The organism is Nocardioides baculatus (assembly GCF_016735675.1).
GTDB lineage: Bacteria > Actinomycetota > Actinomycetes > Propionibacteriales > Nocardioidaceae > Nocardioides > Nocardioides baculatus.
Genome location: NZ_JAERSG010000001.1, coordinates 845,966 through 960,870, shown reverse-complemented (window position 1 = coordinate 960,870; position 114,905 = coordinate 845,966). Strand labels below are relative to the sequence as shown.

The 114,905-nt window shown below is 72.1% G+C and carries 103 protein-coding genes and 1 tRNA gene (2 of these 104 running past the window's edge); 47 read left to right on the top strand and 57 right to left on the bottom strand.

The annotated features are described in order from the left end of the window. Positions 1 to 820, bottom strand: partial view of an iron-siderophore ABC transporter substrate-binding protein gene (locus JI751_RS04665; RefSeq protein WP_201933910.1) — the 5' portion only. The gene continues 233 nt to the left of window position 1, outside the view; 820 of the gene's 1,053 nt are visible here — the first part of the coding sequence; its start codon is at positions 818 to 820; the stop codon falls past the left edge of the window. Between the two features lie 113 nt (positions 821 to 933). Next, positions 934 to 1,509: a dCTP deaminase gene (gene dcd / locus JI751_RS04660; RefSeq protein WP_201933908.1), complete on the bottom strand. Its 576-nt coding sequence runs from the start codon at positions 1,507 to 1,509 to the stop codon at positions 934 to 936. An 86-nt stretch (positions 1,510 to 1,595) separates the two neighbouring features. Between dcd and JI751_RS04655 the strand changes: the two genes are divergently transcribed. From JI751_RS04655 to JI751_RS04625, 7 genes are all read left to right on the top strand, one after another. Next, on the top strand, positions 1,596 to 2,357 hold the full coding sequence (locus JI751_RS04655) for an SGNH/GDSL hydrolase family protein (RefSeq protein WP_201933907.1): 762 nt from the start codon (positions 1,596 to 1,598) through the stop codon (positions 2,355 to 2,357). A gap of 40 nt (positions 2,358 to 2,397) precedes the next feature. After that, positions 2,398 to 2,473, top strand: a tRNA-Gly gene (locus JI751_RS04650). Between the two features lie 506 nt (positions 2,474 to 2,979). Further along, positions 2,980 to 4,221 carry a C39 family peptidase gene (locus tag JI751_RS04645; RefSeq protein WP_201933905.1) on the top strand — a complete coding sequence of 414 codons (1,242 nt, stop codon included), beginning with the start codon at positions 2,980 to 2,982 and terminating at the stop codon, positions 4,219 to 4,221. A gap of 1 nt (position 4,222) precedes the next feature. After that, a complete protein-coding gene (locus tag JI751_RS04640) occupies positions 4,223 to 5,317 on the top strand; it encodes a hypothetical protein (RefSeq protein WP_201933902.1) in 1,095 nt (364 codons plus the stop codon). Between the two features lie 78 nt (positions 5,318 to 5,395). After that, a complete protein-coding gene (locus tag JI751_RS04635) occupies positions 5,396 to 6,223 on the top strand; it encodes a trypsin-like serine protease (RefSeq protein WP_201933900.1) in 828 nt (275 codons plus the stop codon). Between the two features lie 111 nt (positions 6,224 to 6,334). Next, the gene (locus tag JI751_RS04630; RefSeq protein WP_201933892.1) at positions 6,335 to 9,697 is read left to right on the top strand and encodes an AfsR/SARP family transcriptional regulator; all 3,363 of its coding nucleotides are present in this window, start codon (positions 6,335 to 6,337) and stop codon (positions 9,695 to 9,697) included. A gap of 33 nt (positions 9,698 to 9,730) precedes the next feature. Further along, positions 9,731 to 10,363 carry a DUF2461 domain-containing protein gene (locus JI751_RS04625; RefSeq protein WP_201933882.1) on the top strand — a complete coding sequence of 211 codons (633 nt, stop codon included), beginning with the start codon at positions 9,731 to 9,733 and terminating at the stop codon, positions 10,361 to 10,363. Between the two features lie 3 nt (positions 10,364 to 10,366). Here the strand turns inward: JI751_RS04625 and JI751_RS04620 are convergent, their stop codons facing one another. Both JI751_RS04620 and JI751_RS04615 read right to left on the bottom strand, forming a co-directional pair. Next, entirely contained in the window at positions 10,367 to 11,155 is a 789-nt protein-coding gene (locus tag JI751_RS04620) for a hypothetical protein (RefSeq protein ID WP_201933881.1), read from the bottom strand. A 9-nt stretch (positions 11,156 to 11,164) separates the two neighbouring features. Next, on the bottom strand, positions 11,165 to 11,671 hold the full coding sequence (locus JI751_RS04615; RefSeq protein ID WP_201933879.1) for a SigE family RNA polymerase sigma factor: 507 nt from the start codon (positions 11,669 to 11,671) through the stop codon (positions 11,165 to 11,167). 147 nt (positions 11,672 to 11,818) lie between these two features. Between JI751_RS04615 and JI751_RS04610 the strand changes: the two genes are divergently transcribed. Beyond that, positions 11,819 to 12,355 (top strand): hypothetical protein, encoded by a 537-nt coding sequence (locus JI751_RS04610; RefSeq protein ID WP_201933877.1) that lies wholly within the window; start codon positions 11,819 to 11,821, stop codon positions 12,353 to 12,355. Between the two features lie 87 nt (positions 12,356 to 12,442). Here JI751_RS04610 and JI751_RS04605 read toward each other — a convergent pair whose 3' ends face one another. Together JI751_RS04605 and JI751_RS04600 are read right to left on the bottom strand one after the other, a co-directional pair. Beyond that, positions 12,443 to 12,901, bottom strand: coding sequence for an RrF2 family transcriptional regulator (locus tag JI751_RS04605; protein WP_201933875.1), 459 nt, complete (start codon positions 12,899 to 12,901; stop codon positions 12,443 to 12,445). A 119-nt stretch (positions 12,902 to 13,020) separates the two neighbouring features. Next, positions 13,021 to 13,923 (bottom strand): sulfite exporter TauE/SafE family protein, encoded by a 903-nt coding sequence (locus JI751_RS04600; RefSeq protein WP_201933873.1) that lies wholly within the window; start codon positions 13,921 to 13,923, stop codon positions 13,021 to 13,023. Positions 13,924 to 14,189: 266 nt separating this feature from the next. Here JI751_RS04600 and JI751_RS04595 point away from each other — a divergent pair, with 266 nt between their 5' ends. From JI751_RS04595 to JI751_RS04575, 5 genes are all read left to right on the top strand, one after another. Beyond that, positions 14,190 to 16,064 carry an acyl-CoA dehydrogenase gene (locus tag JI751_RS04595; protein WP_201933871.1) on the top strand — a complete coding sequence of 625 codons (1,875 nt, stop codon included), beginning with the start codon at positions 14,190 to 14,192 and terminating at the stop codon, positions 16,062 to 16,064. A 215-nt stretch (positions 16,065 to 16,279) separates the two neighbouring features. Continuing rightward, positions 16,280 to 17,155, top strand: a complete 876-nt coding sequence (locus JI751_RS04590) for an ABC transporter ATP-binding protein (protein ID WP_201933867.1) — start codon at positions 16,280 to 16,282, stop codon at positions 17,153 to 17,155. Next, positions 17,152 to 17,946: an ABC transporter permease gene (locus tag JI751_RS04585; RefSeq protein ID WP_236665544.1), complete on the top strand. Its 795-nt coding sequence runs from the start codon at positions 17,152 to 17,154 to the stop codon at positions 17,944 to 17,946. Before JI751_RS04590 ends, JI751_RS04585 begins: the two co-directional genes overlap by 4 nt. Continuing rightward, a complete protein-coding gene (locus JI751_RS21710; protein ID WP_201933865.1) occupies positions 17,883 to 18,989 on the top strand; it encodes a sensor histidine kinase in 1,107 nt (368 codons plus the stop codon). The genes JI751_RS04585 and JI751_RS21710 overlap by 64 nt, the downstream gene beginning before the upstream one ends. After that, a complete protein-coding gene (locus JI751_RS04575; protein WP_201933862.1) occupies positions 18,986 to 19,591 on the top strand; it encodes a response regulator transcription factor in 606 nt (201 codons plus the stop codon). The genes JI751_RS21710 and JI751_RS04575 overlap by 4 nt, the downstream gene beginning before the upstream one ends. Before the next feature lie 18 nt (positions 19,592 to 19,609). Here the strand turns inward: JI751_RS04575 and JI751_RS04570 are convergent, their stop codons facing one another. The 3 genes from JI751_RS04570 to JI751_RS04560 form a co-directional block, all read right to left on the bottom strand. Continuing rightward, positions 19,610 to 20,917, bottom strand: a complete 1,308-nt coding sequence (locus tag JI751_RS04570) for a FlgD immunoglobulin-like domain containing protein (RefSeq protein ID WP_201933859.1) — start codon at positions 20,915 to 20,917, stop codon at positions 19,610 to 19,612. A 109-nt stretch (positions 20,918 to 21,026) separates the two neighbouring features. Beyond that, the gene (locus tag JI751_RS04565) at positions 21,027 to 21,239 is read right to left on the bottom strand and encodes a DUF6458 family protein (protein WP_201933857.1); all 213 of its coding nucleotides are present in this window, start codon (positions 21,237 to 21,239) and stop codon (positions 21,027 to 21,029) included. Positions 21,240 to 21,383: 144 nt separating this feature from the next. Further along, the gene (locus JI751_RS04560; RefSeq protein WP_201933855.1) at positions 21,384 to 23,114 is read right to left on the bottom strand and encodes a hypothetical protein; all 1,731 of its coding nucleotides are present in this window, start codon (positions 23,112 to 23,114) and stop codon (positions 21,384 to 21,386) included. Positions 23,115 to 23,289: 175 nt separating this feature from the next. Between JI751_RS04560 and JI751_RS04555 the strand changes: the two genes are divergently transcribed. Then, on the top strand, positions 23,290 to 24,129 hold the full coding sequence (locus JI751_RS04555; RefSeq protein ID WP_201933852.1) for a maleylpyruvate isomerase family mycothiol-dependent enzyme: 840 nt from the start codon (positions 23,290 to 23,292) through the stop codon (positions 24,127 to 24,129). Positions 24,130 to 24,292: 163 nt separating this feature from the next. Here the strand turns inward: JI751_RS04555 and JI751_RS04550 are convergent, their stop codons facing one another. The 5 genes from JI751_RS04550 to JI751_RS04530 form a co-directional block, all read right to left on the bottom strand. Next, positions 24,293 to 25,783 carry a PQQ-binding-like beta-propeller repeat protein gene (locus JI751_RS04550; RefSeq protein WP_201933846.1) on the bottom strand — a complete coding sequence of 497 codons (1,491 nt, stop codon included), beginning with the start codon at positions 25,781 to 25,783 and terminating at the stop codon, positions 24,293 to 24,295. Positions 25,784 to 25,848: 65 nt separating this feature from the next. Further along, positions 25,849 to 26,100, bottom strand: a complete 252-nt coding sequence (locus JI751_RS04545) for a hypothetical protein (protein ID WP_201933844.1) — start codon at positions 26,098 to 26,100, stop codon at positions 25,849 to 25,851. 710 nt (positions 26,101 to 26,810) lie between these two features. Continuing rightward, positions 26,811 to 29,075, bottom strand: coding sequence for a carboxypeptidase regulatory-like domain-containing protein (locus JI751_RS04540; protein WP_201933843.1), 2,265 nt, complete (start codon positions 29,073 to 29,075; stop codon positions 26,811 to 26,813). Positions 29,076 to 29,185: 110 nt separating this feature from the next. Continuing rightward, positions 29,186 to 30,418, bottom strand: coding sequence for a fatty acid desaturase family protein (locus JI751_RS04535; protein WP_201933842.1), 1,233 nt, complete (start codon positions 30,416 to 30,418; stop codon positions 29,186 to 29,188). Between the two features lie 29 nt (positions 30,419 to 30,447). Continuing rightward, positions 30,448 to 31,578, bottom strand: a complete 1,131-nt coding sequence (locus JI751_RS04530) for a ferredoxin reductase (protein ID WP_201933840.1) — start codon at positions 31,576 to 31,578, stop codon at positions 30,448 to 30,450. Positions 31,579 to 31,713: 135 nt separating this feature from the next. On the opposite strand from JI751_RS04530, the gene JI751_RS04525 reads away from it, so the two are divergent. Beyond that, the gene (locus tag JI751_RS04525) at positions 31,714 to 32,859 is read left to right on the top strand and encodes a PucR family transcriptional regulator (protein ID WP_236665543.1); all 1,146 of its coding nucleotides are present in this window, start codon (positions 31,714 to 31,716) and stop codon (positions 32,857 to 32,859) included. On the opposite strand, the gene JI751_RS04520 is transcribed toward JI751_RS04525, so the two are convergent. Continuing rightward, positions 32,856 to 34,358, bottom strand: a complete 1,503-nt coding sequence (locus tag JI751_RS04520; protein ID WP_201933838.1) for an amidohydrolase — start codon at positions 34,356 to 34,358, stop codon at positions 32,856 to 32,858. The two genes, JI751_RS04525 and JI751_RS04520, sit on opposite strands and share 4 nt — an antisense overlap. Before the next feature lie 93 nt (positions 34,359 to 34,451). Between JI751_RS04520 and JI751_RS04515 the strand changes: the two genes are divergently transcribed. Beyond that, the gene (locus tag JI751_RS04515) at positions 34,452 to 35,111 is read left to right on the top strand and encodes a hypothetical protein (protein ID WP_201933837.1); all 660 of its coding nucleotides are present in this window, start codon (positions 34,452 to 34,454) and stop codon (positions 35,109 to 35,111) included. A gap of 39 nt (positions 35,112 to 35,150) precedes the next feature. After that, a complete protein-coding gene (locus tag JI751_RS04510; RefSeq protein WP_201933836.1) occupies positions 35,151 to 35,810 on the top strand; it encodes a hypothetical protein in 660 nt (219 codons plus the stop codon). 25 nt (positions 35,811 to 35,835) lie between these two features. On the opposite strand, the gene JI751_RS04505 is transcribed toward JI751_RS04510, so the two are convergent. Next, the gene (locus JI751_RS04505) at positions 35,836 to 37,293 is read right to left on the bottom strand and encodes a serine/threonine-protein kinase (RefSeq protein WP_201933834.1); all 1,458 of its coding nucleotides are present in this window, start codon (positions 37,291 to 37,293) and stop codon (positions 35,836 to 35,838) included. Between the two features lie 20 nt (positions 37,294 to 37,313). Here JI751_RS04505 and JI751_RS04500 point away from each other — a divergent pair, with 20 nt between their 5' ends. Genes JI751_RS04500 through JI751_RS04490 form a run of 3 tightly spaced genes read left to right on the top strand, consistent with a single transcriptional unit; the run spans position 37,314 to position 40,884 of the window. Beyond that, a complete protein-coding gene (locus tag JI751_RS04500) occupies positions 37,314 to 37,892 on the top strand; it encodes an RNA polymerase sigma factor (RefSeq protein ID WP_201933833.1) in 579 nt (192 codons plus the stop codon). Next, positions 37,889 to 39,415 (top strand): M1 family metallopeptidase, encoded by a 1,527-nt coding sequence (locus tag JI751_RS04495; protein WP_201933832.1) that lies wholly within the window; start codon positions 37,889 to 37,891, stop codon positions 39,413 to 39,415. The genes JI751_RS04500 and JI751_RS04495 overlap by 4 nt, the downstream gene beginning before the upstream one ends. Continuing rightward, positions 39,412 to 40,884: a carboxyl transferase domain-containing protein gene (locus tag JI751_RS04490; RefSeq protein WP_201933831.1), complete on the top strand. Its 1,473-nt coding sequence runs from the start codon at positions 39,412 to 39,414 to the stop codon at positions 40,882 to 40,884. Before JI751_RS04495 ends, JI751_RS04490 begins: the two co-directional genes overlap by 4 nt. Positions 40,885 to 41,172: 288 nt before the next feature. On the opposite strand, the gene JI751_RS04485 is transcribed toward JI751_RS04490, so the two are convergent. Together JI751_RS04485 and JI751_RS04480 are read right to left on the bottom strand one after the other, a co-directional pair. After that, entirely contained in the window at positions 41,173 to 42,237 is a 1,065-nt protein-coding gene (locus JI751_RS04485) for a coiled-coil domain-containing protein (RefSeq protein ID WP_201933828.1), read from the bottom strand. Continuing rightward, entirely contained in the window at positions 42,230 to 43,684 is a 1,455-nt protein-coding gene (locus JI751_RS04480; protein ID WP_201933827.1) for a coiled-coil domain-containing protein, read from the bottom strand. The genes JI751_RS04485 and JI751_RS04480 overlap by 8 nt, the downstream gene beginning before the upstream one ends. A gap of 148 nt (positions 43,685 to 43,832) precedes the next feature. Between JI751_RS04480 and JI751_RS04475 the strand changes: the two genes are divergently transcribed. Then, complete coding sequence (locus JI751_RS04475; protein WP_201933826.1) at positions 43,833 to 44,783, top strand: NAD-dependent epimerase/dehydratase family protein; 951 nt, start codon at positions 43,833 to 43,835, stop codon at positions 44,781 to 44,783. 69 nt (positions 44,784 to 44,852) lie between these two features. Here the strand turns inward: JI751_RS04475 and JI751_RS04470 are convergent, their stop codons facing one another. From JI751_RS04470 to JI751_RS04440, 8 genes are all read right to left on the bottom strand, one after another. Then, positions 44,853 to 46,388 (bottom strand): dihydrolipoamide acetyltransferase family protein, encoded by a 1,536-nt coding sequence (locus JI751_RS04470; protein WP_201933824.1) that lies wholly within the window; start codon positions 46,386 to 46,388, stop codon positions 44,853 to 44,855. An 11-nt stretch (positions 46,389 to 46,399) separates the two neighbouring features. Further along, a complete protein-coding gene (locus tag JI751_RS04465) occupies positions 46,400 to 47,386 on the bottom strand; it encodes an alpha-ketoacid dehydrogenase subunit beta (protein ID WP_201933822.1) in 987 nt (328 codons plus the stop codon). Continuing rightward, positions 47,386 to 48,543, bottom strand: coding sequence for a pyruvate dehydrogenase (acetyl-transferring) E1 component subunit alpha (pdhA, locus tag JI751_RS04460; RefSeq protein WP_201933814.1), 1,158 nt, complete (start codon positions 48,541 to 48,543; stop codon positions 47,386 to 47,388). The genes JI751_RS04465 and pdhA overlap by 1 nt, the downstream gene beginning before the upstream one ends. A 374-nt stretch (positions 48,544 to 48,917) precedes the next feature. Further along, a complete protein-coding gene (locus JI751_RS04455; RefSeq protein ID WP_201933813.1) occupies positions 48,918 to 49,502 on the bottom strand; it encodes a hypothetical protein in 585 nt (194 codons plus the stop codon). A gap of 523 nt (positions 49,503 to 50,025) precedes the next feature. After that, entirely contained in the window at positions 50,026 to 50,154 is a 129-nt protein-coding gene (locus JI751_RS21415) for a hypothetical protein (RefSeq protein WP_269090351.1), read from the bottom strand. A 312-nt stretch (positions 50,155 to 50,466) separates the two neighbouring features. Then, positions 50,467 to 51,144 (bottom strand): hypothetical protein, encoded by a 678-nt coding sequence (locus JI751_RS04450; RefSeq protein WP_201933812.1) that lies wholly within the window; start codon positions 51,142 to 51,144, stop codon positions 50,467 to 50,469. A gap of 639 nt (positions 51,145 to 51,783) precedes the next feature. Continuing rightward, the gene (locus JI751_RS04445; protein WP_201933810.1) at positions 51,784 to 52,932 is read right to left on the bottom strand and encodes a hypothetical protein; all 1,149 of its coding nucleotides are present in this window, start codon (positions 52,930 to 52,932) and stop codon (positions 51,784 to 51,786) included. A 188-nt stretch (positions 52,933 to 53,120) separates the two neighbouring features. Further along, complete coding sequence (locus JI751_RS04440; protein ID WP_307813823.1) at positions 53,121 to 54,110, bottom strand: glutathione S-transferase family protein; 990 nt, start codon at positions 54,108 to 54,110, stop codon at positions 53,121 to 53,123. 46 nt (positions 54,111 to 54,156) lie between these two features. Here JI751_RS04440 and JI751_RS04435 point away from each other — a divergent pair, with 46 nt between their 5' ends. The 3 genes from JI751_RS04435 (at position 54,157) to JI751_RS04425 (ending at position 56,883) form a co-directional block, all read left to right on the top strand. Next, complete coding sequence (locus JI751_RS04435) at positions 54,157 to 54,942, top strand: metallophosphoesterase (protein WP_201933809.1); 786 nt, start codon at positions 54,157 to 54,159, stop codon at positions 54,940 to 54,942. 127 nt (positions 54,943 to 55,069) lie between these two features. Then, a complete protein-coding gene (locus JI751_RS04430) occupies positions 55,070 to 55,627 on the top strand; it encodes an ArsR/SmtB family transcription factor (protein ID WP_201933808.1) in 558 nt (185 codons plus the stop codon). Continuing rightward, the gene (locus JI751_RS04425) at positions 55,624 to 56,883 is read left to right on the top strand and encodes an MFS transporter (protein ID WP_201933802.1); all 1,260 of its coding nucleotides are present in this window, start codon (positions 55,624 to 55,626) and stop codon (positions 56,881 to 56,883) included. Before JI751_RS04430 ends, JI751_RS04425 begins: the two co-directional genes overlap by 4 nt. A gap of 103 nt (positions 56,884 to 56,986) precedes the next feature. Here JI751_RS04425 and hisC read toward each other — a convergent pair whose 3' ends face one another. After that, positions 56,987 to 58,057, bottom strand: a complete 1,071-nt coding sequence (gene hisC / locus JI751_RS04420; protein WP_201933799.1) for a histidinol-phosphate transaminase — start codon at positions 58,055 to 58,057, stop codon at positions 56,987 to 56,989. Beyond that, positions 58,054 to 58,620 carry a VanZ family protein gene (locus JI751_RS04415; RefSeq protein WP_201933796.1) on the bottom strand — a complete coding sequence of 189 codons (567 nt, stop codon included), beginning with the start codon at positions 58,618 to 58,620 and terminating at the stop codon, positions 58,054 to 58,056. Before JI751_RS04415 ends, hisC begins: the two co-directional genes overlap by 4 nt. Positions 58,621 to 58,658: 38 nt before the next feature. On the opposite strand from JI751_RS04415, the gene JI751_RS04410 reads away from it, so the two are divergent. Genes JI751_RS04410 through JI751_RS04400 form a run of 3 tightly spaced genes read left to right on the top strand, consistent with a single transcriptional unit; the run spans position 58,659 to position 60,453 of the window. After that, positions 58,659 to 59,048, top strand: a complete 390-nt coding sequence (locus tag JI751_RS04410) for a phage holin family protein (RefSeq protein ID WP_201933794.1) — start codon at positions 58,659 to 58,661, stop codon at positions 59,046 to 59,048. Positions 59,049 to 59,053: 5 nt separating this feature from the next. Continuing rightward, positions 59,054 to 59,590 (top strand): low molecular weight protein-tyrosine-phosphatase, encoded by a 537-nt coding sequence (locus JI751_RS04405; protein ID WP_201933788.1) that lies wholly within the window; start codon positions 59,054 to 59,056, stop codon positions 59,588 to 59,590. Then, a complete protein-coding gene (locus JI751_RS04400; RefSeq protein ID WP_201933785.1) occupies positions 59,590 to 60,453 on the top strand; it encodes a fructosamine kinase family protein in 864 nt (287 codons plus the stop codon). Before JI751_RS04405 ends, JI751_RS04400 begins: the two co-directional genes overlap by 1 nt. A gap of 4 nt (positions 60,454 to 60,457) precedes the next feature. Here the strand turns inward: JI751_RS04400 and JI751_RS04395 are convergent, their stop codons facing one another. Together JI751_RS04395 and JI751_RS04390 are read right to left on the bottom strand one after the other, a co-directional pair. Next, positions 60,458 to 60,901: a hypothetical protein gene (locus tag JI751_RS04395; protein ID WP_201933782.1), complete on the bottom strand. Its 444-nt coding sequence runs from the start codon at positions 60,899 to 60,901 to the stop codon at positions 60,458 to 60,460. A gap of 134 nt (positions 60,902 to 61,035) precedes the next feature. Further along, positions 61,036 to 61,755, bottom strand: a complete 720-nt coding sequence (locus tag JI751_RS04390; protein ID WP_201933779.1) for a hypothetical protein — start codon at positions 61,753 to 61,755, stop codon at positions 61,036 to 61,038. A 165-nt stretch (positions 61,756 to 61,920) separates the two neighbouring features. Here JI751_RS04390 and JI751_RS04385 point away from each other — a divergent pair, with 165 nt between their 5' ends. Next, positions 61,921 to 62,616, top strand: a complete 696-nt coding sequence (locus tag JI751_RS04385) for a response regulator transcription factor (protein ID WP_201933778.1) — start codon at positions 61,921 to 61,923, stop codon at positions 62,614 to 62,616. A 28-nt stretch (positions 62,617 to 62,644) separates the two neighbouring features. Then, entirely contained in the window at positions 62,645 to 64,051 is a 1,407-nt protein-coding gene (locus tag JI751_RS04380; RefSeq protein WP_201933777.1) for a sensor histidine kinase, read from the top strand. 57 nt (positions 64,052 to 64,108) lie between these two features. Here JI751_RS04380 and pabB read toward each other — a convergent pair whose 3' ends face one another. From pabB to JI751_RS04355, 5 genes are all read right to left on the bottom strand, one after another. Further along, on the bottom strand, positions 64,109 to 65,380 hold the full coding sequence (pabB, locus tag JI751_RS04375) for an aminodeoxychorismate synthase component I (protein ID WP_201933776.1): 1,272 nt from the start codon (positions 65,378 to 65,380) through the stop codon (positions 64,109 to 64,111). Further along, complete coding sequence (locus JI751_RS04370) at positions 65,377 to 65,937, bottom strand: anthranilate synthase component II (protein WP_201933775.1); 561 nt, start codon at positions 65,935 to 65,937, stop codon at positions 65,377 to 65,379. Before JI751_RS04370 ends, pabB begins: the two co-directional genes overlap by 4 nt. 177 nt (positions 65,938 to 66,114) lie before the next feature. Then, a complete protein-coding gene (locus tag JI751_RS04365; protein ID WP_201933773.1) occupies positions 66,115 to 67,770 on the bottom strand; it encodes a sulfatase-like hydrolase/transferase in 1,656 nt (551 codons plus the stop codon). A gap of 114 nt (positions 67,771 to 67,884) precedes the next feature. Further along, the gene (locus tag JI751_RS04360; RefSeq protein WP_201933772.1) at positions 67,885 to 69,792 is read right to left on the bottom strand and encodes an anthranilate synthase family protein; all 1,908 of its coding nucleotides are present in this window, start codon (positions 69,790 to 69,792) and stop codon (positions 67,885 to 67,887) included. A gap of 44 nt (positions 69,793 to 69,836) precedes the next feature. Continuing rightward, positions 69,837 to 70,916, bottom strand: coding sequence for an NAD-dependent epimerase/dehydratase family protein (locus JI751_RS04355; protein ID WP_236665542.1), 1,080 nt, complete (start codon positions 70,914 to 70,916; stop codon positions 69,837 to 69,839). Positions 70,917 to 70,986: 70 nt separating this feature from the next. Here JI751_RS04355 and JI751_RS04350 point away from each other — a divergent pair, with 70 nt between their 5' ends. Continuing rightward, entirely contained in the window at positions 70,987 to 71,925 is a 939-nt protein-coding gene (locus tag JI751_RS04350; RefSeq protein WP_201933770.1) for a DMT family transporter, read from the top strand. Here JI751_RS04350 and JI751_RS04345 read toward each other — a convergent pair whose 3' ends face one another. Beyond that, positions 71,926 to 72,615 carry a hypothetical protein gene (locus JI751_RS04345; RefSeq protein WP_201933769.1) on the bottom strand — a complete coding sequence of 230 codons (690 nt, stop codon included), beginning with the start codon at positions 72,613 to 72,615 and terminating at the stop codon, positions 71,926 to 71,928. Between the two features lie 242 nt (positions 72,616 to 72,857). On the opposite strand from JI751_RS04345, the gene JI751_RS04340 reads away from it, so the two are divergent. After that, entirely contained in the window at positions 72,858 to 73,466 is a 609-nt protein-coding gene (locus JI751_RS04340; protein ID WP_201933768.1) for a flavin reductase family protein, read from the top strand. Positions 73,467 to 73,485: 19 nt separating this feature from the next. Here the strand turns inward: JI751_RS04340 and JI751_RS04335 are convergent, their stop codons facing one another. Further along, a complete protein-coding gene (locus JI751_RS04335; protein WP_201933766.1) occupies positions 73,486 to 74,337 on the bottom strand; it encodes a hypothetical protein in 852 nt (283 codons plus the stop codon). Positions 74,338 to 74,416: 79 nt separating this feature from the next. Beyond that, complete coding sequence (locus tag JI751_RS04330) at positions 74,417 to 76,594, bottom strand: HelD family protein (protein WP_201933764.1); 2,178 nt, start codon at positions 76,592 to 76,594, stop codon at positions 74,417 to 74,419. A 100-nt stretch (positions 76,595 to 76,694) separates the two neighbouring features. Here JI751_RS04330 and JI751_RS04325 point away from each other — a divergent pair, with 100 nt between their 5' ends. Continuing rightward, a complete protein-coding gene (locus JI751_RS04325) occupies positions 76,695 to 77,648 on the top strand; it encodes a hypothetical protein (RefSeq protein ID WP_201933761.1) in 954 nt (317 codons plus the stop codon). A gap of 139 nt (positions 77,649 to 77,787) precedes the next feature. Beyond that, on the top strand, positions 77,788 to 78,291 hold the full coding sequence (locus JI751_RS04320; RefSeq protein ID WP_201933759.1) for a hypothetical protein: 504 nt from the start codon (positions 77,788 to 77,790) through the stop codon (positions 78,289 to 78,291). Between the two features lie 7 nt (positions 78,292 to 78,298). Here JI751_RS04320 and JI751_RS04315 read toward each other — a convergent pair whose 3' ends face one another. The 3 genes from JI751_RS04315 to JI751_RS04305 all read right to left on the bottom strand — a co-directional run bounded on the left by JI751_RS04315 (position 78,299) and on the right by JI751_RS04305 (position 80,328). After that, positions 78,299 to 78,721 carry a DUF1772 domain-containing protein gene (locus tag JI751_RS04315; protein ID WP_201933757.1) on the bottom strand — a complete coding sequence of 141 codons (423 nt, stop codon included), beginning with the start codon at positions 78,719 to 78,721 and terminating at the stop codon, positions 78,299 to 78,301. Positions 78,722 to 78,782: 61 nt separating this feature from the next. Continuing rightward, the gene (locus tag JI751_RS04310) at positions 78,783 to 79,481 is read right to left on the bottom strand and encodes an SDR family NAD(P)-dependent oxidoreductase (protein WP_201933755.1); all 699 of its coding nucleotides are present in this window, start codon (positions 79,479 to 79,481) and stop codon (positions 78,783 to 78,785) included. 67 nt (positions 79,482 to 79,548) lie between these two features. After that, positions 79,549 to 80,328, bottom strand: coding sequence for an enoyl-CoA hydratase-related protein (locus JI751_RS04305; RefSeq protein WP_201933750.1), 780 nt, complete (start codon positions 80,326 to 80,328; stop codon positions 79,549 to 79,551). Positions 80,329 to 80,384: 56 nt separating this feature from the next. Between JI751_RS04305 and JI751_RS04300 the strand changes: the two genes are divergently transcribed. From JI751_RS04300 to JI751_RS04240, 13 genes are all read left to right on the top strand, one after another. Further along, positions 80,385 to 81,926 carry a molybdopterin-dependent oxidoreductase gene (locus JI751_RS04300; protein WP_201933749.1) on the top strand — a complete coding sequence of 514 codons (1,542 nt, stop codon included), beginning with the start codon at positions 80,385 to 80,387 and terminating at the stop codon, positions 81,924 to 81,926. Positions 81,927 to 82,148: 222 nt separating this feature from the next. Next, entirely contained in the window at positions 82,149 to 82,802 is a 654-nt protein-coding gene (locus JI751_RS04295) for a fasciclin domain-containing protein (RefSeq protein WP_201933748.1), read from the top strand. 34 nt (positions 82,803 to 82,836) lie between these two features. After that, positions 82,837 to 83,445, top strand: coding sequence for an ECF RNA polymerase sigma factor SigK (sigK, locus tag JI751_RS04290; RefSeq protein ID WP_201933747.1), 609 nt, complete (start codon positions 82,837 to 82,839; stop codon positions 83,443 to 83,445). Continuing rightward, positions 83,442 to 84,158: an anti-sigma factor gene (locus tag JI751_RS04285; protein WP_201933745.1), complete on the top strand. Its 717-nt coding sequence runs from the start codon at positions 83,442 to 83,444 to the stop codon at positions 84,156 to 84,158. Before sigK ends, JI751_RS04285 begins: the two co-directional genes overlap by 4 nt. A 2-nt stretch (positions 84,159 to 84,160) precedes the next feature. Continuing rightward, positions 84,161 to 86,155 carry an FAD-dependent oxidoreductase gene (locus tag JI751_RS04280; protein WP_201933743.1) on the top strand — a complete coding sequence of 665 codons (1,995 nt, stop codon included), beginning with the start codon at positions 84,161 to 84,163 and terminating at the stop codon, positions 86,153 to 86,155. Continuing rightward, positions 86,152 to 87,537 (top strand): SAM-dependent methyltransferase, encoded by a 1,386-nt coding sequence (locus JI751_RS04275; protein WP_201933742.1) that lies wholly within the window; start codon positions 86,152 to 86,154, stop codon positions 87,535 to 87,537. The genes JI751_RS04280 and JI751_RS04275 overlap by 4 nt, the downstream gene beginning before the upstream one ends. Next, positions 87,534 to 88,862, top strand: a complete 1,329-nt coding sequence (locus JI751_RS04270) for an SAM-dependent methyltransferase (protein WP_201933741.1) — start codon at positions 87,534 to 87,536, stop codon at positions 88,860 to 88,862. Before JI751_RS04275 ends, JI751_RS04270 begins: the two co-directional genes overlap by 4 nt. After that, positions 88,856 to 89,632, top strand: a complete 777-nt coding sequence (locus JI751_RS04265) for a DUF1295 domain-containing protein (RefSeq protein WP_307813819.1) — start codon at positions 88,856 to 88,858, stop codon at positions 89,630 to 89,632. The genes JI751_RS04270 and JI751_RS04265 overlap by 7 nt, the downstream gene beginning before the upstream one ends. Positions 89,633 to 89,700: 68 nt before the next feature. After that, on the top strand, positions 89,701 to 90,252 hold the full coding sequence (locus tag JI751_RS04260) for an RNA polymerase sigma factor (protein WP_201933740.1): 552 nt from the start codon (positions 89,701 to 89,703) through the stop codon (positions 90,250 to 90,252). A gap of 34 nt (positions 90,253 to 90,286) precedes the next feature. Further along, the gene (locus JI751_RS04255; protein WP_201933739.1) at positions 90,287 to 91,330 is read left to right on the top strand and encodes a PT domain-containing protein; all 1,044 of its coding nucleotides are present in this window, start codon (positions 90,287 to 90,289) and stop codon (positions 91,328 to 91,330) included. 230 nt (positions 91,331 to 91,560) lie between these two features. Then, positions 91,561 to 92,019: a helix-turn-helix domain-containing protein gene (locus JI751_RS04250; protein WP_236665541.1), complete on the top strand. Its 459-nt coding sequence runs from the start codon at positions 91,561 to 91,563 to the stop codon at positions 92,017 to 92,019. A 10-nt stretch (positions 92,020 to 92,029) separates the two neighbouring features. Next, the gene (locus JI751_RS04245; RefSeq protein WP_201933737.1) at positions 92,030 to 92,503 is read left to right on the top strand and encodes a VOC family protein; all 474 of its coding nucleotides are present in this window, start codon (positions 92,030 to 92,032) and stop codon (positions 92,501 to 92,503) included. Between the two features lie 113 nt (positions 92,504 to 92,616). Continuing rightward, positions 92,617 to 92,991 carry a cupin domain-containing protein gene (locus JI751_RS04240; RefSeq protein ID WP_201933723.1) on the top strand — a complete coding sequence of 125 codons (375 nt, stop codon included), beginning with the start codon at positions 92,617 to 92,619 and terminating at the stop codon, positions 92,989 to 92,991. A gap of 23 nt (positions 92,992 to 93,014) precedes the next feature. Here the strand turns inward: JI751_RS04240 and JI751_RS04235 are convergent, their stop codons facing one another. Next, entirely contained in the window at positions 93,015 to 94,127 is a 1,113-nt protein-coding gene (locus tag JI751_RS04235; protein WP_201933722.1) for a heparan-alpha-glucosaminide N-acetyltransferase domain-containing protein, read from the bottom strand. Positions 94,128 to 94,427: 300 nt separating this feature from the next. On the opposite strand from JI751_RS04235, the gene JI751_RS04230 reads away from it, so the two are divergent. Further along, a complete protein-coding gene (locus JI751_RS04230; protein ID WP_201933719.1) occupies positions 94,428 to 95,804 on the top strand; it encodes a phospholipase D-like domain-containing protein in 1,377 nt (458 codons plus the stop codon). Between the two features lie 18 nt (positions 95,805 to 95,822). Here the strand turns inward: JI751_RS04230 and JI751_RS04225 are convergent, their stop codons facing one another. The 15 genes from JI751_RS04225 to JI751_RS04155 all read right to left on the bottom strand — a co-directional run. Next, a complete protein-coding gene (locus tag JI751_RS04225; RefSeq protein WP_307813817.1) occupies positions 95,823 to 96,206 on the bottom strand; it encodes an MmcQ/YjbR family DNA-binding protein in 384 nt (127 codons plus the stop codon). A 104-nt stretch (positions 96,207 to 96,310) separates the two neighbouring features. Then, on the bottom strand, positions 96,311 to 97,471 hold the full coding sequence (locus tag JI751_RS04220; RefSeq protein ID WP_201933714.1) for an acyl-CoA dehydrogenase family protein: 1,161 nt from the start codon (positions 97,469 to 97,471) through the stop codon (positions 96,311 to 96,313). Then, a complete protein-coding gene (locus JI751_RS04215) occupies positions 97,468 to 99,387 on the bottom strand; it encodes an ATP-binding protein (protein WP_201933708.1) in 1,920 nt (639 codons plus the stop codon). The genes JI751_RS04220 and JI751_RS04215 overlap by 4 nt, the downstream gene beginning before the upstream one ends. Next, complete coding sequence (locus tag JI751_RS04210) at positions 99,384 to 101,006, bottom strand: acyl-CoA carboxylase subunit beta (protein ID WP_201934609.1); 1,623 nt, start codon at positions 101,004 to 101,006, stop codon at positions 99,384 to 99,386. The genes JI751_RS04215 and JI751_RS04210 overlap by 4 nt, the downstream gene beginning before the upstream one ends. Before the next feature lie 14 nt (positions 101,007 to 101,020). After that, positions 101,021 to 101,506, bottom strand: coding sequence for an SRPBCC family protein (locus JI751_RS04205; RefSeq protein WP_201933707.1), 486 nt, complete (start codon positions 101,504 to 101,506; stop codon positions 101,021 to 101,023). Further along, on the bottom strand, positions 101,503 to 102,714 hold the full coding sequence (locus JI751_RS04200; RefSeq protein ID WP_307813816.1) for an acyl-CoA dehydrogenase family protein: 1,212 nt from the start codon (positions 102,712 to 102,714) through the stop codon (positions 101,503 to 101,505). The genes JI751_RS04205 and JI751_RS04200 overlap by 4 nt, the downstream gene beginning before the upstream one ends. 35 nt (positions 102,715 to 102,749) lie before the next feature. Beyond that, positions 102,750 to 104,471 (bottom strand): acyclic terpene utilization AtuA family protein, encoded by a 1,722-nt coding sequence (locus JI751_RS04195; RefSeq protein WP_201933706.1) that lies wholly within the window; start codon positions 104,469 to 104,471, stop codon positions 102,750 to 102,752. Continuing rightward, the gene (locus tag JI751_RS04190) at positions 104,468 to 105,238 is read right to left on the bottom strand and encodes a TIGR03084 family metal-binding protein (protein WP_201934606.1); all 771 of its coding nucleotides are present in this window, start codon (positions 105,236 to 105,238) and stop codon (positions 104,468 to 104,470) included. Before JI751_RS04190 ends, JI751_RS04195 begins: the two co-directional genes overlap by 4 nt. Positions 105,239 to 105,397: 159 nt before the next feature. Next, a complete protein-coding gene (locus JI751_RS04185; RefSeq protein WP_307813814.1) occupies positions 105,398 to 106,027 on the bottom strand; it encodes a TetR/AcrR family transcriptional regulator in 630 nt (209 codons plus the stop codon). Between the two features lie 122 nt (positions 106,028 to 106,149). Further along, a complete protein-coding gene (locus tag JI751_RS04180) occupies positions 106,150 to 108,798 on the bottom strand; it encodes an ABC transporter permease (protein ID WP_201933705.1) in 2,649 nt (882 codons plus the stop codon). Beyond that, the gene (locus JI751_RS04175; protein WP_201933704.1) at positions 108,795 to 109,517 is read right to left on the bottom strand and encodes an ABC transporter ATP-binding protein; all 723 of its coding nucleotides are present in this window, start codon (positions 109,515 to 109,517) and stop codon (positions 108,795 to 108,797) included. The genes JI751_RS04180 and JI751_RS04175 overlap by 4 nt, the downstream gene beginning before the upstream one ends. Beyond that, complete coding sequence (locus JI751_RS04170) at positions 109,514 to 110,152, bottom strand: PadR family transcriptional regulator (RefSeq protein ID WP_201933701.1); 639 nt, start codon at positions 110,150 to 110,152, stop codon at positions 109,514 to 109,516. The genes JI751_RS04175 and JI751_RS04170 overlap by 4 nt, the downstream gene beginning before the upstream one ends. Before the next feature lie 192 nt (positions 110,153 to 110,344). After that, complete coding sequence (locus JI751_RS04165; protein WP_201933700.1) at positions 110,345 to 111,886, bottom strand: hypothetical protein; 1,542 nt, start codon at positions 111,884 to 111,886, stop codon at positions 110,345 to 110,347. Then, on the bottom strand, positions 111,870 to 112,568 hold the full coding sequence (locus JI751_RS04160; RefSeq protein ID WP_201933699.1) for an ABC transporter ATP-binding protein: 699 nt from the start codon (positions 112,566 to 112,568) through the stop codon (positions 111,870 to 111,872). Before JI751_RS04160 ends, JI751_RS04165 begins: the two co-directional genes overlap by 17 nt. A 138-nt stretch (positions 112,569 to 112,706) precedes the next feature. After that, positions 112,707 to 114,905, bottom strand: partial view of a 3-hydroxyacyl-CoA dehydrogenase NAD-binding domain-containing protein gene (locus JI751_RS04155; RefSeq protein ID WP_201933697.1) — the 3' portion only. It continues 24 nt past the right edge of the window; only the last 2,199 of its 2,223 coding nucleotides appear in the window; its start codon lies beyond the right edge, outside the window; its stop codon occupies positions 112,707 to 112,709.

The following is a 114,905-nucleotide window of genomic DNA, read 5'->3' as shown; positions in this document are numbered from 1 at the left end:
CGTCGAGCTGCTCGGTGCGCTCGGCGGAGACGTTGAAGAGGAACTGGCCCGGCTCGCTGCGCTCCTCGACGATCGGGGAGTTCACCATCCCGAGCTCGACGAGCAGGCGGGGCCGGTTGTCCATCGCGGTGTAGACGTAGAACGACGACGGGTCGGCGTTGGGCCCGGCGAAGGTGAACGTCTTCCCCTCGAGCTGCGGGAACTCGGCGGCGGTGTCGGCGATGACCTGCTCGGTCTCGGCCTTCAGCTCGTCCGCGACGTCACTGCGTCCCAGCGCCTCGCCGACCATCTCCAGCGACTCCTGCCACGTCGTGTTGTAGGGAGCGTTGGGGTAGGCGACGACGGGGATGCCCGCCTCGGTGAGCTTGTCGTACTCCTCCTGCGTCATCCCCGACTGCGTGGCCGTCACCAGGTCGGGCTGGAGCTTGACGATCTCGTCGACCGGTACGCCGTCGGTGGTGCTGAAGCGGGTCGGCTGCTCGGCGCCGTCGATCTCGGCGAGCGCATCGTCGAACCAGTCGGACGAGTCGTTCTCGTTGCCGGCGTACTCGATCTTGTCCGCACCGACCGGCACGACGCCCAACGAGAGGGGGTAGTCGGCCTCGGCGTAGCCGACCGCGACGACGCGGGTCGGCTCCTCCTCGATCGTGGTCGTGCCCAGCGCGTGCTCGATCGTGACCGGGAAGGCGTCGGACTCCACCTCGGTGGTGGCCTTCGGCTCGGCGGCCGTGTCGGCGCTGGTCGATCCGGTGCTGCAGCCGGTGAGGGCGGCGACCAGCAGGGTGGCCAGGACCAGAGGGCTGGCAAGCGTGCGCTTCATCAATGCTCCGTGAAGGTGGTGAGGGTGACCTAAGTAAGGCCAGCCTAACCATGTCCGGAGCGATTAACGCAACGTGGGTATGACCTAATCCACGATGCGGACCGAGCGCGGCGCTAGATCTGTGTGCGGTGGAAGGACTGGAACGACCGGCTGGGCGTCGGGCCGCGCTGGCCCTGGTAGCGCGAGCCGTACTTCTCGGAGCCGTACGGGTGCTCGCTCGGCGACGAGAGCCGGAAGAAGCAGAACTGGCCGATCTTCATGCCCGGGTAGAGCTTGATCGGCAGCGTCGCGACGTTGGCGAGCTCGAGGGTCACGTGGCCGGAGAAGCCCGGGTCGACGAAGCCGGCGGTCGCGTGCGTCAGCAGGCCGAGGCGGCCCAGCGACGACTTGCCCTCGACGCGCGCGGCGACGTCGTCGGGCAGCGACACGACCTCGTAGGTCGACCCCAGGACGAACTCGCCCGGGTGCAGGATGAACGGCTCGTCGCCCTCCGGCTCGACCTCGCGGGTCAGCTCCGACTGGTCGGCCGCCGGGTCGATGTGGGGGTAGCGGTGGTTCTCGAAGACCCGGAAGAACCGGTCGAGGCGGACGTCGATGCTGGACGGCTGCAGCATCTGCGGGTCCCACGGCTCCAGCGCGATCCGGCCGGCGTCGATCTCAGCGGTGATGTCGCGATCAGAGAGCAGCACGGCAGCAAACCTAGCCGCAGACCCGCCTCGGCGGTCGAGGTGCGAGCGCCAGCGAGCCTTGAAATCACCACCTGCACAATGTTCCGGTGACCTTCCACCGCTACGTCGCCCTCGGCGACTCCTTCACCGAGGGGGTCGGCGATCCCGACCCGTCGCACCCCAACGGTCTGCGCGGCTGGGCCGACCGTGTCGCCGAGGTCCTCGCGACGCAGACCGACGACTTCGGCTACGCCAACCTCGCCATCCGCGGCCGCAAGCTCGGCCCGATCGTCGCCGAGCAGGTCGACGCCGCGATCGCGCTGGAACCCGACCTGATCACCATCCACGGCGGCGGCAACGACGTGCTCCGGCCGCGGGTCGACATCGACGCCGTCGCCACGACGTACGACGCCGCGGTCGCGCGCCTCGTCGCGACGGGCGCCCGCGTGGTGATGTTCACCGTCTACGACCCGGGCTCCGGCGGGATCTACGGGCCCGTGCGCGGCCGGATGGCGATCTTCAACGAGTGGGTGCGCGAGATCGCCGACCGCCACGACGTGACCCTCGTCGACATGTGGCGGATGCGCGAGGTCGAGATCTCCGCGGCGATGGACTCCGACCGGATGCACCTCAACTCGTTCGGGCACACCTACATCGCCCGGGCCGTGCTCGACGCGATCGGCGTCACGCACACGATCCCTCCCGTCGAGCTCGACCCGCCGCCCCTCCTCGGCCGCCGCGAGACCTGGGCAGCCAACGCCCAGTGGACCCGTGAGTTCCTCGTCCCGTGGGTGCACCGCCGGATCACCGGCCGCTCCTCGGGCGACACCGTGTCGGCCAAGCGCCCCGGTCTGTCCGAGGTGCGCTGAGCGGTCCGGTATCGTTCGGCCCGCCGTCGTCGTACGGCATGCGGATGTAGCTCAGCTGGTAGAGCGCGACCTTCCCAAGGTCGATGTCGCGAGTTCGAATCTCGTCATCCGCTCCAGATCTCCCAGAGGCGCAGAGCGCGACGCTCCGCCCACCGTCGATGTCGCGAGCTCGAATCTCGTCATCCGCTCCAGATCTCCCAGAGGCGCAGAGCGCGACGCTCTGCCCACCGTCGATGTCGCGAGTTCCAATCTCGTCATCCGCTCCAGATCTCCCAGAGGCGCAGAGCGCGACGCTCTGCCCACCGTCGATGTCGCGAGTTCCAATCTCGTCATCCGCTCCAACTCCTCCGGGTGAACGCGCAGAGCGCGACGCTCCGCCCACCGTCGATGTCGCGAGCTCGAATCTCGTCATCCGCTCCAGATCTGCCGGGGCGTCGCGATCCCCGGTTACCCGGGGAAACTCGAGCCTCACCCCCGAAACTTCGCACTGGAACCTCCAGTTTCCCCGGGTAGCCGGGGAAACCGACAACGGTCCACCCGGAGGCGCGTGGGGAACTTGCGCCCGATGTGACCAGAGGGGACAGTGAGGCGTCCGCGTTCTCTCGGATCGAAGGCCTTCCCCATGCGCTTCCTCCCCCGGTTCCTCGCCCATCGCATCGCCCATCGCATCGCCTCGGACGACGCGAGCCGCCCGCTCTGGCGGCACCCGGCCACGATCGCCGCGGCCGCACTGGCGCTGACGCTCGGCGCCGTCCCCCTGCTCCCCGACGACGACGCGCCCGAGCAGGGCGCGATCGCCCCCACCTCGGAGTCGGCCCGCCGGGTGGGCGCGGCCGGCGCCGGGCGGGTCACCGCCGTGATGCGGGCCGAGATCGAGCGCGTCGTGGCCGCGGGCCAGGGCGCGGAGCGGGTCCTCGGACGTACGGCGGCAGCGCGGGCGGCGGTCCGGTGCGCGACCTTCGACGGCCAGCGCTACTGCCTCGGGTTCGGCTGGACCCACCAGTCGCGCGACACCCTGGCCGCCCGGCTCGACACCCAGCCGGCCCTGCGCCGGAAGGCCGAGCGCACCGGCGACCTGGACGCGGACGGCGTGCTCGCTCGCACCAGTGCCCGCAGCGCTGCTGCCCGCGCCGAGGCCGAGCGCGCGGAGCTGACGATGGCCGCGCAGTCCGTCGGCAAGGTCTGGCTGCTGCGCCACGAGATCCAGGGCGTCCCGCTGCCCGACGACTTCGCCGAGGACCACCCCGAGGTGACGGCCGGGACGTCGACGCGCGCCCGCGGCGGCTTCGGCGAGTCGTACCCGACGAAGGACAAGATCCTCACCAGCAAGGTCGCCAAGGCGCAGAACCAGACCTGGTGGTGCGGCCCCGCGACGCTGCAGGCCATCGGCTGGAGCGCGCAGGGCACGCGCAAGACCCAGGGCTACTGGGCCCTGCGTCTCGGCACGACGTCGGCCGGCACCGCGATCACCGACATGGTGCGGGTGATCAACAACAAGACCGACTACGACGACACGACGGCTGCCGGGCCCTACGTCGTGCTCGACATCAGCGACTTCACGTTCAAGCAGTGGTACCGCGTGATCATGCGGCACGTCACCGACTACGAGGCGCCCGTCGTCCTCCATCCGGTGCTGCTCAAGCAGTACTACCCCTACCTCGACGACGACGCGAGCGGGCACTTCCAGGTGGGCCGCGGCTTCGACCAGGACCCGGACGGCAACCGCAAGATCGGCTACTTCGAGCCGTGGGACCAGTCGAAGTTCGACCCCAGCGAGCCGGCGATCGAGCGCGTGCAGTGGCGCAACGCGTACAAGTCCTACCGCGCCAACCTCGACCACTTCCAGCACAACCTCGGCGTCTGACATGAGGGGCCGTACGACGATCGCGCTGGCGCTGCTCGTCGCGCTGTCCGGCTGCGGGAGCGACGACGACACCCCCGTGCCCGGCGGCGACGAGCCGTCGGCCAGCCCGAGCACTCCGACGAGCAGTGAGCCGACCGGCGGGACCATCGATGCGCCCGCCGCCGTCGAGGCGACGACGAACCTGCTCGACTGGCGGGACACCGGCGTCCGGGCCGGCATCCGCTACATCAAGGGTCCGGAGTGGGAGGCCCTCGGCAGCGAGGACGGCTCGACCGTCGAGCTGTCCAGCGACGGTGCCGGCACCGGGATCGACGCCGGCGCGGGCCGCACCATCTCCGAGCTGCTGATGAGCGAGGACTGGGCGGTCGTCGTGCGCCAGGACACGGCCGAGACCGACCCCAGCGAGGTCGACGTCGTCGACCTCGCGACCGGGCAGCAGGCCGCGCTGGCCGGACCCGTGCCGGCGAGCGGCGGCTCGTGGGCCCTGACCGGCGGCGACCTCTACTACCCGACCTACGGCGACGGCGGTGCCTACTGCCTGGCCACCAGCGCGTTGGCGGACAGCAACGGCGAGGACGGCTGGTGCGCTCCCAGGAGGACCGGCTTCTCCGGCCTCACCGCGAGCGAGCACGGGGTCGGCATCATGACCTTCGACGACGCCCGGCCGGCCTGCCGCACCGTCAACCTGCTCGAGGCCGGTGTCCCGCAGCCGCTCGAGGGTCCGACGGACTGCCTCGCGTGGGACGTCGCCGCCACGGCGGACGGCGCCCTCTGGTCGGAGGTGCCCAAGCCGCGCCGCCAGGAGGAGGCGACCTTCCGTGCGTCTGCCGACGGCGCCTACGTCGACCTCGGCCCGGGCCTGACCGGCAGCGCCGTCCCGTGCGGCGACTCGGTCTTCTTCGTCCGCGACCCCCAAGGACCCGACGAGCCCGCCCGACTGATGCGCTGGACACCGGACCACGCGCTCGAGGTCGCCTACGAGTCCCGGTCCACCGGCGACGCGTTCCTCGGCGAGCCGGCCTGCGGCGGCGGTGTCCTCACCCTGTCGTCGTACGGCGACCAGGGGGACGAGAGCGTGTGGGCACCGGTCACCTGACGCCTTCAGCGGGCCTTAAGCGGCCTCGCTGATCCTCCTGCCAGGTCGCCATCCGGGCGACGTGGAGAGGAGACCCACATGTCGTTCCTGACCGCCCGCCGCGGGCGCATCGCCGCCGCGGCAGCCGGAGCGCTGGCGCTGCTGGCGCCGAGCGCGGCCCACGCCATCACCAACGGTGAGCCGACCAGCGGCTACACCAACGTCGGATCGTTCGTCGTCGAGGTGAAACCCTCGACCGGCGAGCCGTACCTCATCCAGCTCTGCACCGGGACCATGGTGTCGCCTCGCGTGGTGCTCACCGCGAGCCACTGCATGGTCCGCGACGACTACGCCCCCGACTGGGGGCACGTGTACTTCACGCTCGACCAGCGGATCAGCGACGGCACGTGGCAGCTTCGCGACGACCTCCACCTCCTCGACGGCACCCCGACTCCGCACCCGGGCTACACCGGCAGGGCCAAATATCGCTTCGACGTGGGCGCCTTCGTCCTGGACGACGCGGTGACCGGCGTGCCGTACGCCGAGCTGGCCGACGTCGGGTACCTCGACGACAAGTCCCTGCGGGGTACGCCGTTCACGGCCGTCGGCTACGGCATCGAGCGCTACGCCAAGCAGACGTCGACCCAGGCGTTCCTGCCCCCGAAGGAGCGGATGATGACGACGCAGCCGCTCGTCAACGTCCACCGCGACTACGTCCTGTTCTCGATGAACCTGGCCCGCGGCCTCGGCGGGACCTGCTACGGCGACTCCGGAGGACCCAAGCTCAACGCGTCGGGCGAGGTGGTCGCGGTCGTCACCACCGGCGACATCCCCTGCAAGTCCACCGACCAGGCGACCCGCACCGACACGTCGTACGCCCACGCGTTCGTCGCCGACGTGATCGCGGACAACCCCGCACCGTCCTGACGGGTCTAGCCCGGCAGTCGACCACGGGGAGATCGGCTGTCGGGCCGGCAGGGAGCGACCTACGATCCCGGCACGGGCACGTCGTGCGTACGGCCCACGCGGGGGTGCGAGGTGGGGACCAGCACCGCTGCCGCCGAGCCCACCGTCCTGCTCCTCGGACCGGTCCAGGTCGCGGATGCCGTGGCGACGTCGGCGCCGCGCGAGCGGGCGCTCCTGGCCCGGCTCGCGATCGACGCCGGCCGCACGGTCGGCGTCGACCGCCTGGTCGACGACCTCTGGGGCGAGGACCCGCCGGCCAGCGCCCGCAACGCCCTGCAGGTGTACGTCTCCCACCTCCGCGCCCGGCTCGGCCGCCAGGCGGTCGTCACGCTGGGCGGGGGCTACCGCCTCGAGGTGGCGCCCGACCAGGTCGACGCCCACGTCTTCGAGAGGCTCGTCCCGGTGGCGATGGGTGAGCGGGCCGCCGGCAGGGCGCACGACGCCGTCGCCACTCTCGACGCGGGACTGAGGTTGTGGCGCGGCGAGGCCATGTCGGACCTGACCGACTACGCCTTCGCCGTCGTCGAGGCGGCTCGCCTCCGCGAGCTGCGCGGCACCGCCCTCGAGCACCTCGCCGAGGCCCTCCTCGAGACGGGCGACCTCGACCGGCTGACCGATCGCCTGGCGCCGGCGCTGCGCGACTTCCCGTTCCGCGAACGACTGAGGGCGGCGGTGATGACAGGTCTCTACCGGCAGGGCCGGGCCGTCGATGCGCTCGCCCTCTACGCCGAGGTCGTCGACCAGCTGCGGGCCGAGCTCGGCCTGGAGCCGGGACCGACGCTCGCCGCGCTCCAGCACGCGATCCTCAACGACTCCCCCGACCTGGCCGCACCGCCGAGCGACGGCCTGCCGACCGGCGAGCTGACGCTGCTGGCGGCCGTGCTGGACTCCCCCGCGGCGCTCGAGGGCCGTCTCCAGGAGACGTACGGCGACGCCGTGCTCGCGCAGCGCGACCTGCTGCGTGACGCCGTCGCGGCGCACGACGGACTGACGTGGGCCGCCGACGGCGAACGGCTGCTCGCCGCGTTCCGCAGCGCCGACGAGGCCGTCCGGGCCGCGGTGGACGCGCACCGCGCGCTGGCCGGCCACGACTTCCCCGACCACGCCGACGTCCGGGTGCGGATCGGCGTGCACACCGGCGTCCCCCGGGTCGTGGACCGGCACTACGTCGGGACCGAGGTGCACCGCGTGGAGGAGGTCGCGCTCGCCGCGGCAGGCGGCCAGACGCTCGCGACCGCCGCCACGGCGGCAGCGCTGGTCGGCACCCGCGCCGACTCCGACGAGGACCGGGTCCTCGTCACCGACCTCGGCACGCACCGGCTGCCCCACGTGGCCCTGCCCGAGCGCCTGCACCAGGTCTCGACGCGGGCCGACGACGCCTTCGCGCCGCCACGCACCCTCGGCGGCCGGGGCAACCTCCCGCGCACCGCCGTGCAGCTCGTCGGCCGCGCCGACCTGCTGGCGAGCCTCGTGGACGAGGTGTCCCGGTCCGGCACGGGACTCACCACGCTCGTCGGTCCGGGAGGCACCGGCAAGACGCGTCTGGCCATCGAGGTCGCCCGCACGGTGGGTGCGACGCTGGCCGGGGGCGTCTACTTCGTGCCGCTGGAGACGGCGCGCGACCAGACCGACGTCTGGGCCGCGCTGGCGGCGGCCCTCGACCTCCCTGCCGACTCCGGCGGTCCGACTGCGGTGCTCGCGCACCTGGGCGGTCGACGCACGCTGCTCGTCCTCGACAACCTCGAGCAGGTGGTCGACGTCGACGTCGTGCTCGCGGCCGTCCTCGACGCCGACGGCGACGTCACGGTGCTCGCCACCTCCCGACGCCCCACCGGCGTCCTCGGCGAGCGCCTGCACCGGGTCGACCCGCTCGACGACGGTGCCGACGGAGTGGCGAGCGAGCTGTTCGCCCGCTACGCCGAGCTGGCCCGGCCGGGGTTCGTGGTCGACGACGCCAACCGCGACGCCGTCGCCCGCATCTGCCGGCGCGTCGACGGCCTGCCCCTCGGCATCGAGCTCGCCGCCGCCCGCGTGCGCCAGCTGCCGCCGTACGCCCTCGCCTCCGCCCTCGACGAAGGACTTGCCCTGGTGACCGCGGGGACCTCGCGGCACCCGAGGCAGCGCGACCTGCACGCGCTCACGGCGTGGTCCGTCGACCTGCTGCCGCCGGAGCAGGGCCGGCTGCTCGAGCTGCTGGCCGTGTTCGTCGGCGGGGTGGACCTCGAGACCGTCGCCCGCCTGCCCGTGCCGGACGGTTCACCGCAGAACCCGGTGACCGACCTGCTCGCGCTCGCCGACGCCAGCCTCGTGCGCGTCTCCGACGACGACCGGCCCCGGGTGAGCCTGCTCGAGACCGTGCGCGAGCACGCCCTCGCCCGTCTGCGGGCGTCGGGACGCGAGGACTCGGCGCGCGACACCCACCTCGCGCTCGTGCTCGAGCTCGCCCGCCGACTGCACCCGCGGACCACCACGAGGGCGCACGCCACCGACGTGGTCCTGCGCGAGCGCCGCAACATCGAGTCGGCTCTCGCCCACGCCGTCGCGTCGGGCCCGGACGGCGTCGAGGCTGCCGCCGAGATCCTCACCTGCGTCGGCGAGGTCTGGCACCAGCTGGGCGGGGGCGCCTTCGACGACATCCAACGCGTCTCGCTCGCCGTCCCGGCCGACTCACGCCACCGCGGGTGGGTGACCTACTGGAGCTATCGGCGGCTCTGGGACCTCACGGACGACCTCCCGCTCCTGCTGGAGACCACCGCCGACGCCGAGGCCACGATGCGGGCGGCCGGCGACACGGGTCCTCTGGCGGCCCTGCTCGGCTACGGCACCGACCTGGGTCGCGATGCCGGTCTCGGCGTCCAGTGGGGGGTGGACCGGGCACGGGAGGCAGTCGAGCTCGCCCGGCCGCTCGGGGAGGACTGGCTGCTCGCCGCCGCGCTCGGCTCGCTGGCCCGCACGCTGGTGGAGGCCGGGCGACCGGAGGACGCGCGCCGGCTCCTGGGCGAGGCGCGCGCCGTCGCCGCGCGTGCGGGCGACGTGCACCGGCTCGACATGCTGACGATGACCGAGTCGCAGATCGTCGCGGGGCTGGGTCGCGCCGAGGACGCCTGGACACTCGGCGTGGAAGGTGCAGCCGGACTGGTCGTGCTGCGCTCGGACGGAGCCCGCGCCGTCGCCTGCCGACAGCTGACCAGGCTCGCGTCGCTCACCGGGCGCCACGAGGCCGCCGCCGTCCTCCTCGGGATCACCTTGAGCAGCTTCGTGCGGATCGGCAGCGTCGTCAGCGCGATCGACCACGAGCACCTGCGCAGCGACGTCGCCGCGACGATCGAGTCATGCGGCGAGGCGGAGTTCGACCGCCTCGTCGCCCACGGCCGCGACCTGTCCTCCGACGACGCCGTCTCCTGGCTGCTCGACCTGCTGGCCGACGCCCGCTGACCGGCGTACGACCGTGGGCTAACGTCGGACGGCGTGAGCTTCACCGGATTCCCCGTCGCCGCACTCGACTTCTACGACGACCTCGAGATGGACAACACCAAGTCCTTCTGGGAGGCCAACAAGCCGGTCTGGAAGGACGCGGTCGAGGCGCCGATGAAGGCGCTCGTCGCCGAGCTCGAGCCGGAGTTCGGCCCGGCCAAGGTGTTCCGGCCCTACCGCGACGTCCGCTTCGCCAAGGACAAGACGCCCTACAAGACGCACCAGGGGGCGTACGTCGGCGCCGGCCCGTCCACCGGGTGGTACGTCGAGATCTCCGCCCGCGGCACCCGCGTCGGCGGAGGCTTCTACGACGCCGACGGGCCGCGGCTGGCTGCGATCCGGGAGGCGATGGCCGACGAGAAGACCGGCAAGGCGCTCGAGCGGGTGCTGGGGAAGCTCGAGAAGGACGGCTTCGAGATCGGCGGCGACCGGCTCAAGACCTCACCGCGCGGCTACGACGCCGACCACCCGCGGATCGAGCTGCTCCGCAGCAAGCAGCTGATCGCCAACAAGGCGTACGGCTTCGAGACCGACGCCATCGACGCCGGGCTCGTCGACCGGGTCCGCGCGGACTGGAAGACGCTGCGCCCGCTGGTCAGCTGGCTCCGGGCGATCCGGGTCGACTGACCCTCACGCGTACCAGGCCGTGCTCGTCGCGAGCGCCTGCATCTCCGCCATCGTCAGCACAGGCTCGTCAGCCACGACCTCGCCCTGCTTCTCGTCGGTCGTGTTGCGCGCGATGACGCTGATCTGCCACCCGTCGTGGGTCGCGAGGGTCAGCGAGCGCTCCAGGAAGCTCTCCGGCACACCGGTCCCGCCGGACGGGCGTACCTCCTCGCGCAGCAGACGCGAGCCGTCGGGCAGCGTGGTGCAGTCGGCCTCGACCTCTGGCTCGCAGATGTGACTTGGCGCCAGTGGCTGCCCTCCGTCCGCGACGACGAGCGGGTTGTTGTACCAACGGATGGAGAACGACACCTGCGCCTCGTCGACGGTCGCGTAGTAGAGGCGGGCCTGGTCCTGTCCGGACTGGTCGACCTTGATCCGCTGGACGGCGGAGGCCCCTGTGAGGCCACCGATCCGGGCCAGCATCTCGATCGGCGTGACGAGCGGTCGCAACGCGTCGGCCGACGGTGGTCGGTCCGGGTCGGGCGGCGGGGACGGGCTCTTCGTGGCAGTCGCCCCCTCGGTCGCGATACCGGGGTCGCGCGTGCTGTCCGGTCCGCCCTGGGGTACGACGGCCGCCAGCGCGCCGACGACGCCGATCACGGCGAGCGAGGCGACCGTCGTACCGATCCGGGCGCGGCGCTGGCGCGAGCGACCGCGGGTGATGCCGCCCCTCACGAGGCGTTCGACGTCAGGGGCGAGGTCGTCGCTGGCGCGACGCAACAGCTCGGTGACACCGGTGTCGTGCTGGGTCATCTGGTTCTCCTAGGTTTCCAGCAGGTCGCGGAGGGACGGGCCCAGCACGGCGCGGAGGCGGTCGAGCGCACGGATCGTGCGGTTGCGCACAGCGCCGGGGCTGACCCCGAGCGCGTGCGCCGTGTCCGCCACCGACACGTCCTCGAGGTAGCGCAGGACCAGGACCGCACGGTCCATCGGCGCCAGCTCGTCGAGCGCTGCCCTCAGGGCGAGTCCCGTGGCGGCGTCTCCACGATCGTCGCTGGCCTCGGGCAGGTGCTCGGTGGGTGTCTCGTGGTTGCTGCGTCGGCGCTGGGCACTGATGTAGGTGCGGGCCAGCGTCGTGTGTGCGTAGGCGACCGGGTGCTCGATCGGTGCGCCCAGGCGACGGTGCCACCGCACGTAGACCTTGGCCAGCGTGTCCTGGACGAGGTCCTCGGCGCGGTGGGCGTCGCCGCACATCAGCCACGCCGCGCGGTAGAGCTGGGGGGTCCGCGCGACCGCGAACTCCTCGAACTCCTCGCTCGTGCGGGGCATGTCTCTCCCTGGGTGTGGTTCGGCGTCACGAGGGAGACGCACGGGAGGCGCCTGACGTCACACCAGACTAGGTAAAGACCGTCTTCCGTCCGACAGCGTTCGGCCCGTGTTCACGCGTACGTCGTACGCGACGGCGAGGCTGGCGCCATGGCCAAGAGACTGTTCCTGCTCCACCTCGGTCCCGACCCGGTCGACCTCGACGCGATGCACGACGGCCTCCGGCTCGGGCGCGTCGCGACCCCCGACGTCGACCCGGAGGTGCTCGACCTCGCGGGCATCGAGATCTGCCGCACCCACAAGGCCGCGGGCCTCAGCCGCAAGGAGGTCGAGGGCGCGTGGGCGGCCGTCTGCCGCAAGGCGAGGAAGGCCAGGGCCGACGTCTTCGCGAGCGTGCCGGCGTTCTTCGACGCCACCTCCGAGCAGGCGGCGCTCGCCCTCGACGGCCTCGCCGGCTTCAAGGTCGTGCTCGTGGTCACCAGCGGCTTCACCATCCAGCCGCCCACTGCCTGGGTGTCGCTGGTCAAGGAGGACCGGGTGCACGTGCTGCCCGACAACCTCGGCGACGAGCAGCTCGCCGCGCAGGTGGCCCGGATCGCGCTGATCGAGGAGGAGGCCCGCCTCGACAAGCGGCTCGCCAAGATCTCGCGGCGCCGCAAGCAGGTCACCAAGCGGCTGGCCGCCTGACCCTGGAGTCACCGGATATCCGGTGACCGCCACGCTTGTCGGCCGAGATCCGGGCCACGAACCGTAGGACTCGGCATCCAGGCTCGGTCAGTGCGGCTGCCAGGCGTCCTCGTCGGCGGTGAGGGCGGCGACGCCCTCGGGCAGCCTGCCGTCGGCGAGGTCCTGGATGGTGACCTGCTCGAAGACCGACCGCAGCGAGCTGCGGGCGGCGATCCAGACGTGCTGGAGCACCTGCGCCGAGTCGTCGTACTCCACCGCCTCGGGACGCAGCCCGTAGACCGAGACGAGCGGGCCGTCGACGGCGCGGATCACGTCGGCGACGGTGACGGTGCGCGGCTCCCGCGCGAAGCGCCAGCCGCCCGACTGGCCGCGCTGCGACACCACGACGTCGGCACGGCGGAGGTCGGCGAGGATGGCCTGGAGGAAGCCGTGGGGGATGCCCTGGGCCTTGCCGAGCTGCTCGGCGCTGACAGCCGTGCCGTCGGTGCGCACCGCGATCTCGATCAGGGCCCGGAGGGCGTAGTCGGCTTTGGCGGAGACGCGCATAGGTGCAGTTTGTCAGATATGTCGGCAGAGACAGTGGTGCAAGGCTCCGACGGCCCCCGACATGTTCGTACGCCGCCACCCCCGCGCGTGCGGGAGCGACGGCGTACGACGCTCGTGGATCAGGCCGGCACGGTCTCGAGCTCGCGCTCGTCGGCAGCGGCCGCCTTCGACAGGCGCTCCTGCTTGACGGCCCAGACGATGCCGGAGACCCAGAGGACGAAGATCACGGCGGCGGCGACGGCGACGCCGACACCCGGGACGCCGACGGCCTCGAGCAGCGTCTTGGAGTTGGTGAGGATGATCAGGCCACCGGCGGCCACGCCGAGGACGCGGGCGGCGAGGTGCTTGACGAGCCAGGCCGCGATCGGAGCGGCGATCACGCCACCGGCGAGCAGCGCACCGGCGTAGCCCCAGTTGATCCCCTGCGAGCCGAGGCCGAAGAGGAAGCCGAGCGAGGCGCCGACGGCCACGACGAACTCCGAGGTGTCGATCGAGCCGACGACCTTGCGGGGCTCGAGGCGACCGCTCGAGAGCAGCGAGGTGGTGCCGACCGGTCCCCAGCCGCCGCCACCGACGGCGTCGAGCGTGCCGGCGACCAGGCCCATCGGGGCGAGGAACATCGCGGAGGGGTGACCCTTGAAGGTCGGGCGCTCACCACCGAGCTTGAGGAAGCGGTAGACGACGTAGAAGCCGAGGCTCAGCAGGATCACGGCGACGACCGGCTTGGCGATCGCGGCATCCATGTTGGACAGCAGCGTCGCGCCGATGAAGGCGCCGACGAAGCCCGGCAGGGCGAGGATCGACACCGTGCGCCAGTCGACGTTGCCGAACTTGTGGTGCGAGGCACCGGAGACCAGCGAGGTGCCGATCTCGGAGAAGTGGACGGCGGCCGAGGCGGCGGCCGGCGCGACGCCGGCGGCGAGCAGCAGGGTCGAGGACGTCACGCCGTAGGCCATGCCCAGGGATCCGTCGATCAGCTGGGCGACGAGGCCCACGAAGCCGAGAACGATGAGCTTGCGCATGAGGGTCCTTCCGGATGTCAGGTCGTGCTAGTCGAGCGACTGAGGTATGTCGGGTGAAACAGTAGAGATACTCAGACTGATAGGCAACTCCGATCACCTCCTCGGCGCGTCCTGCCACGCGGCCCACCCCGCGCCGGCCTGTGACCCGCGACATCGGGCGTTCGTGTTGCGCGCGGTCCGTCAGCGAGGCATGATCTTGTTACTGGTCAGTAGACCGACCAGTAGCCGTGATCGCAGACCCTCGTACATGGAACAGGTGGAACGCAGTGAGCCACTACAAGACCAACCTCCGCGACATCGAGTTCAACCTCTTCGAGGTGCTCGGCCGCGACGAGGTCCTCGGCACCGGACCCTTCGGCGAGATCGACGCCGAGAGCGCCCGCGAGATCCTCCGCGAGGTCGAGCGACTCTCCCGCGAGGACCTCGCCTCGTCCTACGAGGAGAGCGACCGCAACCCGCCGGTCTTCGACCCGGCCACCCACACCGCCCCGGTGCCCGCGTCGTTCAAGGCCAGCTACCAGGCCTGGATGGACTCGGAGTTCTGGCGCCTCCAGGTCTTCGAGGAGATGGGCGGCACGCCGGCCCCCTCGTCGCTGATCTGGGCGATCGGCGAGATGGTGCTCGGCGCCAACGCGCCCATCTGGATGTACGCCGCGGGTCCCGCGTTCGCCAACGTCGTGCACCGCAACGGCAACGAGCGCGACAAGGCCGTCGCGCAGTACATGGTCGACCGCCAGTGGGGCTGCACGATGGTCCTCACCGAGCCCGACGCCGGCTCCGACGTGGGCGCCGGTCGCGCCAAGGCCACCCCCAACGACGACGGCTCGTGGAACATCACGGGCGTCAAGCGCTTCATCACCAGCGCGACGCACGACATGAGCGAGAACATCATGCACCTGGTCCTCGCGCGCCCCGAGGGCGTCGAGGGCGCGGGCGGCCCGGGCACCAAGGGACTCTCGCTCTTCTGGATGCCCGAGCACCACTTCGACCTCGAGACCGGCGAGCTGACCGGCGAGCGCAACGGCGTCTACGTCACCAACGTCGAGCACAAGATGGGCATCAAGGTCTCCAACACCTGCGAGGTCACCTTCGGCGACCCGCAGGTCGGCGGTGGAGAGCCGGCCAAGGGCTGGCTGCTCGGCGAGGTCCACGACGGCATCGCGCAGATGTTCCAGGTCATCGAGAACGCCCGGATGATGGTCGGCACCAAGGCCATCGCCACCCTCTCGACCGGCTACCTCAACGCGCTCGACTACGCCAAGGAGCGCGTCCAGGGCGCCGACCTGACGCAGGCCGCCGACAAGACGGCTCCCCGCGTCACGATCACGCACCACCCCGACGTACGCCGCTCGCTGATGACGCAGAAGTCGTTCGCGGAGGCGATGCGCGCGCTGGTGCTCTACACCGCGACGTGGCAGGACCAGGTCATGGTGGCCGAGCACGCCGGCACCGCCGACTCCGACGAGGCGCGCCTCGCCGCGGCGGTCAACGACCTGCTGCTCCCGATCGTGAAGGGCTACGGCTCCGAGCGCTCGTGGGTGCTGCTGGGCACCGAGTCGCTCCAGACCTTCGGTGGCTCCGGCTTCCTGCAGGAGTACCCGATCGAGCAGTACGTCCGCGACGCCAAGATCGACACCCTCTACGAGGGCACGACCGCGATCCAGGGCCAGGACTTCTTCTTCCGCAAGATCGTCAAGGACCAGGGCAAGGCGCTCGGCCACCTCGCGAAGGAGATCGAGGGGTTCATCGCCTCCGAGGCCGGCAACGGTCGCCTCAAGAACGAGCGGGCCCTGCTCGCCACCGCGCTCGAGGACGCCAACGCCATCGTCGGCCACATGATCAACGACCTGATGTCGTCGGCCGACGAGCTGCGCAACATCTACAAGGTCGGGCTCAACACCTCGCGCCTGCTGATGGTGCTCGGCGACGTCGTCTGCGGCTGGCTGCTGCTGCGCCAGGCCGAGGTCGCCCTGCAGAAGCTGTCGGGCGAGGTGTCGGCCAAGGACAAGGCGTTCTACGAGGGCAAGGTCGCCGCGGCCCAGTTCTTCGCGCAGACCAACCTGCCGAAGATCACCGCCGAGCGCGCCATCGCCGAGGGGATCGACCTCGACCTGATGGACCTCGACGAGGCCTCCTTCTAGCGAGTCGGCGCATCTGTTCGCGCCACCCCCATCGAGTCGGCGCATCTGTTCGCGGTCCGCGAGCAGATGCGCCGACTCGATGCATTTCCTACGTACAGATGCGCCGACTCGACCTTCTCTTCGCGCACAGATGCGCCCACTCGATGACAGGTGTCACGGTGAGGTCGTGACAACCGCACGGGAGACCTGAGGGCGTACGCCGACAGGCTGGGGCCATGACCACACCAGCCATCCACGCCAGCGGCCTGCGGAAGTCGTTCCGTGCCACCGACGGGACGACGGTCGTGGCCGTCGACGACGTCGACCTGACGATCGAGCCCGGCGAGATCGTGGCCTTCCTCGGGCCCAACGGCGCGGGCAAGACGACGACCGTCGACATGCTGCTCGGCCTGACCGCACCCGACGCCGGCACCATCGAGGTCTACGGCACCTCCCCCGCCGAGGCCGTACGCGCCGGCAGGGTGTCCGCGGTGATGCAGACCGGCGGGCTGCTCAACGACTTCACCGTCGCCGAGACCGTGAGGGCGATCGCCGCGCTCCACGGACGTCCCGACCGGGTCGGCCTGGTGCTCGAGCGGACCGGCCTGACGGGTCTGGCGAATCGCCGCGTCGAGGCCTGCTCCGGCGGGGAGCAGCAGCGGTTGAAGTTCGCGCTCGCCCTCGTGCCCGACCCCGACCTGGTGATCCTCGACGAGCCGACGACCGGCATGGACGTCGGCGCCCGCCAGGAGTTCTGGCAGACGATGCGCGCCGACGCCGCGCTGGGCCGCACGATCGTCTTCGCCACCCACTACCTCGCCGAGGCCGACGAGTTCGCCGAGCGGACCGTCCTGATGAACCGCGGCCGCATCGTCCACGACGCGGCGACCAGCGACGTACGGGCGGCGTACGGCGGTCGGACGCTCACCTTCCGCCCGCCCGCCGAGGTGGTCGGGGCCGACGGCATCGACGCCGCCTGGCTCGCCCGGGTGCGTGACGCCCTGGCACCGCTCGGCATCAGCGACCTGGAGGTGTCGGCCGCCAGCCTGGAGGCGGCGTTCCTCGCGCTGACCCAGGAGAACGACGACGACCTGATCGGAGCTGCACGATGACCAGCACGGCCCTCACCGCGACCACCACCCGCACCCGTACGGCACCGCGACCCGCGATGGTGGCCTACGCCCGGCTCGACCTGCGTCGCCAGCTGCGCGACCGGATGGCGATGTTCTTCATCGTCGGACTGCCGACGTTCATGTACCTCGTCTTCGGACTCGGCTCCGACGACGCCGTCGGGAGCGGCAACGTCGCGATGTACATCATGATCTCGATGGCGTGCTACGGCGCGGTGACCGCGACGACGGGCATCGCCGGCAGCGCCGCGACCGAGCAGATGATGGGCTGGGGACGCCAGCTCGGGCTCACCCCGATGCGACCGCTCGCCTTCGTGGCGGCCAAGGCGGCCCTCGCGATGGTCGCGGCGGCCATGCCAGTCACCCTCATCTTCGCCATCGGCGCCGTCACCGGCGCCCGCGGCGCGTGGAGCGACTGGGTGCTGGGGGCCGCGATCGTGTGGCTCGGGTCGGCGCTCTTCGCCCTCTACGGCCTGGCGGTCAGCCTGGTCTTCCGTGGCGCCAACGCCGCGGGCATCGCGTCGGGCTTCATCGTGATCATGGCGTTCCTGGGCGGTCTCTTCACGCCGATGAGCGGGGTCATGCTCGACATCGGCCGGTTCACCCCGCTCTACGGCTACGCCGCGCTCGCCCGCTACCCGCTCACCGACGGGTGGCTCCCGATCGGCGGGCACGACCCGCTGTGGCTGCCGATCGCTAACGTGGCCGCGTGGACGGTGATCTTCTCGCTGCTGGCGATGTGGGGCGTACGCCGCAGTCGGGCGCGCACGTGAGCGACGCGCAGCTCCCGCCGAACCCGTGGGAGAAGTGGGGCTGGGCGTTCGCGGCGATCTGGCTGGTCTTCCTCGTCTTCCCCATCGTCGCCGTCACCGACTCGTCGCTGCCCGCTGCGGCCAAGGCGGGTGCCTTCCTGTGCATCGCCGGCTTCGCGGTCGCGAACGTGCTGGGTTACTCACACCACCGGAGCACCTGGGTCTGCCTCGCCGTCTGCGTCGTGCTCGCCCTCGCCACCGTGCCGGTCATCGGGATCGACGTCATCTCGTTCACGCCGTACCTCGCGATCCTGTCGGCCCTCGAGCTGCCGAGCCCGGCCTGGAAGTGGGCGGTGGGCGTGTGGTTCGTGGCCCCGGTGTTCTCGCTCCTCGACATCGACGGATTCCCGACCTACTTCTTCCTCATGCTCTGGCCGATCATCCTCGGGGCGGTGATGCTCCGGATCTTCGGCGAGCGCGAGCAGCTCGCCATCGCGGCTCGCGGCGAGCACGCGCTGGTCTCCGAGCGCGAGCGCGTGGCCCGCGACGTGCACGACGTGCTCGGCCACTCGCTGACCGCGCTGTCGGTGAAGGCCGAGCTCGCGGCCCGACTGGTCGACCTCGACCCCGAGCGGGCGAAGGAGGAGCTCGAGTCCATCCAGGCCACCGCGCGCCAGGCGCTCGCCGAGGTCCGTGCCACGGTGGGCGGCCTGCGCGCCGGCAACCTCGAGGCCGAGCTGGCCGCCGCCCCTCGCGTGCTCGCCGACGCGGGCATCTCGACGAGCGTCGTGGGCGACGTCGCCGACACCGACCCGCGCCACCGGGCGCTGATGGCCTGGGTGCTGCGCGAGTCGGTCACCAACGTCGTACGCCACGCGCGGGCGCGGTCCGTCGTGATCGAGCTCGGCCCCGACGGCATCACCGTCACCGACGACGGCGCGGGCTGCAGCGGCGCCGAGGGCAACGGCCTGCGCGGGATGCGCGAGCGGGTCAGTGGCGCCGGCGGCACGCTCGACGTCTCCCCCGGCACTCCGGGCACCCGGGTCCGGGTGGCGCTCCCGTGATCCGGCTGCTGCTCGCCGACGACCAGGCGCTCGTACGCGGCGCGCTGGCTGCGCTGCTCGACCTCGAGTCCGACCTCGAGGTGGTCGCCCAGGTCGGTCGCGGGGACGAGGTGGTCGAGGCCGCGCGCGCCTCCGGGGCCGAGGTGTGCCTGCTCGACATCGAGATGCCCGGCCTCACCGGCATCGACGCGGCCGCGGAGCTGCGCCGCGAGCTGCCGGGCGTGCGCTCGCTGATCGTGACGACCTTCGGCCGTCCGGGCTACGTCCGCCGCGCGATCGAGGCAGGTGCCTCGGGCTTCGTCGTGAAGGACACGCCCGCGCGCCAGCTCGCGGACGCCGTGCGCCGGGTGCACAGCGGACTTCGGGTGATCGACCCGGACCTCGCCGCGGAGTCGTTGATCGACGGCCCGAGCCCGCTGACCGGTCGTGAGCGGGAGCTGCTGACGTACGCCCTCGACGGCTCACCGGTCGCCACGATCGCGGCGAGGGTGCACCTCTCGGAGGGCACGGTGCGCAACCACCTGTCGGCGGCGATCGGCAAGACCGGCGCGACCACGCGCAGCGAGGCGGCCCGGATCGCGCAGGACCGCGGCTGGCTCTGAGCCGTCGCGATGAGCGAGTCAGGCCGCCGGCGCGAGGAAACGGTAGGACACCGTGAACCGGTCGACGTCGACCGAGTCGGAGCCCCGCGTCGTGAAGCTCCAGCCCACCCCGGCCGGGACCACCACCTCGTTGTCGTCCTCGTCGTAGTACGTCCTCCCGGCGCCTCCGCTCGGGTTCGTCACCCACGGTGTCTCCGCGCCGGTCGACGACACCACCGAGACGGACTGCGCGCCGGTGGCACCCAGGGCGAGCTCGCCGACGTCACCCTCGCCGGCCGTGGTCGGTGCCCCGGTGAACCCCACCCTGGCCTCGGCCACCCCGCGTACGCCGGTGGCTCCGGGCACGAGCAGTCGGTGCGACCGCGTGGCGAGTGGGTACCTGAACTCGCCGGTGCAGTCGACCGAGCGATAGCTGAGGCCCTCTGCGAAGAGGGAGCTCGGCGCGACCGATCCGCACGGCAGGTAGTCGCCGCACCCGCTGCCCAGGCACGGCTCGCTGTACGACGTCTCGACCGGGGTCACGGTCTCGGTGCGCTCCTGCCACTCGAGCTCGTCGTCGGACACCCAGATCCTCAGCGGCTCGGACCGTCCCGTGTTGCCGGCGAGGTCGCGGCCGGACGCGACCGCGGTGTAGCGGCCCTTGGGCAGTGGCTTGCCCCCGCGGATGGCTGCCCACCCCACGGTGCGGCCCGTGCCGAACGAGGGGCCGTTGGGACCCGTCCGTCGCTCGTCGAGGTCGGCGCGCCGGACGACGCGACCAGTGGAGCTGCGGATGACGAGCTCGAAGACCTCGACCTTGTTGTCCCACACGTTCGCGGTGATCGGGAGGGCGTCCTCGACGACGGTGCTGCGCGGGTACACGCGCGCGGGGACCCCGGGGCTCGCCCCGTAGGTCGGGGCGGTCAGGGTCGGGTCGAAGTGCGTGTCGACCTGCACCTTGTCGATGGCACGGTAGGAGAAGAACCCCTCGCCGGGGTCGGTGTCGAAGAGCCGGATGACGTAGGCCCGGTCGATGACGACCTTGCCCGACTGGTTGCGACCGTTCCAGGTCCAGGTGTGCGTGCCCGCCGGCTGCCACCCGAGGTCGACCCGACGCTGGACCGTCCGGTTGCGTGCCGGGCCGATCGTCAGGCGGACATGCGTGCGCTCGGGAAGCCGGTAGCGGAACGTCACGGCGTCCTGGATCCCGTCGCCGTTCGGTGAGAAGCGGCTGGGGCCGCTGATCGCATAGCGCCCCGGAGTGGACGCATCGGCGGCGGGCAGCACGGCCAGCGCGGGCGCGGCGAGCGCCAGCAGGGCGACGACGCGGGCGAGACGAGGGATCACGAGCGCTCCTGGCAGACATTCGGCACCGACGTGCCGGGCGCAAGGGTAGACGCACCCGGAGCGCCCGAGGTTGCCCCTCGGGCGCCCCGAACCTGCGCGTGACGCCGCGTCACATCTCGCGGCGCTCCTCCACGTGGGTGGTCTTCGAGCGCTGGTTGTTCATGACGAGGCCGAGCACGAGGGCCAGGACACCCGCGATGACGAGGATCCAGCCGACGGTCGTCGGGTCGACGACGTCCTGGACGGAGGCGGGAAACTCCTTGATGGCGAACAGGAGGATCAGACCGATGACGAGCAGCAGGATGCCGATGCCGATTCCCATGACGACTCCAACTTTCCGTGAGGTGTCGAGGCAGCCGGCTCGGGACCGGCCTGTCCCAGCAGCGTAGGGCTGTCGGACGTGCGAACGGCGCAACCCGGTCCCCGGCAGGGGTGGGTCGCGCCGTTCGGCGATCGGTCGATCAGGTCACTTCACCTTGCCGACCTTGAGCTTCACCGACTTCGACGTCGAGCCTGCCTTCGCGGTCACCTTGACCGAGAGCTTCTTACCCTTCATCGCCCGGGTGATCTTGAGCTTGGACTTCGTCGCCTTCTTGATCGCCTTCTTGCCGGCGAACCACTGGAACTTGTACGACACGGCGGTGCTCGCACGGAACAGCTTGTCGAGGCCCGTCACCTTGATCGTCTTGCCGACCCTGGGCTTGCCCGAGGTGCCCACGCCCTCGAGGACCGCTGCGAGGCCGGCCGGGACGTCGACCGCGGGGGCCGGGGGCGTGACGACCGGCGGGGTCACCACCGGCGGGGTGACGACCGGAGGAGTGACCGGAGCGGTCGCCGTCACCGGGGCCGTGGCTGCCGAGACACCTTCGCCGTAGTCGTAGCCGGAGCGCTCGTACTCGGCGTAGACGCGGACGGTGATCGGCAGGCCGATGTCCGCAGCCGTCAGGACGTAGGTCGGACCGTCGGCGCCGCCGACGTACTCGTCGCCGCGGAACCAGGCGTACTCGAAGTCGGTCGGCTGGACCCCGCTGGAGTCGCTCGTGTTCCAGGTGCCGGTCGTGGCGGTCAGCGTCTGACCCACGACCGTGGCGCCGGAGATCGTCGGCGGCGCGGTGCTGACGAACTGCGCACCGGTCTCGGAGTTGTGCTCACCCACCACCAGCTCGGCGTTGATGCCGGGCACCGTCACGTCGTTGCCGACGACCACGTCGGTGGCGTTGCCGAGCAGCCGGACGTTCTTCCAGAACTCGCGGGTGTAGTCGCCGTCGACCGACCCGGCGAGCTGGACGCGGTAGGTGCCCGAGGGAAGGCCGTCGACCCGGTACTGGCCGAACTCGTCCGCCGACGCGTAGGCGACGTACTCCCACCGGTTGCCGACCTTGGTGAGCACGTCGACCTCGCCGTCGGTGACCGGAGCGGTCCCGCCGACGCCGCTGGCGGTGATCGTGCCGGTGATCTCGGAGTCGAGCTCGAGCTGGGCGTTGATGTTCTGCACCAGTCCCGCGCTCGCCACGGTCACGTCCGTCGCGGCGCTTCCCTCCAGCGTGCGTGCGTTCTGGTAGTACTCGGTGGCGTAGGTGCGCTCCCCGTCGGCGTCGTCCATGAACCGGATGCGGTAGTCGCCGGCCGCCAGGCCGGAGAGGTCGTAGGACCCGTCCGCCTCGGTGGTCTCGGAGGTGACGGAGTCGTAGTAGCTCCCACCGTCCTCGACGATCTCCTCGTAGGCGACCACCCGGATGCCCCCCAGATCTCCGGTGTCGCCCGGCCCCGTCACCTTGCCCGTGATGTGGGCGGCGACGGCCAGGTCGGCGTTGGCCACGGCGGGCGTGGCGGAGGTCGCCGAGACGGCATCCGCGTCGGCCGAGTGGACGTAACGGGCGTTGTCGTACGCCTCGTCGGCGAACGCACCCGAGTGGTCGGCGAAGCTGATGCGGTACTGACCCTCGGGCACGGCGATGGAGTAGTCACCGGACCCGTCCGTGAAGTCGTAGTCGGCCCAGCGCCAGTAGTCGTCCTCGACGTCGTAGGCGTAGAGGCTGACCTGGACGCCCTCGAGCCCGGCGCCGCTCCCGGTCACCTTGCCGGTGACGGTGGCCATGGCGCCCTCGGCGTGCGCGGCGGGCACGAAGCCCAACGCCGCGACGGCCAGTGACGAGGTGAGAAGTGCGGCGGCAGGCCGACGCAGACGTGCATGCATGATGTACCCCCAAGTACGGAGGAGCGACGCCGCGAGTCGGCCCGGTCCTTGTCGTGGACGCTAGGCGCGATCCGTCGCGAGCGTGGCGGAACGCCCGCATGGACCGGAACAAACTGACCGATCGGCTCAGCCCGTAGGGGTGGACTCGATGTCACCACCCCCTACGCTTCCGAGCATGTCCGAGGACCAAACCGACTCCGTGGCCGACGCCGAACGCCTGTCCGCCCTGGTCTCCGTGTGGTGGGAGGCGGTCGACTCGTTCACCCGCATCCTCGAGCACGTCGGCGAGGACCAGTGGGCCACGCCGACCGACCTGCCCGGATGGGACGTCCACGCCGTCGCCGCGCACACCGCGCACCTCGAGTCGCTGCTCGCCGGACGACGCCACGAGGAGGTCGACATCGGCGACGCGCCCCACGCGATCGGCACGATGGGCCACTTCACCGAGCAGGGTGTCGTGGTGCGCCGTGACGAGTCGCCGGACGCGCTCATCACCGAGATCCGCGAGTCGACCACCGCTCGCCACACCCAGCTCCTCGCCGACCCGCCGATCGACCCGTCCGTCCCGGCGCCCGGACTCTTCGGGGCGATCGGCTGGAGCACCGGGCTGCTCCTGCGCAACCGGCCGCTCGACGTGTGGATGCACGAGCAGGACGTGCGCCGGGCGCTCGACATGCCGGGCAACCTCGACTCGGCGCCCGCGCTGCACAGCGCCGCCTACCTGATGGAGAGCCTGCCCTTCATCGTCGGCAAGCGGGCGCAGACCCCGGCCGGCGACGTCGTACGCCTCGAGGTGGACGGCCACGATCCCGTGTCCGCCGTCGTCGGCGAGGACGGCCGCGGCCGCACCGCCACCCACGACGACGGACCGCCGGCCGTCACGCTCGGCATGGACCGTGGGACCTGGATCGTGCTGGCCGGCGGGCGCCGGGCCGCCGAGCCCGGCGTCGTACGCATGTCGGGGGACGCGGAGCTCGGCGCGCGCGTCGTCGCGGCGCTCGGGGTGACGCCGTGAGCGAGACCGCCTGGACGACCGACGACATCGGCGACCAGACTGGTCGGACGGCCGTCGTCACCGGCCCGACCCAGGGCGGGCTGGGCTTCCACACCGCCCTCGAGCTCGCCGCTGAGGGGTTTCGTGACGGTCGCTGCGCGACCTCCTCGACCAGCGGTGGAGGTCACTGGCGGTCGCGGACCCGCACCAGGCCGGCGAGGGTGCCGAGCCAGGCGGAGCCGTCGGCGCCGAGGGCGATCCGCGATCCGTCGCTGCCGGCCATCAGCCCGGTGCCGGTGCGCACGCTCCACATCGAGCGGCCGGACCCGGCGTCGAGGGCGGTGAGGTACCAGGCGCTGACGCCGGTGAGGGACGGCCGCTTGGTCCAGGCGTAGACCAGCCCGTTGGGCCAGCTGGCCGTCGCCCCCGAGCTCGGGGACACCGCGTCGCTGGTCCACTGCACCACGCACCCGCCGTCGACGAGGTCGACGCGGGAGATGCCGGGGTCGGTGGTGAAGCCGAGCAGGGTGCTGCGCGGTGAGGAGTAGCCGTGGTTGTTGGCGATCACGACGCCCCGGCCGAGTGAGGCGAGCGTGCTGTCGGTGGCCCCGTCACCCTTCTCGAAGACCGACTGGCGGCAGAGCGCCGCACCGCTGTCGCGCACCAGGAAGGCCACTCCGAGCCGTCCGTCCAGCTCGTCGGTGATCGCGACGGCGCCGCCGTCGAGGAGCACCGGCGCCGAGCCGCTGGCGCCGGCGTACTCCGTGCGCCAGCCGACCTGGGGCGTGCCGTCCGGGCCGGCCGTCAGCCTGCGGAGCGCGTCGTCGGTGACGACGTAGGCCCCGCCCTCGTCGACCGCGAGGCCGTGCCGGACGGGCTCGGCCAGGTCGGTGACGGCCACCCGGCCGGAGTCGGGCTCGATCGTGCCGACGAGGCCGGCCCGCGAGACCCACCAGACCAGGCCCGTCCAGTCAGGTGCGATGCCGACCACGCAGTCCCCGAAGGGGATCCACGGCTTGAGGTCCCACGTGGCGTCCGGGTCGAGCGCAGCGGCCCCGCCGGTGCGGTGCGTCGACACCGTGCGCCCGGTGGCCACGACCGCGCGGTCGCGGTCGTCGACGTAGAACGCGTCGGCGGCGCAGGCGGTGTCGTCGTCGACCTCACCGAGCTCGTGGGTGGCGGTGATCTGCAGCGTCTCCGGGTCGACGAGCCGCAGGACCTCCGCCGAGCCGTCGGTGCACCGGGCGACGAGCACCCCGCTCGACGTCGGGGCGATCTCGCCGCACCGCTGCGTCCCCAGCCAGGCCGTCTCGACCTCCGGCTGCACCCCCAGCGGGCCGGGTCGGCCCGCGGGTGCTCCTGCGGCACGGTGCGGGTTCTGCGGGACCTCGGTCGCGATCGGTTGTGGCAGGGCCGGCCGACCGACGTAGGACGGCACGGCCCACGCGCCCGGGGCGGGCGGGATCGGCAGCACGCCGTCCGGGATCGCAAGGATCGCCGCGAGCAGGCCACCGACGGTCGCGACGACGATGCCCACCGAGCGGCGGTCGGGCTGCGCGAGGTCCTGCACCCACCAGCGGACACGCGGGATGCCCAGCAGCGCGGCCGCGACGACGAGGACGATCGGGCCCCAGGCCAGCCAGAGCAGCAGCAACGCACCGACCAGCCAGACCACCGGGAGACCCTAGGTCACCCGACGCCCCTCCACGGGGAGGCGTGGCCGGTGCTCGCGCGAGCGGCTCAGTCGGTCGTCGGACGCGGGCCCTGGCCGGTGACGGTCAGGTCGGCGTAGGCGCCGAAGCCCTCGGCCCCGCGCACGAAGATGCGCGAACGGCTCGGCACGGGGACCCGCACGGGGGCCGGCTCGTGGATCGGGATCGCGTCGGCCTCGGCGCGCGGACGCACCACCAACGGGCCGCTGAACTGCTCCAGTGCCTTGATCCGTCCCGCGACGTCCCAGCTCAGGTCGTCGTCGTTCTTCTTGCTCCGCATCGCGGACTCCTCTGATCCCGGAGCGGCCCCCCACGGACCGCTACCACACCCCAAGGCTAGGAGCGCTCGCGCGCGCCGGAGGCGACTAGACGAACCCTTCGGGAAGTCTTCGGAACACGGTCCAGACCGCTGGCCCGAACCCGGTACGACGGCCACCGAGGGCCGTGGATCGGCGCCCCCGGACGCCCCCGGACGCCCCCGGACGGCCCCCGGACGCCCCAGTGAACGACACAGAACCGGCTCCCGCACCTGCGCCCGGATCCGTGAAGATCCGAACGCGCGTGCGGGAGCCGGTTCGTGACGACCGTGCCGCGGCGCCCACTCCCCAAAGTGGACGCCGCGACCAGGTCAGGCAGCCGGCGGTCGAACCGCCGAGCTGATGTCCACGGCCCCCCGTGGCCGCGGGACGACGGGCTGCGCCGTCTCCGCGCGGACGTCGTGCGTCGCAGCCGTCGCCGGCCGCTCCTTCTGCCCCACTGCACCGACCCTGATCATCGGGTGCCTCCCTGATGTGTTGACTGGTTCATCCGTGTCTCGATCCCCACGATCGATATCCCTTGGTAAGGAAGGATGCTCCCAGTGTGCTCCTGATACATCCGTACAACTACTGCTGATCCGCAAACGGTACGCAGGTCCAGACCAGCGGATTCAGTGGCAACAAGTGGCAAATAACGTGGAAACCGTCAGGCGACGCTCACAATCACGGCTCGTCACGACACCTTCCCCACCTTGATCGTGACCACCTTGGCAACCCCTCCGCTCCTCAGCGCGACCTTGACCTTGAGCTTCTTGCCTCGCATGGATTCCGTCAGCTTGAGGCTCGAACGAGTCGCCTTCTTGATCTTCGCGCTGCCTGCGTACCACTGGAACGTGTAGGCGATCGTTCCGCGCAGCTGGGTGACGAGTCGCGTCACCCGGATCGTCCTGCCCACCTTGGGCTTTCCGGTGAGGTCGAGACCCGCCGCCACCCGGGTGAGCTGCGATGCCACATCGGGAACGGGAGTCGGAGCCGTGGTCGGCGTCGGGGTCGGGGTTGTGGTCTGCGTGACCGTCGGGGTCGGGGTCGGGCTCGGAGTCGTTGAGACGACATCGCCCTCCGCTTCGGCGTACCACGCATAGCTCGGTGCGGCAGTCGCGCCCCGAGCGGTCACCAGCACGCCGATCGTCGCGCCGACGTGCTCGGCCCGCGGGACGAAGGTGCTCCCCGTCTCGCCCGAGATGGGCTCGCCGTCGGCCTGCCAGACGTACTCGAAGGTCGCGCCACTCGGTGACCACGTGCCCGGGGACACGCTGAGGGTGGCGCCGACCTGCGGCGTGCCCGTCACCTGTGGAGCCGTGACGTTCTCGTAGCGCTGGGTGAACATCGACATGTCGACGGTCACGGCGGCTTCCGGAGCCACGGTGATGTCATCCGCGTGGTTCACGACGTCCGCGGTCTGCCAGCACGTGCTGGTGCTGCTGCTGCTCGAGAAGTAGTTGAAGCACATGCGGTAGGTGCCGGGACGTAGCCCGCCGATCTGGTAGCTGCCGTTCGGACCTGTGCTGGTGGACCCCGAGTACGTCCACTCCCCGGCCGTGTTCCGCGCGTACGCCGTGACGTAGACGCCAGTGAGCGGCGACCCGCTGATGTCCTTCACCGTGCCCAGGAGGCGGGCTTCCTTGATCAGGGTCGCGTTCCTGCCGGCGACGACGGCGCCCTCTGCCACCGAGATGTCGGTCGCGGTGGCAATGGTCGGCTGGTCGTTCCAGCACTCCGCGAGGTGGCTCCACGTCTGGAAGCAGACGCGATAGGTGCCGGCCGGGAGGTTGCCCACGTCGTAGTTGCCCGAGCCGTCGGACGTCGCGGACGAGACGTACCGCCACGGCATCATGGAATCGGCCGTCTTCTCCTGGACGGACACGGAGATGCCCGAGAGTCCCGTGCCCGCGAGATCGGTGAGCCGACCGGTGATGTGTCCGGCTCGTGCGAGCACGGCGTCCTTGCCGGTCACCCGCTCCCCGGCAGTGACGACGACGTCCTGGGCCAGGTCCGCGGTGGGCTTGTCGTTCCAGCACTCGCCGAGGAAGTTGCTGCCGTACGACTCGAAACACACCCGGTACGTGCCTGCTCGCAACCCGCCGATCTCGTACGTGCCGCTCGAGTCGGTCTGGCCCGAGCGGACGTAGCCCCAGTAGGTGTCTCCCGGGCTCTTCTGGCGGATGCTCACGCTCAGGTTGGGGATGGCGACGCCGTCGGAGTCCTTGACCGTGCCGGAGATACGCGCCTCCGTGGCCAGCACGGCGTTGATGTCGCCCACGCGCTCCCCTTCACCCACCGGGATGTCGAGGGCCTGCTGGACCGTGGGCGCGTCGTTCCAGCACTCGTTGACGTACGTGTTGCCGTACGAGTCGTAGAAGCACACCCGGTACGTACCGGTGCGCAGTCCGCTGACTTCGTAGGTTCCGTCGCTACTGGTCTGCGCTGACGCGACCCCGCTCCAGGAGGACTGGCTCGGCGCCCATTGCTGCACGTTCACCTGGATGCTGCCGATCCCGACGGCGTTCGCGCTGGTCACCGATCCCGCGATGCGGCTTCCCTTGACCAGGACCGCATCCGCATCGCTGGCAGCACCGACGACGACCGGGATGTCCTCGGCCTGGTAGACCGTCGCCTTGTCGTTCCAGCACTCGTCCAGATAGGTGCCGGCCGTGTCGTCGAAGCACACCCGGTAGCGGCCCGCGGGAAGCTCGCCGAACGCGTAGTCGCCCTGCGCGTCCGTCTGGGTCCACCCAGCGGACTGCCACCCCCACTGACCCAGCGCGTAGTAGGAGACAGAGATTCCCGGCAGTCCCGTGCCGGAGCTCGTGACCGTTCCCGAGATGCCGCCCGTGGTCGCGGCGGTCGCAGGAATCGCCACCAGGGCCGGCGCGCAGAGGACGAGCACGACGAGGGCGAAGCGGACGATGACGTGCTGCAGGCGTGCGAGGGCGCGCAAGAGGACCTCCGAGTTGGCAGCCCCCACGGCTGCGTCAGGGAGCACCTTACGAGCGCCGGCCCCCTGAGGGGCGGGAACTCGGAAGTACCCACCCCAAGGAAGGTTGGGCGTCAGGCAGCGGCCCGTGCTTCGCTCTCCAGCTTGCGTCCGAGCAGGCGACGGGTACGCCGGTCACCGGTCGCCATCTTGTAGAGGATGGCAAGTTGCTGGGGCGCGTTCTTCGCGTTCGTGGTCTTCATCCACCCGTTCGGCAGCGACAGGCGGATCACCTTGTGCCAGGCCGACGCGACCTGCTGGGGCATCGGACGCGCGCAGTAGGTGAGGTCGTACTTCTCGAAGAGCGCCTGGACCTTGGGTGCGATCTCCGCGTAGCGGTTGGACGGCAGGTCCGGGAACAGGTGGTGCTCGATCTGGTGCGAGAGGTTGCCGGTCATGATGTGCAAGGCCTTGGACCCGGAGATGTTGGCGCTGCCGAGCATCTGGCGGACGTACCACTCGCCCTTGGTCTCGCCCTCGATCGAGCGCTTCTCGAAGGTCTCGACGCCCTCGGGGAAGTGACCGCAGAGGATCACCGAGTTCGACCAGAGGTTGCGCACGATGTTGGCGGTGAAGTTGGCCGCGAGGGTCGGCAGGAACGAGCCCGTCGGGATCGACAGGGCAGGGTGGACGACGTAGTCCTTCGTGGCCTGCTTGCGGATCTTGCCGAGCACCTGCTTGGCGCGGCGGCGGAAGTCGGGGTCCTTGGTCTGCTTCTTCGCGATGACCGAGCCGAGCTCGAGGTCGTAGGCGGCGATGCCGTACTCGAAGAAGACGGCGTTGATGAAGCAGAAGACCGGCTGGGCCAGCGACGCCGGCGTCCACGGCTGGTCCTCGTCGACGCGCATGATGCCGTAGCCGAGGTCGTTGTCCTTGCCGATGACGTTGGTGTAGGTGTGGTGGAGCTCGTTGTGGCTGTGCTTCCACTGCTCGGCGGGCGAAGCCATGTCCCACTCCCAGGTGCTGGAGTGGATCTTGGGGTCGCGCATCCAGTCCCACTGGCCGTGGAGGATGTTGTGGCCGATCTCCATGTTGTCGAGGATCTTGGAGACGCTCAGGCCGAGGGTGCCGAGCACCCACGCCGGCGGGAACGCGCTGAAGAGGAGCACCGCGCGCGAGCCGAGCTCGAGCTTGCGCTGGGTGTCGATGACGCGGCGGATGTAGGCCGAGTCCGCGGCACCCCGGGAGTCGAGGACGTCCTGGCGGATCGCGTCGAGCTCGACGCCGAGCTGCTCGATGTCGGCCTCGGTGAGGTGGGCGATCGGGTTGGACTGGCCGAGGACGGCCTTCTTCTGGATCGTGGTCATGTCGATCTCCTGGGGGTGGGGAGTCTGGGTCAGTGGTCGATGTGGCAGGGGCCGGCGGCGGCGTTGATGCAGGTCTGCACCTTGATGTCGCCCGTCTCGCCCGGAACTGCGGTGGTGATGGCGCCGTTGCGGAGGTCACGCACGCTGCCCTCGCGCAGCGGGATGACGCAGCCCATGCAGATGCCCATCCGGCAGCCGCTGGGCATCAACATGCCTGCCTCCTCGGCCGCGTCGAGGATCGGCGTGGCGCCGTCGAGGTCGAGGCTGGTGCCCGAGGTGAAGCTCACCGTGCCGCCGTCGCCGGGCTCGACCCGCGCGGTGCGGAACTGCTCGGTGGTCAGCGTGATGCCTGCGGCCTCGTGGTGGACGGCAAGCGCGTCCAGCAGGCCGGCCGGCCCGCAGGCGAGCGTCGTGCGCTGGGCGAGGTCGGGCACGAGGTCGGCCAGGTGGTCGACGTCGAGGACGCCGTGCTCGTCGTCGTACCGCGCGACGAGGCGGATCGCGCCGGCGGCGTCGAGCGCCTCGAGGTCGCGGATGAAGATCGAGTCGGGGTGGCTCGGCGCGACGTGGACCACGACGATGTCGTGGACCTCGCTGCGCGGCAGGCGCAGGACGCCGTCGTCGGTGCTCGGGTAGAGGTTGCGCAGCATCCCGATGACCGGCGTGATCCCGGACCCGGCGGTGACCATGAGGAACTTGCCCCCGGCGGGCGGGAGGACGAACTCGCCGGCCGCCTGCTCGAGGTGGACCAGGGTGCCGGGGCGCGCCTCGTGGACGAGGTGGTTGCTCACCAGCCCGTCGGGCACGGCCTTCACCGTGATGGAGATGCGGCCGTCGCGGCGCGGGCCGTGGGTGAGCGAGTACGCGCGCCACTGGCGTACGCCGTCGACGTCGATGCCGATCCGGAGGTACTGGCCGGGCACGTGACCCGCCCAGTCGGCTCCGGGACGGATCACGATGGTCGCGGCGTCGGCGGTCTCGGGGTGCACGGACTCGATGCGGCCGCGGAGCTCGGCGCCCGAGCGGAGCGGGGCGAAGAGGTCCATGAAGTCGGACGGGAGGTAGGGCGTGGTGGCGGCCTCGGCGACGCGCACCAGCTGGTCACTCAGTCGCCGGCTCCGGCGGGCGCTGCCCGTGGGCGGTTCGAGAGTCGTGGTCATAGGTACACAGTGCCCCGATCGAGGCCGGCTTACCTGCGCACCCCACGTGAATCCGGGCTAGACTCTTGTTCGTTGCGAACAATCTTGACCTCCGGAGTCCCGATGGCCACTCGACCTGTGCGTCCCACCACACAAATGCAGACCGTGGTGGGCCTGGACCCCGCCGTGGCCGGCGCCCTGCGCCAGCACCTGGCGGGCATCGCCGACAGCGCCGTCCTCTCGATCGTCGAGGAGGTGCCCAGCTATGCCGGCGCGTGGAGCGGGCGGATGGGTGAGGTGATCCGCAACGCGGTGCAGCTCGCGCTCGGCGGCTTCCTCACCCTCGCGACCCGGCTGGACGCCGAGGCGCCGAAGGCGCCGGCGATCGAGGGCGCCTACCAGCTCGGCCGCGGCGAGGCCCGCCAGGGACGTACGGTCGAGGCGCTCCTCGCCGCCTACCGCATCGGCGCCCGGTCGTCGTGGCACCACATGGCCGACGTGGCGGTCGAGGCGGGGGTGGACGCGGGCCAGCTCGCCCGCTTCGCCGAGCTCGTCTTCGCCTACATCGACGAGCTGTCCGCCGCGTCCGTGGCCGGGCACACCGACGAGCTCGAGAGCAGTGGCCGGATCCGGCAGCGCAACCTCGAGCGGCTCGCCCGGGCCCTGCTCACCGGTGCCCCCGCCGACGCCGTCAACGCCGCCGCCGAGCGCGCCGGGTGGGAGCCGCCGGGCGCGCTGACCGCCGTCGTGCTCCAGGAGTCGCAGGTCTCCCATGCGCTGACCGCGCTCGACGCCGCGACCCTCCAGCCCGACGACGTACCCGGCCTGCCCGAGGGACACGCCTCGCTGCTGGTGCCCGGCACCGGATCCGCCACGGCCCGTCCGGCGCTGCTGCGCGCGCTCCGCGGCACCGACGCCGTCGTCGGGCCGTCGACCCCGTGGCTCGAGGTGGGTGCGTCCCACCGCCGGGCGGTCCGCTGCGCCGCCCTCGGGCTGTCGGGGCTCGTCGACACCGACGACCACCTCGCCGCCCTCGTCCTCGGCGCCGACGCCGACGCCCGCGCCGACCTGCGCGCCCGGGTGCTCGCCCCGCTCGCGGACCTGCGCCCCTCGACCGCCGAGAAGCTCACCGACACGCTCCGCAGCTGGCTGCTGCACCACGGCCGCCGCGAGGCGGTCGCCGAGGAGCTCTTCGTCCACGCGCAGACCGTCCGCTACCGCGTGCAGCAGCTCCGGGAGGTCTACGGCGACCGGCTCGAGGACCCCGCCTTCGTCCTCGACGCGACCCTGGCCCTGGCCTAGCGGGAGTACGCCGTCTCGCCGGCGACCCAGGTCACCACGACGTGGTCGGCGAAGGCCGTCAGCGCCTCCGCGTGCGCGCGGTCGCCGGTCCCGTCGAGGGGGTCGGCGTCGAGGAGGACGAGGTCGGCGGGTTGGCCGGCCGCGACCGTTCCCCAGCCGTCGGTGGAGGCCGCCAGCGCCTCGCGGGCGGTGATCGACTGCTCGGGGTGCCAGGGCTCGCGCTCGTCACCCGAGCGGTGGACGGCGGCCGCGACCGCCAGCCACGGGTCGAGCGGGGAGACCGGGGCGTCGGAGCCGAGCACCACGTCGACGCCGGCGTCGAGCATCCAGCGCAGCGGGAAGCAGCGCTCGGCGCGCCCGGGCCAGAGCCGCTCGGTGACGTCGCGGTCGTCGAGGAGGTGGGCGGGCTGCACGCTGGCGCGGACGCCCAGCTCGGCGAGGCGGCGTACGTCGTCCCGGGTGGTGAGCTGGACGTGCTCGATGCCGCCGCGGGCACCGGTGTCGGCGAAGGCGTCGAGCGCCTCGGTGACCGCACGGTCGCCGATCGCGTGGACGGCCACGTCGAGCCCGCCCTCGGCCGCCCGGGCGAGCAGCGCGCGCAGCTCGGCGGGCGTCTGGTTGGGCTGGCCCTCCTCGAACCCCGGCACCGCCTTCTCGGCGTAGGGCTCGCAGCACCAGGCCGTCCGGGTGTTGAGCGATCCGTCGCTGATGATCTTGAGCGGACCCATCGTGAGGCGCGGGTCGTCGCCGAGGGGATCACCGGACCGGAGCCCGCGCGCGAGGACGTCGTCGAGGCCGTCGGCGTAGCAGGCGTGCCGGATCCGGAGCAGGTCTGCGCCCGCGGACCACCGCTCCACCCAGTCGGCGACCCCGCCGCTGAACTCGAGGTCGACCAGCCCGACGACCCCCTGCGCGGCGGCGGCCTCCATCGAGCGGCGGTAGGCGTCGGGTCCGGTGCCGTCCGAGCCCATCACGCCCGCGAGCCGTCCGTAGGCCTGGAACCACTCCCCCTCGCTCACGACACTGTCGCGGGTCGAGAGCGCCAGCATGTGCAGCGCAGTCGTGTTGAGCCAGCCGTGGTGCCCGTCGCCGGCGATCAGCACGATCGGCTGGTCGGTGCCGATCGCGTCGAGGTCGGACACGGCGGGGTTGTCCGGCCACGCAGTCGGCCGGTGGCCCCACCCGATCACCGGGAGGTCGGGCCACTCCGCCAGCCGCTCGCGGACCGCGGCGACGGCCTCGGCGCTCGACCGGGCGGAGGCCAGGTCGAGGCGCGCCGACGCGAGCGTCCACTGGCCCAGGTGCACGTGCTGGTCCCAGAGGCCCGGCATCAACCAGCGCCCGCCGGCGTCGTACGACGGCTCGTCGGCGCGCGGGGGCAGCGCGGGACCGACCTCGGTGACGACGCCGTCCTCGATGCGTACGTCGACGGGCCCCGCGTCGGCGGGGCCGTCGACCGCAGCCGTGAGGGCCACCAGGCGCGCGTCGCGGATCAGCATGCGCCCACCGTAGGACGGGCGACGAGCGGCGCTGCTGACGGCCCCTGCGCCTGGCGTGGTCCGGACCAGCCGCCCGTCGCCTAGAGTTGGCGCATGGACTGGCGGGGGCCTGTGGTGGTGGTCGCGCTCCTGGCGATCGGCACCGGGAGCGGGTACGCCGCGTCCGGCGCGACCCGCGACTCCTCGATCGGCGACGGGACCGCTGCGCCCCTGCCGGCCGCGAACCCGCAGTACCCCGTCGAGGCCGAGCTGCCGCCGGCCAAGGACCCGGACGACCCGCCCCTCCAGCCCGGCCTGCAGATGCGCACCGAGACCCGCGGCTCGGGGAAGTTCGAGATCAGCTTCCCCGCCCCGGTCGGCTGGTCGACCAACGCCAACGCCACCAACGAGTGGAAGTGGAAGCAGCCCGGCACGTCCAACAACACCTACGTCATGCGGATCGAGCAGATCAACAGCCAGGACATCACCATCGAGGACGCCATCGACGTCCGGATCGAGCGGCTCGAGCGCGAGCAGGAGGACGTCGACATCCTCGACCGCGGCGCCGACTCGCTGGAGTACACCTACCGCAGCAACGAGGGCAACGCGCGGCACAGCTTCATGCGGTGGCTGGACCTCGACCAGAGCGGCCAGGCCGACGTCGAGATCGTCGTGCACGGGCGGGAGGCCGACGTCCCGGGCACCAGCGACCTGATCCGCCGGGTGTCGGAGGGCATGCGTGGCGCGACCGGTGGGGTCGTCGACACCCGGTGAGCCCGGCGGACCGGGCCGGCGTGGCCTAGATTGACCGCCGTGACGTGGCGGGGGCCGGTGGTGCTGGTGCTGCTGCTGGCGCTCGGTGCCGGCGCCGGGTTCGGCGCGTCGTGGGCCCTCGGCGAGGCGCCGACGGGCTCCGGTGCGGCCACGCCGATCGCGGCCGAGCCCAGCCTGCCGGTGGACCCGACGCCCGAGCTGTTCGCCGATCCCGACTTCCCCGCGCTGGCGCCGGGCATCCGGCTCGTCGAGCAGCGGGTCGGCACCGGCGACTTCGGCCTCTCGCTGGAGGTGCCGGACGGGTGGCGGTTCACCACCAACTCCCTCACGGAGTGGCAGTGGCGCCCACCCGACTTCACGACCTTCGGCTACTACATGCGCGTCGAGCAGGTGATCAGCAACCGCCGCTCGATCGCGTGGACGTTGGACCGTCGCATCGACGAGCTCGTCGAGGACGAGCAGTCGGTGTCGATCAAGAGCCAGAGCGGCGGCCGCCTCCACTACACCTACGTCACCAGCAACCACCTGCGCCACGGGTTCCTCACGTGGCTCGACCTCACCGGCTCGGACAACGCGCAGGTCGAGATCGCAGTCACCGGCCGTGCCGCCGACGTGCCGGGGATGTCCGAGCTGATCGGCCGGGTGGCCGAGTCGGTGCAGCTGGGCCGGGCGAAGGAACCGGCGGACGGCGCGGCCTAGGGCCTGGGGCCTGGGGTGTGTCTCCCTACAGGCCGTACGTCGTCACGGACGCCAGCACCTTCGTGGCGGTCGACCGGTCGTTGGCCGCCACCTGGATCCACAGCACACGGTTGGTGGTCGCCTGCACCACCCGCTCGATGATCACGTCGGCGCCCGGGCAGCCCCTGGAGAACACCGTCTTGGACTCGTCACCGTCCTGCAGGTCCTCGATCGGTTGGCCGACCTCCTCGCACGCAGGGTGTTGCGGGACGCGGGCGGGGAGCTTCTCGCTCACGAGCACTCCGACGAACACCCCGGGTGCCGGGTCGGCGGCGGTGTTCCAGCCGGGCCGCGAGCCGATCGCGAGACCGGGCTGCTCGGTCTGGCCCTCGAGCGGCGGCGTCCACTGCTCGGGGTCGACCTGGGTGGTCCAGGACTCGGGCACGGTGACCTCGATCGTCCCGGTCGCGTCCTCGATCGTGCGCTCGGACGTCGCGGACTGCTCGCCGACCCACCCGATCCCGAAGCCGCCGGCCAGCGCGACGATGCCGGCGACGAGCCACGGCAGTCGTCGCCGTCGACCGGCGACGGGCACGGCGGCGTCGCGCAGCTTGTCGGTGTCGGCCGGACGGGCCGCGGCCTGGGTGGGCTCGGGGGCCGTCGGCACCCAGGCCAGCGGCGCCTCCTCCACCTGCCCGCCCAGCGCCTCGACGAGCGCAGAGGTGAAGGCCTCGACGTCGTCGAACCGGTCGTCGCGGTCCTTGGACAGGGCCTTGAGCACGACGGCCTCGGCCTCGGGGTTGCCGATGCCCATCGGCGGAGGCGGCGCCGGGTCCTCGGCGGCGGTCAGCGTGGTGTGGTCGAAGGGCTGGCGGCCGGCCAGCAGGTAGTAGCCCAGCGCGGCCAGCGAGAACTGGTCGGCGCGACCGTCCAGACCCTCCCCCTGCGCCTGCTCCGGAGCGACGTAGGTGGGCGTGCCGCCCACCATCGTGAGCCGCGACGACATGTCCATCGCCTTGCCGAGGCCGAGGTCGCCCACCATCGCGACGACCTGCGCGCCGCGGGCACTCTCGACCGTGCGGAAGAGCACGTTGGCGGGCTTCACGTCGCGGTGCAGGACGCCGCGGTCGTGCAGCGCTGTGAGGCCGCGGCCCACCTGGGTGAGCACGGTCAGGGCCTGGGAGGGCTCGAGGCCGCCGAGCTCGAGGCGGTCGGCCAGCGTGCCCTGGTCGGCGTACGCCATCACGAGGAACGGGCGCTCGTCGGGGAGCTCGCCGGCGTCGTAGACCGTCACGACGTGGGGCGACTCCACCTTGCGGAGGAAGCGGCCCTCCTCGACGAAGCGCTGGCGGATGTGGAGGTCGCCGGTCCAGTTGTCGGCGAGCACCTTGATCGCCACCGGCGAGTCGAGGTGCTCGTCGTAGGCGAGCCAGACGGTCGCGAAGGCCCCCGACCCGATGCGACGGCGCACCGGATACCGACCGAGACGAGAGGGAGCGGACACCCGGGCATTATCGTGCAGGGGTGACTGAATCGGGGGACCACGGGGCCGCACTGACGCCGGACGACATCGACGACCTCGCGCGCGACGCGCGCGACGGCGACCGCGACGCCCTCGAGTCGCTGCTGGGCGCCGTGCGCCCGCGGGTGCTCAACATCTGCCGCGGCGTCCTCCCCTACTCCGGTGACGCCGAGGACGCGTGCCAGGAGGCGATGCTCAACGTCGCCACCAAGATCCAGACGTGGGGAGGCCGTGGACGCTTCACGACGTGGCTGCACGTCGTGGCCGTCAACAGCGCGCGGACGACGTACCGCCGGCTGAAGAACCTCGCCACGCCGACCGACTTCGAGGACGGCGCGCACGACCGACCCGACCCGCGCACGACGAGCGTCATCGCCGGCACCCGCCTCGACCTGCTCGAGGCGATGGAGAGCATCGAGCGCGACCACCCGCAGTACGTCGAGCCGTTGCTGCTGCGCGACGTCTACGGCCTGCCCTACGACGAGATCGCGGCGCTGGTCGACGCACCGCTCGGCACCGTGAAGGCGCAGATCCACCACGGCCGCAAGCTTGCGCGACCGTTGCTGCGGGGTGAGCGATGACGCGTCGCCGACGGCTCCCGGTGGTCCTGCCGGTGCTCGGTGCGTTGCTGCTGGCCGGCTGCTCGTCGGAGTCCGACAGCGGGAGCGAGCTCGCCACCCCGTCGGTGTCGCCCACGTCCGCGTCCACGACCGACACCGGGCAGGACGCCACCGTCCCGACCTCGGCACCCGTGATCGTCCCCGCGGTCGAGCAGGCCCTGGACACGGCGGAGTCGACGCCCGTCGAGGACAGCGTCTACCCCGCGGTCGGCGACCCGCGGATCGACGCCCTGCTCTACGACCTCGACCTCGACTGGGACCCGGGCGCGCGACGGCTCGAGGCCAGCGCCGTCGTCGCCTTCCGGGCCGCCCGGACCGCACCGCGCTTCCAGCTCGACCTCGGCCCCGGCCTCACGGTCGGCCGGCTCGAGCTCGACGGTGAGGCCGTCGGGTTCGCGCGGCGCGGCAAGGACCTGGTCGTGCGAGCGCCGATCGAGGCCGACCAGCGCTACGAGCTCAGCCTCGACTACGTCGGCACGCCGAAGCCGGCGAAGGCACCCACGACGCGCAGGGACTTCTCGACGACCGGCTTCACGGTCACCGACACCGGCGAGGTGTGGACGATGCAGGAGCCGTTCGGTGCCTACACGTGGTACCCCGTCAACGACCAGCCCTCCGACAAGGCGCTCTACGACGTCACGATCCACGCGCCGATGCCGTGGACCGGGATCTCCAACGGACACCTGACCGAGATGACCGACGACGGCGAGACCACGACCAGCTCGTGGCAGCTGACCGAGCCGGCGTCGTCGTACCTCGTCACACTGGCGATCGGCGACTACACCCACAGCGCCAACACCACGGAGAGCGGCCTGCGCGTCGACTACTGGACGCCGCGCGGCCTGGTGAAGGGCATCGACGGCCTCCAGACGGCAGCCGCGTCGATCGACTGGATCGAGGGCAAGCTCGGCCCCTACCCGTTCGACTCCCTCGGCCTCGTCGTCACCGACTCGCAGAGCGCGATGGAGACCCAGACGATGGTCACGCTCGGCAACAACGACTACGTCCTGTCGCCGCAGGTGGTCGCGCACGAGCTCGTGCACCAGTGGTACGGCGACCAGGTGTCGCCGGCCGACTGGCGCGACGTGTGGCTCAACGAGGGCATGACGATGCTGATGCAGTGGCTCTACGAGGACGAGCAGGACATGACCCCGCTGCGCCAGACCATCAGCCAGGCCCGCGCCGGCGACCAGGGCCTGCGCGACGACTACGGCCCGCCCGGTGCCTACGACCCGCAGCAGTTCGGCGGCTCCAACATCTACTACGCGCCGGCGCTGATGTGGAACGAGCTGCGCGTCGAGCTCGGCGACGACGAGTTCTTCCGCATCGCCCGGTCGTGGCTGGAGGACAACGACAACACCTCGGCCACCCGCGAGCAGATCTTCGAGCACTGGGAGACCGAGACCGGGCGCGAGCTGTCGGCCTTCTTCGACAGCTGGATCACCGGCCGGACCACACCGGAGCCCGGGGTGCCGAAGACGTGACCCGCCTCTCCGCGCACGACCTCATCGACCTGGTGCTGGACGACGACTCCTGGACGTCGTGGGACACCGCCCCGTCGCGCGACGGGATCGGTGAGAAGTACGCCGCCGAGCTGGCTGCAGCGGTCGAGAAGTCCGGCGTCGACGAGTCGGTGCTGACCGGCGAGGCACGGTTGCGCGGCCGGCGGATCGGCGTGCTGGTGGGCGAGTTCGGCTTCCTCGCCGGGTCCATCGGTCGCGCAGCGGCCGACCGGATCGTCGCCGGCATCGAACGCGCCACGCGCGAGGGGCTCCCGCTCGTCGCGGCCCCGATCAGCGGTGGCACCCGGATGCAGGAGGGCACGCCGGCCTTCGTCCAGATGGTGCGGATCTCGGCTGCGGTGGCGGCACACCGCAACGCGGGACTGCCCTACCTCGTCTACCTGCGCAACCCGACCACCGGCGGCGTGATGGCGTCGTGGGGCTCGCTCGGCCACGTGACGGTCGCCGAGCCCGGCGCGCTCGTCGGCTTCCTCGGCCCGCGGGTCTACGAGGCGCTCTACGGCAAGGCCTTCCCCGACGACGTCCAGACCTCGGAGAACCTCTACGCCCACGGCATCATCGACGCCGTCCTGCCGCCCGACGAGATCGCCGACATCCTCGACCGGGCGCTGACGATCCTGATGGCCGCGCGCGAGGGCGTCGCGCCGGTGGCCGACCCGGGCCAGGAGTCGGTGCCCGACGTCGACGCGTGGGACTGCGTCACCTGCTCGCGCCGGCCGGACCGGCCGGGCGTCCGTCGGCTGCTGCGCTACGGCGCCAGCGACGTCGTACCCCTCAACGGGACGGGTCAGGGCGAGCGCGACCCGGGCCTGCTGATCGCGCTCGCCCGGTTCGGCGAGGCGCCGTGCGTCTTCCTCGGCCAGGACCGCCGCGGGCAGACGACCGACCACCCGATGGGACCCGAGGCGCTGCGCGAGGCGCGGCGCGGGATGCGGCTCGCCTCCGAGCTCGGGCTGCCACTGGTGACGGTGATCGACACCCAGGGTGCCGCGCTGTCGGCCGACGCCGAGAACGGTGGCCTGGCCGGCGAGATCGCCCGTTCCCTGGCCGACCTGGTGACGCTCGACGCCCCGACGCTGTGCCTGATGCTCGGCGAGGGCAACGGCGGCGGCGCGCTCGCGCTCCTGCCGGCCGACCGGCTGATCGCGGCGCAGCACGCGTGGCTGTCGCCGCTCCCGCCCGAGGGCGCGTCCGCCATCGTGCACCGCGACCTCGACCACGCCGCGGAGATGGCACGGGCCCAGCAGGTCCGGGCGCTCGACCTCTACCGCCGCGGCATCGTCGACCGGATCGTGGCCGAGAAGCCCGACGCCGCCGACGAGCCCGAGGACTTCTGCCGCCGGGTCGCCGCCGTGCTCGAGCACGAGCTCAGCGCGCTCCTCGCCGCCGGCCCGGGGTCACCGGAGAAGCGGGCTCGTCGCTACGTCTGACTGCGCTCGTGGGTGATCCCCGGCTGCCCGGGGATCGCTGACGTTGTCAGGGCGTGCACGGGCCGACATGGTCAGCGCGGGCCTGACACGTCGCCCGTGGAGGCGCCCCTCGACGGTCAGTCTCCAGGAGACTCACCGTGCATCCCGGGCGTGTCGGCCGACCTCGGAGCCGCTCCTGGCCCCTGAGTCGCTGGGAGACTCAGCGTGCATCCCGGGCGTGTCGGACCAACTCGGAGCCGCTCGTGGACGTGAGTCTCCAGGAGACTCACGGGCCAGCGCGCCGCCGGACTACCTCGACGGAGGCGTGTCAGCGCGCTCGTCGGCCTCGGCCGCAGCGTCCTCCTGGGCCTCCACGACCTCGGCCTCGGTGACCGACTCCTCGGGCGTCTCGGCAGGTGCGTCGGGCTCCTCGGCGGGTACGGCGGCCGCGGGCGGCTGCTGGGTCGAGGACTCCGGCTCGCCGGGCAGCGTCACGCCCGGGACCGTACCGGTGAGGGTGGCGAGCATCTGGCGGACGTTGGAGAGCTGGGCGTTGATGCTGTCGCGTCGTTGGGCGGCGGCGGCGAGCTCGCGGTCGGACTCGGCGCGGACGCGGTCAGCCGTGGCGCGGGCATCGGCGACCATGGTCGTCGAGCGCTCCTCGGCCTCGGCGAGCATCCGCGCGATGCGGGCCTCGGCCTCGGTGCGGTTGCGCTCGAGGGTGGCCTCGGCGTCGCGGTTGCGGGCGTTCATGGCGTCGAGCTCGGCCTGCGTCGCGGCCTGCTGGGCCTGGAACTCCGAGGTCGCCTTCTGGCGGCGCTCGGCCAGGGTCGTTTCGAAGTCGGCGGCCGACTGGGCTGCCTTCGCGCGGGCGTCCTCGTGCAGCGCCTCGGCCTCGGCCCGGCGGGCGGAGGCGTCGCGCTCGGCGGCGTCACGCTCGGACTCGGCGGCCGTGCGGGCGTCGGCGACGACGCGGGCGCCCTCGGCCTCGGCGTCGCGGCGGGTCTCCTCGGCGTAGCGGTCGGCCTCCGACCGGACGGCTCCCGCCTCCTGCTCGGCCTCCTTGCGGAGCGACTCGACCTCGCCGATCACGCGGTCGCGGATCTCGGCGGCCTCGGCCTCGGCGAGGGAGAGGATCTGGCCGACGCGCTCACCGAGGTGCGCGTAGGTCGGCAGCTCGGGCTCCTGCGCCTCCCGGGACACCAGTGCCTCGCGGGAGGTGTTCGCCTCGCTGCGGGCTCGCTCGGCCTCGGCCTCGGCCGCCTGGAGCCGCGAGCGGAGGGCGGCGACCTCGGCCTGCGCCTGGCCGACGGCCTTCTCGACCTCAGCAGGGTCGTAGCCGCGGCGCACGGTCGTGAACATCTCGTCAGGCATCGGGGGTCTCCTGGGCAGGGGTGGGGTGGTCGGAGGGAGCGGGGGTCTCGGGAGCGGAGGTGGCGGCGAGCTGGTCACGCTCGGGGACCGAGAGCGCCTCGATCACGCCGGAGAGCTGGCCGAGCTCGGCGGCGATGCCGTCGCGGCGGGTCTGCAGCTGGGTGATCTCGGCGCGGGCGCGCTCGAGGGCCTGGCGGGCGCTCTCGCGGAGCGTCTCGGCCTCCGCCCGACCTTCGGCGACGAGGGCGAGCGACTCCTCGCGCGCCCTGCGGCGGTCCTCGGCCGCGCTGGCCCGGCTGGCGGTGACCTCCTGGGCCACGAGGGCACGCAGGCTGGCGGCGCCGGTCTCGGCCTCGGACCGACGCCTCTCGAGCCGCTCGACCGCGCGCTCCGACTCGTCGGTGGCGTCCGCGATGATCCGCGCGGCCTCGGCGTGCGCCTGCTCCAGGGCGGACCGCGCCTCGGCCGTCCGCTCCGCAGCGGTCGTGGTCGCGGCCTGGGTGATCTCCTCGGCGCGGACCTTGGCCTCGGCGAGCTCGATCGCCATCCGGCCGTTGACCGCCGCGATGATGCCCTGCACCCGCTCGCGCACCAGGCGTACGTGGTCGCCGGCCTCGCTGTGGGCGGCCTTGCGGATCGAGTCGGACTCGGCAGCGGCACCGGCGAGCACCGACTCCACCGTCGCGGTCGCCCACTCGGTCTGCTCGGCTGCGTGGCGCAGCTGCTCGTCGCTCTCGGCACGCGCGGCGGCGAGGGTCTGCTCCGCGGCCTCGCGCATGCGGTCGGTCTCGGCGCCGGCCGTACGCCGCAGCTCCTCGGTGTGGAGCGCCGCCTCGTCGCGCATCCGGGCGGACTCGATGGAGGCGGTGGCGCGCAGCGACTCGGCCTCGGTGGTGGCGGAGTCGAGGTGCTGCTGCCCGGCGGCACGGGCCTCCTCGACGAGTCGCGCGGCGGTCTCCTGCGCCGCGGCGATCGCCGCGTCGGAGTCGGCCTTGGCCGCGTCGAGCAGCGCGACCCGCTCGCTCGACGCGCTGTCACGCAGCTCCTGCGCCTCCGCGCGGAGCACGATCGCCTCGTCCTGCGCCTGCGTACGGAGCTGCTCGCCCTCGACACGGGCGGCCTCGACCGCGTCGTCGCGCGCACTCTCGGCCGATCCCATCAGCAGGCCGGCCTGCTCGTGTGCGTCGACCACGATGGTCGCCGCCTCCTCGGACGCGCCGGCGAGGACCTGCTCGGCCTGCTTGCGCGCCCGGCCCGCCTCGGCGCGATCCGCCTCGGCCTCGGCGGCGAGCCGACGGGCCTCCTCGCGCAGGACGGCGAGGTCGGCGGTCAGTCGCTCGGCCTCCGCGCGTGCCTCGACCTGGAGCTGGTCGGCCACCTGCTGCGCTCGCGCCAGCAGGGCGGCCGTGGGCTCGCCCGAGGAGGTCGTGGCAGCATCGAGGGCCATGTGCCCGCTCCCTTCGCGCGCAGATCCGAGAGGCTCCGAGAGGGGCATTGTGTCAGCGAGACGCCACCCCTGACAAAGGGGTCCGCCGCCCGTTGCGCTGACAGCGAACCACCTTGTCGCCGCAGGGCTCGGGCGGTGAAGTGCTCCCATGAACCTCCTCGTGCTCGGCGGAACCCGCTTCCTCTCCCGCGAGACGGCCGTCCAGGCAGTGGCCCGCGGCTGGGACGTCACCTGCGCCTGCCGCGGGGAGTCCGGGACGGTGCCCGACGGCGCGACGCACCTGCCGTGGGACCGCGCCGACGAGCCGCCGGCAGCCCTCGTCGACGGCGACTGGGACGCCGTCGTCGACGTCACCCGGCTGCCGTCGCAGGCGCGGACTGCGGTCGCGGCCGGACCCGGTGCGCACTGGGTCTTCGTCTCGACGGTGAGCGTCTACACCGACAACTCGTCGCCCGCGATGGAGCCGCTGGCCGACCCGATCACCGAGGACGTCGACCTCGCCGTCGACCCCGAGGCCTACGGCGGCATGAAGGTCGCCTGCGAGCAGGTGGTGCAGGAGCTCGCGACGTCGTCCGTGATCGCGCGGCCCGGCCTCATCGTCGGCCCCGGCGATCCGACCGGTCGGTTCGCCTACTGGCCGCAGCGCCTGGCACGCGGCGGCGAGGTGCTGGCACCCGGGCGGCCGGACGACGTCGTCCAGGTGATCGACGTGCGCGACCTCGCGACGTGGCTGCTCGACCTCGCCGAGTCGCGTACGACGGGGGTGTTCGACGCGGTCGGCACGGCGATGCCGTTCGGCGAGATGCTCGCCGGCATCGCCGAGGGTGTCGGGGCCGACGCCCGGCTCACCTGGGTCGACCAGGACTTCCTCGAGGCCCACGACGTCGCACCCTGGGCGGGCGAGGGTTCGCTGCCGTTGTGGCTCCCCCGACCGGAGTACGACGGCATGCTGGCGCACGACCCGTCGCCGGCCGTGGCGGCCGGGCTGCGGCTCCGTACTCCTGCCGAGACGGCCCCCGGCTGCCTCGACTCCCCCGTCACCGCGCTCACACCCGAGCGCGAGGCCGAGGTCCTGGCGGCCTGGCACGCCCGCACCTGAACGATCGAGCGGTGGCCGAGCCACATTCCCGGACTCCGGGACGTGGCTGGACCACCGCTCGACGTCAGGTCAGAAGAGGAGGGCCGTCCCCGGGTCGGAGAGCATGCCCGCCACGTCGGCGAGGAAGCGCGAGCCCTTCTCGCCGTCGATGTGACGGTGGTCGAAGGACAGGGCCAGCGTGGTGACGTCGCGGACGACGATCTCGCCGGTCTCCTCGTCGACCCAGGGCCGCTTGTTGATCGCGCCGAAGCACAGGATCGCGGACTCGCCCGGGTTGATGATCGGGGTGCCGGCGTCCACGCCGAAGACGCCGACGTTGGTGATGGTGAACGTGCCGCCCGCCATCTCCGCCGGCTGCGTCTTGCCGTCGCGGGCCGTCGCAGTGAGCTCGCCCAGCGCCGCGGCGAGCTCGGTCATCGACAGGCTGTCGGCGTCCTTGACGTTGGGCACGACCAGGCCGCGCGGCGTGGCCGCCGCGATGCCGAGGTTGACGTAGTGCTTGTAGACGACCTCCTGCGCGGCCTCGTCCCAGAAGGAGTTGATCTCCGGGGTGCGCTTCACCGCCAGGATGACGGCGCGGGCGAGGACGAGCAGCGGGCTGACCCGGGTGTCCTTGAACTCCGGGCGCTTCTTGAGCCGCGCGACCAGCTGCATCGCGGCGGTCACGTCGACGGTGATCCACTCGGTCACGTGCGGGCTGGTGAAGGCCGACTGGCTCATCGCCGTCGCCATCATCTTGCGCACGCCCTTGATCGGCTCGCGGGTCTCCCGCTCGCCGGGCGCCGCGGTGACGGCGGCCGGAGCGGCGACTGCCACCGGGGCGGCCTGGCCACCACCGGAGGACGCCGCGCCGTGCACGTCGTCGCGCGTGATCGAGCCCGACGGCCCCGTGCCGGTCAGCGACGCGAGGTCGACGCCGAGGTCCTTGGCGAGCTTGCGCACGGGCGGCTTCGCCAGTGCGCGTACGTCGCCGGGCTCGGCCTGGGCCGCTGCCGGGACGAGCGCCTCGGCGGGCGCGGCCGCGGGAGCGGGTCGCTGGTCGGTGGCCGGCACCGGGGACTCGTCGGCCGGCATGACCTCGTCGGACTGGGCACCGCCGGGAGAGAACGCGCCCTGCACCTGCATCTGCGTGTTGGCACCGGCCTCGGTGCTCGGCGACGCCGAGCCGCGACGGGCCCGGCGCATCGGGCCGCGCTCGGCCTTGATCCGGCCGACGAGGGACGCACCCTCCATCGACCCGGACGCGGCCGGGTTGGAGAGGTCCATGTCGGTGAGGTCGGCCTCGGCCTGGCCGGCCTTCTCGGCCATCCCGAGGTAGGGGTCGGACTCGGTCTGCTCGGCCGGCGCCGACGGGGCGGGCGGCTCCTCGCCCGCGGCACCGATCGAGATGATCGGGGTGCCGACGGGCACCATCACGCCCTCCTCGACGAGCAGCGCGAGGACGGTGCCCTCGAACGGCGAGGGCAGCTCGACCAGCGACTTGGCGGTCTCGATCTCGACGATGACGTCGTTGATCTCGATCGTGTCGCCGACCTTGACCTTCCACGCCACGATCTCGGCCTCGGTGAGGCCTTCACCGACGTCGGGCAACAGGAACTCGGACATGGTCGTCCCTCTCAGAAGGCGAACGTGCGGTCGACGGCGTCGAGGACCCGGTCGAGGTCGGGGAGGTACTCCTCCTCGATCCGCGACGGCGGGTAGGGCATGTCGAAGGCGCCGACCCGCAGGACCGGGGCCTCGAGCGAGTAGAAGCACTGCTCGGTGATGCGAGCGGCGACCTCGGCGCCCATGCCGAGGTTGACGTGTGCCTCGTGGGTGATCACGCAGCGACCCGTACGGCGTACGGACTCGAAGACCGGCGCCATGTCGAGCGGCGAGAGGGTGCGCAGGTCGATGACCTCGAGGTTGCGGCCCTCGGACGCGGCGGCCTCGGCGGCCTTCAGCGCCGTCTTCACGGTCGGGCCGTAGGCCAGCACCGTCGCGTCGCTGCCGGCACGGACGACCCGCGAGGTGAACAGCGGCTCGGGGGTCGCCGTCTCGTCGAGCTCGGCCTTGTCGGCGTGGTACTGCCGCTTGGGCTCGAGGAAGATCACGGGGTCGTCGTGGGCGATCGCCTGCTGGATCATCCAGTAGCCGTCGACCGGGTTGGAGCAGGCCACGACCTTGAGGCCCGGCGTGTGCGCGAACTGCGCCTCCGGGCTCTCGGAGTGGTGCTCGACCGCACCGATGCCGCCGCCGAAGGGGATGCGGATCACGATCGGCATCTTCACCTTCCCCTGCGAGCGGTAGGTGTACTTCGCGACCTGGCAGACGATCTGGTCGTAGGCCGGGTAGACGAAGCCGTCGAACTGGATCTCGATGACGGGGCGGTAGCCGCGCAGCGCCATGCCGACCGCGGTGCCGACGATGCCGGACTCGGCGAGCGGGCTGTCGATCACCCGGTCCTCGCCGAAGTCCTTCTGCAGGCCGTCGGTGATGCGGAAGACGCCGCCGAGCTTGCCGACGTCCTCGCCCATGAGCAGGACCTTGTCGTCGTCCTCCATCGCCTTGCGCAGACCCATGTTGAGGCCCTTGGCGAGGGTGATCTTCTGGGTGGTGCTCATCAGGAGTGGCTCCCCTCGAACGAAGCGAGGTAGGCGGCGAACTCGTCGCGCTGGGCGGCGATCTCGTCGGTCATCTCGGTGAAGACGTAGTCGAACTGGTCCATCGGCTTCGGGTCGGGCAGTGCCTTGCACCCCTCACGGAGGTGGTGGCCCATCTCCTTGGCCTCGGCGTCCAGGTCGTCGAAGAACTGCTGGTCGACCAGGCCGTTGCGGCGCAGGTAGACCTTGAGCCGCTCGATCGGGTCCTTGAGCTTCCAGTGCTCGAGCTCGTCGTTGAGGCGGTAGCGGGTCGGGTCGTCGGTCGTGGTGTGCGCGCCCATGCGGTAGGTGTAGGCCTCGACGAACGACGGGCCGTTGCCCTCGCGCGCACGCTGGAGCGCGGCCTTCGTGACGGCGTACGTCGCCAGCACGTCGTTGCCGTCGACCCGGATGCCCGGGAAGCCGAAGCCCAGCGCCCGCTGGTAGAGCGGGATGCGGGTCTGGCGCTCGATCGGCTCCGAGATGGCCCACTGGTTGTTCTGGCAGAAGAACACGACGGGCGCGTTGTAGGAGGCGGCGAAGATGAACGCCTCGTTGACGTCGCCCTGCGAGGAGGCGCCGTCGCCGAAGTGGGCGATCACGGCCGAGTCGCGATCCGGGTCGCCGGTGCCGACGACGCCGTCGCGCTGCATGCCCATCGCATAGCCGGTGGCGTGGAGGGTCTGCGCGCCGATGACGATCGTGTAGAGCCCGAAGTTGTTCTCGTTGGGGTCCCAGCCACCCTGGTCGACACCGCGGAAGAGGCCGAGGAGCCGCAGCGGGTCGACGCCCTTGCAGTAGGCGACGCCGTGCTCGCGGTAGGTCGGGAAGACGTAGTCCTGCGGGCGCAGGGCGCGACCGGCGCCGATCTGCGCGGCCTCCTGGCCGAGCAGCTGGGCCCAGATGCCGAGCTCGCCGTGGCGCTGGAGGGCGGTCGCCTCGACGTCGATGCGACGCGTCAGCACCATGTCGCGGTAGAGGCCGCGCAACTCCTCGGCGGAGAAGTCGTGGTCGAACTCGGGGTGGTGGACGCGCTCACCCTCGGGGGTCAGCAGCTGGACGAGGTCGGGACCACCGTCGGACTGGGAGGGCCCGAAGACCTCTGCCAGGTCGGGGCCGAAGCTCACAGGATCGGACAACGTAGATCTCCTCACAACAGCTAGCGGCAGTCACGGGATCGCCGGACACCGACGGCTTGCAGGGGTGGTCGTCAGCGTGTGTGACCACGACCACATGGTGGGCCAAACGTAACGGCCGCAGCCTGTCAGCACCAATCAGGCCGAGGCCTTCCGGGGGCCGGTCCGGGCATGGATGAGCCGGCGCCGACGGACTCGTGGGTGACCCGTCGACGCCGGCTCTGCCTCCATTGGGGGGTGGAGGTTGCGGGCGGCGGTACCACCGCCCGGTCATGAGGAACGTGTGTGACTCCGACAGCACTGCGGCGCCGCGGCTGGACCTCCGAGGTCCGGCCACGACGCCGCGTACGGTTTGCCTGCGTGCGGTCAGAGGCCCGTCACGGGGTCGTCGGCGCGCAGTCGGTGCACGGCGGCGTGGAGGGCGCGGACAGCTGGAAGGTGCCCGAACCGCTGGCGTTGGGCCCAACCTGGTTGGGGACGACGTAGGAGTAGGGCGCCGACCCGCTGATCGACACGTTCTGGCTGTTGGGCTCACCCTCGAGAGCGAAGTCCACGATGCAGCAGCCAGGCTGGCTGAACGTCAGCGTGACGTCTGCCTTCTGGCCACTGTCGAGGTCGGCGGTGGTCCCGGTCGTGACATTGGCGCAGCTCTCGCTGGACGGGCCGGTGCCGACCTGGAAGAGCGTCGCCGGCTCGCCGTTGAGGCTGACCAGCGCATCGCGGATCGTGATGACGGTCGGGAACGTGAAGGTCGAGCAGACCCGCACCCGGATGACGTACCCCTTGGTGACGCCGGTTTCCTTCTGGCAGGACGCGCCGGGCAGCTTGCACGCGATTCCGAGCGACTCGAACGTGACGGTCCCAGCCGAGACGGCGAACGCCGGTGCGTTCGCGGCGACCGCGACGACCGGGACGGTCCAGGCAGCGCCGCGCACGACAGTGCGGCGAGTGAAGTCAGACATGTGTGGATCCCCTTGATTAGGCGTGGTTGACGTGATCGGCGCCCCATAGCCGACGACCACTGCCTGCCTCCTCGCCCCCAAGACGAGCGGCATGCGTTGCAGGGACCAGCCTGCGTGCCCCGCAACCCGCAACACAGGGGATGAGCCAAGGTGGAGGACTATCTGCAGCGGGCCTTGACGGAGTCTCGGGGTATCTCGAGGGTTTGGGGTTGTATGGACTAGCCCGTAGGGGTGTCCCGCCTCCGCGACAGGGCTGTGCACGCCGCTGTGACCGGGGTCACGGCCCCGTTGCCGTACGACGTCGTGGGTCCGTCTCCGAACCTGGATGAGCCGGCGCCGACGGACTCGTGGGTGACCCGTCGGCGCCGGCTCGCCTCCATTGGGGGTGGAGGCTCGGGCGGCGGAGACCGCTACCCGGAGAGGAGGGTCGCCACGTTCCCCTGGAGAGAGGTGGCACGACCCCCGAAAGGTCCTCCCGGGCGCGCTCGTGGACCGAGCGGCGGTCGGGTGCTGGTCAGGCTGGTCAGCTGCGCGCAGGCCCCGAGATGTGCGCGGGCGCGCTGTCGCCCGACGCCGAGGCCCGTGGCTGCACGGCCGTCAGGCCGCCCACGGTCAGGAAGATCGCCAGCAGCGCGAGTGCGAGCCGGCGCATCAGACTGAGCTGCCGCGACGCGGCGGGTTGTAGGCACTGACGCCCTTCTGCGAGATGTCAGACATGAAGTTCCCCTTGCACTGCCGTGGATGAAATGACCGGCGCCCCAAAGCCGTCGACCACCGCACGCCGGCCACCCCCCAAAGGCGATCGGCGCATGTTGCTGCGACTTGCCACACTCCCCCGGTGATCCGCCGGGCGACACCCACTTCGCCGAGGTGACGGCATACCTGCACGTGGCCTTGACGGAGTCTCCTGGTATCTGCCGCATTAGCGCGCCGATGGACCAGACCTCTGCGGTCGGGCCGCGCATCAGTCGGTCGAGGCGGCGGTGGCGACCAGGCCCTGCGGGCTGCAGGAGCTGAAGTTGGTCTGGTCGTCGTTGGTGGTCCCGACCGTACGGATGATCGACACGCTGCGGGTGAAGGTCTGGACGTCGGTCCAGGCACCCGCGGCCACCGTGTTCGGGCTCGCGCCCGGGCCGTAGCCCGACGTCGAGCGCTGGAGGGTCCACGTGATCGAGAAGTTCGTCGTGCTCTTCGGGCGCTGGGTCGAGGTGCGGTAGGTCAGCGGGAAGGTCTTGCACTCGCCGACCCCCTGCGCGTTGACGTCGAGATAGACCGGCGGCCGGTATCCCGCGTTGACGCCGTTCTGGTCGACGTGGACGCCGTCGACCTCGATCTGGAAGCTGGAGAGCGTGTCGGTCTCCCGCCAGCGGTACCAGCCCTTGATGGAGTCGCACGTGCACAGCTGGAGGTACTGGGGCAGCTGCCCGGTGCCGTACACGGTCTTGATCGTCGGCGGATTGGCCTGTTGCGCCTGCGAGGAGCAGACGGCGCGGTAGTTGGTGGTGACGTTGGGTCCTACGGTGATGCCGCCGGTGACCCCGCACCGCGAGGCCGCGAAGGCCGGGACGGGTACGACGACCGCGATGACCGGAACGGTCCAGGCGGCGCCACGGACGACATTTCGGCGCGTGAGAGTAGACATATGAACTTCCCCCCGGAAGTGCTGCTCGCTCGGGCGAGCAGTCTGGTGATGGATGAGACACCGAGGCGCCGAGCCGCTGGTGGCACCAGCCTTCCGGCACCAGCCACCCGGGAGAACGCCCTTCGGGAAGGGCGAGGAGTCCTCTGACACCGTCTTGAGACGTTCTCGGGGACACACCCGTGATAGCCGCCCACTGGACCAGACCTGATGGACGTCGAGCCGGCGCCGACGGGGTCCGTGGACCGCCCGTCGGCGCCGGCTCCCTCCATGGGGGGTGGAGGCATGGACGGGGAGACGAGCCCCGTCCGGGACTGGCCGGCGCGCGCTCGAAGGGCGAAACCGCCGGCCAGCGGTCTCACGGCGACCTGGATGTCCGTCCCACAGCTCGTCCCTTCCTGCCGACCCACGATCCGCCTCTCGCGGCGTCGGCGCGAGAGCGGTGATCGAAGTCGCGGCCTACCTGTTGCGCACCTTGACCGAACCTTCACGCCGGGCGCACAGGCACGCCCAGGCAGGCCCTGACGGACCGGAGGGGCGTACGACAGACCGGCGCCGACGGACTCGTGGGTATCCGTCGGCGCCGGCGGCCTCCGTGTGGGCGGAGGCGTCGTGTGGCCAGGCCGTGCCTGGCGGTGGGTGTCAGCCCGTGCGGAGGCCGGTCCCGGGCAGCACGCCCGGCGCCTGGCAGCGCTTCGGGAGCCGGGTCCGCTCGAGCCGGCGCGAGCCCGCCTTGAGCACGACGGCCGCGCGCGCGCCGCCGCGCACCGTGACGGTCTTCCTGCCGAGCGACCTGACCACGTAGCGGTGCATCGTGGTGCCCACCCGGAGGTAGTAGAAGACCGCGCGGCCCGAGCGGTTGACGAGGTGCGCCAGCACGGTGCCCTGGCAGGTGGCCCGGACCCGGCCGACGGCCTTGCCGAACGACTGCTCGCCCAGGACCTCGGGCTCCTCGCAGACCGTCACGGTCTCGCTGTCGCTCGTCGCGTCCGCGGACTCGCGGGCGACGTTGGCGTGGTCGGCGCACGGGCCGGTGCCGACACCGAGCGCCAGCGACGACGTACGCACGAGGACGCGGTGGTCGGGCGCGGCCCACACGTCGTCCCAGTCGAGCGTGCCGAGCACGACCGGGGCGCCGCCGTCGGCGGCGGTGGAGACGGTGGTCAGCTCGTCGGTCTTCTGATCGACGGCGTAGTCGGCCTGCGCCTGGGCGTCGGCCGAGCCGGCCGGACGCGCGGGCTGCTCCGCCGCGGAGGCGTCCCACGAGACGGTCGCCGTGGTCGCCGCCGGCCCGGTGGGCGCCGACCCGGGGACACAGGTGTAGGCGAAGGAGCTGGCACCGGCAGGGAGGACCACCTGAAGACCCGCGGCCGGAGACGTGTCGGTGGCCGCGATCGTGCAGGCACCGGCACCCGCCAGGGTGGCGGACAGCGTGGCGCCGACGGGCTCACCGGGGTTGGTGACGCCGATGGTGCCGACGACCTCGAAGCCCGAGCGGGCGGGCGGGCCGAGCGCGGTCACGCCGACGGCGTAGCGCACCGTGGCGGTCCCGTCGGCCGGCGCGTCGGCGCGGTTGCGGTCGACGGCGTTCCACACCTGCCAGGCGTAGTCGACGTCATGGCTGGCGCTCACCGTGTTGGTGACCACCGGCGCGGTGGCGTCGGCCGCGTGGGCCACGGCCGGGGCTGCCACGACGGGCAGCGCCAGCGTCGTCGCGAGCACGGCGTAGCGGCGGATGCGTCGAGCCGGGTGCACAGCACCGGAGGTCGGCGAGCCGAAGAGAGTTCCCACAATCGTCCCCTGTCGAGCTGCCCGGGCGGTGCCGGGCGGCCGTGCTCCCCACGAGTCGGCCTTCGAGATGCAACAGTGGGGCACCGACACGCCGCGCGGACACGGCTAGGCCGAAACGCAGGGTTACCTACAGGGGTCCTTGATCGAAAACACCGGCCTCGGCGTCACACGTCCAGTCAACAGTCCCGCTAGCCCCGCCCGTGAGGGGTGTGCCAGCCCGAGGCGTCGGGTCCTCCGGGGACGATCTGGTGCGGGTTGATGTCCTTCTGGACGACGTAGTAGTGCTGCTTGATCTGGTCGAGGTCGACCTCGTCGCCGAAGCCCGGCGTCTGGAACAGGTCGCGGGCGTAGCCCCACAGGTGCGGCAGCTCCGTGAGCTTCTGACGGTTGCACTTGAAGTGCCCGTGGTAGACCGCGTCGAAGCGCACCAGCGTGGTGAAGAGGCGTACGTCGGCCTCCGTGATGCTGTCGCCCATGAGGTAGCGCCGGTCGGCGAGGCGGTCCTCGAGCCAGTCGATCGTGGTCCACAGGCGGTCGTAGGCGTCGTCGTACGCCTCCTGGGAGCCGGCGAAGCCGCAGCGGTAGACGCCGTTGTTGACCTCGGTGAAGACGCGCTTCATCACCGCCTCCATCTCCTCGCGGAGGTCGGCCGGCCACAGGTCGGGCGCGTCGGGGCGGTGGTGCTCGCGCCACTCGAAGAAGAGGTCGTGGGTGATCTGCGGGAAGTCGTTGGTCACGACCTTGCCCGACGCGACGTCGACGATCGCGGGAACGGTGATGCCGCGCGGGTAGTCGGGCTCGCGGGCGAAGTAGGCCTGCTGGAGCCGCTCGATGCCGAGCACCGGGTCGACGCCGCCGGGGTCGAGGTCGAAGGTCCAGCTGCGGGCGTCGTGGACCGGCCCGGGTGCCCCCCACGAGAGGACGTCCTCGAGCCCGAGCAGGTTGCGCACGATGATCGAGCGGTGCGCCCACGGGCAGGCGCGCGCGGCGACGAGGCGGTAGCGCCCGGGGGCCACGTCCCACACCTCGACGTCGCGCGGGCTGTCCTTCGACCCGCTCGGGAACTGGTCGTCGAGCGGGTCGGCCGAGGTCGCGCCGAGCAGGATCCGGTCCGGGAGGTAGGACATGTCGCGCTCGAAGGGCTTGCCCTTGGTGGAGTAGGTCGCCGTGTCGTTCACCCTTCAACCATACCCACGCACGTCTGGGCGTCGTACGGTGCGAGGCGTGCCAGCGACCTTCGCGACCAGCGACCCCCACGGCCACCTGTCCGAGCTGACCTCGGCGCTGCGCGCCGCCGGGCTCCTCGACGAGGGGTCGCGATGGGCAGGCGGCGACGCCCGGCTGTGGGTGCTCGGCGACCTCCTCGACCGGGGTCCTGACGGACTCGGCGTCATCGGGCTCGTCCGTCGTCTCGTCGAGGAGGCCGCGGCGGCCGGCGGCGCGGTGCTGCCCGTCCTCGGCAACCACGAGGTGATCGCCCTCGGGATGCGACGCTTCGGAAGCGCGCCGATCGTGCACCGCGGCGTCGTGCGCACCTTCGAGTCCATCTGGGCCCGCAACGGCGGGCAGGTCGCCGACCAGGCGGGCATCGACGACGAGCTGTTCGCGTGGCTCGCCGGGCTGCCCGCCGTCGGCCTCGACGGCGAGCACCTGCTGATGCACTCCGACACCACCGAGTACCTCCAGTGGGGCAGCTCGATCGAGGCGGTCAACGAGGGGGTGCGCACGATCCTGGCCGACGACGACCCGGTCGCCTGGTTCGACGTGCTCGTCGGCCTCGCCCAGCGCCACGAGTACGCCGGCAGCGCGGGCCCGCTCGCCGCCCGCCGACTCCTGCGCACCCTCGGCGGGGAGCGGATCGTCCACGGCCACAGCATCATCGGCGACCTGTTCGGCGAGCGCTTCGACTCCTACGACGAGCCGCGGCGCTACTGCGAGGGGCTGGCGCTCGACATCGACGGAGGGATCTACGAGGGCGGCCCGTGCCTGGTCGCCCGCCTCTCCGACTGACCGATCTAAGTAGTTCAGGGCGAGATGGTTGTCCGGGCTGACGTCCGGGGACCATCCCGCCCTGAACTATCTGCGATTCTGCAAAGAACTGTTTGCAAATGACTCTTTGCAGTTTTACGGTGAGGCCATGCCCTCGTCGATCACCCCCGACATCGCCGGCCTCCGGGCGCTGAGCCACCCGGTCCGGCTGCGGATGCTCACGCTCCTGCGCGGCGAGGGGCCGGCGACGGCCACCACGCTGGCGGCCCGCCTCGACCTCAACACCGGCGCGACGTCGTACCACCTCCGGCAGCTCGCCCAGCACGGCTTCATCGAGGAGGACAGCGAGCGGGGCAACGCGCGCGACCGGTGGTGGCGGGCCGCGCACGAGAGCACCCGCACCGACTTCCGCGAGAAGGGTGTCGTCGACAGCGACGTCGAGGCCTACCTGACGACGGTCGCGATGCTGTACGCCGACCGGATGCGCGCGGCTGTCTCGGAGATGGCCTTCCTGCCCGAGGAGTGGCGTCCCGTCGGCACGCTGAGCGACTGGGAGGTCCGCCTGACGCCAACCCAGGCCGAGCAGCTCGTGCAGCGGCTCGCCAAGGTCATCGAGTCCGCCGACGACTCGGACGCCGACGGGGCCGCGCCGTTCGTGGTGAACCTCAACGCGTTCCCACGACCCGGGCAACGGTGGTCGTCGTGAGCACGCGTACGCCCCTCGCGGGCGCGCTCGTCGCCGAGGGCGTCTCCTTCCTCGGCACGCGGATATCGATGATCGCGATCCCGTGGTTCGTGCTCTCGACGACCGGCTCGGCCACGCAGACCGGCCTGGTCGCCGCGGCCGAGATCACCCCGCTCGTGATCATCAAGGCGCTCGGCGGCCCGCTGCTCGACCGGGTGGGCCCGCGCCGGGTCACCCTCGTGTGCGACCTGCTCTCGACCTTCGTCGTCGCGGCGATCCCGCTGCTGCACGGCCTCGGGATGCTGTCCTTCCCGACCCTGCTCGTGCTGGTCGCGGTCGCCGGCGCGCTGCGCGGACCGGGCGACGCCGGAAAGGCGGCGATGATGCCGGAGATCGCGCGCACCGCGGGCTGGTCGCTGGAGCGGGTGTCCGGACTGTCGGCCGCGGTCGAGCGGACGTCCTCGATGGGTGGCGCAGCGCTCGCCGGCCTCCTCGTCGCCACCGTGGGCTCGGCCAACGCGCTCTACGTCGACGCCGCGTCGTTCCTCGTCTCGTTCCTCGTGTTCGGGGTCGCCACCACCGGCCTCGGGCGGCCCGTCGCGCCGGAGGTCGACGCGCAGTCGACGTCGTACGTTCAGGAGCTGCGACAGGGCTGGGACTTCATGCGGACCGAGCCGGTGCTCGTCGCGATCTGCGCGATGGTCGCCGTGACCAACCTCGTCGACATGGCCTGGAGCTCCGTGCTCGCGCCGGTGTGGGCGAAGGAGTCGGGCGCGGGGGTCGCGGTCCTCGGCACCCTCTTCGCCGTGATGAGCGGTGCGTCGGTCCTCGGCGCGCTCGCAGCCGCCCGGTGGGGCGAGACGCTGCCGCGCTACCAGACGTACGTCGTCGCGTTCCTGGTCGCGGGCGCACCGCGCTTCGTCGTGATGGCCTTCGACTCGCCGCTCTGGGCGGTCTTCGCCGTGACCCTGGTCGCGGGGCTGGCCTCCGGCTTCCTGAACCCGATCCTCGGCGCGGTGATCCTGGAGCGGATCCCGGCACCGCTGATGGGCCGGGTGTCGTCGCTCAACACGGCCATCTGCTGGTCGCTCATGCCGCTGGGCGGTGTCCTCGGCGGCCTGGCGGTCGCCGGGCTCGGCGTCTCGCCGGCGCTGCTCGTCGCGGGAGCGGCGTACCTGCTCACGACGATGGCGCCGACCCGGGTGCCGTCGTTCCGGCGGATGGACCGTGCGCCGGCCGACCCGCGCACCACCCGGCCAGCCGACACCCGGACATAACGGCGTACTCGGAGGGCGAGTCCGACACCTGGAGGCCTTTGCAACCCCCTCCAGGTGTCGGAGTCCCCGCACGAGCGGGGACTCCGACAGGGTGCGAAGGCGGTCAGGGGGCGAAGCGGGCGGCCACCTCGACGACGCGGTCGAAGGCCTCGGTCTCGCCGATGCTGACGCGGACGCCGTCACCGGCGAAGGGCCGCACCGAGATCCCGAGCTCGCCGCAGGCGGCGGCGAAGTCGAGCGCCCGGTCGCCCAGCGGGAACCAGACGAAGTTGCCCTGCGCGTCGGGCAGGTCCCAGCCGACCTCGCGCAGCCGGGCGACGAGCTCGGTCCGCCGCTCGACCAGGTCCGACACCCGGGCCATCAGCTCGTCGGTCGCGGCCAGCGAGGCGATCGCTGCCGCCTGGGCGACGTGGCTGACGCCGAAGGGCAGCGACACCGCACGAAGGGCGCCGGCCAGCGGCGCGGGGGCCACGGCGTACCCCACCCGGAAGCCGGCGAGCCCGTAGGCCTTGGAGAACGTGCGCGTCAGCACGACGTTGTCGTGGCGGCGGTAGGTCGCGACGCCGTCGATCGCGTCGTCCATGCGGACGAACTCGAGGTAGGCCTCGTCGACCACGACGACCACGTGGGTGGGGATCTTCGCGATGAAGGCGTCGAGGTCGGTCTGCGTGACGGCCGGGCCGGTCGGGTTGTTGGGCGTGCAGACGATGACGACCTTGGTGCGGTCGCTGACCGCGGCGGCCATCGCGTCGAGGTCGTGGCGCCCGTCGGCGGTCAGCGGCACCTGCACGCTGGTCGCGGCGCCCGCGGTGACGGCGATCGGGTAGGCCTCGAAGGAGCGCCAGGCGTACACGACCTCGTCGCCGGGCTCGCAGAACGCGTTGACCAGCTGGTAGATCAGGCCGACCGACCCGGTCGCTGCGGCGAGGTCCTCGACCGGGACGCCCATCGCCTCGCCGAGCGCGGCGTAGAGCGCGGTGCTGCCCATGTCGGGGTAGCGGTTCATCTGGGCCGCCGCCTCGGCCGCCGCCTCCAGCACGCCGGGCAGCGGCGGGTAGGGGTTCTCGTTGGACGACAGCTTGTAGGACGTCAGTCCCTCACGGGCGACGGGCGGCTTGCCGGCGACGTACGCAGGGATGGCGAGCACGTTGGGCCGGGGCTGGGGAGAGGTCACCCGTGCACCTTAGTAACGCGGCCGCGCCACGGCCTCAGCACCGGCAGCAGCAGCATGCCGAGCACGAAACCGGTCCCGGCACCGAGGACGTTGTCGACCAGGTCGGTGACGTCGCAGGCCCGGTCGATGCGGGCGAGCTGGAGCTGGGTGAGCTCGATCGCGAGGCTGTACGCCGCCAGCGCGACGAGGCCGAGCGGCGCGAGGACGACGCCCGACCACCAGCGTCCGACGGCCAGCACGAGGAACACCCCGGCCGGCACGAACAGCAGCACGTTGAGGGTCCGCTGGTCGAGGCCGAACACCTCGAAGGCCGCGCCCGACGGACCGCCGTAGTCCCACGAGCACGACTCGCTGCGGCTCTCGGCCGGCACGATGCCGACGTCGGCGCGGGTCGGCACGAGGGTGACCAGCGCGATCGCGACCAGTGACCAGAGGAGCCCGGCGACGGACACCGCCGTCGTCGCGCCGACACGCTGGCGCAGGGCCAGTGCGACGAGCCCGGCGACCACGGCCGCGGCCAGGGCACCGAGCACCATCACGCCCGTGCCGCCGATCGTCACCATCCGGGGGAGGGTAGTCGGCTCCCGGCTAGGGTCGTGGCATGCGCTTCGTGACGTGGTTGCTGACCTACGCCGCCGGGCTGGCCGTGGCCGCCTGGCTGCTCGACGGGATCTTCTTCGACGGCCCGGCCAACGGGCAGGCCGAGATCCAGGAGAAGATCCTGCCGCTGTTCGTCGTGGCCCTGATCCTCGGACTGGTGTCGACCTTCATCGAGCCCGTCATCAAGCTGATCTCGCTGCCCTTCATCATCCTCACGCTCGGCTTCCTGCTGCTCGTGATCAACGCGCTGATGCTGCTGCTGACCGCTCGGCTGGCCGACGCCTTCGACCTCGGCTTCCACGTCGAGGGCTTCTGGAACGCGCTGCTCGGCGCGATCATCGTGACCATCGTCGGCTGGGGCGTCCGGACGGCGCTGCCCTCCCGGGACTGAGGCCGGTGCCGCACCTCCCATCCCGCCTTCCGCCGCCCCGCACCCCGGGCAGCTACCGCATCGCCCTGGTCTGCCTCGGCAACATCTGCCGCTCGCCCACGGCCCACGTCGTCCTCGAGCGCCGGGTCGCCGACGCCGGTCTCGACGACCGCGTCGAGGTCGCCTCGTCCGGCACCGGCGGCTGGCACGTCGGCCACCCGATGGACGAGCGGGCGGCCGCCACACTGGCGGCCGCGGGCTACGACCCGACGCGGCACCGCGCCCGGCAGTACGACGCGACGTGGCCCGAGGCGTACGACCTGGTGCTCGTGATGGACGAGCAGAACCTCGCCGACGTGGGCGGGCGCACGGACCGGGTCGGGCTGTTCCGCGACCTCGATCCGGTCGGACCCGGTGGTGAGGTCCCGGACCCGTACTACGGTGGGAGCGACGGCTTCGAGGAGGTGCTGGCCATGGTCGAGCGCACGAGCGACGCCATCGTGCGTGCCCTCCCCGATGCGCTGGCGGCGGCCGGGGCGGGCCGGGTCGGGGACCACGCCTGATGGCTCGTCAGCCACTGGCGGCCCGACGCGCCGAGGAGCTCCTCGGGGCGTCCGTCGTCGCGACCTCGCCCGTCGCGGGCGGCGACATCGCCACCGCGACCCGGCTGCGGCTGTCCTCCGGCCAGACGGCCCTGATGAAGACGCTGCCGCACGCGCCCGAGGGCTTCTTCGAGGCGGAGGCGGCCGGCCTGCGCTGGCTGTCCGAGGTCGAGGGCGGCGTACCCGTTCCGGAGGTGCTCGCCGCGGCGAGCGACTGCGTGATCCTCGCGTGGGTCGAGCAGGGCTCGAAGACCCCCGCCGAGGCGGCCGCGACGTTCGGCCAGCAGCTGGCGCGCACGCACGCCGCCGGCGCCGATGCCTGGGGCCTCGACCACGACGGCTTCATCGGCCGGCTGCCGCTCCCCAACACCACGGCGGGTTCGTGGGCGGAGTTCTACGCCGTGCGCCGCCTGCTCCCCTACCTCAAGCTCGCGCGCGACCGCGGCGCGATCACCGACGGCGACGCGGCCGTCGTCGAGGGGGTCGTGGGCCGACTGACCGAGCTCGTCCCCGACGAGGCCCCGTCCCGGCTCCACGGCGACCTCTGGAACGGCAACTGCCTCTGGGGCCAGGACCTCGCCATCCACGTCATCGACCCCGCGGCCTACGGCGGCCACCGCGAGGTCGACCTCGCGATGCTGCACCTCTTCGGCCTCACCCACCTGCCCCGCGTGGTCGCGGCCTACGACGAGGCGCACCCGCTCGCCGACGGCTGGGAGGACCGCCTCGGCCTCTACCAGCTGTTCCCGCTGCTCGTGCACGCCTGCATGTTCGGCGGCAGCTACGGCGCCCGCGCCGGTGCGATCGCGACGCGCTACCTCTGAGCCGTTACGTGCCGAGCATCGGGAACTGCGTGCTCGACGTGCCCGTGCCGAGGTCGTTCGGGCTCCACGGGCCCTCACATCCCCTGTAACGCTCGACCGGGTTCCAGAGACCCTCGGAGGTGTCGAACGTGAAGTTCTGCACCCAGCGGGCGCACCCCGACCAGTACGCCTCCAACGACGGCGCGATGACCTCCTTGATCTCGGCCTCGCTGTACGAGAACCAGACCTCGCCGGTGCCCCGGTCGACCGCCACGACGTCCTTGGGGGAAGCCGTCAGCAGCGGCCACCACGTGTCCGACCAATAGGGATCGACGCCTCCGAGGCGAGCAGCGACGCTCGTGTGCATCGCGATCACCTCGCGCGCGTGCTGCTCGCCAAGGAACTCGGACATCGGCATCAGCTCGGCAGGTAGGCCCCAGTAGCGCTGCTGGAACGCTGCTCGATCCACGCCGTCGGCCTGCTCGTACACGGCTGCGACGACTCCCGGGACATCGGACGCCGTGACCGATCGGCCGGGCGCCAGGAGGTCGTCCGGAAGACCGCGGTCAGCGACGGCATCCAAGAGGGACCGGAACGACTCCATCAGCGTGGCAGCACGCGCAGGTCGACCAGGAGGGCGGTCGGGCGACCGCCCTGTCCTCGACCGAGCATCACCTCGTAGCCCCCTGGTCCGTCACCGCTCTCGAACAAGGCACCGACCACGGCGCTGTCGACCTCGACCGCCAACAGCCCGGCGTCGCGGACAGACGGCAGCAATGTCTCGATCCTCTCGGCCACGGCAGCCACCTGCCCCCGGGCGATGAATGCACCGCAGCCCGCGTCGATCGAGAGCCGGATCCCGGCCACAGGGAACTCGACCCACAACGTGTTCTTCGAGAAGGTCCCGACCACGGCCATCACAGGCTGGATCAGATCGCCGCGAGGGGTGGCGTGCCGCAGCACGGCCACCTCGACCGGTTGGGCCGTGCCGCGAAGTTCGACGGAGATCGGCTGCCCCTGCCACTCCAGCGACGCGGGGTCACATACGTCGATACCGTGCCCGGGTGCCTGGATCGGCGGGCACGTGAGCCGTTCGAGGCGCAGCTCGCGCCCGTCCGGCGTCGTCACTCTGTCGCCGTACGGCAAGAGCTCAGCCGTGGTCATGCCAGTACGGAGCCGGGGCGGACGCGGTGCATCCTCCAACTCCTCCTCGGGGCTGAGTGGGACGTGTACGTCGCCCCAGCCCGGCGGCAGTCCTGCCGCTTCCTTGGTGTGCGCCATCACGGCGCTGAGGAAGTCGAGGTTGTCATCGTTCGTCGTCACAGCTGCGGTCCCCTCACCCCACCCGTCGGAGTCCCCCGTCGGCCTCCGCCACACACCCTAGGCGCGCATCGCGCATGGCATCGGCTCTTCCGGGACTGCGACAGGACTTGTGGATCTCAGCCAGCGCTCAGGCGCCGGTGGCATCCTTACGCACGTGATGAGGCTGTGACCGAGACCAAGCCCCGCGTGCTCGTCGTCGACGACGACCGCGCGGTGCGCGACTCGCTGCGCCGGTCGCTGGAGTTCAACGGCTACGACGTCGTGCTCGCGGCTGACGGGGCCGAGGGTCTGGTCGCGGTCGGCTCGCACCACCCCGACGTGGTGGTGATCGACGTGATGATGCCTCGGCTCGACGGGATCGAGACGACGCGGGCGCTGCGCACGGCCGGCAACGACGTACCGATCCTGGTGCTCACCGCACGCGACGCGGTCGGCGACCGGGTCGAGGGCCTCGACGCCGGGGCCGACGACTACCTCACCAAGCCGTTCGCGCTCGAGGAGCTGCTCGCTCGCCTGCGCGCCCTGCTGCGGCGCGTCGTGCCTGACGCCGAGGGGGACGGCGAGGTGCTCAGCTTCGCCGACCTCACGATGGACGTCTCGAGCCGCGACGTCACCCGGGGCGGGCGGCCGATCGAGCTGACCCGTACGGAGTTCACGCTGCTCGAGATGTTCCTGCGGCGGCCTCGCCGGGTGCTCGACCGGTCGTTCATCCTCGAGGAGGTGTGGGGCTACGACTTCCCGACGAGCGCCAACTCGCTCGAGGTCTACGTCGGCTACCTGCGCCGCAAGACCGAGGCCGAGGGCGAGTCGCGGCTGATCCAGACGGTGCGCGGCGTCGGCTACGTCCTGAAGGAAGCATGAGCCACCACGGACCTCGGATGACGACGCGATGAGGCCCGAGGAGGCCCTCGCCCAGGGGCGGTGGCACTACCGCCGCTCGCTGGCGTCGCGCGTCGCGGTCCTCACCACGCTGGCGCTCGGGGTGTCGATCGCGATCCTGTCGCTGACGGCGTACGTCGTGATGCGCCAGCAGCTCATCAGCTCCCTCGACCAGTCGCTGCTCAACCGCGCCCACAAGGCCACCAGCGACACGACGCTGTCGGCGATCGCGGCCGGCGACGTGCCGCTGTGGGTCCTCGGCGCCGCGGACGTGCGGATCATCCTGATCAACTCCGAGGGCCGCGGCATGTCCGGCACCGCGATCCCGACGTTCAGCCTCGGCGAGCCGGAGTACACGGTCGTCACAGGGCAGCGCGAGTCGGTCGTGCGCACGCTCGTCACGGAGGAGGGCGAGCGCTACCGCGTCGCGACCGTCCGCGCGGGGAGCGGCCAGGCGCTGATCCTGGCGCAGCCGCTGACCGAGACCGAGCGCACGCTGGGCAAGCTCGGCGGCGTCCTCTTCGTGTTCGGCGCACTCGGCGTGCTGGCCGCGATGCTCGCGGGATGGCTCGTCGCGCGCAACGGCCTGAGACCCGTCCGCCGGCTCACCCAGGTCGTGGAACGCATCGCCGAGACCGAGGACCTCGCGCCGCTGCGGGTCGAGGGCGACGACGAGGTCGCGCGTCTCGCGACGGCGTTCAACCAGATGCTGCTGGCGCTCGGCGCCTCGCGCGACCGTCAGCGTCGGCTGGTCGCCGACGCGAGCCACGAGCTCCGCACGCCGCTCACGTCGCTGCGCACCAACCTCGACCTGCTGCGTCAGGCCGAGGGCAACACGGCGCTCCCCGCCGAGGCGCGGCTCGAGCTGCTCGACGACGTGCGCGGCCAGATCGAGGAGCTCAGCGCACTCGTCGGTGACCTCGTCGAGCTCGCCCGCGACGAGCCAATGACCCACGTCGTCGCGCAGGTCGACCTGGCCGACGTCGTCGACCGCGCCGTGACGCGCGTACGCCGCCGCGCGCAGGGCATCGCCTTCGACGTGGCGACCGAGCCGTGGCTCGTCGTGGGCGACTCCAGCAGCCTCGAGCGCGCGGTGACGAACCTCCTCGACAACGCCGCGAAGTGGAGCCCCTCCGACGGCACCGTGACCGTCCGGCTCACCGACGGCACGCTCGTCGTCGACGACCAGGGCGACGGTGTCGCCGAGGCCGACCGGCCCCACATCTTCGAGCGGTTCTTCCGCTCCGAGGAGTCGCGCGCGATGCCCGGCTCCGGCCTCGGGCTCGCGATCGTGCGGCAGGTCGTCGACCGGCACGGCGGCCGGATCGAGGTGGCGGAGTCGCCCGAGGGCGGGGCCCGGTTCGCGTTGTGGCTGCCGGGGGTCGGGGCGGCGCTGGAGTCACCGGATATCCGGTGACCGCAACGGTTAGTGGCCCAGATCTGGGCTACGAACCGTGGAACTCGGGTGCGAAGCTCAGTCGAAGACGCGGAGCAGCCGCTCGGCCTTCCACTCCGACTCCGCCCACTCCTCGTCCACGTCCGAGCGGACGGTGATCCCACCGCCCGTGCCGAGCCGCCAGGTCCCGCCGCCGTCGGTCGTCAGCGACCGGATGACCACCCCGAGGTCGGCCGGGCCGTCGCCGCTGATCCAGCCGAAGGCGCCGGCGTACACCCCACGCGGTGTCGACTCGACCTCGTCGATGATCTCCATCGTGCGGAGCTTGGGCGCGCCCGTCATCGAGCCCGCCGGGAAGAGCGCCCGCAGCGCGCCGACGGTCGTGACGTCGTCGCGGAGGCGGCCGCGCACCGTCGACACGAGCTGGTGGACCGATGCGTAGGACTCGACCTGCATGAGCGCAGGCACCTCGACGGAGCCGACCTCGCAGACCATCGACAGGTCGTTGCGCAGCAGGTCGACGATCATCAGGTTCTCGGCGCGCGTCTTGCTCTCCGTGGCCAGCCGCGTCCGCAGGAGCTCGTCCTCCGCCGGCGTCGCGCCGCGCGGGGTGGTGCCCTTGATCGGCTTGGTCTCGAGGTGCCGGTCGGGGGTCACCAGCGCGTACCGCTCCGGCGAGCTCGACAGCAGCCAGGCGCGCGCGCCGTCGACGTCGTGCTGGAGGAACCCGCTGTACGGCGCGGGGTTGAGCTCGCGCAGCCGGAGGTACGCCGTCACCGGGTCGAGGTCGTCAGTGATGCTCAGCCGATGGGTGAGGTTGACCTCGTAGGAGTTGCCCGCGTGGAGGTGCTCCTGGACGCGGGCGAACGCGGCTGCGTACTCCGCCGGGACGGGACTTGGAGGGCGAGTCGGACTCTTGGAGGGGGTTGCAACGGCCTCCAAGTGACGGACTCCCCGCACGTGCGGGGACTCATGCACGGGCTGCGGGTGCTCGAACACTCGCACCGCCGTCGGGCGCATCCAGACCGCGTCGGGCAGCCACGGGTCGGGCGAGGCGGGGAGGTCGGCGCGGGAGGCGTAGCCGAGGTAGCCGAACCACTGCTCGCCGGAACGCATCCGCGCCTCGAGCACGGCGAAGATGTCGTCGCCCACGACCGTCGACGCCCCGCCGACGTGGAGGGTCACCTCACGTCGCGCCGCCGACCACGAGAGCGACTCGTTGTGGTCGGCGAGCCACCCGATGATCGAGCGGCGGCCCGACCACTCGCGCGCGCCGCCGCCGTCGAGCCAGAAGCACCGCTCGTGCTGGGCCGCGACGTCGAGGAAGAACTCGGTGGCTTCGTCGCTCACGAGAGGAAGTTCCCGACCAGCTCGGCGCCGTGCTCCGACAGGATGGACTCGGGGTGGAACTGCACACCCTCGAGCGGCAGGTCGACGTGCCGGACGCCCATCACGACGCCGTCCTCGCTCCACGCCGTCGCGACGAGCGTCGCAGGGAGGGCGACCGCGCCGAGCGAGTGGTAGCGCACGGCGTCGAAGTCCTGCGGCAGGCCGGAGAACACGCCCTCGCCGTCGTGGCGGATCGTCGCGACGTCCCCGTGCGCGGGAGCCAGGCGCGCGACCTCGCCGCCGTACGCCGTCACCAGGCCCTGCATGCCCAGGCAGACCCCGAGCACCGGGCGCGACCCGTCGAGCAGGACCGCCGTCCCCACGGCGAAGTCGGAGGCCACGGCCGGATGGCCGGGGCCCGGCGACAGCACGACGTGGGAGTGGCGCAGCACGTCCGCGGGCTCCACCTCGTCGTGCTCGACCACGCGCGGCAGGACGCCGGTCACCGCGGCGACGAGGTGCACCAGGTTCCACGTGTAGGAGTCGTGGTGGTCGACCACGATCACGTCCGGCGTCACGCGCCAGACCCTAGATGAGTGAGGCCCCGGCGTCGCGCGCTCCGCGACGCTCAGCATCCACGCTCGCTGCGTTGCCGTCGCTCGAAGGACGATCCGGTACGACATCGCTCCGGCGCCTTGCGAGCGCGGCGCTGAGCGCCGCTCGCCTGCACGACGCCGGGGCCTCAGTCATCAGTGCTAGGAGCGCAGGCGGCGACACGCCTCGGAGACCGGCTGGGCACGGACCTCTCGGCACTGGTCGAAGGCGGCCAGCTTGGCCATCAGCAGGTCGACCTCGGGCTTCCGCCTCGGGCTGGCGAAGGCGTTGCGCCGCTCCCAGCGGTCCTGGCGATAGCTGTAGTACTCGTAGCCCCACGACGTGCGCTTGCTCCGCGGGTCGAGGTCGAGCCGCACGAGCAGCGCGAGCCGGCTGCGCACCGCGGTGTAGGACGGGATCCGGTCGAGCTCCGGGCCGCTGAAGGCCGCGTCGGGATCACCGCCGGTCAGGGTCTGCTGCGTGTGCTCGAGGAAGGCGTACGACTGCCGCACCAGCGCCGGTTGCGTGAAGGTTGGCACCAGCGACAGCCCGCTGCGGTAGGGCACGGGCGCCAGCCCGGCCAGCTCCTCGAAGGTCGGCGCGAGGTCGATGTTGCTGGTGACCTCCTTGCGCTGCCCCGGCACGACGCCCGGCCCGGTGACCAGCAGCGGCACCCGCACGTCGGTGTCGTACGCCGTCCCCTTGCCGCGGCCGAGCCCGTTCTGCCCGAGGTGGAAGCCGTTGTCGGAGGTCAGCACGACGTAGGTGTCCGGGCCGACGGTCCGCAGGATCTTCGTGATCAGCCGGTCGGCGGACTGCGACATCCGCGCTCGGTTGCGCAGGTCGCGCACGGCCACGGCCTTCGACAGCGGGGAGCCCGTGTTCCACGCACGCGCCCGCTTGCCTGACGCGGTGCGCGGTCGGTTGTCCTTCGCCGAGTCGCCGAGGCCCGGGAGGTCAGCGGACGTCAGCTTGCTGCACGCCACCCGCCCGCAGCTGCGCTCGCCCTCGCGGTCGCGGAACATCGGCGGGAAGAGCGGATCGCCGGGGTAGTGGCCCTCGGGCTGGGTGCGGTTGTGGGGCGCGTAGAGCGCGACCTCCAGGAAGTACGGCGCGTCCGCGGCCTCGTTGGCCGCCAGGAAGTCCATCGCCAGGTCGCCGGCCACCGTGCCGGCGTACGCCTTGTCCTTGGCGGCGTTGCTCGCGCTCGCGGGAGGTGCGTCGTGCTGGGTCAGCCGCAGGCGGCCGCCGTCGAGCGAGGTGCTGGCGAAGTCCCAGCCGTCGTAGGCCGAGCCGAAGACGGTGTTGAAGGTCGACCAGCCCGGCACCACCGGCGGCAGCGCGCGGCCGGGCGACCACTCGTACTCGTTGAGGAACTTGCCCACGAAGCCGGTGGTGTAGCCGGACTCCTGGAGCCGCACGTTGAACGCGCGCTCCGGGTTGCCGTTGGCGGCGTAGGCCGCCCAGCCGCCGAGCATCGACCTGCCCTGGTTGCTGGTGTTGGTGAGGACGCCGGTCTGGTGGGGGTACTGGCCCGTGAAGAAGCTCGACCGCGACACGCAGCACAGCGTGTCGGTGACGAAGGAGTGCGGGTAGGACGCCCCCGCCTTGCGCATCTTCTGCACCGACCGCATCGTCTGGACGAGGTCCATCGAGAAGTCGTCGAGCATCACCACGACGACGTTGGGTCGCCCGTCCGCAGCGACCGTCGCTGCGGCCTCCGCCCCGGCCGTGCCGACCGACGTGCCGAAGGCCCCCGCGGTGGCGATGGTCGTGAACAGGCAGACCGCTGCCCATGCTCGTCTGACGTGCTGCACGTGTCTCCCCCGTGGTCCCCCAGATCAATCCCTGCAGGGGGACTTTACTTTCCCCACCCGGATATCTGAGGACGTCACGTGCGCGATCCGCCCCGATCTCCGTCCACCACGTCCTCAGGTATCGAGGAGCAGGCCGCAGACAGCGCTGTGCAGCAGGTCGTAGCCGTTCTCGGTGAGGATCGACTCGGCGTGGAACTGGATGCCGCGGAAGTGCGGGCCGACGATCGCGTGGATGTCGCCCGTCGCCTCGTCGGCCTCGACCCGTACGCCCTCGGGCAGCGCGGCGCCGTCGGGCACCCGGCCGACGAAGGTGTTGTAGAAGCCGACGCGCTCGGTCCGACCGTCGAGCCGGACCGGCGACTGCGTGCCCTGGAAGACGACGTCCTTGTAGCCCAGCTCGAGCCCGAGCCGCTGGCACAGCGTCTGGTGGCCGAGGCAGACCGCGAGGAAGGGCTGGCCGGAGGCGAGCAGGTCGTCGACGGCCTGTCGGAACGCCGCGATCTTCGGGTGGTCGCCCTCGCGCGGGTCGCCGGGGCCGGGGCCGACGATGACGAGGTCGGCGCCGTCGAAGGCCCCCGCCGCGTAGTCCTCGTGCCGCACCACGGTCGCTGTCATGCCGAAGACGCCGAGCACGTGGACGAGCATGTTCACGAAGTCGTCCTCGCCGTGCAGGATCACGACCGACTTCCCGGCGAGCGAGGGGTCGGCGGGCTCGCCGGCCTGGTCGGTCAGCCAGAAGCGCGAGAGCCGCTGGTTGCGCGACCCCAGCGCGAGTACGACGTCCTCGTCCCGCGCGAGCTCGGCGATGTCCGTGCCGTCGGAGGTCGCCGCCGGCGCCAGCCCGAAGGCGCTGAGGATGCCGCCCGCCTTGGCCCGGGTCTCCGCGACCTCGTAAGCCGCGTCGGAGTCGCGCACGAGTGTCGCGCCCGCGGTCACCTTGAGCTCGCCTGCCGGCGAGACGTCGGCGGTGCGGATCAGGATCGGGCTGTCCATGGTCGGCGTGCCGTCGGGCGAGCGGCCGAACAGCGCGAGCGCGGCGCCGTAGTAGCCGCGGCCCTCGGGCTCGTAGTCGGCGATCAGGCGGCAGGCGTTCTCGACCGGGGCGCCCGTCACCGTCGCGGCGTACATGGTGTCGCGCAGGATCTCGCGGTGGTCGCGGTCGGACCGCCCGGCGAGGAGGTACTCGGTGTGGATCAGGTGCGTCATCGGCTTGAGGAACGGCCCGAGCACTTGGCCGCCCTCGTGGCAGATGTCGCACATCATCTTGAGCTCCTCGTCGACGACCATGAAGAGCTCGAAGACCTCCTTCTCGTTCCCGAGGAAGTCGAGGAGGTGCGTCTTCAGCGCATCGGGGTCGTCACCGTGGCCCGCGACGCGGAAGGTCCCGGAGATCGGGTTCATCCGGACGTCGCCCGAGCGCACGGAGACGTGCCGCTCGGGGCTGGCGCCGATGAGGAAGCGGTCGCCGGTGAAGAAGCAGAAGGTCCAGTACGCCCCGCGCTCGCGCTCCATGAGGCGGCGCAGCACGGTGAGCGCCTTCGTCGCGTCCCAGTCCGCGAGGGCGGCGCGGTAGTGCCGGCCGATCACGAGGTTGGCGCCCTCGCCCTGGCCGATCTCGTCGCGGATGATCGCCTCGACGACCGTGCCGTAGTCCTCGTCGCTGGTCGCGAAGCCGCCGCGGTCGGCGAGCTCGACCGGCACGTCGGGCAACGCGGCGAGGAGGTCGTCGACCGCCACCTCGTGCTCGACCTCGATGTCGACGACGGTCAGCGGCGTGCCGTCGTCGATGGCGGCGAAGCCGCGCTCGCGCACCTGCCGGAACGGCACGGCGACCAACCGGTCGGCGCTGCGCCCCGGCTCGGGGGCGCCGGACTCCAGCGGGATGTCGAGCAGCGACGCCACCTCGTGGGGCGTGCCGCCGACCAGGCCGACGGTCGGCGCGGCCTTGCGCCGGATGACCGCCCATGCGCCGTACCCCTGGATCTGCTCCAGGAGGTCGGCGACGGTGGGGGTCTCGGTCATGGCCGAAACCCTACGGGCGCGCCGCCGGGCGATCCGAGCCCGTCTCAGTCGAGCTGCGTCGCGATCCAGTCCTGGAGCCCGGCGACGCCGTCGCGCAGGCTCACCCGCGGCTCCCAGTCGAGGGTGCGGACGGTGTCCTCGACCGTGCAGGACGCGTGCCGGACGTCGCCGTCGCGGTACTGGCCCGTGACGTGCGGCTCCGGCGCCGAGTGGTAGCGGGCGATCTCGCGGGCCAGGTCACCGATCGTGGTGCGGACGCCGCTGCCGACGTCGACCGTGCGCATGTGGTCGACCGGCGGGGCGGCGATCGCGGCTACCAGGGCGCTGACCACGTCGTCGATGTGGACGAAGTCGCGGGTGATGTCGCCGTCCTCGTAGAGCGGGATCGACTCGCCCTCGCGGGCCAGCCGCGAGAAGAGCGAGACGATACCGGTGTAGGGGTTGGACAGCGACTGGCGCGGGCCGTAGACGTTCTGCAGGCGCAGCACCGAGAGGCGGGTGTCGTGCGAGCCGGTCCACGCCGACAGGATCTGCTCCTGCGCGAGCTTGGTCGCGCCGTAGACGTTGATCGGGTTCGGGTGGGTGCCGGCGACCGTGTTGGGCACGTGGACGGCGCCGTCGCCGTGGTCCCACTTCCCCGCCTCGAGCTGCGCGTGGGTGCGCAGGCCGGGCTGGAAGGTCGAGCCGTCCGGGTTGCGCCACACGCCCTCGCCGTAGACCGCGCGCGAGCTGGTCAGCACGAAGTGACCGGGCACGTGGCCGGCGCGGGTGAGGGCGTCGAGCAGCTGGGTGGTGCCGACGACGTTGACCATCCCGTGGCGCGTGCTCTCCGCCAGCGACTGCGCGGTGCCGGTCTCGGCCGCGAGGTGGATCACGGTGTCGGGGCGCAGGTCGGCGACGACGGCGTCCAGGTCGTGCGCGCTCGTGACGTCCCCCACGCGGAGGTCGACGGAGTCGGGGAGGTCGGCCGGGGGCTGCGAGCCCGGGTGCACCTGCGGGTGGAGGTTGTCGAGGACGACCCACTGCTCGGCGGAGTCCGCGAGCTGCCGCGCGAGGGTCGTGCCGATGAAGCCGGCTCCGCCCGTGACGAGGACGCGGCCGCCTGCCTGCTGCGATGACGACATGGCCCACACCCTAGGAGTCGAGGGGCGAAACCCGGATGTCGAGGCGCCCCGGCGCTGACAGACTCGCGCCATGAGCCAGGGGTCGCGGTCCCACCTGCGCGGACTGCTCGAGGTCGGCGCGGCGAGCGTCCTGTGGGGCACCGGCGGCCTGGCCGTGCAGCTGATCCGCGAGCACGAGGCCCTCTCGCCCGTCACGATCAGCGCCTGGCGGATGGCGATCGCCGCGGCGGTCCTGCTCGGCGCGCTCGTCGCCCTGCGCAGGGGTGGCGAGCTGGTCGACCTCGCCCGCCGGCACCCGCGCCAGCTCCTCGCGGTCGGCGCCGGCACGGCGGCCTACCAGGGCTTCTACTTCGTCTCGGTCACCCAGGTCGGCGTCGCCGTCTCGACCGTGGTCAGCCTCGGGCTGGCTCCGGTGCTGCTCACCGTCCTCGAGTCGGTGCGCGACCGTCGCTCCCCCGCGTCCTCGCGGCTCGCGGTGCTGGGCGCGGCGCTCGTCGGGCTGGTGCTCGTCAGCGTCGCCGGGCACGAGTCGTCGACCGGCCCCGCCCCGGTCGCCGGGGTGCTGCTCGCGATCGCGTCCGGGACGACGTACGCCGTCACGACGGTGGCCGGCGGCACGGTGAGCCGTACGTCGTCGCCGCTGGTGCTGACGAGTGGCATGACGCTCGTCGGGGCGGCCGTCCTGCTCCCCTGCCTCGCGGTGGTCGACGGGCCGCGCGTCACCACCGACGCCGTGGCGCTGGGGTGGCTGCTCTACCTCGGCGCCCTGACGATGGCGCTCGCCTACGTGCTGCTCTACTCCGGTCTGCGCGTCGTCGCGCCGAGCACCGCGGTGACCGCGAGCCTGGTCGAACCCGTGACCGCGGCGGTCGTCGCCGCGGTGGTGCTCGGCGAGGCCCTCGGTCCGGTGGCCGTGGCCGGCATCGTGCTCGTGCTCGGCGCCGTCGCCGGGCTCGGGCGCCCCGCCGCTGCCGCCGGCCCGCTGCTCCCGGACGCGCACCTGCGCTGACTACGCGGCCCTGCGCACCAGGCGTACGCCGGTGGCGAGGAGCCACACGAGCCAGGCGGCGTACCCGGGCATCCCCACGAACAGCAGTGACGAGCCGTCCGCGATCGGCAGGCTGGCGGCTCCCGCGGCGAGCATCAGGCCGCCCCCGACGAGTCCGAGCCACCGCTGCCACGGCGCAGTCAGGCGGCCCGCGTGCGTGGTCAGCGCTGCGGCGACGAGGGTCGTGCCGAGCGCCGACAGCACGAAGGCGAACGCGGCCGCGTGCAGCTGCCAGACCAGCTCGAGCAACGGCGTGGGCCCGGTCAGGCCGTCGGCGACGAGGACGGTCCCGATCCACAGCACCGCGTAGAGCCCGAAGGCGGCCGAGAGGACGGCGCCGGCGGCCAGCGCGAGCCGCGACCAGACCGCTCCCGCACCGCCGCGCTGCTCGACGAGCCCGCGGAGGCCGGCGAGGAACCCGAGGAGCAGCGGGAGGTTCAGCGCCTCGAGCCCGACGGCAATGGCGACCGCTCCGCGGTGTTCGGCGTGGAAGGCGAGCACCTCCGTCATCGGGGCGGCGTAGCTCGGTGCCGCGGCCCAGGCCACCGCCGCGTTCTGGACGACCAGCGACGCTGCCAGCGCGAGGGCCAGGGCACCCACGACCCGCTCGTCGCGCGCCGCGCGGATGTCTGGCAGGGCCGTGGTGCTCATCTCGTTGCTCCTTCGTCGCGGTCGGGCGACCGCATGGCTCCACGCTTGCCCACGCGGCCGGCAGGCGGATCGGCCCCGGAGCCCGAGCCCGATGAGCCGGATGACCGGTCCGCGTCTCGTGCTTTCGGCCGACCCGGTTGCGCGGGCAATGCGCGGCCCCTGCGTCGCTCGGCCTGAGTCGAGGAGGCGTGAAGGGGCTTGTCCATGCCCGGGCCATCCGAGCGCTCTGATGTCATGCAACGGTGAGCGAACACTTCTACCGCCCCGCGGACGGCCATCGGCTGCCACACGACCCCTTCAACTCGATCGTCGCCCCGCGCCCGATCGGCTGGATCGCGACCCTCGACACGCAGGGCCGACGCAATCTTGCGCCCTACAGCTTCTTCAACGCGCTCAACTACGTCCCGCCGCTGGTGGGCTTCTCCAGCAACGGCTGGAAGGGAACTGTGGCCAACGCAGAGGCGACGCGCGAGTTCACCTGGAACCTCGCCACCCGCGCACTGGCTGAGCAGATGAACGCGACCTCCACCGCCGAGGACATCGACGAGTTCGAGGCGGCCGGCCTCGAGTCGGTGCCCTCGCTGGTGGTCGAGGCACCTCGGGTCGCAGCGGCGCCGGTCACCTTCGAGTGCCGAGTCACCCAGATCATCGAGCTGCAGACCGCGACGGGGGATGCCAGCGGAGCGTGGTTCACCGTCGGCGAGGTGGTCGGCGTGCACATCGACGAGGACCTGCTCGTGGACGGGATCTACGACACCGCCCGGGCGCAGCCGATCCTGCGGGCTGGCGGGCCGACGGCCTACTTCGGCATCGACACCAGCAACCGGTTCGACATGCGCCGCCCGCAATGACCCGTCAACGGGGAGCGGGCTACCCGACCGGCGGGGTGGGGACCGGGCGCGGGTCGGGCGGGTAGCGCACCTCGACGCGCACCCAGTCGACGAGCATGCTCAGCCGCGTGCCGCCGGGGACGGCGTATTGCGGGTCGACGTCCTTGTTGGACAACCGGAGGTGGAAGGGCAGCAGGTTGCCGGGGACACGGCGGGGGTCGGGCGCGGTGCGGAGGGCGTACGCCTGGTTGCCGAACCCGTCCTGGGCGGAGAAGGAGACGTCGTCACCGCCGACGGTGAAGACGGCGTCGTACTCCCAGTAGCCGTCCCAGGGCTCGGCGCCGTCGCGGAACCGGTCGGTGACAGGCAGCAGCTCGGGGGCGAGCCCGGCGGCGGCGCACTCGTCGACGCCGTTGTCGAGCGTCTCGTCGTAGCAGAGGTGCGAGGCGGCCTGCGCGCCCGCAGGCTTGAGGGGGCCGTAGCTCTCGATCACGTCGATCTCGCGCGGGTCGAGGGCGTTGGGGTGCTGCACCCATACGGCCGCGTAGTTCGTGCCGGTGTCGGGCATGAGGAGGCTGGCCGACACCTTCACCGTCGTCCCGGCCGGGAGCACCCAGCCCGACGTCGAGCGCAGCTGCGACAGGGCCGAGACGTCGAGCTGGCCGACGCCGTTCTGCAGAGCCGGGTTCCAGCCCGTCATCGCGTGCCACTGGGGGGACTGGGTGCCGGCCGGGCCGTCGAAGCCGTCCTCGAAGAGGAGCTCCCAGCCCCAGCTCGGGTCGGGGTCGGACTCGACGCGGTCACCGCGCGGGAGGGTCGCCTGCGCAGGTCCGGCGAGCAGACCGAGGACGGCGAGCGTCAGGGCTGCGAGGACTGGCGCGCGCCGGGACATCGGCCTCCCCAAAGGTCGTGGTCGTGCAGGACGAGTGGGCGATCGTACGCACGCCCCACCGACAACCCGAAACGCGACCTCAGCCGACGGTGGTCAACAGCTGCGTGGCACGCGTGAGCACGACGTAGAGGGTCGCGCGACCCGTCGCCGACTCGTCCTCGATCTCCTGCGGCGAGACCACCACGATGCCGTCGAACTCCAGGCCCTTGGTGTCGAGCCCGGTGAGGACGACGACGCGGTCCTCGCCGCTCGGCGTGACGCTGGAGTCGACCGCGGCCCGGGCCCCGGCGGCGTCGGACGCCAGCTCCGGCCAGGACGCCAGCCAGGCGTTGACCTCCGAGCGACGCGCGACGGGTACGACGATGCCGACGGTGCCCTGCACGCGGCCGGCCGTCTCGGTCACGGCCGCACGCACGGCGGACTCGAGGTCGTCGACCGGACCCACGACCCGCGGCTCCTCGCCGGTGCGGCGTACGGCATCCGGCAGGTCGGCGTCGAGGCCCACGCGCTGCGCGTAGTCGGCCGCGAAGGCGTAGATCTCGGCGGAGTTGCGGTAGTTGGTGGACAGGTGGAACTCGTGGAGCTCCTTGCCCTCCAGCGCCTCGAGCCGGGCGCGGGTGGCCTCGGGGGCGTCGGGCCACGACGACTGCGCCGGGTCGCCGACGATCGTCCAGCTCGCGGCGCGGCCGCGGCGACCGACCATCCGCCACTGCATCGGCGTCAGGTCCTGGGCCTCGTCGATGAGGACGTGGGCGTAGCCGTCGTCCTCGATGCGGTGGGTCGGGGCCGACCAGGCGAGACCGCCCGGGGCGTACTCCCGCTCGGAGATGGTGGTGAGCTCCTGGAGGTCGACGCCGCCCTCGAGGAGGCCGGTCTCGTCGAGGTCGCGCTCGTCGTCGGTGCGCTGCGGCACGTCACCGATGGCGTAGCGCAGCTCGTCGAGCAGCGGCACGTCCTCGATCGACCAGCCGTCGGAGGCCCACGACTTGGCGAGCAGCAGCTGCTCCTCGCGGCTGACGACGCCCTCGCCGACCCGCGAGAGGAACTCGGGGTCGCGCAGCCAGCCGAAGACGGTGGCCGCGTCGAGCGGCGGCCACCACGACGAGGCGAACTCGACGAAGCCGGCGTGGCCGAGCATGTCGTCGTCGAAGGCCTCACGGCCACGCTCGCGACCGCGCTCGCCCTGCACCTGGCGCCACATCGCGTCGAGGAGCGTCCGGGCGACGCGCGGGAGCTGGCGGTTGCGGCGGCCCTGCGACATCAGCTGGCGGCGCAGCCGGCCGAGCAGGCCGGGGTCGAGCACGATCGTGTCGTCGCGCCAGTAGATGCGGAAGCTGGTCGGGGCGCCCGGCGCGTGCTGGCGCGCCGTACGCCGCATCAGCTCGGCCATCCTCGTGGCGCCCTTGATGTCGGCCACGGCCGGCTCGTCGTGGCGGGTCGCGCGGATGCCACCGACGACCTCGCCGAGCGAGCGCAGCGCGACGGCGGTCTCGCCGAGGCTGGGGAGCACGCGCTCGATGTAGCGCATGAAGACCCCGCTGGGTCCGACGACGAGCACGCCGCCGCCCTCGTAGCGACGTCGGTCGGAGTAGAGGAGGAACGCCGCGCGGTGCAGCGCGACGACGGTCTTGCCGGTGCCCGGTCCGCCCGAGATCGACACGACGCCCTTCCCGGGCGCGCGGATGGCCTTGTCCTGCTCGGCCTGGATCGTCGCGACGATCGAGTGCATGGACCGGTCGCGGGCCCGGGAGAGCTGCGCCATCAGCGCGCCCTCGCCGACGATCGGCAGGTCGGTCTCGGCCTGGTCGTCGAGCAGCTCGTCCTCGACGCCGATCACCGTGCGGTGCTGCGAGCGCAGCACCCGGCGGCGTACGACGCCCTGCGGGGTCGCGGCGGTGGCCTGGTAGAACACGCCGGCAGCGGGCGCGCGCCAGTCGATGAGCAGCACGTCGCGGTCGGCGTTGCGGACGCCGATGCGCCCGATGTAGCGCGGCAGGGCGTCGATCGACGGGTCGAGGTCGAGCCGGCCGAAGACCAGTCCCTCGTGGGCCGCGTCGAGCTGGGCGATCCGCTTGGCGGCCTGGAAGACCATCGCGTCGCGCTCGACGAGACCGCCCTCGTGCTCCAGCTTGCCGCGGTTGCGACCCTCGGCCGCGAGCGCCTTCGCGTTCTGCGTCGATGCCTCGAGCTGGACGTAGACCTCGTCGACGTACTGCTGCTCCGCCGCGATCTCGCGTGCTTCGAGCTCCTCGCTCAAGTGCTGCTCCTCATCCCCCGATGAACTGTGTCCAACCCGCTCGGACAGACCGACAAGCCTAGCCCCGCTTCGGCCTGCACACTCATTTAGCGTGGATCTCGTGACACTTCGTGCCGGGTGGACCGTGCTGGCCGCCGTCGCGGTCGGCCTCCTCGTGCTGGTCGCCGTCCTCACCCTGCCCGGGCTCGTGTCCGGCTCGGAGCCGGCGGCAGCGCCCCGGTCGATCGCGTGCGTCGTGCGCGCGACCGCACCGACCGACGAGATCGGGAAGCAGGGCGCGGAGTGGGTGCGCTTCTGCCCGGTCGCCGGCGGCCACGCCCAGGTGGTGCGGCACCCGAGCGGTGTCGTCACCGGCGACCTCGCCGACTCGGTCGCGGCCGGCCTGTGGCAGACGCAGGTCGACCGCCCGGACTGCGCGGCGGACGTCGGTCCGTCCCCGGGCCCGGCCGGGCACTACCGCATCGAGGTCGGGCTGGCCGACGGACGCATCGCCGAGCTCACCGGCGACACCGGCTGCAGCGAGCGGGACGTCGTGCTCTTCAGCCAGCTCGAGACCACCCTGCTGATGGAGGCGTCGGCGGCCCAGTCGCCGACGCTGGAGCCCCCGCGACCGGTGACCTGCCCCGCCCGGTTCACCGCGGACGCCACCAACCGGGACGGCGCATCCGCCCGCCTGCTCGCGGACCAGCCTGCGCAGACGGTCCCCTTCCTGCCGCTGCCGGCCGTCGCCGCCGACGTCTGTGCCTACACCGGGCGCGGCCCGGGGCGGGTGCTCGCGGGCCAGTGGCAGCTCGACCCCGGCCTCGCCGACTCGATCCGCTCGGCGGCGACGACCCAGGTGGACATCGGCGCCCGGACGATGTGCGGCGCCAGCCCCCGGGGGACGTCGTACGTCGTCGTGCTGGCCGACGCGACCGGCACCGCCCGCACCCTCGCGATCGACCCGACCGAGTGCGCGACGGTGGTCGCGGCCCTGGGCACGCCGGCCGAGCCGACCTCGCTCGGGGTCGCCCGCCAGCGGCTCGTCCGGCTCATCGCTCGGAGCGCGCCCTGAGCACCGTCAACCGTTTCCGCCGCCCACCCGGAGCCGGCTCTTCCGCGCCCAGATCGGTCCGGCCGACGGGAGCGTCGCCCAGGTCGCCGGCGACACCGCCTGCGTCGACGACCACCTGTTCTTCATCCAGCTCGAGACGGTGCTGCGCGGCACCGGCGGGACGCGCGACCCCGGCGCGCGGGTCGAGCCGCGCGCCGTCACCTGCCCCGACGGACTGACCACCACCGGGACCAACCCGGACGGCGCCGACGCGGGACTGCTCCGCGAGGAGCCCGGGTCGTCGGCGCTGGCCACGGTGCCGCTCATCCCCGGGCAGGTCTCGGCGATCGACGTCTGCGCCTACACCGGCCAGGGCGACAGCCGTACGTTCGTCGAGCAGTGGCGCTCCCAGTCGGTCGTCAACATCCTCGCCGCCGCCACCACCGGCTATCGGGACGGCATGGCCGACTGCGAGCCCCGACCCGGGGCGACGTCGTACGTCGTGGTGCTCCAGGACTTCACGGGGACGGCGCGGACCTTCACCCTCGACGCCGCCGCGTGCGGAGCGATGAGCGCGGCCATCGGCACGCCGCCCGAGGAGACCTACCTCGGCCTCGCGACCCCCGAGCTCGTCCGGCTGGTGCGCGACAGCCGGACGCCATGACGTCGGCTCAGGCGACGAGCAGCACGGCACCGAGCGCGCACACCGCAGCCCCGACGGTGCGCACCCGGTCGACCCGGCGGAGCCGGTCGAGCAGGACCGACCGCTCGTCCGCGCCGCCCGACGAGAGCCTGCCGTGGAGCGGCGCGGCCACGGCCGCGGTCGCGACGACGGCGAGCAGGCCGCCGGCGATCGCGACCCAGGTGGCGAAGTCGCGCGGCTCCGCCACGGCGGCCCAGCCGAGCACCAGCACGAGCGGGACGTAGACCACTGCCACGACCGGCGTGATCCGGCGCGAGTGGGCGGCGTGCGCGCGCTCCCACCGCTCGGGCCCGACCTCGGCGAGCGCCGGGTAGACGACCAGGTCGACCGTCAGCTGGAAGCCCAGATGGGCGGCCGCGACCAGCAGCAACCACGGCGCCGGGGTGCTCATCCGGGGTCCCCGGGGCGTTGTCCGGAGGAGCGCAGCGGGGGAGAAGAACGTCCTGGGGTGGTCATGAGAAGGAGCCCGGCCCGAGGTCCTTCGCGCCTGCCGCGAGCGCCTCGACGATGCGGTGCGCCACGTCGGCCGGCGCCAGTCCCGTCGGCAGGCCGGGTGCGACGCCGGAGATCGGGCGGGACGCGAGTCCGGTCTCGGTGTGCGGCGGGCGGACGTCGTACACGTCGACACGGCTGCGCCGCAGCTCGGTCCGCAGCGCCGTCGCCACGGCGCTGAGCGCGGCCTTCGAGGCGGAGTAGGCCGCCATCCGAGGCATCGGGCGCTCGGCGACGACTGCGCTGAGCTGGAGGATGAAGCCCTCGGACTCCTCGAGCAGGGGCAGGACCCGGCGCACCAGGAAGAGCGGTCCGATCACGTTCGTGAGGAACAGCTCCTCGACGACTTCGTCGGGCGTGTCCGCGAGCGTGCCGAAGGCCACCACGCCGGCTGCGTTGACCAGACCGTCGAGACCCCCGAGGTGCTCGCGGGCAGCGGCGGCCACGACGTCGCCGGCGTGCGCGTCGCCGAGGTCGGCGACCACCGGCACGCCCGTCCCGAGAGCGTCCAACCGCTCGCGGTCGCGACCGACCACGAGCAGGCGGGCCCCGCGCGCCGCGAGCTCGGCGGCCACCAGCGACCCCAGTGCGCCGGTGGCACCCATCACGGCGATGCGGGCGCCGTCGATCTCACGTCCGGTGGGCCGCTGGCCGTCCATCGAGGTCTCCTTCGTCGGGGGGCATCTGCTTCTCTGCCGGCGACACCCCGGCGGATGCAGTCGCCGGTCAGCGCTTCCTGGACAGGAAGGCCGTCATCGCCTCGCGCGCCTCGTCGCTGGCGAACAGCCGCGCGCTGGTCGTCGCCATCTCGTCACCGAGTGCGTCGATCCGGGCGACCAGGTCGCGGTTGAGGATCCGCTTCGACTCGCGCAGGCCCTGGGCCGCCCCGGTCGCGAGGCTCGCGCAGATCGCGGCGACCTCCTCGTCGAGGCGCTCGGCCGGCACGGCCTTCGTCACCAGGCCGTACGCCGCCGCCTCGGCGCCGCTGAACACCTCGCCGCCGAGCGTGGTGAGAGCGGCGGCCCGCGGGTTCATCCGGTGATGGACGGTGAGGCTGATGATCGCGGCCGCCAGGCCGAGCTTGACCTCGGTGAGCGCGAAGGTCGCGTCCTCGGCGCTGACGGCGATGTCCGCGGCGGCGACGATGCCGATGCCGCCCGCCCGGACCGCGCCGAGGTTCTTGGTGACCACCGGCTTGTCGAGGGTGACGACGAGCCGCTGCAGGTCGACGATGCGACGCGCCCCGACCTCCATCCCCTCGGTCGTGGCCTCCGACAGGTCCGCGCCGGAGCAGAAGACCTTGCCGCTGCTCTCCACCAGCACCACGCGTACGTCGTCGGCGGCACCGGCCCGCTCGAGGTGCCCGAAGAGCTCGGTGACGAGCTGGCGGCTGAGCGCGTTGCGGTTGGCCGGGCTGTCGAGGGTGATCGTCGCGACCGCGTCGGACACCGAGTAGTGGACCAGCTCGGAGGACGACTGGGTGGGGGCGTCGGACGTGTCTGGCATGGCGGTCATCCTGCCGCACCGCCCATCCGTACGGCCTCCCGCTCCGAACACCCGGCATGGACACCACCGCGCCGCACGACCGCCGACGCACGCTGCTGCACGCTGCCTTCGGTGTCCTCGCGACCCTGGTCGGCCTCGCGGCCGGCCACCTCGTCGCCGCCCTCACCGTCCCCGCCGCCTCCCCCGTGCTGGCGGTCGGCTCGACGGTCATCGACCTGACGCCGACGCCGCTCAAGGAGTTCGCGATCCGCCAGTTCGGCACCGCCGACAAGCTGGTGCTGGTCGGCTCGGTGACCATCGTCGTGCTGCTCCTCGCCGCGATCGCCGGCGTGATCGCCGCGCGTCGCGAGACGGTCGGCCTGCTCATCCTCGTCGGGCTCGCCGGTCTTGCCGGCGTGCTCGCCGTCCTTCGCCCGGGATCCGGGCCGCTGGACCTCCTTCCCGCCCTGGCCACCGCGGCCGCCGCAGCCACCGCCCTGTGGTGGCTGCTCCGCGTCTCGGACCAGGGTCCCGACCGGTCGTCGCGTGGGGTCGACGGCCCGAGCCGGCGCGGGGTCGTGCTGGCGACCGGCGGCCTTGCCGCGGCCGCAGTGACCATGGGGGCACTCGGCCGCTACGTGACGTCGTACCGCCTCGGCGGGACCGACATCGAGCTGCCGACCGCCACCGACCCCGCGTCCGCCTTCCCGCAGGGCCTCGAGGAGATGTACGACGGCATCAGCCCGTTGCGCACGCCCAACGCCGACTTCTACCGGGTCGACACCCGGCTGACGGTTCCGGCGGTGGACGTCGACTCGTGGACCCTCACCATCGACGGCGACGTCGACCAGGAGGTCACGTTGACCTTCGCCGAGCTCGCCGCGATGACGACCGTCGAGCGCGACATCACGCTCACGTGCGTGTCCAACGAGGTCGGCGGCCCCTACGTCGGCGGTGCCCGCTGGCTCGGCGTGCCGCTCAAGGACATCCTCGACAAGGCCGGCATCGACTCCACCAAGGCCGACCAGATCTTCTCGACCGACGTGGACGGCATGACGATCTCGACGCCGCTCGACGTGGCCCTCGACGGCCGCGACGCGATCATCGCGATCGGCATGAACGGCGAGCCGCTCCCGCGTGAGCACGGCTTCCCGGCGCGGATGGTCGTGCCCGGGCTCTACGGCTTCGTCAGCGCGTGCAAGTGGATCACCCGGATGACCCTGACGACGTACGACGCCGAGCAGGCCTACTGGACCGACCGGGACTGGGCGATCGACGCCCCCATCAAGATCTCGAGCCGGATCGACACCCCCAAGCCGCTGTCGACCACCAAGTCCGGGAAGGTCGTCATCGGCGGCATCGCCTGGGCCCAGCACGTCGGCATCGACAAGGTCGAGGTCCGCATCGACGGCGAGGCCTGGAAGCCGGCCACGCTCGGCCCGCAGGTGAACGACGACTACTGGCGCCAGTGGTACTTCGAGTGGGACGCCACCCCCGGCCAGCACTTCATCGCCTGCCGCGCGACCAACAAGGACGGCGACGTCCAGACCGACGTCCGGGCACGTCCGTTCCCCGAGGGCTCGAGCGGTCTCCAGGAGATCTCGGTCTCCATCGGCTGACCCCGGCACACGCACGCCGGCACGGCGGGCGGTGCGTGACGCAGGTCCTGAGCCTCCGGGACCTGCGTCACGCTCCGCCCGCCGTGCCATGTCCGCGTTGTCCACGGTTTGTCCAAAGTTTTTTTCCGAAACGACCCATCCGCTCGACGGGGGGTGCCGAACACCTTCCGACAGCGGGCCACACGGCCCCAGACACGACTTGACCTACTGAAAGGCATCGTCATGAACACGAAGCTCCGCACCCGTTCCATGGGCCTCGCCGCCCTTGCCCTAACCGCGTCGATGGGCCTCGCCGCCTGTGGCAGCGACGACGCCTCCACCTCGGCGTCCGACGACACCACCAGCTCGTCGACCCCCTCGGAGACCCCCTCCGAGTCCGAGACCCCGTCGGAGGAGCCTGCTGCTGACGGCCCGTTCGGCCCCGGCTGCGCCGGCGTTCCCACCTCGGGTGAGGGTTCCGTCGAGGGCATGGCCGACGACCCGGTCGCCACCGCCGCCTCCAACAACCCGCTCCTCAAGACCCTGGTCGCCGCGGTGACCCAGGCCGGTCTCGTCGACACGCTCAACTCGGCCGAGAACCTGACGGTCTTCGCGCCCACCGACGACGCGTTCGCCGCCATCCCGAAGAAGGACCTCAACGCCCTCCTGAAGGACAAGAAGGCGCTGACGACCGTCCTGACCCACCACGTGATCGGCGAGCGCCTCAGCCCCGAGGACGTGGCCGGCGAGCACGAGACCCTGGCCGGCGACATGCTGACCGTCGACGGCTCGGGCGAGGACTTCTCCATCGGTGACGCCACCGTCGTCTGCGGCAACGTGCAGACCGCCAACGCCACCGTCTACGTCGTCGACCAGGTCCTGATGCCGGAGATGTGATTCGTCACATCGACGGATACGCAAGGATGCTGACGTGGAACACGTGAGGCCCGTACCGGACGGGGTACCCGCCAAGGGTGCCCCGTCCGGGGGCGACGCAGCTCGCCTCGCAGGCCTCCTCGGGAAGGCGGCACTGGGAGACCAGGCCGCCTTCGCGGAGTTCTACGACGCGACATCCGCCCGGGCGTACGGACTGGCACTGCGCGTCGTGCGCAACCCGGCCCACGCCGAGGAGGTGACCCAGGAGGCCTACCTCGACGCCTGGCGCTCCAGCGCCAGGTACGACGCCCAACGAGGGAGTGCGGCCGGCTGGCTGCTCACCATCGTGCACCGCAAGGCCGTCGACCGGGTCCGCTCGGTCGAGGCCTCCACGGCTCGCGACGAGACCTGGAACCGCGAGGCAGCACCGATCGACCACGACCAGACCGCGGAGGCCGCACACGCCTCGCTCGACGCCACGCGCGTCCGCAACGCGGTCGCCACCCTGACCGACGTACAACGCCAGGCCGTCGAGCTCACCTACTTCGGTGGCTACACGCACACCGAGGTCGCCGCACTGCTCGACGTGCCGCTCGGCACAGCCAAGACACGCATACGCGACGGACTGATCCGTCTGCGAGACCTGATGGGAGTTGCCTCATGAGCGATCTGCACAAGCTCACGGGCGCCTATGCCGTCGACGCCCTCGACGACCTCGAGCGCGCTCGGTTCGAGCAGCACCTCGCCGAGTGCGACGACTGCCGCTTCGAGGTGGCCGAGCTGCGGGAGACCGCGGCCCTGCTCGCCGACAGCGTCTCCATCGAACCGCCCGCCGCGCTGCGCGACTCGGTGCTGGCCGGGATCGCCCAGGTCCGCCCACTGCCGCCGGTCGTCACTCCCATGCGGACCCCCGCGACGACCCTCCGGCGCCGCCTCCCTCTTCTCGTGGCTGCGGCCGCCGTCCTGATCGTCGGTCTCGGCGCCGTCGTGTGGCAGCCGTGGTCGGAAGAGACCCCGACCCGACTCACTGCCGCCGAGCAGGTCCTCGACGCCCCCGATGCCCAGCAGGTCTTCCTCGACCTCGGTGACACCGGCCAGGCGACCGTCACGCGCTCGAAGGCCGAGGACCGGGCCGTGATCCAGACCGAGGACATGACCTCCGCACCCGAGGGCAAGGACTACGAGCTGTGGCTCCTGTCCCCCGACGGAGAGTTCACCTCCGCCGGGCTGATGCCCGACGGCGGCGACCAGACCTTGGTCCTTGACGGTTCCGCGGCCGACGCCGCGGCGGTCGGGATCACCGTGGAGCCCGACGGCGGGTCGATCCAGCCCAGCAGCGAGCCCATCGCCCTGTTCGACCTCACCCAGGCGACCTGAGCATGGCCGCCCCACGACGGATCGCCGTCGTCGGCTCCGGCGTGGCCGGACTGACCGCTGCGCACGTCGCCTCACGCACGGCGCACGTCACGCTCTACGAGGCCGATGCGCGGCTCGGCGGGCACGCCGACACGCACCGCGTCCCGACGGACGACGGCGAGCTGGCGATCGACACCGGCTTCATCGTGCACAACCGCCGGACCTACCCGACGCTGCTGCGCCTCTTCGCCGAGCTCGGCATCGCGACCCAGCCCAGCGAGATGTCGCTCTCGGTCAGCGACGCCGGCACGGGAGTGGAGTACGCCGGCGCGCTCGGTGCCCGCGGCCTCTTCGCCCAGCGGTCCTCCCTGACGTCGCGCTCCCACTGGCGGATGCTGCTGGAGATCCCGCGCTTCCACCGACGCGCACGCGCCGTGCTCGCGGCCGACGACGACGGCTCCGACCAGACGTTGCGCGAGTTCCTCGCCGAGGGCCGCTTCACCCCCGGCTTCGTGCGCCACTTCATGGAGCCGCTCGTGGCGGCCGTGTGGTCGTGCGACCCCGCCACCTCGCTCGACTACCCCGCGCGCTACCTCTTCACCTTCCTCGAGCACCACGGCATGCTCGGTGTCTTCGGCTCGCCCGAGTGGCGGACCGTGACCGGCGGGTCCGGCACCTACGTCGCCGCGGTCGCCGCGGGCCTCCACGACGTACGCCTCGACACCAAGGTCACCTCCGTCCGCGAGCTCGCCGACGGCGTCGAGGTCACCGACGGCAGCGGCAGCACGACGCGGTTCGACGGTGTCGTCATCGCGACGCACCCGGCCCAGGCGCTCGGCATGCTCGAGGCGCCCACCGACCTCCAGCGCGAGCTGCTCTCCGCGCTGCCCTACAGCAGCAACCCGGCGCTCCTGCACACCGACACCTCGCTGCTCCCGGCAGCCGAGGGTGCCCGCGCGTCGTGGAACTTCTTCCGGCCCGCGGACGAGACCGGCGCGGTCACGGTCACCTACGACCTCACCCGCCTCCAGCGGCTGCCGACCGACACCCACTACCTCGTGACCCTCGGCGGCGAGGACCTCGTCGACCCGGCCACGGTGATCGACCGGATGGAGTACGAGCACCCGCTCTACACCCCCGAGTCGGTGGCCGCCTCGCGTCGGCTGCCCGAGATCGACACCGACCGGATCGCCTTCGCCGGGGCCTACCACGGCTGGGGCTTCCACGAGGACGGTGCGCGCTCCGGCCTGGCCGCCGCGACGCGGCTCGGTCTCCCGTGGACCCGCACCACTCCCGTGCTCCCGACGCCCGGCCGCTTCGAGACGACGATCCGGCACACCCGTCGTACGCCCTTCAAGCGGGCCTTCGAGCACACCTCGACCTTCTGGCTCGTCGACCTCGACGACCTCCCCGACCACGGCGTGCTCGCCCGCTTCGAGGCGCGCGACCACCTCGGCGACCCGGACGCCACGCTGCGCGCCAACGTCGAGTCGTTCCTGGCCCGTCACGACGTGCGCCTCGGTGCCGACGGCAGGGAAGGTGGCGGCACGATCCTGATGGCGGCCAACCCGCGCTCGCTCGGGCACGCCTTCAACCCGATCAGCGTCTTCTGGTGCTTCGACGACGCCGGCCGTCAGGCGGGCGTGGTCGTCGAGGTGCACAACACCTACGGCGACCGCCACGCCTACCTCGTCCACCCCGACGAGCAGGGCCGCGCGACGACCGACAAGGCGATGTACGTCTCTCCCTTCCACGGCGTCGACGGCGCGTACGACGTCGCGGTGCCGATCCCGACCGACCGCCTGCACGTCGCGGTGACCCTGCGCGGCCACGACGGTGGCGACGCATCGCCCTTCAGCGCGAGCCTCACCGGGACCCGGAGCGACCTCCCCGTCCGCAAGACCCTCGGCGCCGCGCTGCGCGGCAGTGCGCTGATCCGGGCCCACGGCATCTGGCTGTGGGCGCGCCGGCTGCCGATCCGACCTCGACCCAACCACCGACAGGAGGGCGTCCGATGACCCTCGAGAAGAACCGACGCGACCAGGGAGCACCCGTCGCCTCCACCCAGGGCGTGCCCGCCCTCGAGCCCCTGCGCGGCGGACCCCGCACCGCGATCTCCGCGGCCGTCGCCAGGCGCCTCTTCCACGCCGCCGTCAACCGCCTCGACGTCACCGTGGTCGAGGGTCGCTCGGGCCGTCGCCTCGGCCAGGGCGGCCCGACGATGCACATCCACCGTCCCGACGAGTTCTACGCGCGCCTCGGGCGCGACCACCTCATCGGGTTCGGCGAGGCCTACATGACCGGCGCCTGGGACGCCGAGGACCTGGCCGGCTTCCTCACCGTGCCCGCCGCCCGGATCGCCACCCTGATCCCCGAGCCGCTGCAGCGGATGCGTGCCTTCCTCGCACCGCGCCTGCCGGGTCACCAGCGCAGCACCGAGGACAACAGCCGGGCGAACATCTCGCACCACTACGACCTGTCGAACGAGATGTTCGAGCTGTTCCTCGACGACACCCTCAGCTATTCCTCCGCCCTCTTCGACACCTCCTTCTCCCCTGCGGGAGCCGGGCCCGGCTCCGTCGGTGACCACCTGGTCGCCACTCCACCAGAGCCGACCGACAGCGCGGACCCGATCGTCCACAGCCCCGACTTCGCCGAGGCGCAGGGCCGCAAGATCGAGCGGCTCCTCGACGAGGCCGGCGTCACCGACGGCACCCGCGTCCTCGAGATCGGCACCGGCTGGGGCGAGCTCGCGATCCGGGCGGCCCGCCGCGGAGCGACCGTGCACTCGATCACGCTGTCCGTCGAGCAGCTCGAGCTCGCCGAGGAGCGGATCGCGGCGGCCGGCTTCGCCGACCGGGTACGCGTCGAGCTGATGGACTACCGCGCGCTCGGCGGCGACGGATCGACCTACGACGCCGTGCTGTCGGTCGAGATGATCGAGGCCGTCGGCCACGAGTTCTGGGGCACCTACTTCCAGACGATCGACCGGGTCCTCGCGCCCGGCGGCCGGGTCGCGATCCAGGCGATCACCATGCCCCACGACCGGATGCTCGCCACCCGCGACGGCCAGACGTGGATCAACAAGTACATCTTCCCCGGCGGGTTCCTCCCGAGCGTCGAGGTGATCGACCAGATCACCCGCGACGAGACCACGCTCCGCCTCACCGGCCAGCTCGAGATGGGCAGCCACTACGCCGAGACGCTGCGCCGCTGGGACCGCCGCTTCCTGTCGCAGCGCGACGCCGTGCACGCCCTCGGCTTCGACGACCTCTTCATGCGGGTGTGGCACTTCTACCTGGCCTACTCCCAGGCTGGTTTCGCGAGCGGCTACATCAACGTCTCGCAGCTGACCTTCACCCGGCCCGGCACCGGGTCAGACACCACGGAGAACTCGTGACCCAGACGGCACCCCGACCGACCGCACCGCGCCCGACGAGCGCCGGCGTCGCGGACCGCCTCGCCGAGGCGGTCCGGCCCTTCATCGGCGGCGACCTCCCGGTCCGGCTCGAGGCGTGGGACGGCTCGGTCGCCGGGCCCGAGGGCGCGCCCCTCGTGGTGCTCCGCTCCCCCGACGCACTGCGCCGGCTGCTGTGGCACCCGGGTGAGCTCGGCGCGGCCCAGGCCTACGTCACCGGCGAGCTCGACGTGCCCGAGCAGGACGGCTGGACGCTCGAGTCCGCGCTGACGCACGCCTTCGCCGTCGGCGCCGAGCGCGGCCTGTCCGGCGTACGCCTCTCTCCGCGCGCGATGGTCGACGCGGTCCGCACCGCCGCCGGCCTCGGCGCGCTCGGCCGGCCGCCCGCGGCTCCGGCGTCGCAGGCGAGGATCAAGGGGCGGCTGCACAGCCTGGCCCGCGACCGCTCGTCGATCAGCCACCACTACGACCTCTCCAACGAGTTCTACTCGTTGATCCTCGAGCCCCAGATGGCCTACAGCTGCGGCTACCACGCCACCCCCGACGTCCCGCTCGAGGAGGCGCAGCGCGCCAAGCTCGACCTGGTCTGCACCAAGCTCGGCCTCGGGCAGGGTCAGGGAATGAGGATGCTCGACGTCGGCTGCGGCTGGGGCTCGCTCTCGCTGCACGCCGCCGAGCACTTCGGTGCCCAGGTCACCGGCGTGACGATCGCTGCGGAGCAGAAGAAGTTCATCGACGCCCGCATCGCCGAGCGCGGCCTCCAGGACCGGGTGGAGATCCGGCTCCAGGACTACCGCGAGGTCCCCGAGCGCGACCACTTCGACGCCGTCGGGTCGCTCGAGATGGGCGAGCACGTCGGCGCCGCCAACTACGCGACCTACGTCGAGGTGCTGCGCCGCGCGGTGCGACCGGGCGGCCGGGTGCTCGTCCAGCAGATGTCCCGACAGGGCGCCGGTGGCGGCAAGCACCCCGGCGGCGGTCCCTTCATCGAGTCGTTCATCGCTCCCGACATGACCATGCGGCCGGTCGGCGAGACCGTCGGCCTCATCGAGGCCGGTGGGCTGGAGGTCCGCGACGTCCACGCGATGCGCGAGCACTACGTGCTGACCGTCGCGGGCTGGATCGAGAACTTCGAGGCCAACCTGCCCCGACTGCGTGAGCTGGTCGGCGAGGAGGTGGTCCGCGTCTGGCGGCTCTACCTCGTCGGTGGCGCCCTCGCCTTCCGCGACGGCCGGATGGGGGTCGACCAGATCCTGTCGGTGCGCCCGGGCGCACCGCACACACTGGACGCCGTACGCACGTGGTGACCCAGAGCCTCGTCGCGCTCCTGACGGCACTCGTCGTCATGGGCGTCACGGCAGCGATCAGCCGCCGGGTCGACCGGGTCGCGGTCGTCGACGTCGCATGGGGATCCGTCTTCGTCGCGGTCGCGATCGTGCTCGCGGTCATCTGGCCCGACCCGCACTCGTGGCTGCTGGCGGCGCTGGTGACGTTCTGGGGCGGACGGCTCGCCTGGCACATCGCCCGGCGCTCGAAGGGCCACGGCGAGGACCCCCGCTACGAGGCGATGCTCGGCGGGCCGGGCTGGCACGCCGGCGCGGCCAAGGTGCTCCTCCGCGTCTTCCTCACCCAGGCCGTCGTCGCCTGGGTGATCTCGTTCCCCCTGCACGTCGCCGCGGCCTACGACGTCCGCTGGTGGGCCGTCGTCTGGATCGGGGTCGCCGTCTGGGCGGTGGGCATCTTCTTCGAGGTCGTCGGCGACGCCCAGCTCTCGGCGTACCGCTCACGCCCCCGTGACCAGCGTCCGCCGGTCCTCGACACCGGCCTCTGGGCCTGGACCCGCCACCCGAACTACTTCGGCGACGCCTGCGTGTGGTGGGGCCTGTGGATCGCCGGCGCGCTGTCGCTGGGCTGGCTGCCCGGCCTCCTGACCGTCTTCGCGCCGGTCGCGATGACCTTCTTCATCCGCAACGTCACCGGCGCCAAGCTCCTCGAGAAGACCATGTCGCAGCGACCCGGCTGGGACGAGTACGCCGCCCGGGTGCCACTGTTCTTCCCCCGTCCGCCGCGCGGCTGATCGCTCCGGGAGCGACGACACACCCGTACGGCCTGTGATCCGCGCCGCGAGTGGGGTAGAACCGGCAGGTGCCCGGTCCCGACCCCCTCGACGCCGCCGTGGAGCGGATGTGCGACGGCGACGAGGGCGCGTTCCGCACGGTCTACCGGGAGGTCCACCCGGCCCTGCTGCGCTACCTGACGGTGCTGGTCGGCAGCAGCGACGCGGAGGACGTCGCCAGCGAGGCATGGGCGCAGGCGTTCCGCGACCTCGACCGGTTCCGCGGCGACGCCGACGGGTTCCGCGGCTGGGTCACCACTATCGGCCGCAACCGGGCCTTCGACCACCTCCGCAGCTCGCGGCGCCGGCCCACCGACGAGCGCTCCGTGGAGGACTACGTCGACCTGCTCGACGACGCCGACGTCGAGGGGGACTCGCTCGGCCGCGTGCACTCCGAGGCGGCGCTCGCGCTCGTCTCGTCGCTGCCGCGCGACCAGGCCGAGGCGATCATGCTGCGCACCGTGCTGGGCTTCGACGCGGTGACCGCGGGGCAGATCCTCGGCAAGTCACCCGGTGCCGTGCGCGCCGCGTCGTTCCGGGGCCTGCGACAGCTCGCCAAGAAGATCGACCGACACCCGTAACACCTGCGCGTCCTGCGACGCTGAAGGGAGTGAGATGCGCATCCCTCACCGCCACCTGTCCCGCCGCGAGGCCGAGCGACTGCTCGACGACCCCGCGGCGCACGACAGCGCGCTCGGATCGGTCCTGAAGGCCGCCGGCGGTCCTGCGCTCCCGGGCGAGCTGGGCCGCGAGGACGCCACGGCTGCCACCTTCCAGCGCACCGCCACGGTCCCGTCGCCGGGTGGCGGCACGTTCATCGTGCCCCCTCCGCGCCGCGAGGGCCGCGCGGCGGTGCGCGCCGTCGTCGCGACCGGCGCCGTCGTCGCCCTCGCGACGGGCGGCTTCGCCCTCGCAGGGTCAGCAGACCTGCCCCACATTCCCGGCCTTCCGGGCCAGGCCTCCGACCGGGCCACCGAGTCCGTCGCCAAGGAACCGAAGCCGTCGGAGGCGTCGAGCACCTCCGCGACCCCGGGGGACGAGGCGTCCGGGACCGGTGGATCCGGGACGAGCGGGTCGGGCAGGCCCACGTCCACGGGGACGACCGGGTCGGGCAGGCCCACGTCCCCGGGCACGACCGGGTCCTCCGGCACCTCCACGCCCTCCGCCTCGTCGAGCCCGACCCCGAACTTCGAGGGCCTCTGCCGCGCGTTCCAGGCCACCGACCACTCCGCCAACGGGTCGTCCCTCGACAGCGCCGCCTTCCGCGCGCTCGCCGCCGAGGCGGGTGGCGCGGACCAGGTCGCGACCTACTGCGTCGGCCTGATCGGCGAACCCAAGCCCACCGGCAAGCCCACGGACAAGCCCACGGGGAAGCCGACCGACAAGCCCACCGGCAAGCCGACCGACAAGCCCACCGGCAAGCCCACGGACAAGCCCACGGGGAAGCCGACCGACAAGCCCACCGGCAAGCCCAGTTCCACGCCGACGCCCACCTCGACGCCCACCTCGACGCCCACCTCGACGCCGACCTCGAGCTCGGCGACCGGCAAGCCGACCGACAAGCCGACCGGAAAGCCGAGCAGGCCGCCCGGCAAGCCGACCGAGCAGCCCTCCCCGACCGACTCGTCCACCACCAAGGGAGGCGGCAGGACACCCTGAATGTCCGGTCACGAGAGTGACCGGAGCGGCCGCGTTCCGCGGGCCTGCACCCGACGCCACCGTATTCATCACCCCCGCTTCGAGTACGGAGATTCTCCCCGCATCCAACGGCGACGGGCCCTAGCCCTCAACGCACCGCAGCGGCACGGCTTCCCCCCGGGGCCGTGCCGCTGCTCTTTGTCGTGCTTCGCGTCTGGGTCGCACCTGGGTTCGCGTCTAGGTTGGGGCGCATGGTCGCGCCGCTGTCCGCCCGGGAGGACACCAACCGGCGGATGCTCCGCGCCCGCGACGAGATGGACCGCCGCTACGCCGACCCCCTCGACGTACCGACGCTGGCGGCGATCGCGCACCTCTCCCCCTCCCAGTTCGGCCGGGTCTTCAAGGACGTGTACGGCGAGACGCCGCACCGCTACCTCCAGCGCCGCCGGGTCGAGCGGGCGATGACGCTGCTGCGCCAGACCGACCGGCCCGTCACGGACGTGGCGTGGGACGTCGGGTTCGCCAGCCTGGGCACCTTCAGCCGGACCTTCAGCAACATCGTCGGGCTCTCCCCCACGGAGTTCCGGGCCCAGCACGCCCCCGTCGCCGTGCCGTCGTGCTTCATCGCGGCGTGGACCCGGCCCCGGGAAGGGACAGCGCCCCTCACGACAGCGGTTTCGGAGAAGCGGGACGAGGGCGAGCCTCACTAGCGTCCTCGTCATGACCACCGACAACGGCAACCACATCACCTCCCTCCACATCCGCTCCGTGCCCGTGCTCGACCAGGACGAGGCGCTCGACTTCTACACGACCCACCTCGGCTTCGAGGTGCGCGACGACATCGACCTCGGCTTCATGCGCTGGCTCACCGTCGGCGTGCCCGGCCAGGACACCTCGATCCTGCTCGAGCTCGTCGGCGGTCCGCAGCACGACGAGTCGACCGCCGCCCAGGTCCGCGAGCTCGTCACCAAGGGGGCGCTCGGCGGCCTGTTCCTCGTGAGCAGCGACGTCCACGCGACCTACGAGGCGCTGCGCGACGCCGGCGTCGAGATCACCCAGGAGCCGGTCACCCAGCCCTACGGCACCGACTTCGGCATCCGCGACCCCTTCGGCAACCAGATCCGGATCAACCAGTTCAACAACGCCTCCGGCGACGAGGTCAAGGCGGGCTACGAAGCCGCCGCCGAGGCATGATCGCTCCATGAGCTACCCGCCGCCGATCTACGAAGGCGACTCCGGCGAGGTCTCCGCGCGCGTGTTGCGGGCGGGGATCGAGCCGGCCGTCGTCTACCCCAACGGACAACTTGGTGTTCTACCTCGCGCAGGGCGCCGAGACGCAGGGCACGTTCGGGCTCTACCGGTGGGAGTTCGCCGGACCGCCGAGCGGTCCGGGCGCCCACTTCCACCGGACGATCACCGAGTCGTTCTTCGTCCTCGAGGGCACCGTCACGATCTACGACGGCACCGACTGGGTGAAGTGCCACGCGGGCGACTTCGCCCACGTCCCGGCGGGTGGGATCCACGGCTTCCGCAACGAGGACGGCGCAGCGACGATGCTCCTCCACTTCGCGCCGGGTGCTCCGCGCGAGGCGTACTTCGAGGGCCTCGCGGCGGGTGCCGGCAACCTCGACGGCGATGCGTACGACCGCTTCATGCGCGAGCACGACAACACCTGGCTCTGACGCCCGGTCCTCCCACGCGGGTGCTACCGGAGCGTGCCGTTGCGCTGGGCCCGCGCGAGGCGGACGGGCAGGCCGGCCACCACCTCGAGCGGACCGCGCAGCCGCAGCATCCGCAGGACGGCGCCGACGGCGAGCAGCACCACCACGTGGGACACGTACGACGACGGTTCCTCGGCCGGCCACACCTGCTCGGTGCGCATCACCACGTGCATCGAGTAGAGCGTGAGGGTCGCGGCTCCGGCGCCGAGCACGACCCCCAGGACGGCGGCCGCTGCTCGCGGCAGCACCCGCTCGAGCAGGAGGCAGACCGCGATCACCAGGACCGCGCTGCCGATCGTCTGGGCCAGGTCGAACGGCGTCGCTGAGTGCGGCGCGGCGAGGAGCAGCCAGCTCCAGTCGCCGTCGGCCGGCGTCGTGCCGTACATCCCGGTGGCGTTGGCCTCGGCCACCTTGGGGTCGGCGAACGTGCGGGAGACCTGGGTCGCGAGGACGGCGAGCCCGAGGCCGCCGAGCGCGAGGGCGCCGAGGAGCGAGCGGTTGCGAAGGTCGAGACGACCCAGGGCCAGACCGACGAGCAGGTAGGCCAGCCAGGGAAGGACCGGGTAGTAGCCGGTCAGCAGCAGCTCGCTCCCCAGCTGGGCGGGATCTCCGAGCTGGCCGAGGGTCGGGCTGTCGTAGCCGCGCTCCGGCAGCCGCGGGCGGACCAGGTGTGAGAGGACCGGCGCCCCGACGACCCAGACGACTGCCAGAGGCGCGATCCACCGCAGGCGCAGGAAGGTGAACGGAAGGCCCAGGACGAAGAGCAGCGCGTAGTAGCTGAGGATGATCGCGATGCCGGTGTCCAGGCCGCCGAGCACCAGGCCCAGCAGACCGATGAGGACGGCCCGCACCGCGATCGCCGCGGTGCGCAGCGCGAGCGGCGTACCGCGCAGGGGCTCGCGCGTCATCAGCGCGAGGCTCACGCCGGCCAGCACCGCGAACAGCGCGGACGCGCGACCGCCTGCCAGCCACTGCGCCGTGGACAGGTCGCCCCCAGGCGTACGCGCCTCGAGGACGTGGGTGGCGACCATCCCGAGCAGCGCGAGGCACCGGGCCACGTCGAGCCCGACGAGGCGTCCCTCGAGCGGCCCGGTCATGGCCCCATCGTGCCGGTCGGGACCTGACGACTCGTCGTCCTCTGGGGTCGGCGGGTACGGTCGCTGGTGTTCTCGCCCGGCCGGGCGCGTGGGGTGCCGGCGGCCGGTGTGTCGATCGTGAACGTGTCGCCCGCGCCCCCTCGCCGAGGGCGGCCTGAAGGGTTCGTCGTGTCGAGGTCGTCCGTTCTCCTGCTCATCCTGTGCCTCCTCGTGGGTCCACTCACCGGCGAGGCAGCATCCGCTGCTCCGCCGTCCGGGGCGGTGGTGGCCGTGGACCGGCCAGGGACCGGGGACCTGTCCGTGACGACAGCCTCCGAACGGCGTCGGTGGAAGGCGCCGCGTGGACCCTTCTTCAACGACCCGCGACGCAAGAAGGGCTACTTCCGGATCGAGCGGAAGGTGATCCAGACGATCCGCCACACCCGCCCGGGCTCGACCATCCGGATCGCTGTCTACTCCTTCGACCGGATGCCGGTCGCCGATGCGCTGGTCGCCGCGCACAAGCGCGGCGTGAAGGTGCAGATGCTGCTCAACGACCACCAGTACACGAAGGCGATGCGGGTCGTCCGGAAGAGGATCGGCGCGAAGCGGAGCGCCGACAGCTTCATCTACCGCTGCACGTCCGGCTGCCGCGCCAAGCAGAACAGCGTCAACAACATGCACTCGAAGTTCTACCTGTTCTCCCGCGCGGGGGCCTCGCGCGACGTGGTGGCGGTGGGATCGGCCAACCTGATGCTCAACGCGGCGATCCACCAGTGGAACGACCTCTACTTCAGCTCAGGTGACCACGAGCTGTACCAGCAGTACGCCCGGCTCTTCGACGACATGACCAACGACTACGACGTACGCCAACCTGCGCGCCACTTCTGCGGCACGCCCACCACCGGCGAGTGCAACGAGTCGGTGGACGGCGGCACGCCCACCACCGGCGAGTGCAACGAGTCGGTGGACAAGCACACGGTGTGGGCCTTCCCCCGACCGTCCGGTCCCCGCAACGACGTCGTGCTCGACACGCTCGGCAAGGTGCAGTGCCTCACCCCGGACGGCGCCGGCGGCCAGGTGCGGACGCGCCTCGCACTGTCCATGCACACCATGCGCGGACGTCGGGGCGACTACCTCGCGGCCGCGATCCGCGACAAGTGGGCCGAGGGGTGCAAGGTCCGCGTCATGTACGGCCTGATCGGCTACCACACCAAGCGGGTCCTCGGTGCGCTGACGAAGCGGGGCCGGATCCCCCTGCGCTCCACCGGCCTCGACTACAACACCGAGGACAACTACGACCTCAACAAGGACGGCAAGGACGACCTGATCCTCAACTTCTACTCCCACCAGAAGTACCTGACGATCCAGGGGACCTACGACGGCGTTCCCGGGACGGAGATGCTCGTGACGGGGTCCGCCAACTGGGCCAGCCTCAGCCCGGCCAACGACGAGGTGCGGATGACCGTCCGCGGCCGGAAGGTGACCCGGAAGTACGTCCGAAACTTCGACTACCAGTGGAAGAAGAAGCGCAACTCGCGCAACGCCTACACGACGACGTACGCCAACTTCCGGGTGGCGCGGATGGTCGTGGGACCCGACGGCACCCTCCAGCGCACCTACGTCACCGAGCGCCGCAAGATCACCACGGTCGAGCCCGATCCCTACCGCAAGGGCGCCTACTGGGAGAACGACTGAGACGGCGGTCGGGCGCCGTCAGGCGCCCGGCCGGTCGACCTGCTCGGCCAGGCTGGCCGGCGCCTGGATGCAGTAGGAGTCGGTCAGCAGCTCGGCGAGCTCCTGCCAGTCGATCCCGGCCTCCTCGTCGAGGACCATCCCGATGACGTTGCCGCCCCACCCGGAGCGGAAGTAGGGGTCGCCCATGTGCTCGAAGGCGGCCACCTCGTCAGGCTCGCCGCGGAAGGTGATCCGGAAGACCCGGTCCTCACCGCCGAAGACGTGCGCGATCGTCGCGCCGCCGACGCGCCAGCGGGTGCCGGTCCACGCCGCCTCCTGCTCGCAGCGCGGCAGGACGCCGAGCACCGCGTCGATCCGCTGCACCCACTCCTCCGGCACGAGCGGACGGTCTGCAAGGGCCACGGCGTGATCCTGCCACCGGCCGCCGACATCCGTCCGCACGTGATACCTGAGGACGGGGTGAAGGGATTCCCGGCCGGATCCCGACCACCACGTCCTCAGGTATGTCAGTAGGACTTCGGCAGCCCCAGCGAGTGCATCGCGACGAAGTTGAGGATCATCTCCCGGCTCACCGGGGCGATCCGGCCGGCGCGGGCGGCGACGAGCAGGCCGGCCATGCCGTACTCCTGCGTGATGCCGTTGCCGCCGTGGGTCTGCACGGCCGCGTCGACGGCGTGGACGGCGGCCTCGGCGGCGGCGTACTTCGCCATGTTGGCGGCCTCGCCCGCGGCCATGTCGTCGCCGGCGTCGACGAGGGCGGCGGCCTTCTGGGTCATCAGCCGGGCCAGCTCGTTCTCGATGTGCGCCATCGCGAGCGGGTGAGCGATCGCCTGGTGGGAGCCGATGGGCGCCTTGAACACCGTGCGCTCCTGGGCGTACGACGACGCCTTCTCGAGGGCGTGACGCGCGAGGCCGGTCGAGAAGGAGGCCGCCATGATCCGCTCGGGGTTGAGGCCGGCGAAGAGCTGCACCAGCCCACCGTCCTCGTCGCCGACGATCGCGGTGGCCGGGAGCCGGACGTCGTCGATGAACACCTGGAACTGCTTCTCCGGGCTGACGATCTCCATCGGGATCGCGGTGAACTCGAAGCCCGCGGAGTCGGTCGGGACCACGAAGAGGCAGGGCTTGAGCTTGCCGGTCCTCGCGTCCTCGGTGCGGGCGACGACCAGCACGTTGGCGGACTCGTCGACGCCCGAGATGTAGATCTTCTGGCCCCTGAGCACCCACTCGTCGCCGTCGCGGCGGGCGGTGGTCGTGATGTTGTGCGAGTTGGTGCCGGCGTCGGGCTCGGTGATCGCGAAGGCCATCGTGGCGGTGCCGTCGCAGATGCCGGGGAGCCACTCCTGCTTCTGCGCTTCGGTGCCGTAGCGGGCGATGACGGTGCCGCAGATCGCCGGGCTGACGACCATCATCAGCAGCGGGCACCCCTGCGCGGCGAGCTCCTCGCAGACGGCGGCCACGTCGCCGATGCCACCGCCCCCGCCGCCGTACTCCTCAGGGATGTTGACGCCGAGGTAGCCCGCCTTGGCGATCTCGAGCCACAGCTCGGTGGTCTTCTCGCCGGCGCGGGCGCGCTCGACAAACCACTCGCGGCCATAGCCCTTCGCCAGCTTCGCGACCTGGCGGCGGAGCTCGATGCGCTCGTCGGACTCGGTGAAGTCGGTCATTCCGGGTGTCCTTCCACTACTGCCAGAACCTCCCCGGACGCGACCTGCGCCCCGGGCTCGACGTTGATCTCGGTGACCGTGCCGTCGAGCGGCGCGGTCACGGTGTGCTGCATCTTCATCGCCTCGAGGACGAGGACGACATCGCCGGCGCTGACGTCCTTGCCGGCCTCGGCGACGACCTTGACGACCGTGCCGGGCATGGGCGCGAGCAACGACCCGCTTGCCACGGCGTCGGCGGGGTCGGTGAAGCGCCGGACCTCGCGCAGGCTGACGGACCGAACGCCTCCGTCGACGTGGACCTCACGCCCACCGGACGTCCCCCCGCCGACGATCAGTCCGTCGTACTGCTGAGTCACCCCGTCGACCTCGAGCCGCGCGTGGGTCGGGGACACGTCGAGCACCGTCACGCCGTCGACGACGAAGCCGTCACGCGTGCCCCACCACTCGACCGGGTCGTGGCCCTCGAACGTGGTGCGCTGCGGCTGGCTGACGACGTTGCGCCAGGCGGCGGGGACACCCCGCTGGACCGTACGTCGCTCGGCGTCGGCGGCGGCCAGCATGAGCGCGCCGGCGACGACACTGGCCCGTGAGTCGCGGGGAGACTCAGCGGGAATCGGACGCGACTCGAGCCAGGTCGTCGTCATGTCTCCGGCCACGAAGACCGGGTCGGTGAGGATCTCGACGAGCTGGTCACGGTTGGTGGTGATCCCGTGGATCCGGGCACGCCTGAGCGCGGCGACGAGCTGACGGATCGCCTGCTCGCGGGTCGGCGCCCACGCGATCACCTTGGCCAGCATGGCGTCGTAGAACGTCGAGACCTCGTCGCCCGAGGCGAACCCGGAGTCGACCCGGACACCGCTGCGCGAGAGCAGGTCGAACGCACCGTCGGCCGGGAGGTCGAAGGTGACCAGGCGGCCGCTCTGGGGGACGTAGGCCGCGTCCTCGGCGTAGAGGCGTACCTCGATCGCGTGGGTGGTGGGCGGGTCGCTCCACCCCATGAACCAGTCCGCCTCCGCGGCACGCAGCTGCAGCTCGACCAGGTCGACCCCGTGCACGAGCTCGGTGACGGGGTGCTCGACCTGGAGGCGGGTGTTCATCTCGAGGAAGAAGAACCGCTCGGCCCCGGGGTCGTAGAGGAACTCCACGGTGCCCGCGCCGCGGTAGTCGATCGCCTCGGCGGCCTTCTGCGCCGCCTCGTGCATCGCTGCGCGTACCGCGTCCGGGAGGCGGGGCGCGGGGGCCTCCTCGACGACCTTCTGGTGCCGCCGCTGGACGGAGCAGTCGCGGTCGCCGTAGACGACCGAGTCGACGAGCTGGACCTCGACGTGGCGACCGGCCTCGACGTAGGGCTCGACGAACACCGTGCCGTCGCCGAACGCCGACGCGGCCTCGGCCCGCGCCGCCTCGATCTCGGTGTCGAGCCGGTCGAGGGTGCGTACGACGCGCATGCCACGACCACCGCCCCCCGCCGACGCCTTCACCAGCAGGGGGAGGTCGGCCTCGGTGGGCGTCGACGGCGCCGACAGGACGGGTACGCCGGCCGCGGCCGCGATCTCCTTGGCGCGGACCTTGTCGCCCATCGCCGCGATCGCCTCGGGCGACGGACCGACCCAGGTGAGGCCGGCGTCGATGACGGCGCGCGCGAAGTCGGCGTTCTCGGACAGGAAGCCGTAGCCCGGGTGGACCGCGTCGGCGCCGGACCGACGGGCAGCCTCGACGACCAGGTCGATGCGCAGGTAGGTGTCGGCAGGCGCGTTGCCCGGGAGGCGTACGGCGTGGTCGGCCTCGGCCACGAACGGCAGCCCCGCATCGGCGTCCGAGTGGACGGCCACGGTCTCGATGCCCAGGCGGCGGCAGGTGGCGAAGACCCGGCGCGCGATCTCGCCCCGGTTGGCGACCAGCAGTCGACTGATCATGTGCGGAACACCCCGAATCCCTCGCCACCGGTCCAGGTGGTGTTGCTGATGACGCTGAGGCAGATCGCCAGGACGGTCCGGGTGTCGCGGGGGTCGATGACCCCGTCGTCGTAGAGCATCCCGGAGAGCGCGTAGGGCAGCGACTGTTCCTCCACCATCTGCTCGACCATCGCCCGCATGCCGGCGTCGCCCTCCTCGTCGTACTCCTGTCCCTTGGCCTCCGTCGCGGCGCGCGCCACGATGCTGAGCACCCCGGCGAGCTGGGCGGGGCCCATCACGGCGGACTTCGCGCTCGGCCAGGTGAAGAGGAAGCGCGGGTCGAAGGCGCGGCCGTTCATGCCGTAGTTGCCGGCGCCGTAGGACGCACCCATGATCACGCTGAGGTGCGGGACGCTGCTGTTGGAGACGGCGTTGAGCATCTGTGCGCCGTGCTTGATGATCCCGCCCTGCTCGTAGTCCTTGCCGACCATGTAGCCCGTCGTGTTGTGCAGGAAGAGGAGCGGGGTGTCGCTCTGGTTGGCGAGCTGGATGAACTGCGTCGCCTTCTGCGCCTCCTCCGAGAACAGCACCCCCTGGGCGTTGGCGAGGATGCCGATGGGGTGGCCGTGGAGCTGTGCCCATCCGGTGACCAGCGACGTGCCGTAGAGCGGCTTGAACTCGTCGAACGGCCGGCCGTTGCGCTCGGACGTCCCGTCGACGATCCGGACGATCACCTCGCGCGGGTCGAACGGCTCCTTGAGGTCGGTCGGGATGAGGTCGAGCAGCGTCTCGGGGTCGGCGTCGGGCTCGGCGAAGACGCACTGCGAGGGCGAGTCCGACACTTGTAGGCCGTTGCAACCCCCTCCAAGTGTCGGACTCCCCGCACGTGCGGGGACTCCAACAGAGGGCCTACGCCGGTTCAGGCGGGCCACGATCCGCCGCCCGATCCGGATGGCGTCGAGCTCGTCCTCGGCGAGGTAGTCGGCCAGGCCGGAGACCCGGGCGTGCATCTCGGCACCGCCGAGCGACTCGTCGTCGGACTCCTCGCCGGTCGCCATCTTCACGAGCGGCGGGCCGCCGAGGAAGACCTTCGCGCCGCCGCGGACGAAGACCGTGTAGTCGCTCATCCCCGGTACGTAGGCACCGCCCGCGGTCGAGTTCCCGAAGACCAGTGCGATCGTCGGCTGCTTGCGCGCCGACGACCTGGTCAGGTCGCGGAACAGCCGCCCGCCGGGGATGAAGATCTCCTTCTGCGTCGGCAGGTCGGCGCCGCCGGACTCGACCAGCGACACGGTCGGGAGGTCGTTCTCCTCGGCGATCTGCGAGGCGCGGAAGATCTTCTTGACCGTCCAGGGGTTCGACGCGCCACCCTTCACGGTCGGGTCGTTGGCGCTGATCATGCACTCGACGCCCTCGATCACGCCGATGCCGGTGACGACCGACGCACCGACGGTGAAGTCCGAGCCCCAGCCCGCCAGCGGCGACAGCTCGAGGAACGCCGATCCGGGGTCGACGAGCAGCTCGATCCGCTCGCGGGCCGTCAGCTTGCCGCGCGCGTGGTGGCGGTCGACGTACTTGTCGCCGCCGCCGGCCACCGCGACCGCGTGCTGGGCGTCGAGGTCGGCGATCTTCTCGAGCATCGCCTCGCGGTTGGTCACTTCTCGACCACCGCCTTCATCCGCTCGAGGGTCGTCCGCATGCCGTTGCGGTTGGTGCGCCCGCGCAGCGCGCCGAGCAGTGTCCAGTAGACGCGGGTGTAGAGGGACGGCTCCATCCGGAAGTACTCCGTGACCAGGGTGCCGCCGTCCTTCGCCTCGAGCCGGTAGCCCCAGTTGTTGACCGTGATCGCGTCGGTGCCCACGGAGAACTCGAAGACCTTCTCGGGCTCGCACGCGGTGACCCGGCACGGCGACCAGTACGTCGGTCCGACGCCGTTGCGCTTCACGTGGCCGGCGAAGTACGCGCCCACCTCGGGCCCGGTCGAGCCGCGGGTCCACTTCGCCTCGAAGGTCTCCGGGCTGAACTCGCCGATCCGCGTGACGTCGCTGACGAGGTCCCACACCTCAGAGGGCGGGGCGTCCATCCAGACCGAGACCTCGTCACCGAGGGAGGGGAGCGTGAACACGGGCAGTCCTTTCATGACGCATAACCCATCAGCTTGGCCGTCAGGTCGCGCAGCACCTCGTCGGCGCCGCCCCCGATCGGCAGGATCCGGGCGTCGCGGTAGTGCCGCTCCACCTCGGTGCCGTGCATGTAGCCGGTGCCGCCGAACAGCTGGACGGCCCGGTCGCAGACGTGGGCCGCGCAGTCCACGGCGGTCTGCTTGGCCAGGCAGGCCTCGGCGACCACGAACTCGCCCGCGACGTGGCGGGCCGCGACGTGGCGCGTGTAGGTGCGGGCGACCTCGACCTGGCGGCGCATCTCGACCAACGTGTGCTGGACGGACTGGTTGCCGATCAGGGGCCGGCCGAACGTCTGGCGGTCACGGGCGTACGCCGCCGCGAGGTCGAGCGAGCGCGCCGCGATGCCGTAGCCGTGGACCGCCAGCGCGATCCGCTCGACGACGAACTGGTCGGCGATCTGGCCGAAGCCGCTGCCCTCGGCGCCGACGAGGTTCGCCACCGGCACGCGGCAGTCGGCGAAGGACAGCTCGGCGGTGTCGGAGCAGTGCCAGCCCATCTTCCGCAGGCCACGGTCGACGGTGAAGCCGGGCGTGCCCTTCTCGACGACCAGCAGCGAGATGCCGGCGTGGCCCGCCCCTTGATACGGCACAGGGCCGGTGCGGACGGCGACGGTGACGAAGTCGGCGCGGACGCCGGAGGTGATGAAGGTCTTCGCACCGTCGACGACGTAGTGGTCGCCGTCGCGCGTCGCGGTGGTCCGCAGCCGCGCGACGTCGGACCCGCCGCCCGGCTCGGTGATCGCCAGCGACCCGATGAGGTCGCCGGCCAGCGTGGGACGGACGAAGCGGTCGACCAGGTCGTCGTTGCCGGACGCGGCGATGTGCGGCAGCGCGATCCCGCTGGTGAACAGCCCGGCCATCAGGCCGCTGGACGCACCGGCGTCGAACATCGCCTCCTGCATCGCGACCGAGTCGAGCAGGTCGCCGCCGCTCCCGCCGACCGACTCCGGGAAGGCGACGCCGATCAGGCCCAGGTCGCCGGCGGTCCGGTGCAGCGTGCGCGGGATCTCGCCCGCGTCCTCCCACTCCTGCAGGTGCGGCGCGACCTCGCGACGGACGAACTCGGCAGCCGTGGCCCGGAGGGCGTCCCGTTCGGCTGATCTCGACGCGCCCAGCGCACCCTCGTTCGTCGGGCGCGGGGCTTGCTCGACCTCCCCTCGCGACACGTCCGGCTCGTCCCTCGCCGGTCCCTGCTCGGTGATCACAGCAGCGAGTCCTCGATCGACACCAGCCGCGAGCGCAGCCACTCCCCGAGCCCCTTGGCCTGCGGGTCGAAGCGCGGCGAGGCCGCGACGCCATCGCCGAGCAGGCCGTGGAGGACGAGGTTCACCGCACCGAGGTGAGGCAGCAGCCACACCTCCACGTCGAGCCCGTCGGCCTCCGGGAGCAACGCCGGGATCCCGCGCGGTGACATCAGCTTGAACAGCCACTGCACGCGGGCGTCGTACACCTCCCGGGAGACGCCGTCGTGCGCCACCCACAGCCCGACGTTGGCGTCGCCGCCCTTGTCGCCGGAGCGCGCGTGGACGAAGGTGCCGAGCGGGAGGCGGCGGGTGAGCACGTCGGTGCGGCCGGGGTACGGCGACGGGCGGGCGCCGGGTGCCTCGCCCTGGGGCACGCCGAGGCCGGGGTCGACGACGACCTCGCGGGTCCCGTCGGCGTGGACGACGGTGTGGGTGACGTCGGCGCGGTCGACGTAGGCCGCCCGGTAGATGCCGAAGGGCGTGGCCGGTGCCGGCGGGGCCGTCATCGTGAAGCCGGGGTAGGAGCCGAGCGCGAGCTCGACCACCGCGGAGGTGAACGAGCGGCCGACTGGGTCGGGCGACGGGTCCTTGACCGTGCAGCGTAGGAGGGTCGAGGCGGCCTCCTCGGTGGGCGCGTCGGCGGGTGGTGCGGTGACGTCGGACCAGACGACCTCTGCGGCGGTGAGGCGGCTGCCGAGCTGGTCGCGCACCCACGCGGCCTTGGCCTCGACGTCGAGACCGGTGAGGACGAGCTCGACGCCGTTGCGCCAGCCGCCGAGCTCGTTCACGCAGACCTTGAGCTGCTCGGGTGGCGCCTCGCCGACGACGCCGGTGATCGCGACCCGGTCGTCGCCGACCTCCTCGAGCCGCAACGCGTCGAGGTGGACCGTGACGTCGGGGCCGAGGTAGCGGGTGGACTGGATCTCGTAGACGAGCTGCGCGGTGACGGTGTCGACGGTGACCGCGCCGCCGGTGCCGGGGTGCTTGGTGATGACGCTCGATCCGTCGGCGGCGACCTCCGCGACCGGGAAGCCGAGCGGCTTCTCCCGGCCGGGCAGGGTCAGGAAGCCGCTGAAGTTGCCGCCCGTCGCCTGCGTGCCGCACTCGATGACGTGGCCGGCGACGACCGCGCCCGCCAGCTCGTCGTACGACGTCGGGGTCCAGCCGTGGTGCGCGACGGCCGGTCCGACGACGAGCGAGGCGTCGGTGACGCGACCGGTCACGACGATGTCGGCGCCGCCGGTCAGGGCCGCGGCGATGCCGAACCCGCCGAGGTAGGCGTTGGCGGTGAGTGCGCCCTCCAGCTCGAGGTGGCGTACGTCGTCGCCCTCGACGTGGGCGACCGCGGGGTCGAGGCCGAGGGCCTTCGCCACCTCGCGGAGCCTGTCGGCGAGCCCGGCGGGGTTGAGGCCACCGGCGTTGGCGACGATCTTCACGCCGCTCTCCAGCGCAAGACCGAGGCAGTCCTCGACCTGGCGGACGAAGGTGCGGGCGTAGCCCAGGCTCGGGTCCTTGAGCTGGTCCTTGCCGAGGATGAGCATCGTCAGCTCGGCGAGGTAGTCGCCGGTGAGGACGTCGAGCTCGCCCCCCTCGAGCATCTCCCGCATCGCGCTCAGCCGGTCTCCGTAGAAGCCGGAGCAGTTGCCGATCCGCAGTGCCGGGCGCTGGGCGTCGATCATCGCGGCGACCGTCCCTCGCCCGGCTGGCCCGCGAAGGCCTGGGCGATGTCGAGCCAGCGATCGACGTCGGGACCGGTGGCCACGAGGTCGGTGTCGGCGCGGTGGACCCGCTGGGTGACGAGCCGGCAGAAGTCGCCGGCGCTGCCGGTCAGGGTCTGCGCGGCGTCGACCGGCCCCCAAGTCCACACGTCGTCCGACGGCGAGACGAGGTCGATCCGGAACTCCTCGGCGGGTGCGTCGAGGCCGTGGACGCTGAAGGCGAAGTTGCGGGTGCGGACGCCGAGGTGCGCGACGTGGCGGATCCGGTCGGTGTCCTCGACCGGCGCCCCGAGTCCGGCATGGACGTCGAGGCTGTGCGCCCACGTCTCCATCAGCCGCGCGGTCGCCATCGACGTGGCCGACATCGGCGGTCCGAACCACGGCATCTTCTCGCCGTGGGGGTACGCCGTCAGCGCCTCGCGCAGCGCCGTACGGCCGGCGCGCCAGCGGTCGAGGAGGTCGTCGGCGCGGGCGAGGCGGACCGCCTCGGTGTCGACGAAGCCCTCGGGGTCGCTGATGGCGGCGAGCACGACGGCGTCCCACGCCGCCTTGTCGGTCGCTGCCTTCAGCGCGACCTCGTCGGTCCACGCGAGGTGGGCGACCTGGGTCGCGACGTCCCAGCCGGGCGCGGGGGTCGGCGTCTGCCAGCCGGCCGCGTCGAGGTCGCGGACCAGCGCCTCGAGCCGGTCGCCCTCGGCGGCGAGGTCGGCGAGCACCTGGGTGAGCACGTCGGTCAACTCGGGGCCCCCGCGGCGTTGTCGGGCGGAGGAGCGCAGCGGAGGAGGACGAGAACGTCGTGGGGTGAGTCGGTCATCTCGGGGCCCCCGCGGCGTTGTCGGGCGGAGGAGCGCAGCGGAGGAGGACGAGAACGTCGTGGGGTGAGTCGGTCATCGGCTTCTCGTCATCTCTCGGTCGAGCACGTCGGCCCACTGGTGGAGGATCCGACGGCGGCGGGCGGAGTCGTCGGAGATGGTCGAGGCCAGACCCAGCCCGCGCACCAGGTCGAGGGTGGCCTGCACGAGCTCGCGCACGCCGGGCCACGACTCGTCGGCGCCGAGCGCGGCGGCGGTCATCCGGTGCGCCTCGCGTCCGACCCGCTGCTCGAGCGGGGCCACTGCGGCAAGCAGGGTCTCGTCGGTGCGGGCCGCGACCCACAGCTCGAGCGCGGCGGCGAAGACCGGGGACGCGAAGTGGTCGCCCAGCATCGTGACGACCGCGCGGGTGCGCTTCCCGCCGGCAGGGAGCGCGGCCACGGCCTGCGCCAGCTCCGCGCCGCGGCGTTCGGTGAGGTGCTCGACCGCGGCCACGACGAGGTCGTTCTTCGTCGGGAAGTGGTGGAGCTGGGCGCCCCTGCTCACGCCCGCCCGCTCGGAGACGAGGGTCGTGGAGGTGCCGGCGAACCCCCGCTCGACCAGCACGTCGACGGTCGCCTCCAGCAGCCGGGCCCGCATCGCCCGGGTCCGATCGGCCTGCGGCACGCGGACCGGGCTGTCGACGGAGCTCGACGGGATGGGCACGGCTCCAGCCTGCCGTCGTACAAACAAACAGTCAAGCCTGACTTTTTCTGATAGTTCAGGGTGAGATGGCTGCCGACATGGCCGGGCCGCGACCATCTTTCCCTGAACTACCCCGACGCCGGTCAGTCGAGGCGGGCCACCAGCGGCAGCCGCGAGCGGGCCGACAGCCCGACGACCGCGGCGGTCAGCAGCGGCAGGGCCACCACGATCGCGACGATCAGCAGCCACGGGATCGCGAGGAACGGGCCGTCCGGACCGGGTCCCGAGCTCCCGAAGCTCGCCGTGAGCGGCCGGGAGATCGCGATGCCGGGGATGAAGCCGACCCCCGCACCGAGGACTGCGCCGACGAGGCCGATCACGAGAGCGTACGCCGCCGCAACCCGACGCCGGGTCCGTGGGGCGGCGCCGACCGCGGACAGCGTGGCCAGGTCGGGCTTCGCGTCGGAGAGCGCGAGGAACGTCGCGGTGAGCGTGCCGCCGAGCATCAGCACCCCACCCAGCGCACCGAGCACCAGCAGGATGATCAGCGCCTCGTCGGGTCGCTGGTAGCCGCGCTCGACGTAGACGTAGGTGCCGTCGACGGCGCCCTGGACGGACTCCTTGATGCGGGTCTCCGTCGCACCGGAGACGTCGCCGGTGAGTCGGAGGCTGACCGTGGCGACGTCCATCCCGAGCCGCTCGGCCATCGCCGTCGGCAGCACGGCCTGGGCTGGAGCGGCGCCGGACGCCGACATGTCCCACGGCACCAGCTGGGCCTCGACCTCGTCGCTCGACTCGACCTGCGGCGCGTCGTCGCCGTCGCTCCACGTCTCCCGGTGCACAGTGACGTCGGCGGCCTGGTCGGCGTCCGTGGAGAACATGACGGCACGCCCGTCGGCCAGTGCAGCGTCCACCGCCGCGCCGACCTCGCCGTCGAGTCCGAGCTCCTCGGCGCTGTCGGCCACCGCGACCATCGGGCCATAGGTCATCAGTCCCCAGACCTGGTCCTGCAGGTCGCGCGGCGGATCGATGTAGGTCGCCGTGTAGCCATCGGGGTCGTACAGGTCCTGCACCCCGCGCATCGACCGCACCTCGACGCCCGGCGCCGTCGAACGGACCGTCTCCTCGATCCGCGACCATGCCTCCGTCGCTTCCGGCACCTCCTCGCCGGGCAGGACGTCGGGACTCCAGGACACGTAGCCGGTGCCGATCTTCGCCTGCGGGGTGTACGTCATCTCGTTCTGCCGCTCGTCGCTCGCGTTGGCGATGCCGAGGGCGACGACCCCGGCCACGGTGGCGGCCACTGCGGCGACAGCGGGGACCGTCCGGGTGCGGTGGCGGGCGGCGTCGCGGGCGGCGTACCTCGCCGTCAGCGGCAGCCGGCCCGAGACCCGCGCGACGACGGACACGACGACCGGCACCACCAGGATCATGCCCAGCACCGAGACGACCGCCGAGCCCGCGATCCAGAGCGCACCGTTGCCGGAGTCGGAGGTCACGGCGCCGTAGGCCGAGGCGGCGATGCCGACGCCGAGCAGCACCAGGCCGACGACCGGCGTCGAGGCGCGCGGGCGTCGGTCGCCCCGTCGCCCGGCCAGCACGGCCACGACGTCCTGCCGGCTGGCGAGCCAGGCGGGGACGACGGAGGCGAGGAGGGCGGAGACGAGGCCGAAGGCGACGATCGCGGCGAGGTAGGCCACGGGCAGGTCGAGCGGGCCGAACCACTCCCCCTGGAACCGCTGGACCACGGGAAGGAGGGCCCAGCCGGCCACGATCCCGAGCACCAGGCCGACGGCCGAGGCGACGAGGCCGAGGACGAGGCCGCTGCCGAGGATGACCCGCCGCGACTGGGCGGGCGTGCCGCCGGAGGCCGCGATCAGGGCGAGGGTGCGCGCGTGGCGGCGCGCGCCGACGGCGAAGGCCGGGCCGGCCAGCAGGACGACCTCGATGAGCGCCATCACGATGATGAGGGCGATGACGGCGAAGATCTCGTTCTGCCCGGTGTCGTAGCCCATCTGCTCGGCCATGGACGCCACGTCGGGCGGGTCGGCCAGCACGGCGCGCGAGATGACCACGCCGCCGATCGCGTTCAGGTCGCGGACGGTCGACCACGACACGGGTCCGCCGGCGTCGACGAGCCACTCGCGACGGTTGGTCGACTCGTCGGCGAGGTCGTCGACCGAGCCCAGGACGACCGGCATGGTGCGGTCGGTCGCGTCGCGACCGGAGCCGACGATGACCAGCGTGCGACCCGCGACGTCGAGCTCGTCCCCGATCCGGAAACCCTTGTCCAGCATGGCTCCGCTGACGACGACCTCGCCCGCCGACTCGGGCAGGTGGCCCGCCTCGAGGTCGAAGAGGCCGGTGCTGAGCGGGTCGGTCAGGTCGACGCCGGTCGTCGAGAAGTCGATGACGCGGTCCCCGAGCCGGGCCCGGGAGTACCCGTGCGTGAGGGGGACCAGGCGTACGTCGTCGCCCAGCACGGCGCGTACGTCCTGCTCGGTGGCCGGGTTCTCGTAGTCGGACTCGCCGACGAACGTCCACTCGTTGTCGGACGGGTCGGGCACCTGCACCACCTCGCCGCTGCCCTCCGTCAGGACGAGGGCGTCGGCGGCACCGAGGGTGCGATCAGCTCCCTCGAGGCCGGAGACCTCGGCGGTCTTGATGATCACCGCAGCGGCGCTCACCGCGAGTACCGGCAGGCTGATCATGACCAGCACGAGGATGCTGCGGCCGCGGTGGCGCAGCGCGTCGCGCCACGCGATGCGCAGGGCCGGGCGCCAGCCGCTCACCTTCCAGCCTCTTCGACGAGGAGGACCTCGGGCTCGTCGGAGCCGGTCTCGTCGACGACGACGCCGTCGCGCAGGAACACGACGCGGTCGGCCCAGGCGGCGTGCCGGGCCTCGTGGGTCACCATCACGCCCGCGGCGCCGGCGTCGCAGCGCGCGCGGAGCAGCCGGAGGATCTCCTCGCCGGTGTCGGTGTCGAGCGCGCCGGTGGGCTCGTCGGCCAGGATCAGCCGTCGCTCGCCGACGATGGCGCGGGCGATGGCGACGCGCTGCTGCTGGCCGCCCGACATCTCGTCGGGGAACCGGTCGACGAGGTCGGCGATGCCGACCTCCTCGAGGGCGGTGACGGCGAGCCGCCGCGCGATCCTCGACTTCTCGCCGTCGAGCTCTCGGGGCAGGGCGACGTTCTCCGCGGCGGTCAGGGCGGGGATCAGGTTGAAGTCCTGGAACACGTAGCCCACCGACGTACGCCGGATGCGTGCGCGCCCGGCGTTGTCGAGCGTGGCGAGGTCGTGGCCCTCGATCCGGACCGAGCCGGACGTCGGGGCGTCGAGCCCGCCGGCGAGGGTGAGGAGGGTCGACTTGCCGGACCCGGACGGGCCCATCACGGCGACGAGCTCGCCGGGGTGGGCGCGGAAGGTGACACTGCGCAGGGCGTGCACCTCGGTGGCACCCTCGCCGTGGACGCGCGAGACCGCGGCGAGGTGGAGCACGGCGTTCATCGGGTGGCCCCCTCGGTGCTCGGCGTGCTCGCTCCGGGGCGTACGCCCTCGCGCTCCGCGGCGGCGCGACGCAGCCTCGCCTCGCAGTGGTCGAGCCAGCGGACCTCGGCCTCGGCGTCGAAGACGAGCGCGTCGAGGACCAGGCTCCAGGCCAGGTCGGCGGGCTCCTGCGGAGTGGCCGCGCGGCCGGTGCGCTTGAGCCGGGTGTAGTCCTGGAGCGACGCCATGGTCGCGGTGCGCTGGCGCTGGATGATCGTGCCGACGTCGACGCCGGGCAGCGTCACCGCGATCGCGAGCTTGATCGCGAGCTCGTCGCGCGGGGGCTGGGAGCGAGGCACCGGAGTGGCGAACCACTCCGACACCTCGCTCCGTCCCGCCTCGGTGGCGCGATAGACGTGCGTCCGATCGGAACCGAGCGGTTCGCCGACACCCCCGTGCCCGGCGTTCCCGCTCCCTGCGTCGCCAACGACGACCTCGACCAGTCCGTCACGCTCGAGGCGCGTCAGGGTCGTGTAGACCTGCCCGATGTTGAGCGGCCAGGTCTCCCCGGTCCGCTGCTCGAACTCCGCCCTCAGCTGGTAGCCGTACATCGGCCCCTGCTCGAGGATCGCCAGCATCGCCTGCCGGATCGACATCCGTGCCTCCGTGGTCTCGCTCCTCCGCCCCCGTGAGCGATGGATACCGGGTATGTATACCACGTATGCATGAGCCCTCGTACACCTCGCAGGGGCAGGACTGGGAGGGCGAGTCGGACACCTGGAGGGGGTAGCAACGGCCTCCAGGTGTTGGAGTCCCCGCACGTGCGGGGACTCCGACAGCAGGAAATGTCAGACGGCGGCGACGGTCAGCACCACGCGGGCCCGCTCGGCGGGTGCGAGCCAGCGGCGACGGGTGCGGCGGAGCTTCCAGGTCGAGTACGCCAGGAACGGCACCGCCACCGCCGGGGGCAGCCAGGCCCAGGGACCGGTCGAGATGGTCGTGAAGACCATGCCGGTGAGGGTGGTGACGAGCGAGAGCTTGCCGGCGTACGCCGCCATCGACGCGTGCGGCGCCGGGGTCGCGCGTGGGGAGGAGAGGTCGACGCCGTAGGGCGAGCGGACCGACCACGTCATCACGATCGCGAGCACCTGCACGAGCACGACCAGCCAGCACGACAGCACCGCGGCGCCGACGACGAGCGGCGGCATCCCGTTGCGCAGCAGGGCGAGGACGATCGTCACGCCCGACACCATCGCCATGCACTCCGCCACGACGAGGGTGCGTACGTCGAACACGTCGGCGGCCGACACCGGGAGGGTCTCGCGCCACACCATGCCCTTGCCGTCGAGGCACCAGGCGTTGACGCCGAAGAGCAGCGCGGCACCGCTCGCCGTCAGGCCCGGCAGGAGCATCACCGAGCTCCACTGGAGACCGGCGACGAGCGCGACGAGGCCGGGGCCGATGCCGAGCACCATCAGCCCTCGCCGCATCCCGACCGACCGCCAGACCGACCCGCGGTCGAGCCGGTGCAGGAGCGCACGGTCGGGCGAGCCCCAGCGCGGCTCGGGCACGGGCCGTGCCTCGTGCACGCCGGACTGGACCCGCAGCTCCTCGCGCGGCGGCAGGCCGAGGGCCCAGGCCGCTGGACGGGCACCGACGACGACGCCGACGACCGCGAGGACCAGGAGCACGAGCACGGCGACCGGCCAGCTCGAGGTCTGGGCGGTCTCGGCGAGCCAGGTCGTCGGCAGCGACCGGGCGACCGGGCCCAGCGTGCCGGCGAGATGCAGGCCGGCGACGAGGACGACGACCACACCCGCCACGACGCGGACCACGACGACGCCATCGGTCGTACGACGTACGCCCTCCGCAGCCCAGCCGACGGCCTGGCCGATCGCGGTCGCGGCGAGCACCCAGGCGAGCACAACGAGCTGCGCGCCGAGCAGTCGGTCCGTCGGCGTGACGAGCGAGGTGACGGTGAGCAGACCCCACATCTGGACGAGCCACGCGAGGTTGAGCGGGGCGAGCAGCAGCGCACCGAGGTGCTCGGTCACCGGGCTGACCGGGTGGATCGCCACCTCGCTGCGCGACAGCAGCTCGCGACCGCCGCCGCTGCCCATCGCAGCACTGATGGCGAGCAGCAGGACGCCGAGGAAGGCCCCGCCGAGGTTGGCCTCCAGCGCGGCGACCGCCTGGTCGAGGGCGGACGACCCCGAGCCGCCGAGGTCGAAGCTGTTGGGCGCGATGGCGAAGCCGGCGGTCAGCCCGAGGACCACAACCGCGCCGGCGAGCGAGGCACCGCGACGGCGTACGGTCCGGGCGCGGAACGCGACCAGGTGACCCGTGTCGCGCGCTGCGCCCAGCCAGCCGGTGTCAGTCGAGGAGCGCACGGTAGGCCTCGCCGGTCAGCTCGCCGGCCTGCATCGCGGCGACCCGGTTGCCGCCGCGCAGCACGACCGCGGTGCCGCACGCCTCGAGGGCCAGGTCGCGCAGGTGGGTGGAGAGCAGGACGCACGCGCCGCGCGCGCGGGCGTCGGCGACGACCTCGAGCGTCGCCTCGACGCCCAGCGGGTCGACGCCGTCGAAGGGCTCGTCGAGCAGGAGCACCGTGGGCTCGTGGAGCGCAGCGAGGACGACGCTGAGCCGGCGGCTCATGCCGTGGCTGAACCCGCCGACCACGCGGTGCGCGACGTCGCCGAGCTCGAAGCGCTCGAGCAGGTCGCGGCCGCGCTCCTCCCAGTCGTCCATCCGGCGCAACCGGGCACTGAGCTGGAGGTGCTCCCACGGGGTCGCCCGCGGGACGAGGCCGCCCACGTCGGGGCAATAGCCGACGACGCGCTTGACGCCGAGGGCGTCGGTCGCGGCATCGTGGCCGGCGACGGTGACCTCACCGGCGGTCGGGGGCACGACCCCTGCGAGCACCTTCATGGTCGTCGACTTGCCGGCGCCGTTGCGCCCGAGCAGCGCGGTCGCCTGGCCGCTGTCCGCGGTCAGGTCGACGCCCGACACAGCCTCGACGTCGCCGAAGCGCACGTGGAGGTCGCGGACGACGACGGCTGGGGTCTGGCTCACCGGAGAAGTGTGCCCCGGTTCGGTGCTGCGTGGAGGCGCTTTGCCCGACCCGCCCGCGCTGTAACGCCGGGTTACTACGTGTACCCACCCCCGAGGACGGGGGTGGGTACAGCAAGTAACCCGGCGTTACAGCGCCGGTCAGGCGGGGAAGGACTCGCCCTTCGCCGCGAGGTCGCGGAGGTACGCCGTCGGGCGGAAGCGCTCGCCGTAGGCCTCGGCGAGCTCGTCGGCGCGGGCCAAGAAGGCGTCCAGCCCGACCGGGCCGACGCCGTGGCCGGTCTCGTCGAGTGCCTGCCAGCCGGTCATGAACTGGGCCGCGCCGCCGGTGAGCGACGGGAAGCCGATGCCCATGATCGAGCCGATGTTGGCCGCGGCGGCCGAGGTCAGCACGCCCTCCTCGAAGCACTTCGCGGTCTCGAGCGCCTCGATGAAGAGCATTCGGTCGCGCACGTCGCGGATCGGGACCTGCTGCTCCGCGACCGGGAAGTGCTCGGCGAGCCCGGGCCACAGCGTCGTACGCCGTCCGTCGGCGTCGTAGTCGTAGAAGCCCGCGCCCTTGAGCCGCGACGGCCGACCGAGGTCGATCATCGTGGCGATGACGTCGCCGGCGGGGTAGTCGCCGAGGTCGACGCCGTCGCGCGCGGCGGCGTCCTCGGTGGCCTTGCGGATCTTGGCCATCAGCTCCATGTTGAGCTCGTCGCTGATCTGCAGCGGCCCGACCGGGAAGCCGGCTGACGTCGCGGCCCGCTCGAGCGACACCGGGTGCACGCCCTCGGCGAGCATCGTCAGGCCCTCGTTGATCTGGGTGCCTATCACGCGCGAGGTGTAGAAGCCGCGCGCGTCGTTGACGACGATCGGCGTCTTGCGGATCTGCTGCACGACGTCGTACGCCTTGGCGAGCGCGAGGTCGGACGTCTCCGCGCCGCGGATGATCTCGACCAGCGGCATCTTGTCGACCGGGCTGAAGAAGTGCAGCCCGATGAAGTCGGCCGGGCGGTCGATGCCGGTCGCGAGCTCGGTGATCGGCAGCGTCGAGGTGTTGGAGCAGAGCAGCGCGTCGTCGTTGATGAAGGGCGCGATCTCGGCGAACACCTTCGCCTTGAGCGACGGGTCCTCGAAGACGGCCTCGATGACGAGGTCGCAGCCGGCGAGGTCGGCAGGATCGGCCGTCGCGGTGATCCGGCCGAGCAGCTCGTCGGCCTTGTCCTGCGTCAGCCTGCCACGCTCGATGCCCTTGGCGTTGAGCTTGGCCGTGTAGGCCTTGCCCTTCTCCGCGGCCTCGGCCGACACGTCCTTGAGCACGACCTGCATGCCGGCGCGCGCGCACGAGTACGCGATGCCGGCGCCCATCATCCCGGCGCCGAGGACGCCGACCTTGGTGGCCTGCCAGCGCTCGATGCCCTGCGGGCGGAGCGAGCCGGAGTTGATCGCCTGGAGGTCGAAGAAGAAGGCCTGGATCATGTTCTTGGCCTGCTGGTTGACCACCAGGTTGGTGAAGTAGCGGCTCTCGATGCGCGACGCGGTGTCGAAGTCGACCTGCGCACCCTCGACCGCTGCGCTCATGATCGCGCGCGGGGCGGGGTAGACCGCGCCCTTGGTCTGCTTGCGCAGCAGGGCCGGGAACATCGGCAGGAACTGCGCCAGCGCCGGGGTCTTCGGCGTGCCGCCGGGCATCTTGTAGCCCGCGCGGTCCCACGGGTTCCGCGCCGCGTCCTCGTCGTCCTGGACGCTGCGGATCCATGCCTTCGCCGCGGGCACGAGCTCCTCGCGGGTCGGCAGCACCTCGTCGATGAGGCCCTTGGCCAGCGCACCCTGCGGGTCGAACTGCGTGCCCGGCATCAGCACGTCCATCAGCGCGGACTGCAGCCCCAGCATGCGTACGACGCGGGTGACCCCGCCGCCGCCCGGCAGCAGGCCGAGCGTCGACTCGGGCAGCCCGATCTTGACCGAGCGGTCGTCGACGGCGATGCGGCGGTTGGCCGCGAGGGCGATCTCGAGGCCGCCACCGAGGGCGGCACCGTTGATCGCCGCGACGACGGGACGGGGAAAGGTCTCGAGCCTGCGGAGGCTGGCCTTGACGGCCTCGCCCATCGCGAAGATCTCGTCGGCGTCGTCGGCGGTCGCCTTCACCATGCTCTTGAGGTTGCCGCCGGCGAAGAAGGTCTTCTTCGCGCTGGCCAGCACGACGCCGGTGACGTCGTCCTGCTCGTCGTACAACCGCTCGACGGCGGCGTGCATCGAGGCCTGGTAGAGCTCGTTCATCGTGTTCGCGCTGGCCGTCGGGTCGTCGAGGGTCAGCGTGACGATGCCGTCGGCGTCGCGGTCGTAGCGGACGGC

Bases quoted from the DNA above. Each gene is read 5' to 3' on its own strand.
- JI751_RS04645 (WP_201933905.1), top strand. From the start codon at position 2,980: ATGCGCTTCCTCCCCCGGTTCCTCGCCCATCGCATCGCCCATCGCATC.
- JI751_RS04640 (WP_201933902.1), top strand. From the start codon at position 4,223: ATGAGGGGCCGTACGACGATCGCGCTGGCGCTGCTCGTCGCGCTGTCC.
- JI751_RS04635 (WP_201933900.1), top strand. From the start codon at position 5,396: ATGTCGTTCCTGACCGCCCGCCGCGGGCGCATCGCCGCCGCGGCAGCC.
- JI751_RS04620 (WP_201933881.1), bottom strand. From the start codon at position 11,155: ATGACCCAGCACGACACCGGTGTCACCGAGCTGTTGCGTCGCGCCAGC.
- JI751_RS04615 (WP_201933879.1), bottom strand. From the start codon at position 11,671: ATGCCCCGCACGAGCGAGGAGTTCGAGGAGTTCGCGGTCGCGCGGACC.
- JI751_RS04610 (WP_201933877.1), top strand. From the start codon at position 11,819: ATGGCCAAGAGACTGTTCCTGCTCCACCTCGGTCCCGACCCGGTCGAC.
- JI751_RS04605 (WP_201933875.1), bottom strand. From the start codon at position 12,901: ATGCGCGTCTCCGCCAAAGCCGACTACGCCCTCCGGGCCCTGATCGAG.
- JI751_RS04600 (WP_201933873.1), bottom strand. From the start codon at position 13,923: ATGCGCAAGCTCATCGTTCTCGGCTTCGTGGGCCTCGTCGCCCAGCTG.
- JI751_RS04590 (WP_201933867.1), top strand. From the start codon at position 16,280: ATGACCACACCAGCCATCCACGCCAGCGGCCTGCGGAAGTCGTTCCGT.
- JI751_RS04585 (WP_236665544.1), top strand. From the start codon at position 17,152: ATGACCAGCACGGCCCTCACCGCGACCACCACCCGCACCCGTACGGCA.
- JI751_RS04565 (WP_201933857.1), bottom strand. From the start codon at position 21,239: ATGGGAATCGGCATCGGCATCCTGCTGCTCGTCATCGGTCTGATCCTC.
- JI751_RS04560 (WP_201933855.1), bottom strand. From the start codon at position 23,114: ATGCATGCACGTCTGCGTCGGCCTGCCGCCGCACTTCTCACCTCGTCA.
- JI751_RS04555 (WP_201933852.1), top strand. From the start codon at position 23,290: ATGTCCGAGGACCAAACCGACTCCGTGGCCGACGCCGAACGCCTGTCC.
- JI751_RS04545 (WP_201933844.1), bottom strand. From the start codon at position 26,100: ATGCGGAGCAAGAAGAACGACGACGACCTGAGCTGGGACGTCGCGGGA.
- JI751_RS04535 (WP_201933842.1), bottom strand. From the start codon at position 30,418: ATGACCACGATCCAGAAGAAGGCCGTCCTCGGCCAGTCCAACCCGATC.
- JI751_RS04530 (WP_201933840.1), bottom strand. From the start codon at position 31,578: ATGACCACGACTCTCGAACCGCCCACGGGCAGCGCCCGCCGGAGCCGG.
- JI751_RS04525 (WP_236665543.1), top strand. From the start codon at position 31,714: ATGCAGACCGTGGTGGGCCTGGACCCCGCCGTGGCCGGCGCCCTGCGC.
- JI751_RS04520 (WP_201933838.1), bottom strand. From the start codon at position 34,358: ATGCTGATCCGCGACGCGCGCCTGGTGGCCCTCACGGCTGCGGTCGAC.
- JI751_RS04515 (WP_201933837.1), top strand. From the start codon at position 34,452: ATGGACTGGCGGGGGCCTGTGGTGGTGGTCGCGCTCCTGGCGATCGGC.
- JI751_RS04495 (WP_201933832.1), top strand. From the start codon at position 37,889: ATGACGCGTCGCCGACGGCTCCCGGTGGTCCTGCCGGTGCTCGGTGCG.
- JI751_RS04485 (WP_201933828.1), bottom strand. From the start codon at position 42,237: ATGCCTGACGAGATGTTCACGACCGTGCGCCGCGGCTACGACCCTGCT.
- JI751_RS04480 (WP_201933827.1), bottom strand. From the start codon at position 43,684: ATGGCCCTCGATGCTGCCACGACCTCCTCGGGCGAGCCCACGGCCGCC.
- JI751_RS04475 (WP_201933826.1), top strand. From the start codon at position 43,833: ATGAACCTCCTCGTGCTCGGCGGAACCCGCTTCCTCTCCCGCGAGACG.
- JI751_RS04470 (WP_201933824.1), bottom strand. From the start codon at position 46,388: ATGTCCGAGTTCCTGTTGCCCGACGTCGGTGAAGGCCTCACCGAGGCC.
- JI751_RS04465 (WP_201933822.1), bottom strand. From the start codon at position 47,386: ATGAGCACCACCCAGAAGATCACCCTCGCCAAGGGCCTCAACATGGGT.
- JI751_RS04455 (WP_201933813.1), bottom strand. From the start codon at position 49,502: ATGTCTGACTTCACTCGCCGCACTGTCGTGCGCGGCGCTGCCTGGACC.
- JI751_RS21415 (WP_269090351.1), bottom strand. From the start codon at position 50,154: ATGCGCCGGCTCGCACTCGCGCTGCTGGCGATCTTCCTGACCGTGGGC.
- JI751_RS04450 (WP_201933812.1), bottom strand. From the start codon at position 51,144: ATGTCTACTCTCACGCGCCGAAATGTCGTCCGTGGCGCCGCCTGGACC.
- JI751_RS04430 (WP_201933808.1), top strand. From the start codon at position 55,070: ATGCCCTCGTCGATCACCCCCGACATCGCCGGCCTCCGGGCGCTGAGC.
- JI751_RS04415 (WP_201933796.1), bottom strand. From the start codon at position 58,620: ATGGTGACGATCGGCGGCACGGGCGTGATGGTGCTCGGTGCCCTGGCC.
- JI751_RS04410 (WP_201933794.1), top strand. From the start codon at position 58,659: ATGCGCTTCGTGACGTGGTTGCTGACCTACGCCGCCGGGCTGGCCGTG.
- JI751_RS04400 (WP_201933785.1), top strand. From the start codon at position 59,590: ATGGCTCGTCAGCCACTGGCGGCCCGACGCGCCGAGGAGCTCCTCGGG.
- JI751_RS04380 (WP_201933777.1), top strand. From the start codon at position 62,645: ATGAGGCCCGAGGAGGCCCTCGCCCAGGGGCGGTGGCACTACCGCCGC.
- JI751_RS04360 (WP_201933772.1), bottom strand. From the start codon at position 69,792: ATGACCGAGACCCCCACCGTCGCCGACCTCCTGGAGCAGATCCAGGGG.
- JI751_RS04355 (WP_236665542.1), bottom strand. From the start codon at position 70,916: ATGTCGTCATCGCAGCAGGCAGGCGGCCGCGTCCTCGTCACGGGCGGA.
- JI751_RS04350 (WP_201933770.1), top strand. From the start codon at position 70,987: ATGAGCCAGGGGTCGCGGTCCCACCTGCGCGGACTGCTCGAGGTCGGC.
- JI751_RS04345 (WP_201933769.1), bottom strand. From the start codon at position 72,615: ATGAGCACCACGGCCCTGCCAGACATCCGCGCGGCGCGCGACGAGCGG.
- JI751_RS04335 (WP_201933766.1), bottom strand. From the start codon at position 74,337: ATGTCCCGGCGCGCGCCAGTCCTCGCAGCCCTGACGCTCGCCGTCCTC.
- JI751_RS04315 (WP_201933757.1), bottom strand. From the start codon at position 78,721: ATGAGCACCCCGGCGCCGTGGTTGCTGCTGGTCGCGGCCGCCCATCTG.
- JI751_RS04310 (WP_201933755.1), bottom strand. From the start codon at position 79,481: ATGGACGGCCAGCGGCCCACCGGACGTGAGATCGACGGCGCCCGCATC.
- JI751_RS04305 (WP_201933750.1), bottom strand. From the start codon at position 80,328: ATGCCAGACACGTCCGACGCCCCCACCCAGTCGTCCTCCGAGCTGGTC.
- JI751_RS04300 (WP_201933749.1), top strand. From the start codon at position 80,385: ATGGACACCACCGCGCCGCACGACCGCCGACGCACGCTGCTGCACGCT.
- JI751_RS04295 (WP_201933748.1), top strand. From the start codon at position 82,149: ATGAACACGAAGCTCCGCACCCGTTCCATGGGCCTCGCCGCCCTTGCC.
- JI751_RS04285 (WP_201933745.1), top strand. From the start codon at position 83,442: ATGAGCGATCTGCACAAGCTCACGGGCGCCTATGCCGTCGACGCCCTC.
- JI751_RS04280 (WP_201933743.1), top strand. From the start codon at position 84,161: ATGGCCGCCCCACGACGGATCGCCGTCGTCGGCTCCGGCGTGGCCGGA.
- JI751_RS04275 (WP_201933742.1), top strand. From the start codon at position 86,152: ATGACCCTCGAGAAGAACCGACGCGACCAGGGAGCACCCGTCGCCTCC.
- JI751_RS04255 (WP_201933739.1), top strand. From the start codon at position 90,287: ATGCGCATCCCTCACCGCCACCTGTCCCGCCGCGAGGCCGAGCGACTG.
- JI751_RS04250 (WP_236665541.1), top strand. From the start codon at position 91,561: ATGGTCGCGCCGCTGTCCGCCCGGGAGGACACCAACCGGCGGATGCTC.
- JI751_RS04245 (WP_201933737.1), top strand. From the start codon at position 92,030: ATGACCACCGACAACGGCAACCACATCACCTCCCTCCACATCCGCTCC.
- JI751_RS04235 (WP_201933722.1), bottom strand. From the start codon at position 94,127: ATGACCGGGCCGCTCGAGGGACGCCTCGTCGGGCTCGACGTGGCCCGG.
- JI751_RS04220 (WP_201933714.1), bottom strand. From the start codon at position 97,471: ATGACCGACTTCACCGAGTCCGACGAGCGCATCGAGCTCCGCCGCCAG.
- JI751_RS04215 (WP_201933708.1), bottom strand. From the start codon at position 99,387: ATGATCAGTCGACTGCTGGTCGCCAACCGGGGCGAGATCGCGCGCCGG.
- JI751_RS04210 (WP_201934609.1), bottom strand. From the start codon at position 101,006: ATGCTCGAGAAGATCGCCGACCTCGACGCCCAGCACGCGGTCGCGGTG.
- JI751_RS04205 (WP_201933707.1), bottom strand. From the start codon at position 101,506: ATGAAAGGACTGCCCGTGTTCACGCTCCCCTCCCTCGGTGACGAGGTC.
- JI751_RS04195 (WP_201933706.1), bottom strand. From the start codon at position 104,471: ATGATCGACGCCCAGCGCCCGGCACTGCGGATCGGCAACTGCTCCGGC.
- JI751_RS04175 (WP_201933704.1), bottom strand. From the start codon at position 109,517: ATGAACGCCGTGCTCCACCTCGCCGCGGTCTCGCGCGTCCACGGCGAG.
- JI751_RS04170 (WP_201933701.1), bottom strand. From the start codon at position 110,152: ATGTCGATCCGGCAGGCGATGCTGGCGATCCTCGAGCAGGGGCCGATG.